Raw genomic sequence first — 114386 nt, forward strand, 5'->3', positions numbered from 1 at the left:
GCCACCAGCGCGTCCAGCGCCTCACGCGGGAACCGGCCCTCCTCGTCCACCGCCGCGGCGAACGGCGCGATCTTCGCCTCCGCCAGCGCACGGACTGACTCCCGGAGCATGTCGTGCTCCTCGGACGGGCGATACAGGTCGAAATCAGCAGAACCCGCCATGCTCATTCACTCCCACGCTTGCTAACTACCGTTAAGTAACCCAAATGGTAGGGCGTGCCCGGGCGCCGGACCAAGGCCCGACTATGCTCGGGCAGGCATTCCGCCCGACGTCACTGGAGTCCCGTATGGCCCTCAAGATCACCGTGATCGGCACCGGATATCTCGGGGCCACGCACGCAGCGGCCATGGCGGAGCTCGGCTTCGAGGTCCTCGGTCTCGACGTCGTGCCGGAGAAGATCGAGATGCTGGCCACCGGGCGCGTACCGATGTACGAGCCCGGCCTCGAGGAGCTGCTCGCCCGGCACGTCGCCGGCATCGAGGGGTCGACGGGCCGACTGCGTTTCACCACGTCGTGGGACGAGGTCGGTGCCTTCGGCGACGTCCACTTCGTCTGCGTGAACACTCCGCAGAAGCACGGCGAGTACGCGTGTGACATGAGCTACGTCGACGCGGCGTTCACCTCGCTCGCGGGGGTGGTCCGGTCGGGCGCGCTGGTCGTCGGCAAGTCGACCGTTCCGGTCGGCTCGGCCGAGCGGCTGGCGGCGCTGCTGCCGGAGGGCGTCGAACTGGCCTGGAACCCGGAGTTCCTGCGGGAGGGCTTCGCCGTGCGGGACACCCTGCACCCGGACCGGGTGGTCGCCGGGGTACGGAGCGAGCGGGCGGAGAAGCTGCTGCGCGAGGTGTACGCCGGGCCGATCGCGGACGGCTCGCCGTTCGTGGTGACGGACTTCCCGACGGCGGAGCTGGTGAAGACCGCGGCGAACTCCTTCCTCGCGACCAAGATCTCCTTCATCAACGCGATGGCCGAGGTCTGCGAGGCCGCGGGCGGCGACGTCGCGAAGCTGGCGGAGGCGATCGGCTACGACGAGCGGATCGGGTCCAAGTTCCTGCGGGCCGGAATCGGCTTCGGCGGCGGCTGTCTGCCGAAGGACATCCGCGCCTTCATGGCGCGGGCGGGCGAGCTGGGCGCGGACCAGGCACTGACCTTCCTGCGGGAGATCGACTCGATCAACATGCGGCGGCGCGGCCAGATGGTCGAGATGGCGCGTGAGGCGCTCGGCGGCGGGTCGTTCCTGGGCAAGCGGGTGGCGGTGCTCGGCGCCACGTTCAAGCCGGACTCGGACGACGTCCGGGACTCGCCCGCGCTGAACGTGGCCGGACAGATCCACCTCCAGGGCGGACAGGTCACGGTCTACGACCCCAAGGGCATGGAGAACGCGCGCCGGCTCTTCCCGACGCTGGGATACGCGGACACGGCCCTGGACGCCGTGCGGGGGGCGGACGTGGTGCTGCACCTGACGGAGTGGCGCGAGTTCCGCGACGAGCTGGACCCGGCGGAGCTGGGGGCGGCGGTGACCTCGCGGGTGATCCTCGACGGCCGCAACGCGCTGGACGCGACGCGGTGGCGCGAGGCGGGCTGGGTGTACCGCGCGATGGGCCGCCCCCGCGCGTAGGGCCTGACCGGCCCTGATCCACAGGACACTCCCTGGGACAGAACATGCGGCGGCGCCCCGCCCACCCCGGTCGACGGGGTGGGCGGGGCGCCGTCGTGTCAGGCCGCGCGGCGGAGGCGCTTCGTGCGGGAGAGGAACTCGGTGTCCCGCAGGACCCTGGTCGCGTTCGTATGGGCCAGGGCGACCAGGTCCTCGGCGGGCCAGTCGCGGCGGAGGAGCTCCGCGAAGAGCGGGGCGTAGCCGCTCGCCGGGTCCACGGTGTGGGAGATGCCGATGCTCTGCGGGCCCGCCGTCGCGCGGAGGCGATCGAGGGTGGCGGCGGTCTCCGAAAGGTCACCGGCGACCGGGACCATGCAGACCCCGCCGTTCTCGCCGAGCAGGCGCAGGACGTCGTCCGGCAGCTCCTCCGGTTCCGCCCGGGTCAGCAGGACCGGGGCCCTGGTGAGCGCGAGGGTGCGGCGCACCGATTCCGGGTCGGCGCCGGACAGGTCCACGACGAGGCCCAGGCGGTTCATCTCCCGTACGGCCTCGCGGGCGAAGCCGTCGAAGCGGGGAAGGTTCACGGCCCGCGCACCGAGCGTGTGGTAGGCCCGCAGCGTGGCGAGCGAGCCGCCGACCGCCGCCCAGCTCACCGGGCCGAGGAGCGCGGCGACCCGTCCGCAGTTGACGGCGTCGGCCATCTCCGCGGTGCTGTGCGCGAGGCGCAGGTCCTCGGGGCAGGCCTCGATGAGCCCACGGATCGCGTCGATCCGCCGCAGCGTGCCGACCACGCCCTCTTCGGGCTCGACGTGCAGGGACCAGAGCTGGGCACCGGTCTCCGCCGCCCGCACCGGTGGAAGATCCTCCGGGTCGAAGACGCGCGGTGGCTCCGTGTGCCCCTCGACGACGGGCTGCGCCGCGAGCAGTGCCTGCGCACGGTTCAACTCGTCGAGGGACCGCGATTGTTCGGGGAGGTCGGGCTCTCCGGCGGGGCCGGTCGGCGCGACGGTGAAGGGCTGGTGATCATCAAGATCTGCCATGGTGTGACTCCGAACTGAACGAGCAGTACCGTCCACCGTGGCAGCCGGCCCGCCCCCCGGCGCGCGGGGTGAGCCGTTCGGGTGAGCGCCCCCGGATGTGCGAAGGCCCCGCCGAAGCGGGGCCTTGACCGACACTCCGTCAGGACGGCGGGGAGTCGAGCGAGTCGATCGTCGCGTTCGACGGCCCCCGCGTCTCCCGCAGGTCACGCGCGACCGCCTCCGCGTCCCGCAACGCGCGGACCGCGTTGGACCAGGTCAGCTTGGCGAGGTCGGCCTGCGACCAGCCGCGGGTCAGCAGCTCCGCGATCAGGTTCGGATAGCCGGCGACATCGTCGAGGCCGTCCGGGGTGAACGCCGTGCCGTCGTAGTCGCCGCCGATGCCGATGTGGTCGATGCCGGCGACCTCGCGCATGTGGTCGAGGTGGTCGGCGACGGTCGCCGCGGTGGCGATCGGGCGCGGGTTCTCCAGCTCGAAGGCGCGGTGGATCTTCATCGCGGCCGGCGTCGTGTCGAGGTGGTGCAGTCCGTGCGCCCGCATGTTCTCGTCGGCCCGGGCCGTCCACTCCACGGCCGCGGGGAGGATGAACTTCGGCACGAACGTCGCCATCGCCACTCCCCCGTTCCCGGCCAGCTGCGCGAGCACGTCGTCGGGGATGTTCCGCGGGTGGTCGCAGACCGCGCGCGCCGAGGAGTGCGAGAAGATCACCGGCGCGACGGAGGTGGCGAGCGCGTCCCGCATCGTCGTCGCGGCGACGTGCGAGAGGTCGACGAGCATCCCGATCCGGTTCATCTCCCGGACGACCTCGTGGCCGAAGGGGGAGAGACCGCCGACGCCCGGCTCGTCCGTCGCCGAGTCCGCCCACGCGGTGTTGTCGTTGTGGGTCAGCGTCATGTAGCGCACGCCCAAGGTGTGCAGCGCGCGCAGGGTGGCGAGGGAGTTGTTGATGGAGTGGCCGCCCTCGGCGCCCTTCAGGGAGGCGATACGGCCCTCCCGCCGGGCCGACTCCATGTCGTCCGCGGTCAGCGCGGGGGCCAGCTCCGCCGCGTACCGCTCGAGGAGCTGGTCGACGATGTCGATCTGCTCCAGGGTGGCGCTGACCGCGTCGTCGCCGGTCAGCTCGCACGACACGTACACGGACCAGAACTGGGCGCCGACTCCTCCGGCGCGGAGCCGGGCCAGGTCGGTGTGGAGCGCGCCGGTCTGGTCGGCCGCGATGTCGAGCCGGTCCAGGTCGTAGTGGGCGTGCTTGCGCAGCGCCCACGGCAGGTCGTTGTGACCGTCGACGACCGGGTGCGCCGCGAGCAGCTCGATCGCCTCCGCCAGCCGCTCGGCCGCGGTCACTTCGCGAAGCCGAACGACTCCGAGCCCTCGACCTTGGCGCGCAGCCGCTTGCCCTTCTCGGTCGCCTGCTCGTTCAGCTCCTGCTGGAACTCCCGCATCCGGCCGAGCAGTTCGGCGTCGTGGGAGGCGAGGATCCGGGCCGCGAGCAGACCGGCGTTGCGCGCGCCGCCGACGGAGACCGTGGCCACCGGCACACCGGCCGGCATCTGCACGATGGACAGGAGCGAGTCCATGCCGTCGAGGTACTTCAGCGGGACCGGCACGCCGATGACCGGGAGCGGGGTCACCGAGGCGAGCATCCCCGGCAGGTGGGCGGCGCCGCCGGCGCCCGCGATGATCGCCTTCAGACCGCGGTCGGCGGCCTCCTCGCCGTACGCGACCATCTCGCGCGGCATCCGGTGCGCGGAGACGACGTCGACCTCGTACGGGATCTCGAACTCGTCCAGGGCCTGCGCCGCGGCCTCCATGACGGGCCAGTCGGAGTCGGATCCCATGACGATGCCTACGACGGGGGTCACGGGGCCGGTCGTGCTGCTCATTCGGTGATCGTTCCTCGCAGATAGCCGGCGGCGTGACGGGCGCGCTCCAGCACGTCGTCCAGGTCGTCGCCGTAGGTGTTGACGTGCCCCACCTTGCGGCCGGGCTTCACGTCCTTGCCATACATATGGATCTTGAGCTGCGGATCCCGGGCCATGCAGTGCAGGTAGGCGTAGTACATGTCCGGGTAGTCCCCGCCCAGCACATTGCACATGACCGTCCACGTCGCGCGCGGGCGCGGATCGCCGAGCGGGAGGTCGAGGACGGCCCGGACGTGGTTGGCGAACTGCGAGGTGATCGCGCCGTCCTGGGTCCAGTGGCCGGAGTTGTGCGGACGCATGGCGAGTTCGTTGACGAGGATGCGGCCGTCCGTGGTCTCGAAGAGCTCCACGGCCAGATGGCCGACGACGCCGAGCTCCTTGGCGATCCGCAGCGCCAGCTCCTGCGCCTGGCCGGCCAGCTCGTCCGACAGGTTCGGCGCGGGTGCGATCACCGTGTCGCAGACGCCGTCGACCTGCTGGGACTCGACGACGGGGTAGGCGACGGCCTGGCCGTGCGGGGAGCGGACGATGTTCGCCGCGAGCTCGCGCGCGAAGTCGACCTTCTCCTCGGCGAGCACCGGGACGCCCGCGCGGAACGGGTCCTGCGCGTCGGCCTCCGTACGCACGAACCAGACGCCCTTGCCGTCGTAGCCGCCGCGCACGGTCTTGAGGATGATCGGGAAGCCGCCCACCTCGGCCGCGAAGGCCGCCGCGTCCGCCGGATCGGCGACGATGCGGTGGCGGGGGCTCGGCGCGCCGATCTCGTCGAGCTTGGCGCGCATCACCCCCTTGTCCTGGGCGTGCACCAGCGCGTCGAGCCCGGGGCGGATGACGATGCCGTCGTCCTCCAGGGCTCGCAGATGTCCGGCGGGGACGTGCTCGTGATCGAAGGTGATCACGTCACATCCGCGCGCGAAGTCACGCAGCGTAGCCAGGTCGCGATAGTCGCCGATGACGACCTCGCTCACCACCTGCGCCGCCGAATCCTGCGGGGTGTCACTGAGCAGCTTGAACTTGATGCCGAGGGGGATGCCCGCCTCGTGGGTCATACGGGCGAGCTGACCGCCACCGACCATGCCGACTACCGGGAACGTCACCCTCTTAGGGTATCCGCACGATGCGCGGACCCTCCGCCGCCTGTGGTTTACGACAGCTGGAGTGGGTTTTCCCGTGGTTTGCAATGTCCTCGGGCAGGTGCCAGGTGTGGTGGTTAGCATGGCTTGGTTGACGAAACCGATCGGACGGGGCTGAGCATCACCATGAGTGAACCCAGCGCACTGCGTGTGCGGCTTGATCGGCTCACGCGCGAGTTCGCGAAGTTCGGCGCGGTCGGTGGTGTCGGCCTCCTGGTGGATCTCGGGGTCTTCAACCTCGTACGCCATCTCACGGAGGTCCCCGTCGTCCGGGCGAGCATCATCGCCACCGTCGTCGCGATCGGCTTCAACTACCTGGGCTTCCGGTACTTCACCTACCGGGACCGCGACAAGAGCAGCCGGACGAAGGAGCTGACGCTCTTCCTGCTGTTCAGCGTCGCCGGCCTGGTGATCCAGAACGGCATCCTGTACGCGGCGACGTACGGGTTCGGCTGGGACACCCCGCTGCAGAGCAACTTCTTCAAGTTCTTCGGGATCGGCGTCGCGACGCTGTTCCGCTTCTGGTCGTACCGGACCTGGGTGTTCCGGACGCTGCCGGCGCGGGAGGCGGTCCAGACCGCCGAATCGTTCCTGGAGCAGGCGCCCAAGCAGGCGACCAGGAAGCAGCCGGACCGCGTGCGCTGACGGACACGCGCTATCGGACGGGGCGCTCTCGCGCCTCGTCCCTGCGGCTTCTGACCTCGCGGCTCAGGAAGAGCGCGAAGACCGGGGGCTGCTGCTGGAGGAGCTCCAGCCTCCCGCCGTCCGCCTCCGCGAGGTCCCGGGCCACGGCCAGACCGATACCGGTGGAGCTCCGGCCGCTGACCGCCCGCTCGAAGATCCGCGCGCCGAGGTCGGCGGGGACGCCCGGGCCCTCGTCGGTGACCTCGATCACGGACTGGTTGCCGGTGACCCGCGTGCGCAGGGCGACGGTGCCGCCGCCGTGCATGAGCGAGTTCTCGATCAGCGCGGCGAGGACCTGGGCCACGGCTCCGGGGGTGCCGACCGCGCGCATGCCCTGCTTGCCCGAGTGGACGATGGCCCGGCCGGCGCTCCGGTAGGCGGGGCGCCACTCCTCGATCTGCTGCTTGATGACCTCGTCGAGGTCGAAGGCGATGGCGGAGCCCGTGCGGGGGTCGCGGGAGTTCGTCAGGAGCCGCTCCACGACGTCGGTGAGCCGCTCGACCTGCGTGAGCGCGATCGTCGCCTCCTCCTTGACCGTGTCGAGGTCGTCGGCCACGGCCACCTCCTCCAGGCGCATGGAGAGCGCCGTGAGGGGCGTACGGAGCTGGTGCGAGGCGTCCGCGGCGAGCCGGCGCTCGGCGGTGAGCATCCGGGCGATCCGCTCGGCCGAGGCGTCCAGGACGTCGGCGACCCGGTCCAGCTCCGGCACCCCGTACCGCTTGTGGCGCGGTCGGGGGTCGCCGGAGCCGAGGCGCTCGGCGGTCTCGGCGAGGTCGGTGAGCGGGGAGGTCAGCCGGTTCGCCTGCCGTACGGCGAGCAGGACGGCGGCCACGACGGCCAGCAGGGCCACGGCGCCGATGATCAGCAGGGTGCGGCCGACCTCCGCGGTGACCGTGGACCGGGACTCCTCGACGGTCACGGTCTCACCGCGCTCGCCCTCGGCGCTGCCCCGGATGACGCTGCCTTCGGGGCGGGTGCCGATCTCGATGGGGGCGCGGCCGGGGATCTCGATCAGGGCGTACCGCTTGGCGCCGCTCTGCTCGGAGAGGATGTCCGGATTGACGGGCTCCCCGCCGATGAGCCGGCTGTCGACGATGGAGACCAGCCGCACGGCCTCGGAGTCCACGCTCTCCTGGGCGCTGCTGGAGATGGTCCGCGTCTCGACGATGACGAGGGAGACCCCGAACACGCCGATGACGACGAGGACGACGGCGAGCGTGGAGTTGATGAGACGGCGACGCACGGGGAGCCCTCCGGGGGCGGGCGGGGTACGGGGTACTGGCCCGAGCGTACGGCGCGCGGGCCCCGGGGCCGGTGCTAGCTCTTCTCGAAGCGGAAGCCGACGCCCCGGACCGTGGCGATGTAGCGGGGGTTCGCCGCGTCGTCGCCGAGCTTCTTGCGGAGCCAGGAGATGTGCATGTCGAGGGTCTTGGTCGACGACCACCAGGTGGTGTCCCAGACCTCCCGCATCAGCTGGTCGCGGGTGACGACCCGGCCCGCGTCGCGGACGAGGACTCGGAGCAGGTCGAACTCCTTCGCCGTGAGCTGGAGCTCCTCGTCGCCCATCCAGGCGCGGTGCGACTCGACGTCGATCCGTACCCCGTGCGTGGCGGGCGCGACGGCCGGCTCGGTGGCGCCGCGCCGGAGCAGGGCCCGGACGCGGGCGAGGAGCTCGGCGAGGCGGAACGGCTTGGTGACGTAGTCGTCGGCGCCCGCGTCGAGCCCGACCACCGTGTCGACCTCGTCGGCGCGGGCCGTGAGCACCAGGATGGGAACCGTGTGCCCTTCGGAGCGCAGCCGCCGGGCGACCTCCAGGCCGTCCATGCCGGGCAGCCCCAGGTCGAGCACGACGAGGTCGACGCCGCCCTGAAGTCCGGCGTCGAGGGCGGTCGGTCCGTCCTCCCGCACCTCGACCTCGTATCCCTCTCTGCGCAGCGCGCGGGCCAGCGGTTCCGAGATGGATGCGTCGTCCTCGGCGAGCAGTACACGGGTCATGGGGTGATGGTAGTCCGCACGACGGACGGCCCGGAGCGTGATCGGAAGGGTGACCACGGCCCCTGCGGTTCAGGGACGTTAACCTGCACATGACCTTGGATTGGGGTCCGTTGGTTCCTTGGTCACCTGTGATCCATCTCTCAAGTCCTTCCATATCCGGCACTGTCGTGTCGTATGGTGGCGAGTGGTTCTGATGCGGTAATCGGGGACCTTTGGCCCGCTTGTGGCGCCAAGGGTCTCTTTTCTGCGCAAGGTCGGCTCCGCCGACCTTGAGGACAGTGAACGACCTGTGGGCCGGGTTCCGTGACGTGAAGACACGTCCGGGGCGTGGATCCCGGCGGGGTGCGACCGCTCCCCTCCCGGTGCCGGCCTCCCCCACCGGGCGCACCACGCTCACAAGGCGCGCGTCCCGACAGAGCAAGGATCGACATGGCGTCCAGCCTGACGACGGCTTCGACCGGAACCCCCGGTTCCGAGAAGACGTTCCTCGGCCACCCCCGCGGCCTGGCCACCCTCTTCTTCACCGAGATGTGGGAGCGCTTCTCCTACTACGGCATGAGGGCTCTCCTCGTCCTGTACCTGGTTTCCGGCGGCGCGGACGCCGCGACCGGCAGCCAGGGCGGCGGCCTCGCGATGACGGCGGCCACGGCGACGGCGATCTACTCCGTCTACGTCTCGATGGTCTACCTGATGGCCATGCCGGGCGGCTGGTTCGGCGACCGCGTCTGGGGCGCTCGCAAGACCGTCACCATCGCCGGTTTCGTGATCATGGCCGGTCACGCCTCGCTGGCGATACCCGGCCAGGCGATGTTCTTCGTCGGCCTGGCGCTCGTCGCCGTCGGCTCCGGTCTGCTGAAGGCCAACATCTCCACGATGGTCGGCCACCTCTACGACGGTCCGGACGACCCGCGCCGTGACGGTGGCTTCACGCTCTTCTACATCGGCATCAACCTCGGTGCGTTCGTCGCGCCGTTCGCCGTCGGCACCCTCGGCGAGAAGGTCAACTGGCACCTCGGCTTCGCGCTCGCCGCGGTCGGCATGGGTCTCGGCCTCGCGTGCTTCCTGGCCTTCACCAAGAGCCTGAGCCCGAAGAGCGCCGTCGTCCCGAACCCGCTCTCCCCCGAGGAGCGCAAGAGCATCCTGGTCAAGGTCTGCCTGGTCGTCGCCGCCGCCGCCGTCTTCTACGGCGCCGTCGTCGCGCTGGGCATGTACACCCTGAACTGGGCGCTCGTCCCGATCACCCTCGCGGGTCTGATCATCCCGGTCGCCGTCCTCGCACGCATCAAGCGCGACAAGGACCTCAGCGCGGGCGAGCAGTCGAAGATGAACGGCTACATCTGGTTCTTCGTCGCCGCCGCCGTCTTCTGGATGATCTACGACCAGGGTGGCTCGACCCTGTCGCTCTTCGCCGACAGCAAGACCGCCGACTCCGTGTTCGGCATCGGCTTCCCGGCCACCTGGTTCCAGTCGCTGAACCCGCTGTTCGTCATGGCGCTGGCCCCGGTCTTCGCCTGGCTGTGGCTGTGGCTGGCCCGCAAGAACCAGGAGCCGAACACCATCGTGAAGTTCGCGATGGGTCTGGTCCTCGTCGGTGCGTCGTTCTTCGTCTTCATCGTCCCGATGGCCATGGCCGGCGACGGCACCAAGGTCTCCCCGATGTGGCTCGTCTCGATCTACATGATCCAGACCATCGGTGAGCTCTGCCTCTCCCCGGTCGGCCTCTCCGTCACGACGAAGATGGCGCCGCAGAAGTACGCCTCCCAGATGATGGGTGTCTGGTTCCTCGCCGTCACCGCCGGTGACTGCACCACGGGTCTGCTCTCGCTGGCCGGTGTGGACCTCAACGGCACAGGGATCATCGGAATGCAGGCCGCACTGGCGGTCCTCGCCGGATTCGCGGTCTTCATGTACCGCAAGAAGGTCCAGGCGATGATGGGCGGCGTCCACTGACGTCCCCGTCCGTACGGGCCTGAGGTCCCCCTACGCCCTGAGGGCGTGGGGGGACCTCCACGCACCGATTCCCGGTGCGGCGGCCCTCTGCCGTTCCCGTACCTATGTCACCTCCGCAGCCGCGCCCACGGGGTGAACGTGAACACCGCGCCGCCGAGCAGGATCACCGTGCCGGCGACCAGGGCGAGTGCGCGCAGGGCGCCGTCGTCCTCCGCGCCGGTCTCGGCGAGGCCGCCGCCCGAGCCCGAGCCGGAACCGCCGGTGCCCGTGGTGGAGGAACCGCCGGTCGCGCCGCCCTCCTGCTTCGTCGTGTCGAGCTCCAGCGAGGCCTGGACCGTGCCCTTGACCTGGCAGGGGATCACGATCGGCGAGCCGCCGAGCGAGACGTTGATGGTCAGGGTGCCGGGGCTGAGCGTGGCCTTGCCGCTGGCGCCGGGCTTGTACGTGCCCTTCATGTCCGGCAGGTCGACCGGCTTGCCCTGCTCCAGCGGGGCGGCGTTCGCCGGGCCCTCGACCTTGACCGTGCCGCTGTCGGCGCCGCCGAGCTTGACCGCCATGGAGGGCTTCAGGGCCCCGGCGGGAAGCGGGGCGGGGCTGTCCATGACGCCCTTGGCGGTCTTGACCGTGAGGTCGTAGCTGCCGCCGTTCTTCTTGGCGTTGATGGTGACCTTGGAGGTGATGTTCGCCGGGCCGGGCGACTGGCAGGAGAACTGGACCGCGACCTCCTTGCCCGTGAAGTCGGTCTGCCCGCCGCCGCCTCCGGAGGTGCCTCCAGAGGTGCTGCCGCCTCCCGAGGTGCTGCCGCCTCCCGAGGTGCTGCCGCCGGAGGTGCTCGAACCGCCGGAGGTCGTGCCTCCCGACGTGGTCGTGCCGCCGGACGAGCTGCCGCCCGAGGAGCCTCCACCCGCCGTCACCTTGATCGTCGCCCCGACCGCCACCGTCTCCTTCGGCGAACACTTGGTGTCCGTCGACATCGGCTTCGAGACGTTGATGTTGTACTTGTCCGGCGTCAGCGTGATCTCGCCGGCCTTCTCCAGCTTCAGCTTGCCCTTCATGTCCGGCAGGACCATCGGGCTGTTCTTCGGGATCGGCGGGTTCTGCCGCGGGCCCTCCATGTTCAGCGTGCCGCTCGCCGCGCCGCCGACCTTGATGACACCGGTCGGCTTCACCGTGTCCTTCTCCAGGTCGAGGATGTCGGGGTTCTTGGACGCGGCCTCGACCGTCTTCCAGACGACCTCGACCTCGTCGCCGACCTTCGCCTCCGCCGGCGCCGTGATCTGCACCTTCGTGGTGCCCTGCACCGGTGGCAGACCGGAGATGGACGGCGGAATGCACTCGGTCTTGTACGAGACCTCGGCGGCCTGAGCGGGGCTGGCGGCCAGCATGATCCCCGCGCCGCCGAGCATCAGCGCGACTCCTGCCGCGCTCATCCTCCGTTGCGTGCTCACTGGTGTCCCTTCGTCGTCGGGCTGATCTCTGACGGTGCGGACGGTGCGGAGTCCGGGGTGAACCACGGCAGGACCGTGGTCGTCGTGGTGTTTTCGTCCCGCTCGGGGGCCGGGCCTGTTTCAGATGTACGTACGAGAGCGCGGCGGCGTCGGTGTCCGGCGCGGGACCCGGCGGCGCCGCCCGGCCGGACGCGGTCCACCACCGCCATACCGATCCGGAAGAGCGCGGCCGGGACGACGACGGCGAGCAGCAGCCAGAACAGCGTCACGCCCCAGGGCCGGCCGACCCCCCACGGCTGGTCGACCAGGACCTTGTCGGCGTACTTCACCGACACCTCGTAGTCGCCGTGCGCGCCCGCCGACAGTTCGACGGGCAGTCTGACCTGGGCCTTCCTGCCGGGCTCGATCGTGCCGCGCCACTGGCGCTCCTCGTACCGCGGCGAGAAGACACCGTGGCTCGTGCCGACCTGGAAGACCGGGTCCTTGACCGGGGTCTGGCCGAGGTTGCCGACGGTGAAGACGATCTCGCGGCGGGCGGGGGCGCCGAACCAGACCAGGACGCCGCTGGAGCCGTCGAGGCGTACGGAGGCGAGGACGGCGAGTCTGCCGTCGCCGGTCGCCTCGGGCAGCGGGGCGGTCGGATGGCCGGCGACCGTGAAGGCGACGTCCACGACGTCCTGCTGTCCGGTGACCCCTGCCACGTGCACCACGCAGGGGCAGGGTTTGGGCGGCTCGGCCACCGGCATCTTCTGGCTGAAGGCGCCCTTGGCGTCGACGGTGGCGGCCCGGCCGAGGGTGTTGGCGCAGGAGTTGGTGCCGCCGATGACGCCCTTGCCGGGCGCGGACTGCCCGCAGATCAGCAGCATGAGCAGCGCGCCCGGCTTCCACCCGGCCCCGCTGACGGTGATCTCGCCGCCCTTGCCGCCCTCGGTCTGCGACAGGGCGACAGTGGGCCCTGGCGCCGACGCGGACGCCTGGGCGGCGGGCGGCAGGAGGGCGAGCACGAGCACGGCGAGGAGGACCCCCACGGCCGCGCCTGCGGAGACGACGGCCGTGCCGGCAGCGGGGACCGGCCCGTACCCCCGTCGGCGGCTCCGTGCCGCGAGGCGGGCGCCCGGCCGGGGGGCACCGGCTCCGTCCGCCCGGCCGTGGTCGGCTGCCGTGGGCAGGCCGCGCGCGCCACGAGCGCGGCCGGGTGCGTCGCCCACGCGCGGGGCGTCCGGAGCGATTCGGTTCGCCGGTCCCGTACCGCTCGTACTCATCGGTCCGCTCCTGCCGTCACGCCCGCCAACCGGGGCTCCTCCACGGGGATTCCGAGCCCTTCCGTGGCCCGGTCGCGGCGCCTTCGGGCCGCGAGGACGGCCGCGCCCGCCACCGCGAACAGGGCGCCCGCCCCGGCGGCGATCGCGCCGCCGGACACGAAGACCCGCTCGGCACGGGCCGTCGCGGCGGGCGCTCCGGGGGCCGTGGCGCGCAGGTGCAGCGTGACCGAGTCGAGCGCGGGCGGGTCGGGCCAGGGTTCGCTGCGGGTGATCCGTTCGCCGGGGCGGAGGGTGAGCGGCAGGGCCCGCGCGGGGCGGTCGAGGACGGTCCCGTACACGCCGTCGGCGCGGAGGGACAGGCTCGGGGCGAGCACCGTGTTGCCGCGGTTGACCAGGGTGTAGTGCACGGTGCCCGAGCCGTCGAGCCGTACCTTCTCGACGGTGAGGGCCGCCAGGCTCGGTCCGCTCACCCGTAGGTGCACCGGCACCCGTGCCACGCGCCCGCCCGCCTCCGCGCTCACCGTTCCCCGGTGCTCCCCGGGCGCGGTGTCCGCCGTGACGGTGACGGCGAACGGCACGTCCGCGCGGGTCCGCGCCGGTACCGTCACCGTCCGCGCGGCGAAGGCGAGCGGGGTGCCCTGCCCGCTCAGCCGTACCGTGAGCGGCTTCGGGCCCGGGTTGGTCACGGAGAGGGTGTCCTCCAGGACGCTGCCGGCCGCGCCCTCCAGATAGACGTACGGGCGCCCCTCGGCCGCGCCCGCCGTCCATCCCGGCGGCGCGGGCGCGGCCGCCACCAACCCGAACACGACGGCCACCCACGCCCCCCGCATCAGCGCGCCGTGCGCCGCGTGAGCCAGAGCACCCCGGCCGCTCCGGTCAGCAGCACCGTGCCACCGAGGGTGCCGAGCGCCGCCGCGGAGTCGAGCGGTCCGGTCTTCGGCAGCTCGCCGCCGCTGGTGGACTGCGTCCCGCCGGAGTCCGAGGATCCGCCCGCGGCCGTCACCTCGAGCTCCAGCGAAGGTTTCGGGTTGTTCTTCGGGGTGCAGACGGCCGCGTCCATGCCGAGGGCGTGCACGGTGAGCAGCCCGGCCGTGAAGGTGACCTTGCCGCTCTTCTTCGGCGTGTACGTGCCCGTCAACTGCCCGATCTTGATGGGCGTGTTGGGCGGGATGGCCGTGGTGTTCGGCGTGCCCTTGACCTTGATCGTGCCCTCGTCCGCGCCGCCGAGCTTGAGCTCGGCGCGCGGGGTCATGACGCCCTTGGGCAGTTCGATGGGGCTGTCGGAGACGCCCTTCTCGAAGGACATGGTGATCGTGTAGGCGTTGCCACTCTTGACGGCCTTGATGTCGACGGGCGAGACCGCGCTCTTGGGCCCGATCTTCGTCTCGCACGCGTAGTTCACGTCGACGACGGCGGCCTGCGCGGCGGGGGCGGAGGCCAGGACCGCCGAGCCCGCCACCGCCGCTGCCAGCGCGAAAGCTGTTCTCCTCCGGTACGGCACCTCAAGCACCCCTCACCGCGAAGTTACTGACGGCTTATCAGATTGGGCGTCAAGGTACGCCTGGGGCGTTGCGGAGGGAAGACAAAGTGGGGAGGCAAGACGAAGTGACGTCCGAAGTGCGCGCGGCGCCCGTCGCCGGGCGCCATCGCGGTCGTCGCACGCGTGTTTCAGGCGGGAGCGGCCAGTTCGGCCCAGACCGTCTTGCCGGGGGCGCCCGGCCTGCGCTCGATGCCCCAGTCCAGGCAGAGCCGCTGAACGATGAACATGCCGTGCCCGCCGGGCCGCCCGGCCCGGTGGGGGGTGCGCGGCGCGGGCTGCCCGGCGCCGCGGTCGGTGACCTCCAGGCGCAGCACCTTGGGCCGGCGCAGCACGCGCAGCACCTCGGGCCCCTCGGCGTGCAGACAGGCGTTGGTGACCAGCTCGGAGACGACGAGCAGGACGTCCTCGGCGGCGGCCCTGGCGTCGGCGCCGGCGGCCGGCAGCCAGCCCCAGTCGTAGAGCGCCGTCCTCGTGAAGTCGCGGGCGAGCGGGACCGTGCCGCTGGTGGCGCCGAGCGCGAGCGTACGTACGTCGAGATCGACGGAACCCACGACGGGGCCCACCGGCTCCTCGACCTCCCTGCCACCGGCAGCAGTGTCCATCAGCGCTTCACCTCACCGATTCAACCGACTCAACCGAATCAATCACCAGACAACGGACCAAACCGGGGCTCTCCTGCCCGGTCTTTTCCTGACGACACCCGTCGCTCAGTCGGGCAGCGCCGCAGCGAGCGAGTCGTGCACGGTGAAGACGACGTCCGCACCGGTGATCTCGAAAACCCTTGCCACCACCGGCCGCATCCCCGCCAGATGGACCCCGCCCCCTGCGGCATCGGCCCTCAGCCGGGCCCCGAGGAGCACGTTGAGTCCGGTGGAGTCGCAGAAGTCGAGGCGTGAGCAGTCGACGACGAGCCGTGACCGGCCGGCATCCAGCGCCCTGTCGAGTGGCATACGCAACACGTCGGCCGTGTGGTGATCGAGTTCACCCACCGGGGTGAGGATCTCGGTCGCCCCCACGGTGCGGACCTCGACCCGTAGCCTCCCCGGCTGCGCGCTGCCGTTGCTCTGGCGGTCCATGCCCGTGCCTCTTCTCGCTCTCGCGGATGCCGGTTGACGTGCCTCGAACCATACAAGCGAGACGTCAAGGCTTGCACATGAACTCCACCACATAGGCCGCAAACCAGACAATTGACACTTGCAACGATCCGTGTCGAGCAGGTAGGGCTAGTAAAGAACATTCGAAACGGCCGGCTTTGGAGGCGCCGCAAACCGCAGCAGGAAGAAACGATGGAGGAGACCATGTCACCCCGGCTCGACGCCCCGCGTACCCCCGACGCGCCGTCGGCAGCAACTCCGCCCCCCACCCTCACCCTTCCCCAGCAGCTTTCCGGAGACCTGCCCGAAGACCTCCCGGAGATCGGGCCCTTCGACCAGGTCGACCCCCTCGACGCACGGGCGCTGTCGAAGACGCTCTTCGCCCGGCTCGACGTCCTCGAAGAGGGCACGCACGAGTACGCGTACGTCCGCAACACCCTGGTCGAGCTCAACCTCGCCCTGGTCAAGTTCGCCGCCTCCCGGTTCCGCTCCCGCAGCGAGCCGATGGAGGACATCATCCAGGTGGGCACGATCGGCCTCATCAAGGCCATCGACCGCTTCGAACTGGCCCGCGGCGTCGAGTTCCCGACCTTCGCGATGCCGACGATCGTCGGCGAGATCAAGCGCTTCTTCCGCGACACCTCGTGGTCCGTGCGCGTACCGCGCAGGCTCCAGGAACTCCGCCTGGACCTCGCCAAGGCCGGTGACGAACTGGCCCAGCGGCTCGACCGCGCGCCGACGGTCGGTGAACTCGCCGAGGAGCTCGAACTGAGCCGCGACGAGGTCGTCGAGGGCATGGCCGCCAGCAACGCGTACACCGCGAGCTCGCTGGACGCCCAGCCCGACGAGGACGACGGCGAGGGCGCGCTCGCCGACCGGATCGGCTACGAGGACCACGGCATCGAGGGCATCGAGTACGTCGAGTCCCTCAAGCCGATGATCGCCTCGCTGCCGCCCCGCGACCGGCGCATCCTCTCGCTCCGCTTCGTCGCCGGCATGACCCAGTCGGAGATCGGCGAGGAACTGGGCATCTCCCAGATGCACGTCTCCCGGCTGCTCTCCCGGACGCTGGGCAGACTGCGCAAGGGGCTGACCCTGGAGGAGTGACCTCCGAGCACTCCCCGGCTTCCCGAATGACGTGTGGAAAGGGCCTGTTCTTCACCGGACGGGCCCTTCCGCGTTATTGACGGACCACCCGGAATGGGACACATTGAGCCCGGGGTTCAGGGGGGAATCGCATGGTTTCTGCGTACGCGGAACTGGAAGAGCGGATGCGTGGCCGGCTGGGGGGCAGGGAGTGCCTCCACGTGCCCTCGTGCCGCTTCGGTCTCTATCTGGCGTTGCGCCACTGGTGCAGACCCGGCGGACGCGTGCTGATGTCCCCGGTCAACGACGACGTCATCTTCTTCGTGGTGCTCGCCGCCGGACTGCGTCCCGTCCAGGCGCCGCTCGACCCGCGCGACGGCTCGATCGACACGGCCGCCGTGCCCGAGTCGGTCTGGCGCGGGCTCTCCGCCGTCCTGACCACCAATCTGTACGGCAATCCCGACCCGGCCCCCGAACTGCGGGCCCGTTGCGACGCGTTGGGGATCCCCCTCCTGGAGGACGCCGCCCACGCGATCGGATCGGTGGTCGGCGGCCGGCCGGTCGGCACCTGGGGCGAGGCGTCCGTCTTCAGCCTCTCCAAGCACACCGGCGCCAAGACCGGCGGCTTCCTCACGGTCGCGGACCCGGCCCTGCGCGGGGAACTGGCCGCCGCGCGGGACGAGTTGCTGCACCCGTCGCGTACGGCCGCCGAACTCGCCTACCTCGTACGGCCGTACGCGGAGGCGGCCGTGCGCGGGCTGCGGCTGGTGAAGGCCGCGCACGCCACGCTCCGGCTGCTCGGCCGGCAGGAACGCGAGGAGATCCGCATGCCGCTGCGGGCCGGCGAGCTGAAGCAGGCCCTCGCCGCCGCGCCGGGCCTCGCGCCCTTCCACTCCTGGGCCCGCGTCGACATGCACGACTACCGCCTCGGCCCGGGGCCCGGGCGGCTGCGCCGCACCGGACGGCTCCTCGCCCGCCTCGACGCCACCCTCGCCGCACACCGGGCCGGTACGGAACGGCTGCTCGCGAGCGAATGGGGTCCCGGTGGCGGCCCGGGTGAGGCCCAGCCGCTGTTCCGGGTCCCGCTGCTCGTCGAGGACCGGGACGCGGCCATCGCCGCGCTCGCCCGCCGCCGGATCGTCACCGGCTACCTCTACGACCCGCCGCTCGACACCTACGCGGGCGACCTGTTCACCGACCCCTCCCCCGCCCCCGAACCGGCCGCCTGGTTCGCCCGCCACGCCCTGCCGGTGGACCCGCGGCGCGCGGACGAGGTGATCGAGGTGCTGCGCGCGGCGGGGATCAGGGCCGTACGCCCCCCGGCCGGCTTCGGCACCGGGGTGCAGGGTCCGGACGGTGGCTGACACCACACGGGTGCGGAAACCCGACGCGGTCGGCGGCGACACGGACGGACCGGAGGCCCCCGCGACCGGGACCGGCTCCGGTGGGGACTCCATGTTCCGCAACGCGTACGCCCTCATGCTGTCCACGGGCGTCTCGGCCGCGCTCGGGCTCGGTTTCTGGCTGGTCGCCGCCCGCTACTACACCGAGGAGGCCGTCGGGCAGGGTTCCGCCGCCATCGCCGCGCAGCGGCTGCTCGCCTCGATCACCGCGACCACGATGATCGGCGCCGTCGTCCGCTACGTGCCACGGGCCGGCCGGACCACCGGCCCCCTGGTCCGCCGGATCTATCTCGTCAGCTCGGTCGTCGTCGCGCTGGCCTGCGGGATCTTCCTGCTCACCCTCGACTGGTGGGGCCCCTCGTACGCGCCGCTCGGCACGCTCTCCGCCGGGCTGTTCTTCACCGCCTCCTGCGTGGGCTGGGCGCTCCTCACCCTCCAGGACGGCGTCCTCACCGGGCTCAGACGCGCGTTCTGGGTGCCCGTCGGCAACGCAGGCTTCTCCATCGGCAAGCTGCTGCTGCTCGTCGCCTTCGCCACCACCATGCCGGTCCTCGGCGTCTTCGTCTCCTGGTCGGCGGCGATCGCCCTCTCCGTCGTCCCGCTCGGCTGGCTCGTCTTCCGCCGGCTCATCCCCAGCCAGGCCCGCGCCGACCGCGACCGCGAGCCGCCCGCCATGCGCGAGATCGGCCGCTTCATGGCCGGGGACTCCGTCGGCGCCCTGTTCAGCCTCGCCATGATCAATCTGCTGCCGGTGATGGTCGCCGTCCGCTTCGACGCCGCGCACAACGCGTTCTTCTACACCGCGTACACCGTCGGCGGCACGATGGAGTTCATGGCCATCAACATGGCCTCCTCGCTCACCGCGCACGCCTCGCACAGCCCGGAGTCCCTCGCCGAGGGCGTCCGCGGCGCGCTGCGGCGCATGGCGCTGCTGCTGGTCCCCGTCGTCCTCGTCCTCGTCGTCTTCGCCCCGCTGATCCTCTCCCCGTTCGGCGCGGACTACGCAGAGCACGGCACGATGGTCCTGCGGCTGCTCGCCGCCGCCGCGCTCCCCCGCGTCGCCGTCGAGCTGTACATCGGCGTGCTGCGCGTCCAGGGGCGCACCGGCGCGCTCGCCGCCCTCCAGGGCGCGATGTGCGTCCTCGTCCTGGGCAGCGCGGCCCTGCTCCTCGGCCCGGTCGGGATCTCCGGCGCCGGGCTCGCCATGCTCGGTTCGATGACGCTGATGGCGGCGGCCTCCGCGCCCGGCCTGCGGGCCGCCCTGAAGGGCCGCACGCCGCGGCGGGGCAAGCAGGGGCGGGAGATCGAGTACGGCACGAGCTGGGCGCGGCGCGCCGCCGAGCAGGGTGGTTACGAGGCGGAGTGGGCGCGCGGGGGCGCCGCGGCGGACACGGTGACGCCGGCCTTCGGGCTGCCGGTGTACGTACCGCGGCCGGAGCGCGAGCCGGTGCGCGCTCCGGACCCCGGTGCCTCGGGGGACGACGGGGCGGCGACCTGGCTGTGGCTGCTCCTCGGCCTCGCCACCGGCCTCTTCTGGATCCCGCTCGCCCGCGCGGGCAGCCTGGGCCTGGACCATCTGTCCGGGACGCGGCTGATCAGCGCACTGCCCCCGGTCACGCTCACGGCGGGCATCCTGCTGATCGTGCTGCACGTGGCCGTGGTGTCGCTGCGCCGGATCCGTCCGCTGCTCGCCGCGACGATCCTGCTCGCCACCTTCCTCGCCCTGCACACCGCGCCGCCGCTGCTCGGCGTCCACCCGGACCCGGCGACGGGTCCCGGCCTGGGCCTGGTCCCGGACCCCGCGCTTCCGGTGCTGCCGATCGCGGCCCAGGGGCTGTGCCTGCTGCTCATGGCGGTGCTGCTGCGGGCCCTCGGCGCCGGGGGGCGGACCACAGTCTGCGTGGTCTGGGTCCTGGTGTGGGCGGGCTGGGCCGCCCAGCACGCCTTCGCGGCGGCCCCGCTGCCCGTCCTGCTGGGACTGTGCGGGGCCACCATGGCGGCGGTCGCGGTGCGCGGGCTCAGGCCCCGCTGACCGCGAGCCGCACCGCCCCGGAGCCGGCGGGGCTCCGGGGCAGCCGGGACTCCGGGGCAGCCGGGAGGACTAACCGGCCGTGGGGAACACGAAGAAGCCGGCGTCGGTGCTGACGTAGCCGTAGCCGGACTGCTTGGAGAACAGCGGGACGTTGTCCGACGGCAGGTCCTTCACGAGGACCTTCTTCGTGCGGGCGTCGACCGCGAGCACGGTGTCATCGCTCTCCTCCGTCGTGCCGTACAGCACACCGCCGTTCGGGGAGAGGCGCAGCGGCGTCATCAGCTTCTCGCCCTCCTTCTGCGCCCAGACCTCCTTGCCGTCCGCGACCTGCCACACGGCGGTGCCCTTCTCGGTGGCGGCCGCGGCGAGCTGGTGGTCGGCGGAGAAGACCGACGACCCCTCGGTGTTGATCGTGTCACCGGGGAAGTCCTCGTAGGCGTACCTCGTGGAGCCGCCGATCTGCTTGCCGCTCGCCAGGTCGTACGTCGCCGTGACCCATGTGTCGGTCAGGAAGGCACCGGCACCCCACGCGGTGAGGATCCGGCCGTCGCGGACGTCGAGGACGCGGATGCTGCCGCTGGTCCGCACGCCCTTGTCGTCGAGCTCCACGCCCTTGGGCGGGGTGACGTCCGCGCTGCTCCAGACCTTCTTGCCGGTGGCGAGGTCGGACATCACGAGCTCTTCCGGATCCGTCTCGTACGTGGATCCGTTGTTCACGTGGAAGGTGTACTTGCCGGTGATGAGCGGGGCGTGGCCCGAGCCGCCGTCGATGTCCTTGTTGCGGGGGTCGAACGAGCAGCTCGCCTGGAGCCCGCCGCAGGTGACCTTGCGGGGCTGCCCGCCGCCGATCGGGGTGAGCTGGAGCGTCGCCTGGTCCGCCTGCTCGATCAGATGGCCCTCGTGGACGTGGAAGGGGGTGTCGCCCTTGTGCTCGGCCTTGCCCAGCTCGGTGCCGTCGCTCCCGTAGACGGTGATCGTGGTGGTGGTGCCCTCCGCGCTCAGCCCGTCCGACTCCGTCGTACTGGTGGTGCGGACCTCGAACGCCGGCACGCCGTCGCGCCAGGTCGTGGCGGCGACACGGTCGGCCGTCACCTTGAGGGTCTTCCGCACGGCTCCGGTCTTCACATCGCGGAACTCCAGGTTGACCGGGCCCGGTTGATCGGTGGAGTGGAGGAGGCCGGTCGTGCCGTCGAGCGGGTCGTCCTTGTAGCCCCCGCCCGATGCGTACTCGCCGGCGCCGGTCTTGACGAAGAGGAAGGCGTCGCCGAGGTCGATGGCGTCGGCACGCGGCAGGCTCCACGCCTGCTTGTCGGCCAGCCCGGGTATCGCGGGGCCGCCGTAGACCGGGCCCTCCGCCTTCGGGGCGCCCTTCGGCACTTCCGAGGCACCCTTCTCCGGGGCCTTGCCGGCTTCAGGACCCTCGGAGGAACCGCAGCCCGCGACGAGCCCGAGCGACAGGACGAGACCTGCCGCCATCACTGTGTACTTGTTCATGTCCCCGTTGCTTTCCGCCTGTTACGCGTAAATGGGGTGACTCGGCGGATGGACCCGCGTGATCACCAGGCAGAAGCATAGGCTCCGCTAATGGCGCGGGACGCGCTGCCTGAAGTACGGATCCAGGCCCGCCGCCTTGTATCCCTCGAGCGCGGGGCCGGAGTTGACGGTCAGATCGCAGTTCGGCCCCGGTACGGCCCGGTTCCAGTGGACGTACGCCCGGACCTTCGGCAGCTTCGGGGCCACCTCGGGGATCTGCTCGTACCACTCGCGCTGCCGCTCCGGCCGGCCCGGATCGGGCGCGGTGGCGAACTCCGACAGCATGAGGGGCTTCTTCGCGGAGATGTTCTTGCGCAGCCACTCGTAGCTCGGCCGCTGACTTGCTTCGAAATCAAGCCAGTTGGGAGACTTGTGGCACTGGTAGTAGTTGTACTGGTCCATGCCGATCCAGTCGACGTACTCGTCACCCGGGTAGAGCGCCTTCATCGTGTCCGCGTTGCCGAGATAGCCGGAGACGGTCCACACCCACACCACGTTGCGGACGCCCAACTCCTCGAAGCGGTCCCGCAGGTGGCGGTAGGCGGCGACGTACTCCTCGGGGGTCCCCGCCCCCTCCCTGATGCGGAAGTCGGTCTCCTGGTCGAAGGAGAAGAAGACCCGCTTGCCGTACGCCTTGATGCGCCGCGCCTGCGGGTCGATGATCGACTCGTCGTACATCCCGGAGGCGATGTTCTTCCAGCCGAGCTGGTTCTCGCTCCAGTTGGCGTGGTGCTTCTCCTTCCAGACGGTGGACTCCCAGGCCAGCATCAGCAGCCGTTCGCGGCCCAGTTCCTGCTCGTCGGGGGTGAGGAGTTCGCCGTCGACGGGGTTCCTCGACATGTCGTGGTACGTGTAGACGAGGTCGAGCTTGCGCCCGATCTTCTTCTCGAAGGCGTACACGGGCCGGGTGAGCGAGCTGTCGCCGTCGTACGGGATGTAGGCGCCCCACCAGGCTCCGCAGGGCAGGACGAGGCCGGCGTCGGGGGCGCAGCGGTCGGAGCCGTCGGCGCTGGTGGCCCAGACCCCTATCCCCGCGGCGAGCGCGGCGACGGCGGCGAGGGCGACGGCGGTGTGCGCCCGCCGCTGCGGTTCGGCATGGCGTCCGCTCATCGCCCGTCACCGGGCTTTCGTTTGGCCCGGACCGCCCGGGTGCGGCTGCTCTCGCGCTCGACGGCGCCCCGCGTGGCGGCGGGCAGCGGCACGCCCGGCAGGAGGGCGACGACGGTCACGAAGGCGGCCAGGGCGACCAGGAAGGCGGTCGTGGAGAACGCCTCCACCAGGAACAGGGAGGTCGCGGCGAGCGCGGCGAGCGAGAGGCTGACCGGCGCGGCGAGCGCCAGCGCCTCCAGCCGGGCCCCCGGGCGCAGTCCGCCCGGCTGCGGGTGGAGCAGCGCGAGGCCGGGCGCGAGGGCCACGAACGCGAGGACGGGGATCCACCGCAGCGGGGAGCCGCCGGGCAGTGCGGTCGCGCCGAGCGCGAGCCAGCCGGAGGCCGCCAGGGCCGCTCTGAGCTGGAGGTGGGCGTGGGCCATGGCGTACTCCTGGTGCTCGGTTGCGGTCGGTCAGGAAGCGGTGGACGGCGGCCGGTACTCCAGGACGAGCCCGTGCTCGCTCTCCTCCACCACTCGGAAGAGCGGGGAGCGCTTGAGGTCCTCGCGCAGGGTCCGGAAGCTGCCGGGCGGCAGATAGCCCTCGCCGATGACGGCCTTCTCCTGGGTCGGGGTGAGGACGACGAACGCGGGGCGCCCCTCGGGGATGCCCCGGGCGAGGTAGCCCGCCGGGTCCTCGAGCATCTTCAGGTTCTCGGGGACTTCCTGCTCGGTGAAGAACCAGCGCTCGTAGTGGTCGTAGCGGTAGTAGGCGCCCGGGAAGGAGCCGGTGGTGGCGAGGATCAGCGCGCCGTCGGGGGCCCGGTCGTAGGCGCGCCGGGTGAGGGCCAGTTCGGCCGGCGGGGCGTAGTGCATGCCCTCCTTGCCGTAGTACGAGGGCAGGAAGCCGGCCAGCAGGGCGGTGACGGCGAGCGGCAGCGCGACGGCGGCGGTACGGCGCGCGAAGACCGCCTTCCTGCCGACGGCGCCCGCTGCGGGGACGAGGGCGGCCGCGGCGAAGAACGCCGTGCCGGGCAGTCCGAAGAGGTAGACGCGGAAGAGCATCTCGCCGCCGTAGTCGTTGACGGCGAACATCGGGACGGGCGCGGCGGCGGCGAGCAGCAGCGGCAGGGCGCTGCGTACGAGTCTGCGGCGCAGCAGGACGGCCGTGCCCGCGAGCGCGGCGAGGGCGAGCACCATGAGGATGTTGGCGGTGCCGACCAGCTCCGGGCCGGGCCCCGTGGGCTCTCCCGCGTATCCGGCACGGGAGTTGGAGAGCAGGTCGCCGGCCGAGTCCTTCAGCGTGCTCATGGTCTCCAGGAAGAGCACCCGGCCCATGGTGAGGTCCCAGGCCAGCATGATGAGTCCGGTGACGACGAGCAGCCCGATGTTGCGGTAGCGGCGGGTGAGACAGAGCGCGAACAGCGTGGCGCAGAGCATCACCGGGGTGAGCTGGTGCGAGGCGTTGATGGTCGCGATGAGCGGGGCGATGATCAGGACGCAGATCGCGCGCTGCCTGAGCGTCGTGGGCGGCGGCACGGCGGCCGCGGCCGGGTCGAGCGTGGTGCGGTCGCGCAGCCGTCCCGCGGAGCCGGGCCGGACGAAGTGCCGGACGACCACGGCGAAGACGGTCAGATAGAGCAGGTACGAGAAGCCCTGCGGGGAGAGATAGTCCTGGCCGACCCAGTTGGCCAGCTGGAAGATCCACACTCCGGTCCACACCAGCCGCCAGTCGTCGCTGAAGGTGCGGTAGATCAGCAGCAGGACGGGCAGGGTGAGCAGGCCGAGGGCGACCGGCGCCCAGTTGATGAAGGAGGCCGCCGAGTCCACGCCGAAGGCGCGGACGAGCGCCGCGTCCAGCGAGAAGAACCCGGGCCACTGGTCGTAGGCGGACATGCCGCCGGACAGCTCGCGCTGCGGGTACACGGTGCCCTCGACGAGCAGCCTGCTGATCACGGCGTCGTGCTTGGACGCCCAGGCGTAGCGCACGGAGTCGTAGAGGACCGCCGGCGGCGCCTTGAGCGCCACCAGCATCGCGACGCTGTACGCCGCCGGCCACCAGGGCGCGGTCCCGGCCCGACGCAAGGTGACCAGGAAGCCGCAGGTCAGAACGGCGAGAGAGGCGTAGTACGCGAGCGGGAACCGGTCGAGGAGACCGTAGTCGGCGATGTCGCGGAAGCCGATCCGGGGCAGCGCGTACAGCCAGAGCGCGGCGGCCACGAGCAGCGGCAGCACGCTGAAGACGGTCTGCGGGCCCGGGAGGGAGCGTGACCGGGTGGCCGGCCCCGACTCGGGCGCCCGGGCGTCGGGAGGAGACGGCACACCGCTTCCGGCGGCCGGTGCGGACACACGTTGCTGCACGGTGGCACTCCCCCCACGAACCCCACGAACTGTCCCCTTCAGCGAAGTATAGGAACGGACTTCGCCTTTGTACGCGTATTCAACTCCCTTACCCGATACGGGAGTTGTCGATCACTGCCGGGCTCGGGTCAGCCCGCGAACTCCGGCCCGTTGAGCAGCGCGCGGGCCCTGCGGTACATGCGCCAGCCGACCGTCGGCAGCGAGTCCGGATACGGCGCCGCCTTGGCACCGCGGCCCTCCATCCAGTTCTCGATGTCGGCGACGGTGTGGCCGCGGCGCAGGATCAGCCGGGCGATCCGGTACGGCTCGTCCGTCTCCGAGCTGAGGGCGTGCCGGACGGCGACGGCCGAGACGTACCCGGCGGCCGCGGCGGCGCGGCGCACGGCCGGGCTGTTGTAGCCGTGCGGGTAGGCGAGATGACGGACCTCGTGCCCGAGCACGTCCTCCAGGACGGACTTCGACTCGCGCAGCTCGCGCCTGAGGTCCCCCGGCCGCAGGGTGTCGAGCTGCGGGTGGGTGACCGTATGGCCGCCCACCTCCATCCCGTACTCCTCGAGGCGCGGCGCCTGGCTCAGCGACATCATCGGCGCGGGCGGCAGCAGGCACGCCCGGCCCGGGGTGATCGCCCCCGTGGTCAGATACGCGGTGGCCGGCAGCTCGCGCGCGGCGAGCGCCTCGGCGGTCGGCCCCGGAAGATCGGCGAAGCCGTCGTCGAAGGTCAGGACGACGGGCCGGGGCGGCAGCGGTGCGCGCCGGGCGAAGTGGTCGGCGAGCGTGCCCACGGTGACGGGAGTGCGTCCGCTGTCGACGATCGCGTCCAACTGGGCCCCGAACTCCTTCGGTGTGACGGTGAATTCGGCGATCCACTCGGGCGGGTCGTCCATCACGGCGTGGTAGAGCAGGACGGGGATCCGGGTGTGGGCGGGCGCGCTCATCTCGCGCCCCGCATCCGGAGGCGGGCCTTGGCGTAGCCGATCGGTCCGTAGATCATGCCGCGTCGCTCCAGTCGGGAGAGGCTGCGAGGCCAGGGATGGGTGGGGGCACCGTGCTCGCCGGGGACGCCGCCGCCGGCCGCCTCCCGGTGGGCGGTCATGTTCTTCGCGTACACGAGGCCGCGGGGGAGCCGGGCGAGGAGCGCGGGCAGCAGCGCGGGCCGGCGCACCAGGGTGGCGGTGAGGTACGCGGTGAGGCCGGCGCCGTAGCCGTACGCCTGGTTCCGCAGGTCCTGCCAGGTCTCGCGGTGGTGGTGCCAGACCAGGGCGTCGGCGGTGTAGCGGAGCCGGAACCCGGCGGAGAGGACGGCGACGAAGGCGTACAGGTCGTCCCCGCCCCGGGCGGCCGTGCCGGTGCCGGTGGCCGGGTCGAAGCCGCCGGCGGCCTTCAGCGCCCAGGCCCGGAAGGCCATGTTGGCGCCGGAACCGAAGCTGCCCGCGGTGAACGGGAAGAGCGGTTCGTCGGCGGGCGGGCGCAGCGGGTCGTACAGCCGGGGCGCGAATCCCTTGGCGAAGCCGCCGTGGGACTCGAGGAGGATCTGGGCCGGGGTGCGCAGCCGGGCGGGCAGGATGAGGCCGGTGACGCAGCCGAGCCGCGGGTCGGCGGCGAAGGGCGCGGTGAGGGCGGTCAGCCAGTGCGGATCGGCGACCACGTCGTCGTCGGTGAAGGCGACGACCTCCCCGCGAGCGTGGGCCAGGCCGGTGTTGTGGGCGACGGCGAGCCCGGGGGTGTCCTCGCGGACGTACGTGACGCGGCCGCCGTACTTGTTCGCGACGAGCTGTTCCGTGTCGCTGCTGCGGGGCGCGTTGTCGACGACGACGATCTCGTAATCGGGATGGTCCTGGTCGAGGAGGGAGTCCAGGGCGCGGGCGAGCTGGTCGGCGCGGTCGCGGGTGGCGACGACGACGCTGGCGCGCGGCGGGACGCTCTCGGGCCGGTCGGAGGGGACTGCGGAGCCGTTCGCGGGGGCTGCGGGTTCGTTCGCGGAGGCTGCGGTTTCGCCGGCGGAGGCTGCGGGGGCGCTAGCGGGGTCTTCGGGTTCGCCGCCGGAGGCTTCGGGTTCGCCGGCGGGGCGGGTGAGCCGGGGCCGGGCGAGCGCGGCCAGCACCTCGGCGGGGTCGGCGCCTTCGGGGACGTGCCCGAGCACGGTGGCGGCGGGCCGGCCGCGGAGCCGGACGAGCGCGTAGACGTCACCGGCCACGGCGGGCGGGCCGCCGGGTGCGGGACGGAAGGAGAGGACGGGTCCGTCGGGCGAGGCGAGATCGAGGTCGGCGACGGAGAGGGCCTGCGTGCGGTTGCGGTTCATTCGGGTCCCCCGCGGAGATGAGCTGACGCGTGCGTACGGAAGGCCGCCGGTACGGGCCGGGCGAGGCGCTCGGAGCCGGGCCACTCGGGGCCGGCCCCGCCGGGCAGGCCCTGGGGCTTGTCCGGCGGATCAGGGTCGGACACGACCTAGCCACCGGGGCGCAGGCGGGCGAGCCGGTTGAGGGTGCGGCGGCCCCGCGCGGCGAGTGCCGGCCGGTTCCGCACGAAGCTGTGGGCGCGGCGGGACGGCTCGCGGGAGAGCCAGTAGAGCCCGGCGCGCACCCCCGCCCGGACCACCGACCCTTCGTACACGGTCAGTTCGCCGGTCTTCAGGGCGTCCTTGTACTCGGCGGCGCCCCGCCCGAGGTCGAGCATCCCGATACCGGCCGCCGCGGCGGCCTCCGCCATCCGCAGATGCAGGATCAGCCCCGGCGAGTACTTGGCGAACTCGAGGTCGTACGAAGGGAACCAGCAGGACAGGACGGTCGACGAGCGCAGCCCGAAGTGGGCGGCGACCGGCCGCTCACCGGCGTACAGCACGGACAGGACACCGGAGCAGCCCGGCGTGCGCAGCTCGTGCAGCCGCCGGACCAGGGTGTTGATCCACTCCTTGGCGAAGCGGTCGCGGCGTCCCGTCCTGCGGTACTGGGCGGACTTCCACTCCATGAGCGTGCTCAGGGCGGCCGGATCGCGCTCGTCGAAGACGAACCGGGTCTCCCCCACCTGCCGCCCCAGCCTGCGCTCCTTGGCGAGCGTGGTCTTGAGGAACTTCGGCGACTGGGTGCGCAGCACTGCTTCGTACGCCGCGTAGCCCTCGCCGACGTCGATGACGGGAGAGGCGAACGACTCGGCCGCCGCGCCCTCGAAGGTCCGCTGCCCGGCCTCCAGGTTGTCGAACTCCCAGGCGGAGAGCCCGCAGACGCGCAGCAGCGCCCGGGCCGACGGGCTGAGTCCTGGCCGGAGGACGGCGCCCTGACAGTCGGAGACCCCCAGGCCGACGGCCCGGCCGTGCCCGAACGGGCCTTTCTCGTACGGGAAGAAGCCGACGGGCTCGCCGTCCTCCCGCCACACGGCCACCCGGGCGCGGGGCCGCACGGCGGCGACGGCCATGGTGAACTCCGGCCCCATGAAGGGGTTGTCGGGCGCGCCCGACTTGTCACGCAGCTCGCGCCACGCCTCGGTCTCGCGTGCGGTCAACTCCCCCGGTTCGACGATCTGCACACATGTGCCCTGTGTACGGACAGCGCTCAACTCTCCGACCCCCCGGTCTTCCCCCCTGAGTCCTGCCGGTACAGGACGTTACCGGTCGAAAACCCTCCGGGACAGGGCTACTCGACCACTCTGTGACTGAGGGGAATTCGTGGTGATCAAGCGACTAATGGGGCATGTCAGTTGAGGGCGTCGTCGACCGCCGCCTCGGCGTGGATACGGGTCGTGGGGAACACGGGGACCGGGCTGTCCTGGGGGCGCACGAGCAGCTCGATCTCGGTGCAGCCGAGGATCACGCCTTCGGCGCCGGCGGTGACGAGCCGCTCGATGACCTGCGTGTACGCCGCGCGGGAGGTCTCGTTCACGACCCCGAGACACAGCTCCTCGTAGATGATCCGGTGGACGGCGGCACGGTCGTCGGCGTCGGGCACGAGGACGGTGAGGCCGTGGGAGGCGAGCCGGTCGCGGTAGAAGTCCTGCTCCATGGTGAAGGCGGTGCCGAGGAGCCCGACGGTGGCGATCCCCTGGGCGCGGACCGCGCGCGCTGTGGCGTCCCCGAGGTGGAGGAGCGGCACGTCGACGGCGTCCTGCACCTGGTCCGCGACCTTGTGCATGGTGTTCGTACAGATGAGGAGCAGCTCGGCGCCGGCCGCTTCGAGCCCCTTGGCCGCGTCGGCGAGCACCTGGCCGGCCTTCTGCCACTCGCCGGCGACCTGGAGCCGCTCGATCTCGGCGAAGTCGACGGAGTGCAGGACACAGCGGGCGGAGTGCAGCCCGCCGAGGCGGTCACGGACGCGTTCGTTGAGGAGGCGGTAGTACACGGCGCTGGACTCCCAGCTCATGCCGCCGATGAGGCCGATGGTCTTCATGCGCTCCACGCTAGGGCCTGTCCGACCCTGACTGACATGCGCCGGATTTCGACTCGGCGCTACGGCGGCTCGACAGCGAGTTTCCGTTACAACTCGGCCAGGAGCCGGGGTTTCCACGACCCGGTTCGGGGCGAACCGGCGGTCCACGACATCCCGTTGAAGGAACGAGGGAAAGAACCACTTCCGTCCAAACCCGACACCTCACACCTTCGGGTGACAAGGTGGCAGAACGGCCGGTCGGCACGGTACGGTCGCGCCAACTTGCATATGCCATAAATGATTTCGGCCCCCGGCGGGACTGGCATCCCGGTCGAGGGCCTGATCATCAAGGAAGTACGGAGCTTCCCGATGACTGCGACGCAGTTTAGTACCCGCACGCCCTCGCGCGCCGGAGTGACGCACGTACGTCACCGTCACGACGAGAAGTTCACCGTCGTGGGCAACCATCTCGCTCAGCACGAAGAGCTGTCCGCCTGCGCGATCGGCGTCGGGGTGTACATCCAGTCGCTGCCCGACGGCTCCCTCGTCGGCATCAAGGTTCTCGCGCTCCGCTTCCGCGAGGGAGAGTCGCGGATCGCCGGGGCGCTGCGGGAGCTGGAGGCCGCCGGGTATCTGAAGCGGCAGGTGGTCCGGGGCGAGGACGCCAAGCTGGCCACGGTCACGACCTGGTACGACAACCCGCACCCGGTCGACCTGGTCAAGCGCCCCCGCCCGACCCGCCGCGAACCCCGGCCGGCGCCTGAGCCGGAGCCGGAAGTGCCCGAGCTCACCGAGGAGTTGCGCCCCGCCGCCGCTCTGCTCGCGGGCCTCCGGCAGCGCGAGCCACGCCTGCTGCTTTCCGAGAACGACGTCCGGCGCCTCGCGCCCGACGTCCAGCGGTGGCTGGAGCGTGACATCACCCCCGCCGCTGTGACCCGGACCCTCACCAGCGCGCTTCCCGCCGGGACCATCCGATGGCCGGCGCGGCTTCTCGCGCATCGTCTGCGCGAGTGGCTGCCCCCACAGCTGCCGCCCGCCCCGCCCGCGCCCACGCTCCTGCCGCTACAGAACTGCGATCGCTGCGACCGGGCCTTTCGTGGCGCCGACGGGGAGCTCTGCGGCGGCTGTCGCACCGGAGGACATCGTTCTGATCACCGGCCGGAACCACCCTCGGCGTAGGCCCGGAGCACGCCGAAAAAAATCTTTCCGGATTCCTGTCACGTCTGCGTGCGCCCCTCCGTCAGTGCAGTGAAGACGCCAACCAGGCGGAACCTGAAGGAGATCAGCCATGACGAACACCAACCCCTCCATCTCCCGGATGCCCAACCCCGCCGAGTTCGTGCCCGAGGTCAACGACATCAGCGCCGCGCTCTTCCGGGCCACGGGCAACCACTCCGTGCCGCGGACCACGATGAACCTGATCCACCTGCGGGCCGGGCAGATCGTGAACAACACCTACCTGACCATCCTGAACACCGGCTTCCTGCGCAAGGCCGGGGTCTCCGAGGAGCGCATCACCGCCGTCTCCTCCTGGCAGGACGCCCCGTACTTCACCGACGCCGAGCGCGCCGCGCTCGCCCTGGTCGAGGCCACCCTCCAGCCCGCCCCGCACGGCAAGGAGCGCGTCTCCGACGAGCTGTACGCCGAGGTGGCCAAGCACTACGACGAGAAGGCACTGGCCACCCTGACCATCGCGATCGGCCAGATCAACTTCTTCATCGCCCTGGCCGTCATCGGCAAGCCCCAGCCGGTCACCTCCCTCGCCGACCAGCAGTGGGACTGACCCGTCAGACCACGCGGGCTCCCCGGCGCCAGACCTCCGTCACCAGGGGGACGCCCGGGCGGTAGGCCAGGTGCACGTGGGACGGGGCTTCCAGGATCGCGAGGTCGGCGGAGGCGCCCGGGGTCAGGCGGCCGATGTCCGTGCGGCGGAGGGCCGCCGCGCCGCCGGCCGTGGCCGACCAGACCGCCTCGTCCGGGGTCATCCCCATGTCGCGTACCGCCAGCGCGATGCAGAACGGCACGGAGGACGTGAAGGACGAGCCCGGGTTGCAGTCCGTCGAAAGGGCCACCGTCGCGCCCGCGTCCAGCAGGCGGCGGGCGTTCGGCCACTGGGCGCGGGTGGAGAACTCCGCGCCCGGGAGGAGCGTCGCGACCGTCGACGAATGCGCCAGGGCGTCGACGTCGGCGTCCGTGAGGTGCGTGCAGTGGTCGGCGCTGGCCGCGTCCAGCTCCACCGCGAGCTGGACACCGGGGCCGTACGAGAGCTGGTTCGCGTGCACGCGCGGGTGCAGGCCCTTCGCCTTTCCGGCGGTGAGGATCGCCCGCGCCTGGTCCCTGTCGAAGGCGCCCTTCTCGCAGAAGACGTCGACCCAACGGGCGTACGGCGCACAGGCGTCGAGCATCTCCCCGGTGACGAGGTCGACGTACCCGGCCGGGTCGTCGGCGTAGTCGGGCGAGACGATGTGGGCGCCGAGGTACGTCACCTCGTCGGTGTGGGCGGCGGCGATGCGCAGCGCACGGGCCTCGTCCTCGACCGTGAGGCCGTAGCCGGACTTGGTCTCGAAGGTGGTCGTGCCCTGGGCGAGGGCCTCCGCCATGTAGCGGGCGACGTTCGCCGACAGGGCCTCGTCGCTCGCCGCGCGCGTCGCCGCCACCGTCGTACGGATGCCGCCCGCCTTGTACGCCTGGCCGGACATCCGCGCGTTGAACTCGGCCGTGCGGTCGCCCGCGAAGACGAGGTGCGAGTGGGAGTCCACGAAGCCGGGGATCACCGCCCGTCCACCGGCGTCGATCCGGTTGTCAGTGGCGGGTGCTTTGCTGGATTCACCGACCCAGACCACGCGGTCGCCGTCGATGACGACGGCCGCGTCCTGGATCAGGCCCAGGGGGGATCCATCACCGAGGGAGGGGTCATTGGTGACCAGGCTGGCGATGTTGACGATGGCGGTGGCGGCCGTCGCCACGGCGCTGTTCGCGCTCGTGGGGGCGGAGGTCGCCGCCGGGTTGTTCCTCGCCGCGGGGCCCGTGTTCATGGTGAGAGGTGTCTCCTTCAGCCGCTTCAGCCGCGCAGGGCGGCGATCGAGTCCGCGAGGGCCCGGGGCACGTCCGGCACGGACTGGTGGACCCCGTCCCGTACGACGTGACGGCCGCCCACGATCGTGTGCCGTACGTCCGGCGCCGACGCTGCGAATACCGCCGTCTCGGCTGCCAGACGCGGCACCGGTCCCGCTGTCCTGACCGAGTCGAGGGCGATCGTCGTGAAGTCGGCGAGCGCGCCCGGCTCCAGGGTGCCCGCCTCGCCCCAGCCGAGGGCCGCGTGGCCGTCGGCGGTGGCGGCCCGGAGGAGCGCCGCGGCGGTCCAGTGGCCGCGCGTGCGGGAGCGGAGGCGCTCGTTCAGCTCCATCGCCCGGGCCTCCTCCAGGATGTCGATCACCGCGTGGCTGTCGCTGCCCAGCGAGAGCGGGGAGCCCGCGCGCTGGAGGGCGACGGCCGGGCCGATGCCGTCCGCGAGGTCGCGTTCGGTCGTCGGGCACATGCAGGTGCCCGTGGTCGAGGTGCCGAGGAGCGCGATGTCGGTGTCCGTGAGGTGGGTGTTGTGGACGCCCGTCGTCTGCGGGCCGAGCACACCGTGGTCCGCGAGGAGCTGCGTCGGGGTGCGGCCGTGGGCCGCGAGGCAGGCGTCGTTCTCGGCCGTCTGCTCCGAGAGGTGGACGTGCAGCGGTACGCCCCGCTCGTGTGCCCAGCTCGCCACCGTCGACAGCTGGTCGGCGGGGACGGCCCGTACGGAGTGGATCGCCGCGCCGATCCGCACGCCCTCGCGCTCCTTGAGCAGCGAGACCCGCTCCGCCCAGGCGTCCGCCGTGCCGTCGGAGAAGCGGAGCTGGTGCTTGTCGGGGGCGGCGCCGAAGCCGGAGGAGAGATACGCCGTGTCGAGGAGGGTGATGCGGATGCCGGCCTCGGCCGCGGCCGCGACGAGCGCCTCGCCCATCGCGTTGGGGTCGGCGTAGGGGGTGCCGCCCGGCGCGTGGTGGAGGTAGTGGAACTCGCCGACCGCCGTGATCCCGGCGAGCGCCATCTCGGCGTACACCGCCCGGGCGAGGGCGTGGTACGTCTCCGGGGTCAGCCGGGACGCCACCTGGTACATCACCTCGCGCCAGGTCCAGAACGTGCCGGAGCCGACCTGGACCGTGCCGCGCAGGGCGCGGTGGAAGGCGTGCGAGTGGGCGTTGGCGAGGCCGGGGATCGTCAGGCCGCGCAGGACGACGGCGCCGGGAGGTGGAACCTCCACGCCTTTCCGTACCGCCGTGATGCGGCCGTCGGCCACCTCCAGGGCCACGCCCGGCTCGACGTTCGTGTCGAGCCAGGCGTGCTCCAGCCAGTACGTCGTCTCCGTCGTCACCTGCAGGCCAGCCCTTCCAGTACGTCGGCGAGTGCGAGGACCCCGGCCACGCAGTCGTCCTCGGCCGCGAATTCGGCCGGGGAGTGCGAGACGCCCGTGGGGTTCCGTACGAACAGCATGGCGGTCGGGATCGATTCGGACAAAATACCCGCGTCGTGGCCCGCGCCCGTGCCGAGGACCGGGGTCTTCTCGCCGAGGATGCCGGCCAGCTCGTCCCTGAGCACGTGGGCGAACTCGACGACGGGTGTGAAGGACTCCCGTACGACCGTGAGGTCGATGCCGTGGCGGTCCGCGTAGTCGCGGGCCGCGGTCTCGATGCCCTCCGTGACGGTGTCCAGTGCCGTCTGGTCGGCGGCGCGGGCGTCGAGCCAGCCGCGGACGAGGGACGGGATGGCGTTGACGCCGTTCGGCTCGACCGCGATCTTGCCGAAGGTGGCGACAGCTCCCGCGAGTTCGGCCTCGCGGCGGGCGGCGAGGACGGTCTCGGCGTAGGTGAGCATCGGGTCGCGGCGGTCGACGAGCCGGGTGGTGCCGGCGTGGTTGGCCTCGCCGGCGAAGTCGTACCGCCAGCGGCCGTGCGGCCAGATCGCGGACGCGATGCCGACGGAGTCGCCGGTCAGGTCCAGGGCGCGGCCCTGTTCGACATGCAGTTCGACGAAGGCGCCGATGCGGGCGAGGCGCTCGGGGTCGGGGCCGATGGCCGCGGGGTCGTACCCGGCGGCCTCCATCGCCTGCGGGAGGGTGATGCCGTCGGCGTCGCGGAGCTCGTACGCCTGCTCCTTCGTCAGCTTCCCGGCGGTGAGGCGGGAGCCGACGCAGGCCAGTCCGAAGCGGGCGCCCTCCTCGTCACCGAAGTTGGTGATGGCGAAGGGGCGCTTGAACTGGACCCCCCGGGAGCGCAGTTCGTCGAGCGCGGCGAAGGCGGACACCACGCCCAGGGGGCCGTCGAAGGCTCCGCCGTCGGGCACGGAGTCCAGGTGCGAGCCGGTGACGACCGCGTCACCGGCGGCGGGGTCGCCGAGCCAGGCCCACTGGTTGCCGTTGCGGTCGACCTCGTAGTTCAGCCGCCGGGCCTCCGCCTGCATCTGGAACCAGAGCCGGCAGTCGGCGTCGGCGCCGGTCCAGGCGTAGCGGCGGTAGCCGCCGGAGGCGGCGCTGCGGCCGATGGGCCGCAGCGACCGCCACATGGCGTGGAAGGTCGCACTCACGCCGAGTCGCCCTCGCGCATCGGGACGCGGACGCCCTTCTCGTCGGCGACTCGCTCGGCGATGTCGTAGCCCGCGTCGACATGGCGGATGACGCCCATGCCGGGGTCGTTGGTGAGCACGCGTCGGATCTTCTCGCCGGCCAGCTTCGTGCCGTCCGCCACGGACACCTGGCCCGCGTGGATGGAGCGGCCCATGCCGACGCCGCCGCCGTGGTGGATGGAGACCCAGGAGGCGCCGGAGGCGACGTTGACCATGGCGTTGAGGAGCGGCCAGTCGGCGATCGCGTCGGAGCCGTCGAGCATGGCCTCGGTCTCGCGGTACGGGGAGGCGACCGAGCCGCAGTCGAGGTGGTCGCGGCCGATGGCGAGGGGCGCGGCGAGGGTGCCGTCGGCGACCATGTCGTTGAACATGGCGCCGGCCTTGTCGCGCTCGCCCTGGCCGAGCCAGCAGATGCGCGCCGGCAGGCCCTGGAAGTGGACGCGCTCGCCGGCCATCTTGATCCAGCGGTGCAGCGACTCGTTCTCCGGGAAGAGGTCGAGGATCGCCTTGTCGGTCTTGTGGATGTCGGACGCCTCGCCGGAGAGCGCCGCCCAGCGGAACGGGCCCTTGCCCTCGCAGAACAGCGGGCGGATGTACGCCGGTACGAATCCAGGGAAGGCGAACGCACGGTCGTAGCCCGCCAGTTGGGCCTCGCCGCGGATCGAGTTGCCGTAGTCGAAGACCTCGGCGCCCGCGTCCATGAAGCCGACCATGGCCTCGACGTGCTTCGCCATCGACTCGCGGGCGCGGGTCGTGAAGCCTGCCGGGTCCTTGGCCGCGTACGTCGCCATGTCGTCGAAGTCGACGCCCACCGGCAGGTAGGAGAGCGGGTCGTGGGCCGACGTCTGGTCGGTCACGATGTCGATCGGGGCGCCCTCGGCGAGCATCTGCGGCAGCAGCTCGGCCGCGTTGCCGAGCAGGCCGATGGAGAGCGGTCGCCGGGCGTCCCGGGCCTCCACCGCGAGCTGCAGGGCGTGCTGCAGCGAGTCGGCCTTCACGTCGAGGTAGCGGTGCTCGATGCGGCGCTCGATCGCGCGCGGGTCGACGTCGATACAGATGGCGACGCCGTCGTTCATCGTCACGGCGAGCGGCTGGGCTCCGCCCATGCCGCCGAGGCCGGCGGTCAGGGTGATCGTGCCGGCCAGGGTGCCGTTGAACTTCTTGGCCGCGACGGCGGCGAAGGTCTCGTAGGTGCCCTGGAGGATGCCCTGGGTGCCGATGTAGATCCACGAGCCGGCCGTCATCTGGCCGTACATGGTGAGCCCCAGCTGCTCCAGGCGCCGGAACTCCTCCCAGTTCGCCCAGTCGCCGACCAGGTTGGAGTTGGCGATGAGCACGCGCGGGGCCCACTCGTGCGTCTGCATGACGCCGACCGGGCGGCCGGACTGGACGAGCATCGTCTCGTCCTGCTTGAGGGTGCGCAGCGTGCGCACCATGGCGTCGAAGGAGCGCCAGTCACGGGCGGCCTTGCCGGTGCCGCCGTAGACGACGAGCTTGTCGGGGTGCTCGGCGACCTCGGGGTCCAGGTTGTTCTGCAGCATCCGGAGGGCGGCCTCCTGCTGCCATCCCAGGGCGCTCAGTTCCGTACCGCGCGGGGCCCGTACGGGGCGGGGTCCTGACATGGGGCAGCCTCCTCCGATGTGAATCAGTTATTCACATCCTGACCTGATGAATACTTGTAGTCAACAGCTGCGGCGCCACCCGTCCCGGTGGTCCTATGGATCCATGGCTTCCCACCGTCGCGATCAGGCCGTCCGAGCCGCCGTCGAACAAGGCCTCCTCTCCCCCTCCGAACCGGTCGTCGCCCTCCTCGACACCGCCGGCATCCGCGCCTCCGCCGCCGCCCTCGTCTCCGCCTTCGCCGCCGTCACCGACGCGCCCGTCCTGCACGCCTTCGCCGTGAAGGCGTGCCCGCTCGTGCCCGTGCTGCGTCTGCTGTACGACTGCGGGCTCGGCGCCGAGGTCGCGAGCCCCGGCGAGCTGGCCCTCGCCCGCGCGGCCGGTCTCCCCCCGTCCCGTACCGTGCTCGACTCGCCCGCCAAGACGCCCGCCGAGCTGCGCCAGGCCCTGTCCCTCGGGATCGCCGTCAACGCCGACAACCTCCAGGAGCTGGCCAGGATCGACGCGCTGGTCACCTCCGCGCCGACCGCCAGCCCGATCGGTCTGCGGGTGAACCCGCAGATCGGGGCGGGCCTGATCGGTGCGCTCTCCACCGCGACGGCCACCTCCAAGTTCGGGGTGGCGCTACGCGACGAGGGCGCCCGGGAGGCCGTCGTCCAGGCATATCTGGACCGGCCCTGGATGCGCCGGCTGCACACGCACACCGGCTCGCAGGGCATCCCGCTCGCCCTCATGGCCGAGGGGGTCGCGGTGGCCTACGAACTGGCCGAGGAGATCAACGCCAAGGCCGGACGGCAGCAGATCGACACCGTCGACATCGGCGGTGGGCTGCCGGTGAACTTCGCCTCCGACGAGGAGACGCCGACCTACGCGGAGTACGCCGAGCTGCTCGCCGCGACGGCTCCCGGTCTGCTCGACGGGCGGTACGGGCTCGTCACCGAGTTCGGGCGCTCGCTGCTCGCCAAGCACGGCACGATCCTGGCCCGCGTCGAGTACACCAAGACCTCGGGCGCCCGCCCCATCGCGGTCACCCACGCGGGGGTCCAGGTCGCCACCCGGGCCGTCTACGACCCCGTCTCCTGGCCGCTGCGCGTTCTCGCGTACGACTCCGAGGGCCGGCCCCGCGAGGGGGAGGAGATCGTCCAGGACGTGGCGGGGCCCGCCTGTTTCGCCGGCGACCTGCTCACCACCGCGCGCCCGCTGCCGCTGCTGGAGCCGGACGACATCGTCGTGGTGCCGGACACCGGCGCGTACTACTTCGCCCACCACTACGCGTACAACAGCCTGCCCCGGCCGGCCGTCCACGGCTTCACGGCGGACGACGAGGGCGGGTTCGTCTTCTCGCCCGTACGGAAGGCCCAGAGCCTCGACGAGATCGTCGCGGAGGCCGGTGGGGACCGGCCTGACGCCCTGCTGTCGTAGCACTGCGGGCGCTCGTCCCACCCCGGTGCTTCCATGGAGCCATGGCTACGAAGAGCGTCGTCGTCGAACGCCGGATCGAGGCGTCCCCCGGGCCCGTCTGGGAGGCGCTGACGGACCTGCAGGACATGGAGCGGGTCCTGAGCGGCGTGGAACGGGTCGAGGTGCTGACAGAAGGCGTGTTCGGGGTGGGCACCCGCTGGCGCGAGACCCGGCGGATGCTGGGCAAGGAGGCCACGGAGGAGATGACCGTGACCGAGGCCGAGCCGCCGGACCGGTACGTGACGGTGGCCGACTCGCACGGCATGCACTACGTCTCGGAGATCGCGCTGCGCCCGGACGGGCCCGGGGCGACGACGGTACGGATGACGTTCTCGGCGTCGCCCGCCGAGGGGAGCCGTATGGGGTTCCTCGCCAAGCTGCTGAGCGGCCTCGGCGCGAAGGCGGTGAGCCGGGCGCTGGCGAAGGACCTGGACGACGTGGCCGCCTCGGTGGAGCGCCGCACCTGAGCCCGGGCCCGCACCTGAGCGCACGCATGAGCCCGCGCCCGCACCTGATCCCGCGCCGAGTTCGCGCACGGGCCCGCACCTGATCCCGTACGAGTGACATCGCGGCGGGCATCACCCCCCGCGTCGCCGGGCAGGGACCTTCCCATCGGCAAACGGGAGGCCCCATGACCGCCACCACGTCCTCGACCACCCCCTCGCCCGAGTCCGCCCCGCCCGCGCTGAAACGCGCCATCGGGCCCAGGCTGCTGATCCTGTTCGTGATCGGCGACATCCTGGGCACCGGGATCTACGCGACGACCGGCAAGGTCGCGGGCAAGGTCGGCGGCGCGCTCTGGCTGCCCTTCGTGATCGGCTTCGTCGTCGCGCTGCTGACCGCCGCCTCGTACGTGGAGCTAGTCGGCAAGTACCCGAAGGCGGCGGGCGCCGCGCTCTACACGCAGAAAGCCTTCAAGGTCCCCTTCCTGACCTTCATCGTCGCGTTCATGGTGATGTGCTCGGGACTCTCCTCCGCGAGCGCCGCGGCCCGCGCCTTCAGCGGGGACTACTTCCAGGAGTTCACGGACGCGATCCCGGCCACGCTCATCGCGATCGTCTTCGTACTCGCCCTGGCCTGCCTCGCGCTGCGCGGAGTGTCGGAGTCCGTGAAGACGAACGTCGTCCTGACGCTCGTCGAGGTCACCGGCCTGCTGATCATTCTCTCGATCGGCGCCTGGGCCGTCCTGACCGGTGAGGGAGATCCGTCACGGCTCGGCCAGTTCGAGGCGTCGGGCAGCGGATACGCGCTGATCACGAGCGTGCTGGGGGCCACCGCGCTGGGCTTCTTCGCCTTCGTCGGCTTCGAGGACTCCGTCAACATGGCGGAGGAGACACAGGATCCGGTCCGCACGTTCCCCCGGGCCATCTTCACCGGCGTCGCCGTCACCGGCACGATCTACGTCCTGGTCGCCCTGGTCTCCTCGCTCCTCGTCGACCACCGGGTCCTGGAGAAGTCCAGCGGGCCGCTCCTGGAGGTCGTGAAGGCCGGCGGGGTCGACTTCCCGCCGAAACTCTTCGCGCTGATCGCCCTGTTCGCGGTCACGAACTCCGCGCTCATCAACATCATGATGGCCTCCCGGCTCTGCTACGGCCTCGCCAACGAGCGGGTCCTGCCGCGCGTGATGGGCAAGGTCCTGAAGAACCGCCGCACCCCCCTCACCGGGATCGTCTTCGCCACCCTCCTCACCATCGGCCTCGTCTCCACCGGTGAGATCGAGGGCCTCGGCGACACCACGGCCTTCCTGCTGCTGTGCGTCTTCGCGGTCGTCAACATCGCCGTTCTGGTGCTGCGCAAGGACCGTGTGGAGCACGCCCACTTCCGTACGCCGACGGTGCTCCCGGTCCTCGGCGCCCTCACCGCGCTGATCCTGGCGAGCCCGCTCGCGGACCGCTCGGCGGAGGTGTACGTCCGGGCCGCCGTGCTGCTCGCCATCGGGATCGGGCTGTGGGTGGTCAACAGGATCGTCCTGCGTGCGCGCGGGGAGGACTGAGCCGCCGCGAGGGCGAATTCAAGCAAGCCCACGGCATGTTCCGATGGAAAATGCCAGAACTCCTCCCCTCGGCCGGAACGTTGAGTAACGTCACCGTCACTGCCGTACGCCCGCACGCCGCATCGGGAGGGGAACCCGCGTGCCCGGAATCGACGAGTGCCTGCTGGAGGCCATGAGCCTGCCGGGCGCACGCGGGGCCTGGCTGGTCGACTGGACCAGCGGACTCGCCCTCGGAACGGCGGGGGACTCGCCGGTCGGCGACCACGAGACGACCGCCGCGGAGGCGGCCGAACTGGCGCGTGCGGCAGCGGAGTACGACTCCTTCGCCTTCGGACCCGAGAATGACGAAACATTACCCAAAGGACCGCCCGTCGAGGACCTGATCGTCACCGCCCGCGGCGGCTACCACGTCCTCCGATTCGTCGAGACGGCCTTCGACAGCAGCATCTTCCTGCACCTGTGGCTCGACCGCGACGCCGGCAACCTCGCCCTCGCCCGGATCCGGCTGCGCGACCTCGCCGAGAGGCTGGTCCTCGGATGACCGTCTCACCGATGCTCACCCGCCTCGCCGCCGAGCGCGCGACCGGCGCCCTGCTGCGCGACCACGGCACGCTCTACCTCGTCGACGGCCGTGTCACACACGCGGAGAGCCCCGCGGCCCCCGGCCTCGACGTCCTTCTGACGGCCGGCGGACGACTGCCCCGCGAGCGCTGGGACGAGGCCGTGGACCGGGCCGGGGCGCGCCGCGAGGTCGGCCGGTTCCTGGTGGACAGCGGCCGGCTGCACGACGGCGAGCTGCAGATCTGCCACCTCGGCGCCGTCTTCGACGCGGCGTTCTTCGCGCTCGCCCCCGCCAGCGGCCCCACCCGATTCCGCTACGGCGTCGCCCACTGGTTCGGTCCGGTGCGGCCGGTCTCCACCGAGGCCGTCGAGCGCGAGACCGTACGCCGCCGTGAACTGCTCGACAGCGTCTGGCCGTACGGGGGCGTGGACACCGCCCGGGTCGTGCCCCGCGCGGCCGCCCCCGGGCAGACGGTGAGCCTGCGCCAGCGGGCCGTGCTGGCCGCTGCCGACGGGACCCGTACCCCGGCGGACATCGCGCGGCTGCTCGGCCGCCCGGCCTTCCACACGCTGCTCGAGATCCGCCGCCTGGCGGCCGCCGGCCTCGTCGAGACCCCGCTCGAACCCGTACCGACCGCCCCGCCCGCCGTCCCGGCCTGGGTCGGCGAGGTCGCGGTCGATCCGGACATCGCCCTGCTGCGCCGGCTCCGTGACGCCCTGGAGGCAAGTCTGTGATGAGGCGTGCCCTGCGCCTGCGCGCCGAGAGGAGACAACTGATGTCGGCAGAGGCCGAGGTGCTCGGCGAGCTGAGACGGCTGCGGGCCCGACTGCCCCAGCTCACCGGGGCGCTCGCGGCGAGCGCCGACGGTCTGGTCCTGGCCCAGGACACGGTGGCCGCGGAGGCGGAGGCGGTGGCCGCGCTCACCGCGGCGGCCCTCGGCGTCGGGCAGCGGCTGAGCGACTGCACGGGGCAGGGCGACTTCCGCGAGCTGCTGGTGCGCGGCCAGAACGGCTATGTCGCCACGTACGCGGCGGGCGGCTCCGCCGTCCTCACTCTGCTCGCCGAGCCCCGGATCAATGTGGGGCGGCTCCATCTGGAGGCCCGGCGGTCCAGCGCCCGGATCGGCGAGCTGGTCGACGGAGCGCTGGAACGCAAAGACCTGAACTGAACCCGAACCAACCACGGATACGAAAAGGAAGTGCATCACCCATGGCGAACAGCGAGACGTCCCTGAAGGAAGCCGCCGCGATCGAGGGCGCCATCGGCGCCGCCCTGGTCGACTACACCAGCGGCATGGCTCTCGGCACGATCGGCGGCGGCAAGGAACTCGACCTCAACGTGGCGGCCGCGGGCAACACGGACGTGGTCCGCGCCAAGGTCAGGGCGATGGAGATGCTCGGCATCCAGGAGGACATCGAGGACATCCTGATCACGCTCGGCACCCAGTACCACCTGATCCGGCTGCTGAAGGGGCGGGGGACCAACGGACTGTTCCTGTACCTGGCGCTGAGCAAGGACCGCGCGAATCTGGCGATGGCGCGCCACCAGCTGAAGAAGATCGAGAACGAACTGGAGGTCTGAGCCGGCTACTCGACGAACAGGCCCCGCGCCGCCGCCTTTGCGTCGAACTCCTCCAGCCGGGCCTGGGCGTCCGGCAGTTCGTCCGCCATCGCCTCCAGGAGCACCCGGCCGAGCAGCATCGGAGCGCAGGCCGTGTCGAAGGCGAGCCCGGTGCCGACGGCGGCGGGGATCAACAGGTCGCTGTGGGCGGCGACGGGCGCGAACGCCGATTCGGCGACCGTCACGACGGTCAGGCCGGCCGCCCGCGCGTACTCCAGGACCTCCACGACCTCCCTGGGGTGGCGCGGCAGCGCGAAGCAGAGCAGGGCCGTGGCCCCGGCGCGCACGGCCGCGTCGACACGGTCGGTGAGCATCGAGCCGGCCTCGTCGAGGAGGCGGATGTCGGGGTGGACCTTGGCGGCGAAGTACGCGAAGCCGCGGGCCTGTGAGGAGGCGGCGCGCAGTCCGAGGACGGGCAGCGGCCGGGAGGCGGCGAGCAGCCGTCCGGCGCGCTCGACGGGCGTGGGGTCGGCGAGCAGATCGGCGAGATGGCGGAGGTTCTCGATCTCGGCGAGCACGGCCTGCTGGTACTCGTTGTGCTCGCTCACCTCCCCCGCGGGCTTCCTGGCCGGGGCCACCTCGCGCAGATGGCGGCGCAGCGCGGGGTAGCCGTCGAAGCCGAGGGCGACGGCGAAGCGGGTGACGGAGGGCTGGCTCACGCCGGCGAGCTCGGCCAGCTCCACGCTGGACAGGAACGGCACATCTCTGGCCCGGCGCACCATGCAGTGCGCGATGCGCCGCTGTGTCGGTGTCAGCCGGTGCCCTTCGAAGAGCGCCTGCAGCCGTCCGGCCGGGCTGTCGCTCACGCCGTCCCCCTTCTGCTTATTCATCCTCCTCGAACTCTGCATGAGGATATGCAGCAGGGCAAGAAAAATCGGGGGGTAGCCCTACCGACGCAGCGGGCCCCGGCTCTCTACGGTGGCGAGCATGGACGAGCTCAAGAGCGAACTGGACGCCACCCTGCATGCCCGCCGGGAGCTGGGCACGGAGTACGAGGCGGCCCTCGTCGAATCCTTCCTCGGCAAGGTGGAGGAGCGCCTGGACGCCACCCTCGACCGCCAGGTACGGCGGCGGCTGGCCGAGCAGCAGGTGGCGGTGGCCCGCGGCGGCCGGCCGGCGGGATCGGGCGTCGAGGGCTTCGGCGAGCGGTTCGGTTTCGGGATCATCTCGCTGATCCTGGCGATCCCGCTCTCCGCGATCGCCGTCAGCCAGGCGAACCTGGAGGGCCTGATCGTCGCCTGGCTCGGCATCGTGGGTGTGAACGCCGTTCACGCCTTCCGTGACCGGCTGCCGTTCCGTCACGAGGAGAAGTAGTCGCGGGGACCGCCGCACCCCCGAAACCGGGGGGCGGGACGACGGCGGTCCCCGCGAGGGACACGGGCCCGGGTCAGGGCCGGTCTCCGCGTCCGGCGGCGTCTGCAGGAGGTCCGGGAGCCGCTCCGTAGTCCGTGACGCCGACAACGACCAATGTGCCGGACGCGTGTTAAGCGGGTGCTGCGGGTACGTGTCGCGCTCGTACCGATTTCGCGAACGCCCGCCCGGTGGGCGTCCGGGCTACTTCGCGGCGCCCTTGGCCCCGCCGCCCGCCAGGAAGGCGAGCAGGTCCTGACGGCTCACCACACCCGTCGGCTTGCCCTCGACCAGCACGATCGCCGCGTCCGCCGCGCCGAGGACGGACATCAGGTCGGCGACCGGCTCGCCGGAGCCCACCTGCGGCAGCGGCGCGCTCATGTGACGCTCCAACGGGTCCTCCAGGGAGGCCCGCTTGGTGAACAGCGCGTCGAGGAGCTCACGTTCGACGACGGAGCCGACGACCTCCGCGGCCATGACGTCGGGGTGGCCGGCGCCCGGCTTGACGATCGGCATCTGCGAGACGCCGTACTCCCGCAGCACCTCGATGGCCTGACCGACCGTCTCCTCCGGGTGCATGTGGACGAGGGACGGCATGCCGCCCTCCTTGTGACGCAGGACGTCGGCGACCGTGGCGGACTCGGTGTCCTCCAGGAAGCCGTAGTCGGCCATCCACTCGTCGTTGAAGATCTTGGACAGGTAGCCGCGGCCGGAGTCCGGCAGCAGGACGACCACGATGTCGTCCGGGCCGAGCTCCCGGGCGACCTCCAGCGCGGCGACGACCGCCATGCCGCAGGAGCCGCCCACCAGGAGGCCCTCCTCCTTGGCGAGGCGGCGGGTCATCTGGAAGGAGTCCTTGTCGGACACGGCGACGATCCGGTCGGTGACGGACGCGTCGTAGGCGGTGGGCCAGAAGTCCTCACCGACGCCCTCGACGAGGTACGGCCGGCCGGAGCCGCCGGAGTAGACCGAGCCCTCGGGGTCGGCGCCGACGATCTCGACCTTGCCGCCGCTGACCTCCTTCAGGTACTTGCCGGTGCCGGAAATGGTGCCGCCGGTACCGACGCCCGCGACGAAGTGGGTGATCTTCCCGTCCGTCTGGTCCCACAGCTCGGGACCGGTGGTCTCGTAGTGGGAGCGGGGGTTGTTCGGGTTGGAGTACTGGTCGGGCTTCCAGGCACCGGGGGTCTCACGGACGAGCCGGTCCGAGACGTTGTAGTACGAGTCGGGGTGCTCGGGGTCGACGGCGGTGGGGCAGACGACGACCTCGGCGCCGTACGCCCGCAGCACGTTGATCTTGTCGGTGGACACCTTGTCGGGGCAGACGAAGATGCACTTGTAGCCCTTCTGCTGGGCCACGATGGCGAGCCCGACGCCGGTGTTCCCGGACGTGGGCTCGACGATGGTTCCGCCCGGCTTGAGAGCACCGCTCTCCTCGGCCGCCTCGATCATGCGCAGGGCGATGCGGTCCTTGACCGAACCGCCCGGGTTGAAGTACTCGACCTTGGCCAGGACGGTGGCCTGGATGCCCGCTGTCACATTGTTGAGCTTCACCAGCGGGGTGTTGCCGACGAGGCTGATCATCGAGTCGTGGAATTGCACCGTAATCTCCGGGGTCTCCGTAATGGTGCAGCCAGCGTATGCGTAGTCGGAGCGGGTTACGGGGCAGTTAGATCCTGAACGGCTTGAAGGAGGTGACTGCCCCCATGTCGAGGGCGAGGGTGGCACGGCGGATCGCGGCGGGCGCGGCGTACGGCGGTGGGAGCATCGGGCTGCTCGGTGTGGCGGCGGTGGGTGTGCTTCTGGCCGAGGTGCAGCTGGCGAAGAGGACGGTCGGGGGTGGGGTGGCGCCACTGCCACCGGGGGCGGACGGGCTGTACGGCCGCTCGTTCGAGACCTCGGATCCCGCCTCCACCCCGCTTCGGCTGGCCCTTCTGGGTGATTCGACGGCGGCGGGGCAGGGGGTGCGCCGGGTGGGTCAGACACCGGGCGCGCTGCTGGCCTCGGGGCTCGCGGCGGTGGCGGAGCGGCCGGTGGTGCTGCGGAACGTGGCCCTGCCGGGGGCACGCTCGGACGACCTGGAGCGCCAGGTCTCTCTTCTGCTGGCGTCCCCGTCGGGGCCGCCGGACGTGTGCGTGATCATGATCGGGGCGAACGACGTCACGCACCGGATGTCGGCCACGGAGTCGGTGCGGCTCCTGGCGGCGGCGGTGCGGCAGCTGCGGACGGCCGGGGCGGAGGTGGTCGTGGGGACCTGCCCGGATCTGGGGACCATCGAGCCGGTGTACCAGCCGCTGCGGTGGCTGGCGCGGCGGGTGTCGCGGCAGCTGGCGGCGGCGCAGACGATCGTGGTCGTGGAGCAGGGCGGGCGGACCGTGTCGCTGGGGGACCTGCTGGGTCCCGAGTTCGCGGCGAATCCACGGGAGATGTTCGGGGCGGACAACTACCACCCGTCGGCGGAGGGGTACGCGACGGCGGCGATGGCGGTGCTGCCGACGGTGTGCGCGGTGCTGGGCGTGTGGCCGGAGACGGACCGGCTGGAGCCGGACCGTCACGAGAACATCCTGCCGGTGGCGAAGGCGGCGGCGGAGGCGGCGAAGGAGGCGGGGACGGAGGTCACGGGGGCGCGGGCGCCGTGGGCACTCCTGAAGCACCGCCGCCGCCGTCGGCTCCCGACCACGGAGACCCCGACCCCGTCCCCGGAGGACGCCCACCGGGCGTGAGCGAGGGGTTGTGGTCGACTGAGCGCTCGCTTAGAAAAGAGGTCCGCGTCACACCGTCAGGGCGGTGACCCGTGCCGTACGTGCAGGTAACTTCCCTTCAGTCCGTCCATCCCGCATTCCCCTGGAGCCGTGATGCCCGAAGCCGTCATCGTCTCGACCGCCCGCTCCCCGATCGGCCGGGCCTTCAAGGGCTCCCTGAAGGACCTGCGGCCCGACGACCTCACCGCGACCATCGTGCAGGCCGCGCTCGCCAAGGTCCCCGAGCTCGACCCGCGGGACATCGACGACCTGATGCTCGGCTGCGGCCTCCCCGGTGGCGAGCAGGGCAACAACCTGGGCCGGATCGTCGCCGTCCAGATGGGGATGGACCACCTCCCCGGCTGCACGATCACCCGCTACTGCTCCTCCTCCCTGCAGACCTCCCGCATGGCGCTGCACGCCATCAAGGCCGGCGAGGGCGACGTCTTCATCTCGGCCGGTGTCGAGATGGTCTCCCGCTTCGCGAAGGGCAACTCCGACTCCCTGCCCGACACGCACAACCCCCTCTTCGCCGAGGCCGAGGCGCGTACCGCCGCCGTCGCCGCCTCCGAGGGCTCGACCTGGCACGACCCGCGCGAGGACGGCCTCGTCCCCGACGCGTACATCGCCATGGGCCAGACCGCCGAGAACCTGGCCCGCCTCAAGGGCATCAGCCGCCAGGAGATGGACGAGTTCGGCGTACGGTCGCAGAACCTCGCCGAGCAGGCCATCAAGAACGGCTTCTGGGAGCGCGAGATCACCCCGGTGACGACCCCGGACGGCACCGTCGTCTCCGCCGACGACGGCCCGCGCGCCGGCGTCACCCTGGAGGGCGTGCAGGGCCTCAAGCCCGTCTTCCGCCCCGACGGCCTGGTCACCGCCGCCAACTGCTGCCCGCTCAACGACGGCGCCGCCGCGCTCGTGATCATGTCGGACACGAAGGCCCGCGAGCTCGGTCTGACCCCGCTCGCCCGCATCGTCTCCACCGGAGTCTCCGGCCTCTCCCCCGAGATCATGGGCCTCGGCCCGGTCGAGGCGTCCAAGCAGGCCCTCAAGCGCGCCGGCCTGACCATCGGCGACATCGACCTGGCCGAGATCAACGAGGCCTTCGCCGCCCAGGTCATCCCGTCCTACCAGGACCTGGGTCTGGATCTGGACAAGGTGAACGTCAACGGTGGCGCCATCGCCGTCGGCCACCCCTTCGGCATGACCGGCGCCCGCATCACCGGCACGCTCATCAACAGCCTCCAGTTCCACGACAAGCAGTTCGGCCTGGAGACCATGTGCGTCGGCGGCGGCCAGGGCATGGCCATGGTCATCGAGCGGCTGAGCTGAGCCGTAGCGGAGGGTAGGGGTCGCCTGAGGGACGAAGGCGGCACCTGCCCGTAGCGGAGGCGAAGGGAAGCGTGAGCAAAGAAGCGAGCGGCTGAGCTGAGCCGTAGGCCCGGCAGCGCTCCCATGGCCTTCTGACGCGGTTCCCAACCGTCCCGCGTCCCAGCCGTGACCGAATCTCCCCCAGGATGTGACCTACGTCCCGGGGGAGAGCCATTCCCGCAGGTCACGGTAGTAACGGGACTAAACACCTGGCCCAAATACCTGTCCATTTCGTGACGTAATGCACTGACAGGGGGCGCACTCCCACGGCAGGCTGATGTAGGAAGTCGGGGGATCGACTCGGAATCGGGAGTACGTCAGTGAGCGCCATGTCTCTTGCCCTGCTGGTGACCACGGCCGCCGCCACGGCCGTGGGCGCCGCCGCCCTGCACGCTGCCCACGGTCTCCGTAAGCAGGTCGCTGCTCTGCGTAGCGAACTCGCCGCGGCCAACGGGGTGTCCGTGCCCCACGCTCGGCAGACGCCCGCCGCCGAGATACGGGCCGCGGTGGCCGAGGCGCTGGCCGAGGAGCGCGAGCGCGAGCTCGCCGAGGCGCGGGCGTTCTGGGCGGCACAGGAGGCCCGTGACGCGGCCGACGCGCCCTCCCTGCTCGGCAACCTCGGCGGCCCGACCGAGGACGGCCCCTTCTACGTCCCGCGCCAGGCGGACTTCGCCGGCCTGGAGGCCATGGCCCTGGAGGCGATGGAGGCCGAGGCCGCCGCGCTGGACGGCCCCGGCGCGGACAGCGTCCTGGACGAGTTCCCCGAGCTGACCGAGTACGCCGAGGACTCGCCCGAGCTCGCCGCGGCCCGCCGCCGCCACCCCTCGCACCCCGACTTCGTGCCGGTCCAGACGCCCGTCGTCACCGACCACGAGCGCACGGTGGCCCGCCTGGAGGAGCTCGCCGACACGCGCACCGCGCTGACCGACGTGCGCCCCGGGCCGCTCGGCACGCTGGACGTGTACGTCTTCGCCGACGGCACCACGCTCTGCATGACCCCCGGCCACCGGGAGACCGCGGAGCGCCTCGCGGAGGCCCTGCGCTCCGGCCGTACGCCGGTCCTGCTCGGCGGTTCGGGCGTCTCGGGCGCGTACGCCCTGACGTTCTCCTTCGGGGAGGCGGACGACGAGAACGTCTACATCCTCGCCGACCGCGTGATCGCGTCCCTCTGACCCCGGAGGGCTACAGCCCCGACCGCTCCGCGGCCTCCCGCACCAGCCTCACGGCCTCGCCCAGTTCCCGTTCCCGGGAGCCGGCCGGGGCCGTTCGCAGAATCTCCGCCAGATCGTTTCCGGCCACCACGAGTTGTTCGGCGACCGTGAAGACACCGGCGTCGGGCATGATCCGGCCGACCCCCTCCGGCTCCTCGATCCGCTGCGCCCGCAGCGCCAACTCCCTGGCCAGTTCCAGACCTTCGGCGGCTGCGCCGCGCTGGAGGCGGCTCTGCGGGGCCGCCCGCAGCCGGTCGGCGAACCGTTCGACGGCGGCGGTCAGTTCACTCGTATCAAGCACTCCGCGACCCTACGCGCCCTCCGGGGACTGTTGCCAACGGCCCGGCGCTCAGGCACGGTGACGGGAAGGAGCACACGGCAACACGCGTCCGGAGGCGCCGATGTCCCACGCATTCTCCGAAGAGACCCATCGCAATCTGCTCGCCCGCATCCCCCATTGCACCGGTCGTGAAGTCTCCGACTGGCTTCGCACCGTCGAGGAAGGCCCCTCCCTCGTCCGCTTCGAGGAGAAGGTGAGCTGGCTCCGGGGCGAGCACGACCTCGCGTACGGCCATGCGAAGGCGATCATCCACGAGTACGACCTTCGGCGAGCGGCCCGCCGGCTGCTCTGACACTCCGCGCGGGGGCCCGTCACGGCGGGCCCCCGCCGACTCGTCTCGGCCCACTCGGTCCACCTCGGCTCACCTCACGCGCCGGTCCAGGAAGTCGCGGACCAGTGCGGCGATCTCCTCGCCGTGCGTCTCCAGCGCGAAGTGCCCGGCGTCGAGGAGATGGATCTCCGCGTCCGGCAGGTCCCGGGCGAAAGCCTCGGCGCCCGCGGGTCCGAAGATCTCGTCGCCGCGGCCCCAGGCGGCCAGCAGCGGGGGCCGGTGGGTGCGGAAGTACTCCTGGAAGGCCGGGTAGCCGTCCAGGTTGAACTGGTAGTCCCAGAAGAGCTGGAGCTGGATCTCCTTGTTGCCCGGCCGGTCCAGGCCCGCCTGGTCCAGGGTCCAGGTCTCCGGTCCGATGCGGTCGAGACGGTCGGCCGGGACGCCGTGGGTGTACTGCCAGCGGGTGGCCTCGGCGGTCAGCAGCTCGCGCACTGCGGCCTCGTTCGCCTCCCGGTCCTTGGCGTGTGCGAAGAGCACGTCCCAGAAGGGCGTGAAGCCCTCCGTGTAGGCGTTGCCGCTCTGGGTGACGATCGCGGTGACCCGCTCGGGGTTCCGTGCGGCGATGCGCAGCCCGATCGGGGCTCCGTAGTCCTGGATGTAGAGCGCGAAGCGGTCGATCCCGAGCCGGTCGAGCAGCTTCAGGGTGATCTCGGTGAGCTTCTCGAAGCTGTAGTCGAAGGCGTCGACGGCGGGCGCGGACGAGGCGCCGAAGCCGATGTGGTCGGGCGCGATCAGGTGGTACGTGTCGGCCAGCTCGGCCATCAGCCCGCGGTACATGTGGGAGCTGGACGGGAAGCCGTGCAGGAGCACGAGCGTGGGGCGGCCGGGGTCGCCGGCCTCCCGGTAGAAGACGTCGAGCCCGTCGATCGTCTCGGTGCGGGCGCGCAGGGCGAATGCGGACATGGTGGGGCCTCCCCGTTCGGGCCAGAAAGAGAACGATCGTTCTCCCTATGGCCTGTAGAGTAGGAGAACGATGGTTCTCCACGCAAGGGGTGATCGGACGATGGACACGGAAACCGCCGAGCTGCGACTCCTGGAGGCCGCCGAGACGCTCTTCGACGAGCGCGGGGTGCAGGCGGTCGGAATGGACGCCATCCGCACCGCTTCCGGCGTCTCCCTCAAGCGCCTCTACCAGCTCTACCCGTCCAAGGACCATCTGGTGTGGGCAGTCCTCAACCGCCGCGACGCGGCCGTACGGGAGGCCATCGCCGCCCACGGCGCGGGCCACGCCGACACGCCCTACGAACGCGCCCTGGCGGTCTTCGACTACCTCGGCGACTGGTTCGCCGACCCCGGCTTCCGCGGCTGCGCCTTCATCAACACCTTCGGCGAGATGGGCGGGATCTCGGCGGACGTCGCCGACATCGCCCGCGGCCACAAGCAGGCCCTGCGGGGGTACTTCGCGGAGCAGACGAACGCCCTCGGCGCGCCGTCGGACCTGGCCGACCAGCTGGCGCTGCTCGCCAACGGCGCCATGGCCGTCGCGGGCATCAACGGCTCCCCCGAGCCGGCCGCCCAGGCGAAGGACGCGGCCCGGGTGCTCCTGGACGCCGCGCTCAGGCCGTAGGGCCTGATTCCGAACGGAACGCGGAAGGGCCCGCCCGGCGGAAGCCGGACGGGCCCTTCGTCACACCAGGGTGCGTCAGTCGTCGCCCTGCAGGATCGACAGCAGACGCAGCATCTCCAGGTAGATCCACACCAGGGTCAGGGTGAGGCCGAAGGCCGCCAGCCAGGACTCCTCGCGCGGGGCGCCGTACGTCACGCCGTCCTCGACCTGCTTGAAGTCGAGGGCGAGGAAGCAGGCACCGAGGATGATGCCGATGACACCGAAGAGGATGCCGAGGCCGCCGCTGCGGAAGCCCAGGCCGTCACCGGCGCCGTCGAAGAGCGAGAACAGCGCGTTGACCGCCATCAGCAGGATGAAGCCGATCGCGGCCGCCATCACGAAGCCGTAGAAGCGGCGCGTCACACGGATCCAGCGCATCTTGTACGCGATCAGCACACCGGCGAAGACCGCCATCGTGCCGAGGACCGCCTGCGCGACCACACCGGGCGAGATGTAGGTCGAGACCGCGGCCGAGATGACGCCGAGGAAGACACCCTCGAACGCCGCGTAGGCCAGGATCAGCGCCGGCGAGGCCTTGCGCTTGAAGGACTGCACCATCGCCAGGACGAAGGCCACCAGGGCCGCGCCGATGGCGATGCCGTAGGACTTGCCGAGGTTCGCCGGGTCGACCGGCAGCAGGAACCACGACAGGGCGGCGGTGACCACGACGGTGCCGAGCGTCATGGCCGTACGGCTCACGACGTCGTCGATCGTCATCACATCGCCGCGCACCTGCTGGGGTGCGCCGAGCTGGGTGTCCTGCGCGTACGGGTTGGTCGCGTACGGGTTCGTCGCGCCCTCTGCGTAGGGGTTGGTTCCGACGGCGGGGCCCCCGGCCTGCGGCTGCTGCGCGTTGAAGCCGGCGTAGCCGTTGTCACGGCTGAACCCCCGTCGCGAGAAGACCGGGTTGCTGCTCCTCATCTCACTCCTCCATGGCCGCACTGCGCGGCCTTGCGTCAAGAGTAATGCGGAAGCAAAAGAAACTCCCTAGTGCTCGGGGAGGATCTTTCCGAGATCGTTAGGGAGGACCGGTGGTCGACTGGTGGTGAGCTGTGCCCGGAACCGGACTCGAACCGGTACGGCCCGAAGGCCAGCGAGGTTTAAGCTCGCCGTGTCTGCGTTCCACCACCCGGGCATGGCGCGCGGCTCCGCGTTGGCACATGAGCCTATCGGGGCGCTTCCCCCGTTCAGCGGAACCCCGGCCCGATGTTGTCTTATTTTATTGAGGTCTGAGGGTGCGTCAGTGCAGGTGGGGCCCCATCTGACGAACTGTGACAGGGGTCGCAGGCGCAAAGGTGCGTACGCCGGAATGACGGAAAGTCGCCGCATCTATGTCAGGTCCTCCCGCGGGGTACCCGCACGGACGGACGGCCCTCCGCGCTCCGCAGGGCGTCTCAGGGGTCCTGTCATACCTCAGGAGGAGGGGCGGGCCCCCCGGTCCGACTCCAGGCTGCCCCAGGAACGGGCACGTGGACGGACGCTCCGGACCGGAACGCTCGACACGATGGAGTGGTTCCCGAACACCCCGCAGTGACAGGAGTCTCCCTCGTGACCACCACCCCCACCGTGTCCCGCGCCACCGCGGTGGCCGCCCGCGCCACGGATCTCTCGAAGGTCTACGGACAGGGTGAGACCCAGGTGGTCGCCCTCGACCGGGTCACCGTGGACTTCCGGCAGGGCGAGTTCACCGCGATCATGGGCCCCTCCGGTTCCGGCAAGTCGACCCTGATGCACTGCGTGGCCGGCCTGGACTCCTTCAGCTCCGGTTCGGTCCGCCTCGGCGAGACCGAGCTGGGCACGCTGAAGGACAAGCAGCTCACGCAGCTGCGCCGGGACAAGATCGGCTTCATCTTCCAGGCGTTCAACCTGCTGCCGACGCTGACGGCCCTGGAGAACATCACGCTGCCGATGGACATCGCGGGCCGTAAGCCCGACAAGCAGTGGGTGGAGAAGGTCATCGACATGATCGGCCTGTCCGGCCGGCTGAGCCACCGCCCCTCGCAGCTCTCCGGCGGTCAGCAGCAGCGCGTCGCCGTGGCCCGCGCGCTGGCCTCCCGCCCCGAGATCATCTTCGGTGACGAGCCGACCGGAAACCTGGACTCGCGCTCGGGCGCCGAGGTGCTGGGCTTCCTGCGCAATTCGGTACGGGAGCTGGGCCAGACGGTCGTCATGGTCACCCACGACCCGGTCGCCGCGTCCTACGCGGACCGGGTGATCTTCCTGGCGGACGGCCGGATCGTCGACGAGATGATCGCCCCGACGGCGGACGGCGTACTGGACCGCATGAAGGCCTTCGACGCGAAGGGCCGCACGAGCTGAGGCCCGGGCCCCCGGCGGGGCCCGCACCCGGCCACCCGACTTTCTCCCCCGCGCGCCACACGCGCCCCGCGGGGCACACTCCAGGACACACACATGTTCCGTACCGCCTTGCGCAATGTGCTCGCGCACAAGGCCAGGCTGCTGATGACCGTGCTCGCCGTCATGCTCGGCGTGGCCTTCGTCTCCGGCACCCTGGTCTTCACCGACACCCTCTCCCAGGCCTTCCGCAACCAGTCGGCCAAGAGTTACGACGACGTCGCCGTCGCCGTCGCCATGCACTCCGGCCCGGACGAGGCCACCAAGACCCCCGGCCTCTCCCAGGACGTGCTCGACCGCATCGGGAAGCTCGACGGCGTCGTCTCCGTCTCCGGGCGGGTCGAGGGCTTCGCCGGCGTGCCCGACAAGGCCGGCAAGCTGATCGGCGTCGGCTGGTCCAACAAGGGCACCAACTTCTCCCCCGGCAAGGACGGCAAGGACCGGGCGTACGACTTCACCCAGGGCGCCGGCCCGGTGCAGGACGGCCAGATCGCGCTCGACAAGGAGACCGCCACCAAGGGCGGCTACCAGGTCGGTGACACCGTCCGCGTGGCCACCAACGGCCCGGTGAAGGAGTACACCCTCTCCGGTGTCTTCACCACCGAGGACGGCGCCGTCAACGCCGGCGGCAGCCTGATCCTCTTCGACACCTCCGTCGCGCAGAAGCAGTACCTGAAGCCCGGGTACTACCAGGACGCCACCGTCGTCGCCGCCCCCGGCACCGACGCCGACGCGCTCCTGGACGAGGTCCTGAAGGTGGTCCCGAAGGCCGCCACGGCCCAGACCGGCCAGGCGCTCGCCGACCAGCAGGCCAAGGACATCGAGGCCGGGCTCGGCGCGCTCAACCAGGTGCTGCTCGGCTTCGCCGGCATCGCGCTCTTCGTCGGTGTCTTCCTGATCTCCAACACCTTCACCATGCTGGTCGCCCAGCGCACTAAGGAACTGGCCCTGATGCGCGCGGTCGGTGCCTCGCGCAAGCAGATCACCCGCTCCGTCCTCGCCGAGGCCGGTCTGGTCGGCCTGGTCGCCTCGCTCGTCGGCTACGGCCTCGGCGTGGGTCTGGCCCTCGGGCTGCGCAGGGGCATGAACGCCTTCGACATGAAGATCCCGGACGGCCCGCTGGTCCTCGGTGCCACGCCGATCGTCTCGGCGCTCGCCGTGGGCATCCTGATCACCATGCTCGCCGCCTGGCTGCCGGGCCGCCGCGCCGCGAAGATCCCGCCGGTGGCCGCGATGAGCAGCGTCCACGCCGCCGCGACGACCAAGTCCCTCGTGGTCCGCAACTCCATCGGCGCCGCGCTCACCGCGCTCGGCGTGGTCCTGATCGTGCTCGGCGCGGGCAAGGGCGGTGACGACGGCCGGATGTACATCGCGGGCGGCGCCTTCATCACCCTCATCGGTGTGATCGTGCTGATCCCGCTGCTGTCCCGCCCGGTGATCGCCGTGATCCGTCCGTTCTTCGTGAGCGTCTTCGGGGTCTCCGGCAAGCTCGCCGGCCTCAACGCGGTCCGCAACCCGCGCCGTACCGGCGCCACCGCCTCCGCGCTCGCCATCGGCCTGACCCTGGTCACCGGCCTCTCGGTGCTCGGTGCGACGGTCGGCACGGCCCTGGACAAGATGACGACGGACCAGATCAAGGCCGACTACATGGTCACCATGGCCAGCGGCACCGGGCTGAGCCAGGACGCGCTCGCCGCGATCGAGAAGGCGCCCGGCGTCGTCGCCTCCTCGCCGCAGCAGGCCGGCTGGTTCGCGCTGAACGGCAAGGACGTCTCGGCCTCGGGCGTCACCCCGAACGACATCGAGCGCGTCCTCAAGCTCACCACCGTGAAGGGCAACCTCGACACCCTCGGCGAGGGGCAGATCGCGGTCGCCGAGAAGACCGCGACCAAGCAGGGCTGGAAGGTCGGCGACACGCTGCCGGTCGAGTTCATGGACAAGCAGAAGGGCAAGCTGACGGTCGGCGCGGTCTTCGAGGACAGCGAGTTCGTCTCGCCGGTCCTGCTGGACTCCGCGATCATCACCTCGCACGAGCAGCAGCCCTACATCCGGGAGATCTACGTCTCGATGGACGGCGGCGCCTCGGCGGCCAACGAGAAGGCGCTCGCGCAGGCGATGGGCGACAACCCCGCCATCACCGTCATGGACCAGAAGGACATCCGTGACACCTTCGGCGGCCAGATCAACATGCTCCTGAACATCATGTACGGCCTGCTGGCGATGGCCCTGATCATCGCGGTCCTCGGTGTCGTGAACACCCTCGCCATGTCGGTGTTCGAGCGGCAGCAGGAGATCGGGATGCTGCGGGCGATCGGTCTCGACCGGCGCCGCGTCAAGCGGATGGTCCGTCTGGAGGCCGTGGTCATCTCGCTGTTCGGCGCGGTGGTCGGCATCGGTCTCGGCTCGTTCCTCGGCTGGGCGATCGGCGAGACGTTCAAGAACAGCCTGCCGGGCTACGCCCTCGTCCTGCCCTGGGACCGCATCGGGATCTTCGTGGTCCTCGCCGGCCTGGTCGGTGTGCTGGCCTCGCTGTGGCCGGCCCGCAGCGCGGCGAAGCTGAACATGCTGACGGCGATCAAGGCCGAGTAGCGGCGGTACACACACGGCGAAGGGCCGGACTCCCCCTCGGGAGCCCGGCCCTTCGCCGTACGTCCGTACCCGGTCAGCCCTTCTCGTTCCACACCCGGGGGCGCAGCGCCACGCCCGAGGCGCCCGACTCCGGGGTCTTCACCGCGAGGAACTGGTTCACGCCGATCCGGTTGCGCTCGAAGGAGACCGCGGAGGCGGCCATGTAGAGCCGCCAGATCCTCGCCCGGCCGGGCGAGGTGTTCCGTACCGCCCGGTCCCAGTCGCCCTCCAGGTTGGCCACCCAGCGGCGCAGCGTCAGCGCGTAGTGCTCGCGGATGGCCTCCACGTCGCGGACCTCGAAGCCGGCGTCCTCCAGGGTGGAGAGCGTCCGGCCCATCGGGGCCAGCTCGCCGTCCGGGAAGACGTACGCGTCGATGAAGGGGTCCACCTGGTAGGCGGCCTCGTCGGGTTCCGGGCGGCGGGAGATCTGGTGGTTGAGCAGCCGCCCGCCCGGCCTCAGCAGGGCGTGCAGTATGTCGGCGTACTCGCGGTAGCGGACCGCGCCGACGTGCTCGGCCATCCCGATGGACGAAATGGCGTCGTACGGGCCGTCCTTGACGTCCCGGTAGTCCTGGACGCGGATCTCGATCCGGTCGGTGAGGCCCTCCTCGGCGATCCGCTTGCGGGCGAAGGCGGCCTGCTCGCGGGAGAGGGTGATGCCGACGACCTGGGCGCCGTACTCGCGGGCCGCGTGGATGGCCATGGAGCCCCAGCCGCAACCGACGTCGAGCAGCCGGTCGCCCTCCTTCAGGTTCAGCTTGCGGGCGATGAGGTCCAGCTTGTCGCGCTGGGCGTCCTCCAGAGTCCCGCCCTCCGTCCAGTACGCGCACGAGTAGACCATCGAGGGCCCGAGGACGAGCTCGTAGAAGTCGTTGCCCACGTCGTAGTGGTGACTGATCGCCTGCTTGTCGCGACGCTTGCTGTGGCGGGAGCCGCTGCGCCGGCGCATCTCCTCGGCGGGCGGCGCGGGCGGCGGGAACGGCCCGGCCAGCTTCAGCAGGGCGCCCGCCGCGGCGCGCAGCTTCGGGTCGCGTACGGACTCCAGGGCGCTCCTGGTCTCCTCCCCGCGCTCCCAGATCAGTCCGGCGAGCCGGTCCAGGACCTCGTAGAGGTCGCCCTCGACGTCGATCTCACCGGCCACCCAGGCCCGCGCGAGGCCCAGTTCGCCGGGCTTCCACAACAGCCGTCGCAGGGCTCGGCGCTGCCTGACGATCAGGACGGGGCCGTCCGCGGGGCCGGCTTCGCTGCCGTCCCAGGCGCGCAGTCGCACCGGGAGCGGGGCTCCCAGGAGCTCCTCCGCGAGAGTGGTCAGCCGCAATGCGGCGTCGGCCATGGTGCACACCTCCGTGATGTCGTGCCCCAGAAATGCTCGTCACCACGTAAACACCCTCCGTAGGCGATTTTCGTCCCGTAGGCGCGCAACGACTCGGCAAAACACTCGTGCGGAACACACGGAGGGGTGCGAGGAGGGGTCCGGGAGGGGCGCGGACATGCCGAAGGGCCGTCCGCACCACGGATGGCGGACGGCCCTACGGGGGTGTACTGCGGTGGAACTAGGAGGCCTTGGCCTTCTCCTGGCTCGCGGCGGCGGCCGGAGCGGGAGCGGGCTTGGCAGCCTCGTAGAACTCCTCGCGCGGCGTCTCCATCGCACCGAGGGAGACGACCTCGCGCTTGAGGAACATCGCGAGGGTCCAGTCGGCGAAGACGCGGATCTTGCGGTTCCAGGTCGGCACGGCCATGCCGTGGTAGCCACGGTGCATGTACCAGGCGAGACGGCCCTTGAGCTTGATCTTCATCTTGCCCATGACGATCATCGCGACGCCCTTGTGGAGGCCGAGGCCCGCCACCGCACCCTTGTTGGAGTGCGAGTACTCCTTCTGCGGGAAGCCCCGCATGCCGGAGACCACGTTGTCGCCGAGGACCTTCGCCTGGCGCAGCGCGTGCTGGGCGTTCGGCGGGCACCAGGCGTTCTCCACGCCGGCCTTGCGGGCGGCGAGGTCCGGAACCTGGGCGTTGTCGCCCGCGGTCCAGATGTAGTCGGTGCCGGTGACCTGGAGGGTCGGCTGGGCGTCCACGTGGCCGCGCGGGCCGAGCGGGAGGCCGAAGCGGGAGAGCGCCGGGTTGGGCTTGACGCCCGCGGTCCACACGATCGTGTTGGAGTCGACCTCGAGGCCGTTCTTCAGCACGACGTGGCCGTCGACGCAGGAGTCCATCGACGTCGAGAGGTAGATCTCGACACCGCGGCCCTCGAGGTGCTCCTTGCCCCAGCGGCCCAGCTCCGGGCCCACCTCGGGAAGGATCTTGTCGGCGGCGTCGACCAGGATGAAGCGCATGTCCTCGCGCTTCACGTTGGTGTAGTACTTCGCCGCGTCGCGGGCCATGTCCTCGACCTCGCCGATGGTCTCCGCGCCGGCGAAACCGCCGCCCACGAAGACGAAGGTCAGCGCCTTGCGGCGGACCTCCTCGTCGGTCGTCGAGTCGGCCTTGTCCAGCTGCTCCAGGACGTGGTTGCGGAGGCCGATGGCCTCCTCCACGCCCTTCATGCCGATGCCCTGCTCGGCGAGGCCGGGGATCGGGAAGGTGCGGGAGACCGCGCCCATCGCGATGACCAGGTAGTCGAAGGGCAGGTCGTAGGCCTCGCCGACGAGCGGCGCGACCGTGGCGACCTTGCGGTCCTGATCGATGGTGGTGACGCGACCGGTGAGCACCTCGGCTCCGCGCACGACGCGTCGCAGCGGGACGACGACATGGCGCGGGGAGATGCTGCCTGCGGCGGCTTCGGGGAGGAAGGGCTGGTACGTCATGTACGACCGCGGGTCGACGACCGTGACGGTCGCCTCGCCGAAGCGCATCTTCTTGAGGATGCGCCGAGCTGCGTACAGGCCTACGTACCCACCGCCTACTACGAGGATCCTGGGACGCTCCGTGGTGCTCATGCATCGAGTATCCACCCCTCTCAGGGGGGTCGCTCGTGCGCCCCTTCACAAGGTCTGGCGGGTGCTCTGCTACACTCCGCGGCCCACGTGACCCAGGTCATGGTCGTGCAAAGGAACCAGAGTGCGGGGGTGAACGTTGTTCACCCCTACTGAACTGGCCCGGAGAGCTGTCGTTAACGCTGAACCACAGGGTGCGTTCACGCGATGGAAACATCGAGCGAACACGGCTCCACGCCTACGAAAGAGCCCCGACAGGGGCGTTGGAGGCCCTAAAGGCCCCCCACAGCCCCCATCAGGGCCCTTTTCCTTGTGAAGAACTTCACGAACTTTCCCGACGGACTGTTTCCGGACGTGTCGTCGGGTGCCCGTTATGCCACGGACAGTGCGATTCCGTCGAGGATGTCGTGCTCGCTGACGACGACCTCCCGGGCCCCGGTCCGCTCCATGATCTCGAGCAGGACCAGCGCCCCCGCGGTGATCACGTCGACCCGCCCCGGGTGCATGACGGGGATGGCGGCGCGCTCGTCGTGGGTGGAGACCAGAAGCCGGCCGACGACCTCGGCGACCTGGTCGAAGGAGATCCGGGAGCGGTGGATCCGCTCGGAGTCGTACTCCTCCAGACCCAGCGCGATCGCGGCGACCGTCGTGACGGAGCCGGCGAGGCCGACGAGGGTGTCGGCCTCGGCGATCGGCACGTGCCGCTCGGCCAGGTCCAGCGCCGCCCGGATGTCGGTGACGATCGCCTCGACCTCGGCGGCGGCCGGCGGGTCGGTGCGGACGTGCCGCTCGGTGAGCCGTACGCAGCCGATGTCGACGGACCGGGCGGCCTCGACGTGCTTGTTGCCGACGACGAACTCGGTCGAGCCGCCGCCGATGTCCACGACGAGGTACTTCTCGGTTCCGTGCAGCTCCATGGTGGCGCCGGTGAAGGAGAACTCGGCCTCCTGGTCGCCGGAGATCACCTCGGGCTCGACGCCCAGGATGTCCAGCACACCGGCCACGAACTCGTCGCGGTTCTCGGCGTCGCGGGAGGCGGAGGTGGCCACGAAGCGCAGCTTCTCGGCGCCCAGCTCCTTGATGACGGCCGCGTACTCGCGGCAGGCCGCGAAGGTCCGCTCCAGCGCCTCGGGCGCGAGCCGGCCGGTCTTGTCGACGCCCTGCCCGAGCCGGACGATCGTCATCCGCCGGTCCAGCTCGATCAGCTCGCCCGTTTCCGGGTGGACGTCGGCGACGAGGAGGCGGATGGAGTTCGTCCCGCAGTCGATGCCCGCGACCCGGGTCATTCGGCGGACTCCTTCTCTTCCGTGCCCGGCGTGACGCACGGGCCCTTGGCCCACCACTCGGGCAGCATCGCGAGGGCCTCGTCGCCCAGCGGGTTCACGCCGGGTCCCGCGGCCAGCGAGTGACCGACGAGAACGTGCAGGCACTTGACCCGGTCCGGCATTCCGCCGGCGCTCGGGAAGCCCTCCAGGACCTCGATGGCGTCACGGCGGGCGATGTAGTCCTCGTGCGCGGCCCGGTAGGCGGCGGCCAGCTCCGGGTCGGTGCCGAGCCGGGCCTGCATCTCCTTCATGACCCCGTTGGCCTCGAGCGTGCCGATCGCGGAGGCCGCGCGGGGACAGGTCAGGTAGTACGTGGTGGGGAACGGGGTGCCGTCCGGGAGCCGCGGCGCGGTCTCGACGACGTCCGGGTTGCCGCAGGGGCAACGGTGCGCGATGGCACGCAGGCCCCGGGGCGGGCGGCCGAGCTGTGCCTCGAAGGCGGCGACGTCCGCGTCGGTGGGCTCGGTGCGTGCGGTCTGCGGAGGGGGCGTTTCCATGCCTGCGTCTGTCTTCTCGTCGGGGGCGGTCTGCTTCCGGGCGGGCCGCTCCGGTCGCGTGCGACGGACCGGCCCGCGATGGGCCCGGGGGCCCGGTGGGCCGGAACCATCATCTCTCGTCAAGCAGCTAGCGGCGTGCGTCGGCGTTGTCGACGCCGTCCCAGAGGTCGGAGTACCAGGGGCGGTCGGCCGCGCCCTGTTCGTCGCGGCGGGCGCGCTCGGCCTCGGGGTCGTTCACGGTGAAGGCGGTCTCGCCGGGCACCACGTAGTGCAGGTGCTCGCGGGCGAGGCGGCGGACGTAGGCCGGGTCCTGGAGGCGGGCCTTCTCGTCCCGCAGCTCCTCGACCCGGGCGGCGGCCTCGGCGGCCTGGCGCTCCTGTTCGGCGATCTCGCCGCGCTGGGAGACGTACTGCCGCATGGGGTAGGCGAGCGCCACCACCAGCGAGCAGACCACCAGGGCGAGGAAGGCCGCGCGGCCGGTGAGCCGCGAGCGGCGGGCCTGACGGCGGGTCTGGGAGCGGTAGACACGGGCGGCGGTCTGCTCACCGATCAGCCTGATCCGGGTCGCGGTCGAGAACCGGTCCCGGTCCTTCGCGGCCATGTGTTCCGCCTCCCCTGCATACGTGCGTCCCCGCACACGGTACGGGACCGAGTGCGGGGACGTATGTACGACGGGGCTGTCGGCCCCTGAGCCGGTGTCAGCCCTTGAAGCGCGGGAAGGCGCTGCGGCCGGCGTAGACCGCGGCGTCGTCGAGGATCTCCTCGATGCGCAGCAGCTGGTTGTACTTGGCGACGCGCTCGGAGCGGGCCGGGGCGCCGGTCTTGATCTGGCCGCAGTTGGTGGCGACGGCGAGGTCGGCGATGGTGACGTCCTCGGTCTCGCCGGAGCGGTGGGACATCATGCACTTGAAACCGTTGCGCTGGGCCAGCTCGACGGCGTCCAGGGTCTCGGTCAGCGAACCGATCTGGTTGACCTTGACGAGCAGGGCGTTGGCGGTGCCCTCATCGATGCCGCGGGCCAGGCGCTCCGGGTTGGTGACGAACAGGTCGTCGCCGACGAGCTGCACCTTGGCGCCGAGCTTGTCGGTGATGGCCTTCCAGCCGGCCCAGTCGTCCTCGAACAGCGGGTCCTCGATGGAGACCAGCGGGTACGCGTCGACGAGCTCGGCGTAGTAGTCCGTCATCTCGGCGGCCGAGCGGGACTTGCCCTCGAACTCGTACGAGCCGTCCTTGTAGAACTCGGACGCGGCGACGTCGAGCGCCAGCGCGATGTCCTTGCCCGGGACGTAGCCGGCCTGCTTGATGGCCTCGAGGATGAGGTCGAGCGCCTCGCGGTTGGAGCCGAGGTTCGGGGCGAAGCCGCCCTCGTCGCCGAGACCGGTGGACAGGCCCTTGGTCTTCAGGACGGACTTGAGGGTGTGGTAGACCTCGGTGCCCCAGCGCAGGGCCTCGGAGAAGGACTCCGCGCCGATCGGCGCGATCATGAACTCCTGGATGTCCACGTTGGAGTCGGCGTGCGAGCCGCCGTTCAGGATGTTCATCATCGGAACGGGCAGCAGGTGCGCGTTCGGGCCGCCCAGGTAGCGGAAGAGCGGAAGGTCGGAGGCCTCGGACGCGGCGTGCGCGACGGCGAGGGAGACGCCGAGGATGGCGTTGGCGCCGAGCGAGGCCTTGTTGTCGGTGGCGTCCAGGTCGAACATGGCCTGGTCGATCAGGCGCTGCTCGGTGGCGTCGTAGCCGACGAGCTCCGGGCCGATCTGCTCGATCACGGCGAGGACGGCCTTCTCGACGCCCTTGCCCTGGTAGCGGTTCTTGTCTCCGTCACGGAGCTCAATGGCCTCGAACGCACCGGTGGAGGCACCGGACGGAACGGCAGCACGGCCGGTGCTGCCGTCGTCGAGGCCGACCTCGACCTCGACCGTGGGGTTGCCTCGGGAGTCCAGGATTTCCCGGGCTACGACGACGTCGATGGACGGCACGAGCATCTCCTTCTGGGATGTGACGCTAGATGTGACGCAAGCTGTGCAGGGTCGCTTTGGCCTTGCGACAAGAGCCTAACCGGCTCCGGGGCTCCAGCCAGCCGGGCGCCCGCCCCCTGGGACGAAAAAGGACCCAAGGGCATGCATCAGGGGACGAATGACCCCGAAGCTACCCTCCGGTAACGCGAGAAACCCCGCCCCACTGCACCCGGCCCCGGCCCGGTAACGCGGAAACCCCGGCCCGTCGCGCACGGGGGAAGGGGCGCGACGGGCCGGGGTGGTCACCGCGGGAGGGTCGTAGGGGCCGCGTGAGCCGCCGGACTCACGCGAACCGCCGGGCTCACTTCAGGTGAAGCTGCTGGCCCGGGTAGATCAGGTCGGCGTCCTCGACGACGTCCTTGTTGAGCTGGAAGAGCTTCTCCCAGCCACCCTTGACGTCGTGGGCGGCGGCGATCTTGCTCAGGGTGTCGCCGGCGACGACCTTGTACTCGCCGTCGCCCTTCTTGACCTTCTTGCCGGTCGGGGTGGTGACGGTCTTCTTCGACTCGGCCTTCCTGGGCGTCACCTTCGGAGCCGGGCGCTGCTCGCTGCGGGTGGTCGGCTGCTCGGCCGTCCGCTCCGGGGCGGGGGCGCTCTCGGCGGTGCCGCCGGTGTACGCGGCGCCGGAGAGGCCCACGCCACAGCTCGGCCACGCGCCCTTGCCCTGGCCGGCCAGGACCTTCTCGGCGATCTCGATCTGCTGCGACTTCGAGGCCTGGTCGGCGGTGGCGGCGTACGCGGTGCCACCGTAGGCGGCCCAGGTGGAGGCGGAGAACTGCAGGCCGCCGTAGTAGCCGTTGCCGGTGTTGATGGACCAGTTGCCGCCGGACTCGCACTGGGCGACGGCGTCCCACTCGGAGGCGGTGGCGGCCGAGGCGGACCCGGCGGTCATCAGCGGGGCGGCGACGGCGACACCGGCGACACCGGCGAGGGCGACGGCGCGGGCGGCCTTGGAGGGACGACGGTGTTTGCCCTTGGCGGAAAACAGCATGGGACTTCTCCTCACCGACGCCTACGAGGTGAGCTGTCGGGTTCGGGCCATGTGAGTTGCCCGGCCGCGCGACCTAGCGCGCGGCTTCACCCCAAGCCGCTCCGTGGCCGTCTGTCTCAACGGCCGGGGGCGGCACTTACCTTGGGTCCCCCGCTCCTGCCTTCGGCGCATGACGCGACGACTGTTCCCATCGGCCGACGGCAGGATTCGGCGTACCGGTCGACGGGGCCCGCGGTGGCGAGCGGTGACGACCGTAGACACAGACCTCTCCGAAGTTCAAAGACGTCCATTGAGGAAAAATCGCCCGTACTTGCTTCGGGACGAAGGGTGTTTACGCAGGTGAGAGGTGACGGAAGCAAAGTTTGCGGACGCGACACGCCAGTTGAGACAAAGAGACCCATGTCTCACTTGCTCAGAACCGGACATACAGTCCCGAACTAACCCGTCGCTCCAGGCAGATCGATCGTCAGGTCGAGGCTCTGGCCAGGGAGGATGAGGTCCGGATCGGCGCCCACCGTGGAGCGGTTGGCGTCGTAGAGGGCGCCCCAGCCACCCGGGAGTTCGTTCTCCCGAGCAATCTCGGTGAGGTTGTCACCCGGCTGCACGGTGTATTCGCCGGACTTGCCCTTGATGTCCGTAACGTCCTTGGTGTTCTCGACGCCCTTGCCGCCCTCGGAGCCCGTTCCGTCCGCAACGTCCGGATTGATGACATCCGTACCGGGCGTCGCGCCGCTTGTCGGCGCGTCAGTCGGCGCGGCATGGCGACCCGTTTCGCCATCCTTGTCCGGATTGACTGTCTCCTCCGGGGCCGCGTCACCGCGATGCTTGCCGGTGCCCGGGGTCGCGGGCGCGGAGGGCGTGGTGGACGTGGCGGGCGTCTCCGTGGTGGCGTCAGGGGCCGGAGTCACGGGCGCGGTGGTCTCGGGGCCGGCCGTCTCGGGGGTGGTGGCCGCCGAGGTGGGCGGAAGGCCCGCCGTGCGGTTCGACTCCGCGACGGGACCCGTGGGCTCCGCCGGCGTGACGGCCGGGCCCGGGTCGACGCCGGGTGCGGCGCCGTCGTTCGTCAGTCCGGCGATCGGGGCGCAGGTGGCCCACTGGGTGGATCCCCCGGCGAGCGCCGTCTCGGCCACCGCGATCTGCTGGGCGCGGCTGGCGAGGTCCGCGCTGGTCGCGTACACCAGGCCGCCGTACGCCTCCCAGGTCTCCTGGGTGAACTGGAGCCCGCCGTAGAGCCCGTTGCCGAAGTGGGCGCTCCACAGACCGCCCGACTCGCACTCGGCGACCCGGTCCCAGGTGGCGGCGTCGGCCGCGGAGGCGGAGCCGGCCGCGAGCAGCGGCAGCGCGAGGGCCGATCCCGTCACGCCTGCGGCGACAACGATGGCGGGGGCCTGGCGGGGTCTGCGGTGTCGTCCGTTCCCGGAGCGCATGCGGGGTGCCTTTCGCGTGACTGCTGAGGTGACGGTGAACGTAGCGGCATTCGAACGTCAGTCACAAGTCGATGCAGCGGAGATCACGTAAAAGTCACAGTCTTGACGGACCGTCAGCGCGCAAGTGGTGCGAACTCGACAGGAAGCGTGCGCAATCCACGCATGATGAGCCCGCCGCGCCAGCGCAGATCGGCAGGATCGGCGGCAAGTCGGAGGTCCGGCAGGCGAGTCAGCAGCGTCGCGAGCGCGATCTGTCCCTCGAGTCGGGCGAGCGGGGCGCCGATGCAGTAGTGGATGCCGTGCCCGTACCCCAGGTGCTGGTTGTCACGCCGCGACAGATCGAGGGTGTCCGGCTCGTCGAAGCGTGCCGGGTCACGGTCGGCGGCGGCGAGCACGACGAGGACCGGGTCGCCCGCCGGGATCTCCTGCCCGCCGATGGTCAGCGGCTCCATGGCGTACCGCCAGGTCGCCAGCTCCACCGGCCCGTCGTAACGCAGCAGCTCCTCGACCCCGGTCTCCAGCAGACCCCGCTCCCCCGCCGCGAGCGAGGCCTGGAGACGCGCGCGCTCGCCCGGGTTGCGCAGCAGGGCGTACACGCCGTTGCCGATGAGGTTGACGGTGGTCTCGAACCCCGCGAAGAGAAGGATGAACGCCATCGCGGCGGCCTCGTTCTCGGTGAGGTGCTCGCCGTGGTCGGACGCCTTGATGAGCCCGGAGATCAGATCGTCGCCCGGGTCGAGCCGCTTGCGGTGGATCAGCTCCGCGAGATAGCCGCGCATCTTCTTGACCGACCGCGCCACCCCGCCGCGCGGCCCTCCGCCGTGCCGGATCATCATCCCGGCCCAGTCCCGGAAGTCGTCCTGGTCCTCGCGGGGAACGCCGAGCAGGTCGCAGATCGCGTAGATGGGCAGCGGGAAGGCGAACTCGTGGATGAGGTCGGCCTCCCCCTTCTCCGCGAAGGAGTCGATCAGCCGGTCCGTCAGCTCCTGCACCCGCGGTGCGAACTCGGCGACCCGGCGCGGGGTGAACGCCTTCGACACCAGCCGCCGCAGCCGGGTGTGGTCCGGCGGGTCGATGTTGAGCAGATGTGTCATCAGCTCGGCCTTGCGCTCCCCCGGGATCCCCGTCTTCCCCTTGGCGTGCGCGGGCTCGTCGTGGTGCGCCGGGTTCTTCGACAGACGCTGGTCGGCGAGGGCCTGCCGGGCGTCGGCGTACCGCGTCACCAGCCAGGCCTCGACCCCGCTGGGCAGCTTCGCCCGGTGGACGGGCGCGTGCTCGCGCAGCCAGGCGTAGGCGGGGTACGGATCGGTCGCGAACTCCCAGGTGAAGAGCTCGGGGGCGGGGGGCGTGCTCACCCTGAGACGGTACAAGGTCGCCATCGCGCCGGCTTCCCGACGGCCGGGCACGGCTCGGGGCGGCTCGGGACGTCCTCGGGTCCGGCGATGTGATCGTCCTGTGAAGACGCGTGACCTAGATTCATCCGCGTGGATGCCCAGTTGCTCAGAAGCACGTTCGCCGTCGTCGAGAGACGGGCCGAACACGCCGTCACCTTCTTCTACTCCCATCTCTTCTGGCACAACCCGGGCGTCCGCGAGCTCTTCCCCGAGGACATGCGACCCCAGCGCGACCGGCTCTTCGCCGCGCTCACCCATGTCGTGACCCACCTGGAGGACCCCCGGCTGCCGGCGTACCTCGCCCATCTGGGCCGCGACCACCGCAAGTTCCTGGCCGCGCCCGCCCTCTACGCCGCCGTCGGGGCCAGCCTCACCGCCGCCTTCGCGCACGCCGCCGGGGCCGCCTGGAACATCGAGGCCGAGAAGGCGTGGACCGAGGCGTACGGGTACGTAGCCGAGCTGATGATCCGGGGCGCCGAGGAGGCGGCGGCGGACGGGGAGCCGGCCTGGTGGGACGCCGTCGTGACGCGCCACGAGCGGCTCGGCGAGGACCTGGCCGTGCTGACCCTGCGCCCGCGGCAGCCCTTCGCGTACCTGCCCGGCCAGTACGTCGGCGTCAGCTCGCTGCGCGTGCCGCGGGTGTGGCGGACGTACTCCCTGGCCAACGCCGCCCGGGCGGACGGGACGGTCGATCTGCACATCAGCCGGATCCCCGGCGGCGCGATGAGCACGGCGCTCGTCGACGAGGTGCGCGTGGGCGAGCCGCTGCGGCTGAGCGCGCCGGGCGGCGCGCTGACCTTACAGAGCGCGCCGGGCCGGCCCCGGACCTACATCGCCGCAGGGACCGGCTGGGCGCCGGTCAAGGCCCTCCTCGAAGAGGTGGCGCAGGAGCCCGGGTCCGTCGAGGGCCGGCTCTTCCTGGTCGCCCGGGCCAAGGAGTACCTGTACGGGCGGGAGGACGTCGCGCGCCTGAAGGAGCGCATACCCGGGCTGAACGTCACGTACATCACCTCCGCGCCACGCCACCGGCGCGACCAGGCCACCGAGCGGCTGATCCACGCGCTGTACGCCTGCGGCAACTGGCCCTCCCACGAGGTGTACGTCGCGGGCCCGCCCGGCTTCCTCGCCGAGACCGTCCCGGTCCTGGAGCACCTCGGCGTGGCCCGGCTCCACCACGACCGCCTCCCGGCCGTGGGCCGCTTCCGCACCCGTCCCTCGTCCACCGCGGAGTGGCTCCTCGAGCCCCCGGAGCTGAGGTGGCACGACCCCGAGGCGAGGGCGCCGCGCGAGCCCTGAGGCTCAGCCGGTCGGGACGCCCTCGGTCGCACGGATCGTGTCCCGGTACGCGCGGGCCGCGGCCCGCAGGGCCGCCTCCGGGTCGACGCCTTCGGCCTCCGCTCGGGCGGCGAGGGCGAGCAGGTCGTAGCCGATGCCCTCACCCGCGGGCAGCGCCACGTCCAGGCCCGCCGTGCGCACCCGGCCCGCGAGCTTCGCGGCGAGCGCGAGACCGGGCTGACCCAGCGGCACCCCGTCGGTGACCGACTCGCGCTGCTTCTCGATCGCCTTCGTGCGCAGCCAGTGCGCCTTGACCTCCTCCGGCGTCTCGGCGGTCGCGTCGCCGAAGACGTGCGGGTGGCGGTGGATCAGCTTCTCGACGATCGTCCCGGCCACGTCGTCGACGGAGAAGGGCTCCTCCTCGTCCTCCTCGGCGATCCGGGCGTGGAAGACGACCTGGAGGAGGACGTCCCCGAGCTCCTCGCGCAGCTCGTCGCGGTCGCCCTCCTCGATCGCCTCGACGAGTTCGTACGCCTCCTCGATGCCGTACTTGGCGAGCCCCTTGTGCGTCTGCTGCGAGGACCACGGGCACTCGCGGCGGATGCGGTCCATGACCTGCACCAGGTCGAGCAGGCGGGCGCCGGGCAGGTCGTACGAGCCGGGCAGCAGCTCCAGGTCGGGCATCGTGACGCGACCGGAGCCGGCAAGCCGGGCGAGCCCGTCGGTCAGGGCCTGGTCGCCCTCGCCGGAGGGCAGGACCACGACGGTCCGTCCCCCCGCGCAGGCGTCGACGAGATCCTGCGCGGCCGGGCGGGCGTGCTCGACGGCGACTCCCGCCTCGCGGAGGTACGGCAGCTGGGGGTGGTGCTCGTCGGCGCACAGCACCCGGTCGGCACCGTGCAGCGCCTGCCACGCGGGCCAGGACAGCAGTCCGGGCGCCACGCGGTGGCTGGCGGTGAGCAGAACGATACGGCCGGGCTCGACGGGTGCTTCAGCGTTCACCCTTCGACCTTACGTGGGGCGAGAGGCTGTCCGGCGGGTCAGGGCCGGACAGCCCCTACGCACCCGCTTCCACGGCCGGGTCCTGGCTGATCTGGCGCAGCCAGACCGGGGTGTACGTACCCAGCTGGATCTTCTTCTCGTCCCAGGCGCCGAAGCGCGGGTTCACGTCGATGTCCAGCGACTTGGACGCCTCGGCGAAGACCTCGGTGAGCTTCTGCTGGCCCTCGGGGGTGTTCGCGATGCCGAGCTTCGCGGCGATCTTGTTCATGAGGACCGTGCGGCGGACGACCACGTCGATCTGGTCGGGGGCGACGCCCTGCTGCTGGAGCAGCATCGCGGCGAGCTGGGCCTCGCCGCCGCTCTGCTCGGCGAACTCGCCGCGCGCCTTCTGGATCTCGCCGCGGGAGGCGGTGATCCCGTTGTCCGCGGCGACCTTGTCGACGACCTTGTCGAAGATCATCACGTTGAGCTTCTCGCGGCTGAGGTCCCCGGTCGCCTGGATCAGCTGCGCCGCCTGCGGCGACGCCTGCTGCGCGGTCCGTACGTCGCGCACCTGCGCCTGGAGGTTGGACACCTCGATCCGTTCGCCGCCGACGACCGCCGCCGCCCCTGGGTGGGCCTCACCTCCGCAGGCGGTCAGCAGCGGGGCCGCGGCGAGGAGCGCGGCGGAGACGGAGAGCGCAGTGCGGCGGTGCAAAGGAGCCTCCCGGCGTGGGTCGTGCGTCAGTTCAACGACCTTGCGAAGATCGATGGTAGGCAGTCGTCGTGGTCTGGGCCACTACTTCGACGTGACTGCCTCGATCAACGACTCACGTGTTCGGGTGGTGGCGGTCCGCGGCCCGATCAGCCCCGGAACGTCCGCGTTCGTCGCCTTCACCAGGAAGTGCGGGCGCCGCTTCACCTCGTAGTAGATCCGGCCCACGTACTCGCCGACCAGCCCCAGCATCACCATCTGGACCCCGGCCAGCGCCGTGACGATGACGAGCAGCGTGACGTATCCGGGGGTGTCCACACCCTTCACCAGGGCGACGCCGACGATCCAGGCCGCGTACGCCAGGGCCACGGACACCAGGGTCATTCCCATGTAGACGGCGGCCCGCAAGGGCTTGTTGTTGAAGGAGAGCAGCCCGTCGAGACCGTAGTTGAGCAGCTTTCCGAAGGTCCATTTCGAGCGGCCCTCCTCACGCACCGCATTCTCGTACTCGAATGTGGTGGTGCGGAATCCGACCCAGGCGAAAAGCCCCTTGGAGAACCGGTTGTACTCGGTGAGTTCGAGGATCGCGTCGACGGTACGGCGGGAAAGCAGCCGGAAATCGCCGACGCCGTCCACCAGCTCGACGTCCACCAGCCGGTTGATCGCCCAGTAGTAGGCGCGCGCGGTCAGGGTGCGGGTCACCCGGTCGCCCTTGCGGGTGCGCCGGGCGATGACCTGGTCGTACCCCTCGGCGTGCAGGCCCACCATGCGGTGCACGAGCTCCGGCGGGTGCTGGAGATCGGCGTCCATGATGACGACGGCGTCACCCTCGGCGTGCTGGAGGCCTGCCAGCATCGCGGCCTCCTTGCCGAAGTTCCGGCTGAAGGAGACGTAGCGGGCGCGGGGGTCGGAGGAGGCGATCTCCTCAAGGAGCGGGAGCGTACGGTCGTGGCTTCCGTCGTCCACATAGACCAGCTCGAATTCTCCGTCGAAACGGGAGAGTTCGGCGGTCACATGGTCGTGAAAGCGACCGATGATCTCCTCTTCGTTGAAACACGGGACCACGATCGAGAGCAGCACACAGGACACGACAACCCACCCGGATGTCGCCGGCTGATTCGACACATGACGACCAGACGACCATTGAGTGAACTGGGCCCGAGGGAACAGCATTTCGTGTTCCGTACTGGCATATTCGCACCATCATGCCTGATCAGACGCCATCGGTCGGGGGCCGCTCCGCCGGCCTCGCCGCGCTCCTCACCGCACTCGCCGTCTGCGCGGGGGACGCCGTCGCCCGCGCCTTCCCGTTCGGACCGCGGCGGCGTGGCGTGAACGACCTGGCCAACCAGTTCGTCCCGTACCACGCCCATTTGTGGGATCTGCTGCACGGGCGGGCCGACGGCGGGCTGCTGCTCAACTGGCAGTCCGGCTGGGGCACCAGCTTCCTGCCCGACCTCGGGACGTATCTGGGCAGCCCGTTCGCACCCCTGGTGGCGCTCTTCCCGCGCGCGGACATCGAGTACGCGGTCTACGGCGTCACCGTCCTGAAGATGGCCGTCGCGGCGGCCGTCATGACCGTGACCCTGCTGCGGCTGCGGCCCGGCCCCTGGTGGGCGGCCGCGGTCCTCGGCGCCTCGTACGGGCTGTGCGGCTGGGCGGTCATCGAGGCCACGTACAACCCGATGTGGCTGGACGGTCTGATCGCCTTCCCGCTCCTCTGCCTGGTCGGCGAGTGGGTACGGCAGGGGCGCCGGCCGCTGCTCGGTCCGCTGGTCGTCGCACTGTGCTGGGTCGGCAACTTCTACACCGCGTACATGGCCACGCTCGGCGCGGCGCTGGTGCTCCTGGTCCGTCTCGCGGTGGCCGGCGGTCCGCGCCTCCGGGTGCTCGCGCGGGCGGCGGCGACCGTGCTGCTCGGGATCGGGCTCGCCGCGCCGGTCCTCGTACCGGTCTTCCTCGGCTCCACGCGCGCGTACCCGGGCGTGACGAGGGAGTTCCAGCCGGCGGACGGGACGGACTTCCTCGCCCGGCTGCTTCCGGTGACGTACAGCTTCTCCACCCCGGCGGCCTTCCTGGGCACGGGGACGCTGCTGCTGGCCGGGGCCCTGCTGTTCCACCGGAAGGTGCCCCGGCGGGAGCGGTGGCTGTGGGCCGGGTTCGCGGTCGCGGTCGCGGTGTCGCTGCAGTGGGGGCCGACGCATCTGGCGTGGCATGTGTTCGCCACGCCCAACGGCAGCCCGTACCGGCAGACGTTCGTCCTGTCCGGGGTCCTGGTCGTCGTCGCCTGGATCGTCGTCTCGTACGGCTGGCCCGGTCGGCGCGCGCTGCTCGGCGGGGCGGGTGTGGTGGCGGCGGTCGGTGTGGGCGCCGCGGCCAGCGAGCTGGTGAACGGCTGGTCGTACCTGCTGTTCGCCCTGGGCCTGGTTGCGGCATGCGGCGGGCTGTGGCTGGCCGGCCGGGGAAAGAGGATGGTCGTGGCGGCGGCGCTGCTCGCGGCGGCGCTCGTCGGACAGGCGGCCGCGACCACCGCGTACGCGGACCGGGCGCGGCTGCGGCTCGACGACTACCCGGCCTGGGGTGCGGAGCAGGACCGGCGGACGGCCGCGCTCGCCGCGGCCGACGGCTGGCCTGCGTTCCGCACCGACTCCGGCCGCCCGCGGATCACCGGCAACGAGCCGCTGCTCTTCGGCGGCCAGGGCGCCGCGTACTACAGCAGCCACACCCCGGCGGTGCTGACCCGGACGCTGGCCGCGCTCGGCGGCGGGTGGACCTCGCGAGGACGCAATCTGCAGAGCCTGGACAACCCGGTGACGGACGCGCTGTTCGGCGTCGGGGCGCGGTGGCGGGACGAGGCCGTGGTGCGGACGGGGCCGGTGCTGCCGTTGGTGACGGTACGCCCGGAGGGGGCCGCGGCGCCCCGGTACGGGGCCTCTCCGTTCCGCAACCAGGAGATGCTGCTGGGCTCGTCCGTGTACACGCTGCCCGCCGACGGGGTCTGCCCGGTCGGCAGCGAGGTCTTCCTCTGGGCACCCGATCTGAAGGGGACGGCCCGGCTCGGGGCGGGCGGTGCCCCGGTGCGGCTGGCGGGCGGGATGCCGAAGTGGCGGGCCGCACTGACGTCGCTGGGTGTGCAGCGGACGGCGGGCACGAAGCCCGTACTGGAGGGGGGCGCCACACGTGGCCACGCGGTCGGCTGCCTGGACAGGGAGCGGCTGGCGGCGGCGGTGGCGGGGCTGAGGGCCAGGGCCGCGGTGTCGGTCGACGTCACGGACAGCGGCATCCGCGCGGTGCTCCCGGCGGGTACCAGGGGCACGGTGGTGGTCGCGGCCCCCCGGATCGCGGGCTGGACGTGCGAAGGGCGGCCGGCGGACTCGTACGGTGGCCTGGTGGCGGTGCGGGTTGACGGCCGGGCGTCGGTGAGCTGCTCCTTCAGGCCGCCGGGTCTGCGGGCGGGGCTGGCCGCGGGCGCGGTGGCGCTGATGCTGCTGGTGACGTCGACGACCTGGGAGCGCGTGGCGCGGCGCCGACGGGCCGCCACCGCGAGCCCGGCCGCACCACGACGGTCCGGCGCGCCCCGGGAGTCCGCCGGGACCACCGCCTGAGTGACCAAGGACACCGGTCCCTCGACTGTGTGGATGCTGTGCGTCGCCTGTACGGTCCCCCTGGAATAGTCATTCGAGGGGAGGCTCCGCCATGCCCGGAACCAGGGGAGCCATCAGCAGGAAAGAGCCGGGCACACGTCTCTTCGCGCTGGACGGCATCCGGATCACCGCGGCCCTGGTTGTGGTACTTTACCACTACATAGGCCTCAATACCGCGTGGGACAGGAACACGGCCGAGCTGTTCCCCGCGTTGCGGCCCCTCGCGCTGTACGGCTGGCTCGGTGTCGAGATCTTCTTCATCGTCAGCGGCTTCGTCATCTGCATGAGCGTCTGGGGACGCACGGTCGGCGACTTCGCCGTGTCCCGGATATCGCGGCTGTTCCCGGCCTACTGGGCGGGCATCGCGCTGACCGCGCTGACCTTGTGGCTTCTCCCCGAGGTCCAGGAGCTGCGCCACACCGACGAGTGGAGCGACGTCCTCGTCAACCTGACCATGATGCAGGGCGGTCTGGGCGTCGGGCACGTGGACCACTCGTACTGGACGCTGTTCGTGGAGCTGAAGTTCTACGCGCTCTTCGCGCTCGTCGTGCTCCGCGGTGTCACCTACCGCAATTGCGTTCTTTTCTGCGGAATATGGACATTGGCCGCGGTCGCGGCGCCGACCACCGACTTCCGGCTGCTCCATTTCTTCTCGATGCCGCAGTACGCGCCGTACTTCATAGCCGGCATCGCGTTCTACCTGATGCACCGCTACCGGCCCACGATGCTGCTGTGGGCGATCGTCGGGGTCCAGTTCCTCCTCGCGCAGCAGTACGTCCGCGGGCGCATGCGGACGAACCTCGGCCTCCACCTCTCGGAGCAGCTGCCGACCTGGCCCGCGCGCCTGGTCATCGCGCTCGGCTTCCTCGCGATCGCCGCAGTCGCGCTCGGTCTCCTCGACCGCATCCAGTGGCGCTGGCTGAAGACCGCGGGAGCGATCACGTACCCGCTGTACGTGATCCACATGGCGGTGGGCATCACGCTGATCCACCACTTCCGCGACCGGGTCGCGCCGCTCCCCCTCGTCGCCTCCGTGACGGCCGCCATGCTGGTCGCGTCCTGGCTGATCCACCTCTGGGTGGAGCGCCCGCTGTCGAAGCGGCTGCGCTCGGGCATGAAGCGCGGCGTCCAGGAGATACGTCTCAACACCCCGGCGGCCGCAGGTCCCGCCGCCCCGGACTCCCCGGCTCCGGCGGAGGATCGTGTGCGCGACATGGCCATGGCGTCGGCCGGCGGCACCGGCCGCTGAGCCGGCGGCGCCCGTCGGCCGGTCAGCCCGCCGGAACTCCCGGGGCGGATTCCGGCTCTACGGAGCCACCCGCCGCCATCGGACCTCCCCGTCGTGCCATTCGTCGGTGGGCGTGAGCCCGGCGGCGGTGGCGACGGCGGCGGACGCCGTGTGGTCGGGGTGGATGTGCGCGACGACCGTCCGTACGCCCTGCGCGGTGAGCCAGGCGACCAACCCCCGCACCGCCTCGGTGGCGATCCCCCGCCCCTGCCACGGAGCCCCCACCACCCAGGCGATCTCGGCGGCTTCCCGCCCGTCGACGGTCGCCTGAACGGTCCCGGTCAGGCAGCCCTCGTCCTGGAGCCGGACGACCCAGTTGCACCAGGACACAGCGGGGTCGGGCGATCCGGCGACCTGCCGCGTGTAGCGGGCCCGGAGATCCTGTGCGGTGGGCGGGGTGCCGCCGATGAAGGTGTGGAGCACGGGGTCGGCGAGCACGCCGGCCATCTCCTCGGCGTGCTCGACGGCCAGCGGCAGGAGCGTGAGCCGGGGGGTGGGAACGGTCTCGGGCTGCAGAGTCACCCGGCCAAGTATGGGGCCGCCGTAGAGGCGGCCGGGTGCCCACGATCGAAAAGCAGGTGGCCGTCATGGCGGCCCCGTCGGGGTCCTGATGGCACCGGGCACGCCGAAGGGGCCGGACCTCATCGGGTCCGGCCCCTTCGACACACGCGGAGGCGTCGTCAGCTCGTGACGGGCTCCAGGCAGAGCACGAACTTCTCGTAGTCCCACTCCTGCGCGAGCGCGTCCGAGCCGTTGCACTTCTCGACGTCGAAGGTGCCCTCGACGACCTTGGTGACCTTGTAGAGGTCCGGCACCTTGTCCGTGCACTTCTTGGTGTCGACCTTGGGGTCGTTCTCCTTGCCGCTCACGGTGATGCAGTCACCGACCTCGGCATGCGTGGGGATGTCACCGTTGATGGCTCCCCAGCCGAACTTCACCGCGAGGGCGATGGCGATCGCCACGACGACGCCGAGGATCTTCTTACCGAGGCCGCCCTTCGGCTTCTGGGGCTCGGCGGGCTCGGTGGGCGCCTGCGGCTGGTCGGGGGTGGCGGGGGGAGTCGTCATGAGGGGTTCCTTGGGGACGTGTGCATGATCAGACGCGAACGCTACAACGCGCTGAACGGGCAAAACGGACCCGAAAGATCCACTTCGTCATCAGTTGTGGACTCGTGATCCTGGCGCCCCGTCAGGCGTCCCGCCACGCACCCGTCAGGCGAACCGCCCCATCTGCTGCTGTCGCGCCAGCGCACGCCGCAGATCCGTCGGAAGGGCGTGGTACGGGCCGTACGTCCGCTCCGTGTCGTACAGCAGCGCCTGGAGCTGCTGATGACCGGCCGTGTGGTCGCCCATCGCCAGCAGCAGCATCCCGATCCGCCGCCGGATGTCGAAGAACCGGGCCTGGTCCCCACCGTGTTCGTGGAACGGCAGGAGAGCCCGGTACTCCGTCAGCGCCGCCGCCGTCTCCCCCAGCTGCTCCAGGCACTGCGCCGCCTCGTAACGGAACTGCAGGGTCTGCGGGTCGGCGGGCCCGGCCTCGGCCGCGCGGTCGTCGGCGAGCCGGCGCAGCTCCGGCAGGGCGCGGCGGTACTGGCCGTCGTCCATGAGGGTCGTCGCGTACTGCTTGCGCAGGATCCGCACGACGGGCGAGTGCTCGCCGTGCTCGGCGGCGGCCGCCGGCAGGATCGAGCCGAGGAGGTCGACGGCCCGGGTGAGCGAGCCCTCGCCGAGCAGCCGCTTCACCTCGTCGACGGTGGCGGCCACATCGGGACGCGCGACGGGCGGTGCGACCGGCGGCGCGGGGACGGACGCACGGTCGGGCCAGGGCGCGTGCGGGCGCAGGAAGGGACGCGTCGGGTCGAGCGGGCCCGCGGGGGCACCGCGCGCGGGCAGCAGCGGCAGCAGCGCCTCGTACACCTCGTGCGCGCCGGACGGGCGGTGCTGCGGGTCCTTGGCGAGCAGCCGCAGGACGAGCGCCTCCAGGGCCTCGGGCACCTCGGGACGCAGCTGGCGGACCGGGAGCGGGGGCTCGTAGAGGTGGCGGTGCAGGACCCCGAGCGCGGTCGATCCGGCGAACGGCACGTTCCCGCTGAGGAGTTCGTGGAGCAGGATGCCGAGCGCGTACAGATCCGTGTACGGGCCGACGGCACCGCCCATCGCCTGCTCGGGCGCCATGTAGGCGGGGCTGCCGATCGGCGAACCGGTGTGGGTGAGGCGGGTGGTGTCGGTGTCCAGGACCGAGGCGACGCCGAGGTCGAGGACGGTGACGGTGCCGTCGGGGCGCACCATCACGTTGCGGGGCTTGAGGTCGCGGTGGACGATCGGCACCGCGTGCACGGCGGCGAGCACCGCGCACAGCTGCGCGGCGACGGAGACGGCCCACTCCCACGGGTAGGGGTCGTGCTCGGCCAGGTGGTCGGAGAGGTCCGCGCCGTCGAGGTACTGCATGACGAGGTAGAGGTCGTCGCCGTCGCTGCCGGCGTCGTGGACGGTGACCAGGCCGGGGTGGTCGACCTGGGCCGTGACCCGGCACTCGCGCACGAAGCGGCGCCGGAGCTCCTCCGCCGCGGTGGCGGGTCCTGTCATGGTCGCGGGCCGGAGCAGCTTGACGGCGACGCGGCGGTCGAGCCGTCCGTCGTACGCCGTCCAGACCTGGCCCATGCCGCCCTGGCCTATGACCGTGGAGAGTTCGTACCGGCCACCGATGACGCGTCCGTTCACCGCCCGCCCTCTCGCGGGTCCTTCGGGTCCTTGCGGAGGAGGTCGCTGAGCTCGTCCAGCTCGGCGCGGACCTGATCGATCCGCGGGCCGGGGACCGGCGGCTGCGGCGGAACGGCAGGCGGGGGCGGCGTCATGGCCTGCGGTTGCGGTTGCGGCTGCGGTGTCACGGCCTGCGGCTGCGGCGGGTAGCCGTAACCGGCCCGGTGCTGCGGGACCGTCGTCCCGTACGGCGTGAACGCCGCGGGTCCGGCCGGCGGGGCGAGGCGGACCTTGTCGTGCCGGATGTCGGCGACCAGGAAGTAGACGGTGAACCCGAGGGCGTTGAGCAGGACCAGGCTCATGGCGACATCGGCCTGGGTCGTCTCGACGTCGTCGGGCATCAGGACGAGGCCGGTGATCATGACCGCCGCCGACACTCCGCACAGGATCCAGTCCAGCGTGCGGCGGGTCACGACGGCGAGCCGGATCATCGTCCCCCACGTCAGGAACCCGATGCTGAGCAGCGGAAGCACCGCGAAGAGCACGCGGAGCACGATCACCGACGCGGGAACGGCACGCGGTGGTGACGGAGGCGTATAGCCGTGGCCGTACATTCCTGCTCCTGGGCACTCGAATCGGTTGCGAAGACGAGCGTATACACCGACGGCGACAAGGTCTCCAGGGTTGTACGGATCAGGGCGCGACCGTGCCGTCCGCGAGACCGTCGTACAGGCCCTGGACGAGCTGCTCGCCGAGCCGGCTCGCGAGGCGCAGGGCGTCCTCGAACTCGGCGAGGGCCCGGAACCGCTCCCCGTACCGCTGCTGTTCGGCGAGCGGCAGGCGCGGGAGCTGGAGGCGGCGGACGTCGAGGCGGGTGGCGGTGGAGGCGTAGCTGCTGGCCTGGCGGGTGTTGGCCGTGCCGCGCAGGAACCCGGCGAGGAACCAGGGGTCGAGCGCGGCCGGGTCGGGGCGCAGGAGCTGGAGGTTGCGGCCGAGGGCCGCTCCGGCGGTCGCGGCGTCGACGACCCGGGCGAGCGAGCCGCCGCCGAGGACGGGGACGACAACATCGCCTTCGGCGAGGAGGACCGGCTCCTCGGGTGCGCCCTCGGGCAGGGAGCCGGAGGGCGGTTGGGCGCCGAAGACGTCGTTCTCGGTGAGGACCCGAACGGGGGTGCCGGTGGAGGAGGTGGTGCCGACGCCGCCCGCGCGCAGTTCGAGCGCGCCGGTGCGGGCGAGTTCGCCGACGGTGACGCCGGTGAGCCGGACGGCCGCGGTCGGATCGGCGGGGGCGGGAAGCGCGGGCGGCGGGGTGAGCGCGACGGTGTGGCCGAGGGTCTTGGCCAGCCGGTCGCGGACCGCGAGGAGTTCGGTGGCTCCGCCGCCCGCCGTCGGGGGCGGCAGATGGCGGGCGGGCGCCAGGTCGACGTCGTCGTCGAGGAGTTCGATGACGGGCACGGAGCGGCTTGCCCCGGGGGTCTCGGTGACCGTGCCGTCTTTGTCGAAGGGCAGCCACGCGTCGAGGACGGCGGTGTGGACGGCCTGCCAGTCGAGCTTCTCGCGGCCCGCGCCGCCACCGGCCTGGTCGGCGGTGGCCGTGGCGGTGGTGTCGACGACGAGGAGTTCCGGGGAGGGGGTGACACCGACGGCGGGCCTGCGCAGCACCCAGAGGTGCAGCGGGATGCCGTACGGCGGGGCCGCCCCCGCGGGGAGGGCGACGACGGCCCGCAGGGCGCCCCTCCTGAGGAGGTCGGCGCGGATGCGGCGGCCCGAGCGGCGGGAGGCGGCGGCGGGCGGCATCAGCAGGACGGCGGTGCCGCCGGGGCGGAGCCGGGCCAGGGCGTGCTGGACCCAGGCCAGTTCGGATTCCGTACGGGCCGGGAAGCCGTACTCCCAGCGGGGGTCGTAGGCCAGTTCGTCGTGGCCCCAGTTGCGCTCGTTGAACGGCGGGTGGCAGAGCACGGTGTCCGCGGTGAGGTGCGGGAAGGCGTCGGCGCGCAGGCTGTCGCCGGTCCGTACCCGGACGTCGGCGTCGGAGGCCAGGGCGAGGCGGAGAGCGGTGAGCGCGGCCAGGTCCGGGTCGGCGTCCTGGCCGTGGAGGGCGCCGGGGTGCTCGACGGCACGGAGCAGGGTGCCGGTCCCGGAGGCCGGGTCGAGGACGGTGGGCCGTGGGCCGGCACCGGGGGCGGCGAGGGCGGCCATCAGAGCGGCGGGGCCGGGCGGGGTCAGCGTGTACTGCCGCGGGTTGGCGTCGAGGTGCCGGCCGAGCAGGAACTCGAACGCCTGGCGGGCCCCGGTCTCCGCGGCGAGGTCGGCGACCCCGCGCAGCAGCGGCACGGAGGGGGCCAGTTCCGCCGCCGCGGGGGTACGGACGGCCCTCTCGGCGCCGAAGCGCTCGGTCAGGACCTCCTCCAGGGCGACCGGCAGGGTCTCGGCGAGCCGCGGGTCCGAGACGGCGGCGAGCGCCGGCCAGGCGGTGGAGCGGTCCCGTACGAGCAGCAGGACGCAGCCGGCCTGGACGAGGGCGGTGACGGCGCCCGCCGGATGTCCGGTGACCTGCTGCCAGACCCGCTCGCGCAGGGGGACCTCGGCGAGCTTGCCCTGGGCGCGCAGCCATCGCTCGACGTCGGCGAGGGCGAAGGACGGGCTGGTCTCCGTGCCGCCCACGGGGCGGGGGAAGTCGGCGTGGCGACGGCGCCAGTTGCTCACGGCGGCCCGTCCGACCCCCGCGAGCCGGGCGATCCCCGCGGCGGTCACCTCTGCTGCGTGCTCCGGCACCTGGCTGACTCCCCTCGTCCCGCTAGGACGTCGTCCGCACGCATCCGTACGAACCCGCTGCTGTGACCCCGATCTTACTGATGGACGCAAGGCGCACCACTTCACAGTGTGAGCCGATCGAAATCCTGTGAACCGTGTTGACTCGGTTCACAGGCTCTGCTGTTATTGATTCATCGCTCCACGGGGTCCCGGAAGGGCCTCGATCACACGTCGATGCTTCACGTCCTGGAGGACACCCATGTCGTACGGCACCCAGATCCCGCAGGCCCCGCAGGTGGCCCTGCGCAACGGGCTCGGCACCGCGGCCCTGATTCTCGGCATCATCGGTACGCTCTCCGGCCTCATCCCGTTCTTCTTCTGGCTGGCCGGCATCCTCGGTCTGATCGCGCTGATCCTGGGCCTGGTGGGCCGGGGCCGGGTGAAGCGCGGCGAGGCGAACAACAAGGGCGTGACGACGACCGGCGCGGTCCTCGGCCTCGCGGCGCTGATCCTCTCGGTGGTCGGCGCGGTGATCACGTTCACCGCCGTCAGCGACGCGGTCGACGAGATCAACAAGGCCGTCGAGGAGTCCGCCCCGAAGGACCCGTCGAGCGCGACGAAGGGCGACGGGGGCGGCAAGGCCGACGCGGGCGAGGGCCTCGCGGCCGGTGACTCCTCCGTCTACGACGACAAGCTGAAGGTCACGGTCTCCGAGCCGAAGCCGTACACCCCCAGCGAGTTCGCGGCCGGCCACACCAAGGGCAACAAGGCGTACCAGGTCACCGTGGTCATCGAGAACGGCGGCACGGAGCACTTCGACGCCGCCCTTGTGACGCTGAGCGCCCGCGCCGGCCAGGACGGCGTCGCCGCCGAGCAGATCTTCGACGAGAAGGTCGGCACCGGCTTCACCGGCACGATCCTGCCCGGCAAGAAGTCCACCGTCGTCTTCGCCTTCGACGCCCCGGCCGCCGCGAAGAACCTCACGGTCGAGGTCAGCCCCGGCCTGGACCACAACGCCGCCCAGTGGGAGCTGAAGGTCGGCTGACCCACCGCCACCCTCCCCCAGGGCCTTCCCGAGGGCCCGCCCCCTCCCCTCGTACGACCACCACCCCCACCCCCGGAGAACCCCGCCATGTCTACCGCCGCCCGCCAGCCCCGCACCCGCCGCACGGCCCTGGCCGCCGCGCTCTGCGCCGCCCTCGCCCTGGGCGCCACCGCCTGCGGCCACATCTACGGGGATCCGGAGGCAACGGGGCCCTTCGGGTACCTGTCCGCACCTGAGATCGTCAGCAACGCGATCGTCGCGACGAAGGAGGCCGACTCCCTCACGCTGGACGTCGCCACGAAGACGACGGACGGCCCCGTCAAGGCGTATCTGGCGACGGACGTCCGCGGAAAGTGCGCCGGCACCCTGACGATCGGCGCGACGGGCACGGCCGAGCTGATCAAGCCGGACGACAAGGACGTCTACCTGCGCTTCGACGAGGCGTTCCTGAAGGAGCAGGCGAAGGGCGAGTCCACCGAGGTCCGGGAGGCCGTGCTCAAGGAGCTCAAGGGCCGCTGGGTGAAGACGCCCGCGACCGACCCGGAGGCCAAGGACAGCCTCGAACTCTGCGACGTGAAGGCGCTGCTCCGTGAGTTCAAGGAGGCGGCCGACCTCGCTGTCGAGAGCAAGGAGACGAAGGTCGGCGGCCAGAAGGCGCTGATGCTCACGGCGGTGCTCGGCAGCGAGCAGACCACGTTCTACGTGGCGACGGAGGGCACGCAGCACCTCCTGAAGATCGTGACGGCGGGGGGCGAGGAGCCCGGGACGATCATCTTCACCGGCTACGGCAAGCCGGTCGAGGCCAAGGCGCCGCCGGCCAAGGACGTCGTTCTGGACGAGACGAAGGAAGGCTGAGGGAAGCCGCAGCGTTGAACGTACGCGTGTGAACAGGGGTGTGACGGCCGTCGCGGGGGGACGGCCGTCACACCCCTGTTCGCCGGTTCACAGCCCGGCACTGTTCACACCCCCGGCACTGTTCACAGCCGGTGGCGGACCCACACGTTCGGTTCGACGTAGACCGCGTAGCCGCGCGAGGCCTCGCAGTGCACCGGCACGAGCGCGCCCTCGACCTCGACCGGGCCGTCCGTGTCGAACGGCAGACCGGTCCACGCGCGCCACTGCTCCACGGACGCGCCGACGGTCATCGAGGCCGGGGCGACCGCCTCGATCGTGGCGCCCGCGCGGACGTGGACGCGCAGCCACGGGTCGTGGGGCAGGCCGTCCGACTCGCGGGTGCGGAACGCGTACTCGTGGATGGAGGTCGCGGCCTCCAGGTGCTTGCCGTTGGGGCGGACCGGGGCGACGACCTCGGAGAAGCCGAGCCGGCGGGCGTTGTCCCGCATGGCTGCGAGCATCCTCGCCGAGAGTCCCCGACCGAGCGCACTCGTGTCGACGGTGACCTCGATGGCGCTGACGGTGTCGGGGACGCGCCCCTGCCGCCGGTCCGAGAACGCCCACAGCAGCACCTGGTCCCAGCCGGTGCCGGGCAGCGTGCCGCGGCCCTCGGCATGGAGCTGGAAGGGGACGCTGAGCGCACGGGCGACGACCTTGCCCTCGGAGTCCGTGGCGACGAGGACGTACTCCGGCAGTTCGGCGACGATCCGCCCGAAGTGCGACCAGCCGACGGGGTCGTTGACCGTGAACTCCGGCCAGAGGTCCTTCATCCCCCACATCGGGCCCTGAAGTTCGGGCCGTTCGGCGAGGGTCGTTATGTTCAGCTCCATGGGGGGCACGCTAACGGTCGTTCGCGTGCCCTCCAACCGAATTACGGCAGCTTCTGGTCCGGGCAGCCACCGAGGACCTTCTTCATCGCGTCGCGCTCGCTGCGGGTGACCCACACCCCGTACTTCTTCTTCACGGCGACCTGCGCGGCCACATAGGTGCAGCGGTACCCCTTGTTGGGCGGCAGCCAGGTCGCGGCGTCCCCGTCGGACTTGCGGCGGTTGGCGGACGCCTCGACGGCGAGGAGGTTCAGCGGGTCGTTGGCGAATCGGCGCCGCTTCTCCGCGTCCCACTGCTGCGCGCCCTTCTGCCAGGCGTCGGAGAGCGCGACGAGATGGTCTATGTCGACCTTGCTGCGGCCGCGGACGAAGTCGACGCGGTCGCCCGTGTACGGGTCGTCGGCGAGGACCCCGGAGGCGACCTTGCAGCGGCCCTCCTTGAAGCGGACGTCGGTGAGGTCGCGCTTGAGGATGTCGTCGCGGGTCCCGCAGCCGTTGCCGTCGACGTCGATCCAGGCCCGGCCGAACTTCTCGCGCTCGTAGCCGGTCTTGGGGGCGCGGCCCTTGACGGTGAGGGTGTCCACGGCGGCGAGCGCCGGGCCGCCCGCGCCGGGGGCGCGCTCGGCCGGGGAGACGTCAGGGTCCGCCGTACAGCCGGAGGTTATGAGGACGGCGGCGGCAAGTGCGGCGAGGGGGAGGGACTTCGGGTAGCTGGGCACGCGGGGGATCCTAGCCAGGCCCCTTCGTGGTCCAGACCATTGAGCCGTTCGGCGCGCGGAATCGACGAGGCGCGCGTAGCGTCGAATGAGCTGTTTGTCCCCTTCCGAAGGAGTCGCACACATCATGGGGATCATGGACAAGCTCAAGGGCATGATGGGCCAGCACCCGGACAAGGCCCAGCAGGGCGTCGAACGCGGCGGCGACATGATCGACAAGCGGACCGGCGGGAAGCACGCCGGCAAGGTCGACCAGGCCCAGCAGAGGGCACAGGAGTACATCGACCGGGAGCGCGGACAGGACCCCCAGCAGCCGCCGAGCTGACGGCTCCCCCGCACACGTACGGCCGCGGAGCGCTTCGAGCACTCCGCGGCCGTGATGCGCCCCCGCTGCGCCGGCGACCTCAGATCTTGCCGATCCCCAGGGTGTTCTCGCCGGGCAGCAGCCCGGAGCCGATGACGGCCAGCCAGGGTCCTCCGAGGAGTTCGGCGAGCCGGGCGGTGGACTCGGGCCCGAGGGCGAGCCAGGGGGCCGCGGCCAGTTCGTCCGTACGCAGCTCCACCTGGGCGCGCAGGGCGCGGCCGGCGTCGGTGACCGTGCCGTCGGCGGCGAGCAGACCCCGGGCGGTCAGCCTGTCGCGGGCGGCGGCCCAGGCGGGCTCGCTCCAGCCGCGGCTCGCGAAGGTCTGCTCGGACGCGGCCCCGACGGCCGCGAAGGAGACCAGGGACTCCACCGGGTCGAGCCCGGCGGCGAGGAGCGCGGCCAGGTGCCCGTCCCCGCGGTGCTCGCGCAGGATCGTCGCGGCCTGCCAGAGGACCAGGTGCGGGGCCTCGGGCCAGGGCAGTTCGGCGTTGGCGGCGGCGAGCGGCCGGCCGGCGGTCACGACGGCCTCGGCGGCCCGCCGGGCGAGCCCGGCCGCCTCTGCGATGTCGGGCCCGTCGACGACCTCGGAGCCGAGGACGGCGCGGTAGGCGAGGTCGACAGCGCGCAGCCGGGCGTCCAACACCTTGGCGGGCTCGGCCGTCCGCCAGATCTCCGGTACGTACCGGGCCACCATCTCGGGGCTGAAGCTGTAGAAGGCGGAGCCGATCCGCTCCGCACCGGCCGGCCCGAGAGGGGCCGAGCGCCAGGCGAAGTAGCTCGGCCAGCGCTCCGCCACGTCGTAACCGAGCGCACGGGCCTCCTCGAACGCCTCGGGTGCGTAGTAGAGCAGCGCGTGGAGCGGTTCGAGCAGATGCCACATCTGCCGTACGCGTCCGGGCTCCACGGTGTCCAGCGGTTCCACGGTCATGGTCGCCTCCTCATCACTCCATCTTGACGATGACTAGATTGCTCCCACCCTCCCGAACTTGTCAATGCCTAGATTCGGCGTAGGCTGCTGTCCATGAGCAGTCGGCGCACCTATCACCACGGCGACCTGCGGCAGGCGGTCCTGACCGCCGCCCTCGACGTCATCGCCACCGAGGGCCCGTCGGCCCTGAGCCTGCGCGATCTGGCCCGCCGCGCGGGCGTCTCGCACGCGGCCCCCGCCCACCACTTCAAGGACCGCGCGGGGCTGCTCACCGCCGTCGCGACCGAGGGCTTCGACCTGCTGGCGGAGGCGCTCGGCGAGGCGAAGGAGCTGAAGGACGCGGGCGTGCGGTACGTGCGCTTCGCCACCGAACACCCGGCGCACTTCCAGGTCATGTTCCAGCCGGACCTGCACCGCCCCGACGACCCGGAACTGCTCGCCGCCAAGGAACGGGCCGGCGCACGGCTGCGCGAGAGCGTCGCGGGCGTGCCCGCCGACGGCCGGGGCCCCGACCCGCGCCTCGCGGGCGTCGCGGCCTGGTCCCTGGCCCACGGCTTCGCGACGCTGCTGCTCAGCCACAACCTCGCGGGCCCGGTCGGCGAACAGGACCCGGAGGAGGTCTTCCGCGCCCTCGCCGGGCTGCTGTTCGCGTCCGACCGGTCACAACTCCCCCGGGAATAACCGAAGTCGGACTCCGATTGATCACGTGTATGACCACGATGACCACGTCCAACCTCACGAAGTCCTTACGCCTCACGACCGTCGCCGTCGTGAGCGCCGCCGTCCTGACGGCACTTCCCTCCGGTGCCGCCGTCGCCGCCGAACAAGGGCACGGCGGTGCCTGGCGCGGCGCATGGGCCACCTCGGTGCAGCAGCCGGCGGCACCCTTCGCTCCGAACTGGTCGACCGACGGCTTCTCCGACCACACGGTCCGGCAGGTCGTCCGTGTCACGACCGGCGGCACCAAGGCCCGTATCGAACTGTCCAACCGCTACGGCACCACCCCGCTGAAGATCACCGGAGCGACGGTCGCCCGCACGGCCGAGGGCGGCGCGGTCCAGGCGGGTTCGGCGCGTCAGCTGTCCTTCGGCGGCGCGCGCTCCGTCACCGTCCCGGCCGGCGGCACGATATTCAGCGACGGGGTGCCGTTCACCGTCGAGGCGCTCGAATCGGTGACCGTCACCCTCTACCTGGCCGAGCAGACCGGTCCCGCCACCTTCCACCACTTCGCCGGCGCCACGAGCTACCGCGCGAAGGGCGACCACCGTTCCGACGACAGCGGCTCGGCGTTCACGGAGACCAGCACCTCCTGGTACTACCTCTCCGGCGTCGAGGTCTCCGGCGGGCAGGCCCCGCGCCGGAACGGCATCGTGACCTTCGGCGACTCCATCACCGACGGCGTCGGCGGCACGAACGACGCCGACAACCGCTACCCCGACGAGCTGGCCGAGCGTCTCGCCGCCGCCGGGAAGCCGCGCAGCGTCCTCAACCACGGCATCGGCGGCAACCAGGTCACCAACGACTGGGAATGGGCCGGCGAGAAGGCCGTCGCCCGTTTCAAGAAGGACGTCCTCACCGAGCGGGGCGTGGGCACGGTCGTCCTCCTCGAGGGCATCAACGACTTCGGCGGCAGCACCTTCCCGAGCGGCGGCACCCCCGAGGTGTCGGTCGACGAGCTGATCCAGGGCCACCGCTCCCTGATCCGGCAGGCCCACGCCAAGGGGATCAAGGTGATCGGCGCGACCCTGACGCCGGTCAAGGGCTCGTTCTACGACACCCCGGCCATCGAGGCCAAGCGGGACGCGTTCAACGCATGGGTCCGCACCTCCGGCGCGTACGACGCCGTGGTCGACTTCGACCGCGCCGTGGCCGACCCGGCCGACCCGGACCGCATCCTCCCGGCCTACGACTCGGGCGACCACCTGCACCCGGGCGACGCCGGATACAAGGCGATGGCCGAGGCGCTGGACATCGACGCGCTCTGAGCCCTCGTGACCTCCGGGGGCCGGCCGCGCACGGCCGGCCCCCGGAGCCAGTACCAGCCAAGAGCCACGAGCCGCGAACCACGAGGCGCGAGCCACGAACTACGAGCCGCGAACTACGAGGCGCGAGCCGGGCGGCTACGACCCCAGGATCGTGGTCAGGAACTCCCCCGTCCACGCGAGCAGTTCGCGCCCGACGACCGGCTTCCCGCCGATCTTCCCGCTCGTCGGACGCGGCACCAGGATCTGGTGGACGGCCGGCTTGATGACCGTGCGCGGGTAGAGGCGCTTGAGGCGGAGCTCCTGGGACTCCCGCAGCTCCACCGGGGCGAAGCGGATGTTCGGACCCTGGAGCACGATCTCGCCCACACCGCAGGCCCGGGCCAGCATCCGCAGACCGGCGACCAGGAGCAGGTTCTCCACCGGCTCCGGCAGCTTGCCGTAGCGGTCGGTCAGCTCCTCCCGTACCGCCTTGACGTCCTCCTCCGTGTTGGCGGAGGCGATCGCGCGGTACGCCTGGAGGCGCAGCCGCTCGCCCGGCGCGTAGTCGTGCGGGACGTGCGCGTCGACCGGCAGCTCGATCTTGACCTCCAGCGGCGGCTCCTCCTCGACCCCGCCCTCCAGGGAGGCGCGGTAGTCGGCGACCGCCTCGCCCACCATCCGTACGTACAGGTCGAAGCCGACGCCCGCGATGTGACCGGACTGCTCACCGCCGAGCAGATTGCCCGCGCCGCGGATCTCCAGGTCCTTCATGGCCACATACATGCCCGCGCCCATCTCGGTGTGCTGGGCGATCGTCGCCAGCCGCTCGTGCGCGGTCTCGGTCAGCGGCTTCTCCGGCGGGTAGAGGAAGTACGCGTAACCGCGCTCGCGACCACGGCCCACCCGGCCGCGCAGCTGGTGCAGCTGCGACAGGCCGAAGTTGTCGCCGCGCTCCACGATCAGGGTGTTGGCGTTGGAGATGTCGATGCCGGACTCGACGATCGTCGTGGAGACCAGCACGTCGAACTTCTTCTCCCAGAAGTCGACGACGACCTGCTCCAGGGCCGACTCGGACATCTGACCGTGGGCGGTGGCGATCCGCGCCTCCGGGACGATGTCGCGCAGCCGGGCCGCGGCCCGGTCGATCGACTCGACGCGGTTGTGGATGTAGAAGACCTGGCCCTCGCGCAGCAGTTCACGGCGGATGGCCGCGCCGATCTGCTTCTCCTCGTACGGGCCGACGAAGGTGAGGACCGGGTGCCGCTCCTCCGGCGGGGTGGTGATCGTCGACATCTCGCGGATGCCGGTGACGGCCATCTCGAGCGTACGGGGGATGGGCGTGGCGGACATCGTCAGGACGTCGACGTTGGCCCGCAGCTTCTTCAGCTGCTCCTTGTGCTCGACGCCGAAGCGCTGCTCCTCGTCGACGATGACCAGACCCAGGTCCTTGAACTTGGTCTCGGAGGAGAAGAGGCGGTGGGTACCGATGACGATGTCGACGGAGCCGTCCCGCAGCCCCTCCATCGTCGCCTTGGACTCGGTGTCCGACTGGAAGCGGGAGAGCGCGCGGGTGATGACGGGGAACTGCGAGTACCGCTCCGAGAACGTGCCGAAGTGCTGCTGGACGAGGAGCGTGGTCGGTACGAGCACCGCGACCTGCTTGCCGTCCTGGACCGCCTTGAAGGCCGCCCGGACGGCGATCTCCGTCTTGCCGTAGCCGACGTCGCCGCAGATCAGCCGGTCCATCGGGACCGTCTTCTCCATGTCCTCCTTCACCTCGGCGATGGTCGACAGCTGGTCGGGGGTCTCCGCGTACGGGAAGGCGTCCTCAAGCTCGCGCTGCCAGGGGGTGTCGGGACCGAAGGCGTGGCCGGGGGCCGCCATCCGGGCGCTGTACAGCTTGATCAGGTCGGCGGCGATCTCCTTGACCGCCTTCTTCGCGCGCGCCTTGGTCTTCGTCCAGTCGGCGCCGCCGAGCCGGTGCAGCGTGGGCGCCTCGCCGCCGACGTACTTGGTGACCTGCTCCAGCTGGTCGGTGGGGATGTAGAGGCGGTCGCCGGGCTGGCCGCGCTTGGCGGGGGCGTACTCGACGAGAAGGTACTCGCGGGTGGCGCCCTGGACGGTCCGCTGGACCATCTCGATGTAGCGGCCGACGCCGTGCTGCTCGTGCACGATGTAGTCGCCGACCTCCAGGGTCAGCGGGTCGATGGTCTTGCGGCGCTTGGCCGGCATCCGCTGGCCGTCCTTGCCGGCCGCCTTCTGGCCGGACAGGTCGGTCTCGGTGAGCACGGCGAGCTTGAGGGCCGGGTCGACGAAGCCGTAGTCGATCGAACCGGTCGCCACATGGACGACCGCCGGGGCGATCTCCCCCAGGTCGGCCTCGAGACGGGCCGCGATGCCCTCGCCGCCGAGCACCTCGACGGTGCGGGTCGCCGGGCCGTGCGCCTCGGTCACATAGACCGTGCGCCAGCCGTCGGCGAGCCAGCCCTTGGTGTCGGCGAGGGCGCGGGCGGTGTCACCGCGGTACGTCTCCGGGGCGTGCATGCCCAGCTTCAGAGTGTCCGCGTCGAGCGTCTCGTCGGCGGCGAACGGGGAGACCGACCACCACATCATGTCGAGTTCGCGCGCCCGGTCCCGTACGTCCGCGATCCCCCAGAGGGAGGCCGCGCCGACGTCGATCGGCGCCTCGCCGCCACCGGCGGTGGCCGCCCAGGAAGCCTGCAGGAACTCCTGGCTCGTCGCGACGAGGTCGGCGGCCCGGGTACGGACCCGCTCGGGGTCGCAGACCACGGTCATGGCGCCCTTGGGCAGGACGTCGAGCAGCAGCTCCATGTCGTCGACCAGAACGGGGGCGAGGGACTCCATGCCCTCGACGGCGATGCCCTCGGCGATCTTGCCGAGGAGTTCGCCCAGCTCGGGGTGTTCCTCCGCGAGGGCGGCGGCGCGCCCCTTCACGTCCTCGGTGAGCAGCAGCTCGCGGCAGGGCGGCGCCCACAGGCCGTGCTCGGCGACCTCCAGGGAGCGCTGGTCGGCGACCTTGAAGTAACGGATCTCCTCGACGTCGTCGCCCCAGAACTCGATCCGGAGCGGGTGCTCCTCGGTCGGCGGGAAGACGTCCAGGATGCCGCCGCGCACGGCGAACTCGCCGCGCTTCTCGACCAGCTCGACCCGGGAGTACGCGGCGGCCGCGAGGCCCTCCACGATCTCGTTCAGATCCGCCGTCTGCCCGGTGCGCAGCGCCACGGGCTCCAGGTCGCCGAGGCCCTTGACCTGCGGCTGGAGCACCGACCGTACGGGCGCGACGACCACGGAGACCGGGCCGGCGGACGGGTCGTCGGCGGACGGGTGGGCGAGGCGGCGCAACACGGCGAGGCGGCGGCCGACGGTGTCGGAGCGCGGCGACAGCCGCTCGTGCGGCAGCGTCTCCCAGGAGGGGTAGTCGACGACCGTGTCCGGGTCGAGGAGGCTGCGCAGGGCGGCGGCCAGGTCCTCGGCCTCCCGGCCGGTCGCGGTGACGGCGAGGACGGTCCGGCCGGCGTCCCGGGCGAGCGCGGCGACCGCGAAGGGCCGCGCGGCCGGCGGACCGACCAGATCCACGTGGCCGCGGTTGCCGTCCGCCGCGGCCTTCACCGCTTCGGCGAGGGCCGCGTCCTTGACGACGACGTCGAGCAGACCGTGCAGGCTCATGGACTTCCATCCCGGTGGGTTACGGCAGCGGGCAACGCGAACAGCCCGACACGTCTCACGGGCCGGGTGGTCCCGGCTCGTGGGCCGGGGGCTCCCCCAGCCTACGACGGCCCGCTGACGGTCACCCGTCGGCCGGATCGACGCGGCGCGACGAACCGTACGGTTCTGTACAGAAGGGACCCGAGCCCGTACGCAACCGCCACGGGCCGCCCCGGCGGAATGCTCCACCGGAACCGCCACGGGCCGGGCCCGGCGGAATGCTCCACCGGGCCCGGCCCACCCCCGTTCCGCGCCCGTGACCCCTACTCGGTCGCGATCGCGTTCAGGACGTTCATCCGGCCCGCGCGGAACGCCGGGACCAGCGCCGCGAACAGGCCCACGAACGCCGAGCCGACGAAGACCGTCAGGATCGTCGGCCACGGAATCTCCAGGACCCCCAGGCCCTCCAGGGCCAGCAGCTTCTGGGCCGCCGTACCCCAGCCCATGCCCAGGCCGAGGCCGAGCAGGGCGCCGAAGAGGGCGATGACCACCGACTCCAGGCGGATCATGCGGCGCAGCTGGCGGCGGGAGAGGCCGATGGCCCGCATCAGGCCGATCTCCCGGGTCCGCTCGACCACCGACAGCGCGAGCGTGTTCACCACGCCGAGCACGGCGACGATGATCGCGAGCGCCAGCAGCCCGTAGACGATGTTGAGCAGCTGGCCGACCTGGTCCTTCAGGTCCTGCTTGTAGTCGGCCTGGTTCTGCACCTTGTACTGCGGATAGGCGGCGAGCGAGTCCTTGAGGGCCGCGTACGCCTCCGTCTCCTTGCCGTCCTCGGCCGTCGCGAACATGATCATGCTCTTCGGCAGCTTGTCGGCGGGCAGATACTGCTCCGCGGTGGTGATGTTGGTGTACATCACGCCCTTGTCGACGTTGTTCTCGTCCGAGGTGATCGCCGCGACCTTCAGCCTGGCGCTCTGGCCACCCTTGAAGGCGACGGTCAGCTCGTCGCCGACCTTCACACCGTGCTCCGTGGCGTAGTCGCTGCCGACCGACATCGCCTTCGGGTCGTACGCCTTCGCCAGGGTGCCCGCGGTGGTGTCGCGCCGCAGATCCTGGGCGTACGTCGGTTCGGCTGCGACCAGGCCCTTCTTCACGGCCTTGCCCTTCGGGTCGGTGATCGTCGCCTCGACCCAGGTGTACTCGGTGACGTGACTCAGGCCCGGGGTCTTCTCCACGGCGGCCTGGGCCTGCGGCATGATCGGCTGGCCGTTGCTCGACTGGACGATGAAGTCCGCACCGACCGAACGGTCCAGCTCCTCGGTGGCCGAGGCCACCATCGACGAGCCGACCACCGACAGACAGGCGACGAGCGCGAGCCCGATCATCAGGGCCGCGCCGGTGGCACCCGTACGGCGCGGGTTGCGCAGCGCGTTGCGCTCGGCCATCCGGCCGACCGGGCCGAACACCCGCAGGACGACCGTGCCGAGGACCCGGACGATGCCGCCCGCGAGGAGCGGTCCGACGACGATGAAGCCGATGAGGGAGAGCACGACGCCGAGGCCGAGCCAGAGGGAGCCGGCGGAGGCCTTCTCCGCCTGGGTCGCCGTCCACAGCGCGGCGGCGCCGCCCAGGGTGAGCAGCAGACCGAGCCCGCCCCGCACCAGGCCGGCCTTGCCGTCGGCCGGGGTCCCGGCGTCGCGCAGAGCGGCCATCGGGGAGACCTTGCCGGCCCGGCGGGCCGGGATGTACGCGGCAAGGACGGTGACGACGATGCCGAGGAGCAGGCCGGCGGCGGGCGTCGTCCACTTCACGGTCAGGTCCTCGGTGGACAGCTCCATGCCCATGGACGACATGAGTTCCATCAGACCGACGGCGAGTCCGACGCCGGCCGCGACACCGGCGATCGAGCCGACCACACCGAGGAGGAGCGCCTCGATGAGGACGGAGCGGTTGACCTGCTTGCGGCTGGAGCCGATGGCCCGCATGAGGCCGATCTCGCGGGTGCGCTGGGCGACCAGCATGGAGAAGGTGTTGACGATGAGGAAGATGCCGACGAGGAAGGCGATTCCGGCGAAGCCGAGCATCGCGTACTTCATGACGTCGAGGAACCCGGCGACGTCCTCGCGGCCCGCGTCGGCGACCTCGGCCGCGGTCTGGAGCGTGTACCCGCCGCCGACCGCGGCGACGATGTTGCTCTTCAGCTTCTCGTCACTGACGCCGGGCGCGGCGTCGGCCGTGATCTGGGTGAACAGGCCCTCCTTGCCGAGGAGTTCACGCTGGGCGGTGGGAAGGTCGAAGTAGACCACCGTGGCACCGGGGTTGGTGACCTTGAACTCGACGATGCCGGAGATCTTCGCCTTGAAGTCGCCGGTGACGGCGATGGTGCGCAGCTCGTCGCCGATCTTCAGCTTGTGCTTCTCGGCCGTGCCGGCGTCGACCATCACGTCGGTGGGTCCGCGCGGCTCGTGGCCGGAGGCGATGTCCACCGAACGCAGCTCGTTGGCACTCCAGTTGACGGCGATCGTCGGGGCACCGCTGGTGGGTCCGACGTTCTTGTTGCCGGAGTCGACGACGGTGACGCTCAGCGAGATCACCGCGCCCTGGGCGTCCTTGACGCCCTCGGCCTTGCGGACCTTCTCCACGAGGGAGGCGGGCAGCGTCTCGGGACGGCCGGTCTGCGGCGTCTCGTCGTCGACCGTCGCGTCCTTGGGGCTGAGGGTGACGTCGGAGGCCGTCGACGCGAAGAGCTTGTCGAAGGTGGTGTTCATGGTGTCCGTGAACACGAGCGTGCCGCTCACGAACGCCACGGAGAGCAGGACGGCGACGGCGGAGAGCGCCATGCGGCCCTTGTGCGCGAAGAAGTTGCGCAGCGAGGTCTTCAGGACGGTCATGACGTCCGCCCGCGCGCGTCGAAGTCCTTCATCCGGTCCAGTACGGCGTCGGCGGTGGGCCGGAACATCTCGTCGACGATCCGGCCGTCCGCGAGGTAGAGGACGCGGTCGGCGTGGCTGGCGGCGACGGGGTCGTGCGTGACCATCACGATGGTCTGCCCGAGCTCGTCGACGGACTGCCGTAGGAAGCCCAGGACCTCCGCCCCCGCGCGGGAGTCGAGGTTTCCGGTCGGCTCGTCGCCGAAGATGATCTCGGGGCGGGCGGCGAGCGCGCGGGCCACGGCGACGCGCTGCTGCTGACCGCCGGAGAGCTGGTTGGGCCGGTGCTTGAGACGGTCGGCGAGGCCGACCGTGGACACGACGCGGTCGAGCCACTCCGGGTCCGCCTTGCGGCCGGCGATGTCCATCGGCAGCGTGATGTTCTCGAGCGCGTTGAGGGTCGGCAGCAGGTTGAACGCCTGGAAGATGAAGCCGATCCGGTCCCGCCGCAGCTGGGTGAGCCGCTTGTCCTTCAGCCCGGTGATCTCGGTCTCGTCGAGGTAGATCTCGCCACTGGTGACGGTGTCGAGACCGGCGAGGCAGTGCATCAGGGTCGACTTGCCGGAGCCCGAGGGGCCCATGATGGCGGTGAACTGCCCACGGGCGATGTCCACATCGACCTGGTCGAGCGCGACCACCCGTGTCTCACCCGCGCCGTACGCCTTGACGACCTGCCGCGCCCGCGCGGCGACGGCCGTACGCCCTCCAGTGCCCCCGTGCTTGGGGATGGTCACAGCCGAAGTCACGGTATGTCTCCTATGTCTGGGTACGCGGTTGTACGCGTGGGTCGGGTCGGGCTCGTGTCGAGTCTGCGGGGAGCTGGGGCGGCCGGTCACTGGTGCTTGTCGCACTCTTCGCCCTGTGGTTTTCCGTAAGACCAAGCTAAAGACCGAAGAGCGACCATCTCCTCCTCCGCGTGGACGAACAGCCCCTGCCCTCTATGGGGGAGGGGCCCCTAGGGGTTCTCCACCCTGGGTTCGAGTGAGAGGCTGTCCCGACGAATTAGATGTACGACGCATTCAGGTCGGCGCCGGTGGGCGGAGAGGGGTTCCGGGGTGACCGAGACGACGACGCGGCAGACCACGCCATCGGCCACCACGCCCCGCGAACGCGGGCCCGTCGTCGCGGCGCTCATGCTCGTGATGGGTCTGACCGCGCTCGACGGCACGGTGGTCTCCACCGCCGTGCCGCAGATCGTGGCCGACCTCGGCGGGCTCTCGGTCTTCTCCTGGCTGTTCTCCGGCTATCTGCTCGCCGTGACGGTGACGCTGCCCGTGTACGGGAAGCTCTGCGACACCTTCGGCCGCAAGCCCGTCCTGATCGCCGGAACCGTCCTCTTCCTCATCGGCTCCCTGCTGTGCGCGGCGGCCTGGAACATGGGCTCTCTGATCGCGTTCCGCGTCGTCCAGGGCCTGGGCGGCGGCGCGCTCCAGGGCACGATCCAGACGATCGCGGCCGACCTGTATCCGCTGAAGGAACGCCCGAAGATCCAGGCGAAGCTCTCCTCCGTCTGGGCCACCGCCTCCGTCGCGGGCCCGGCGGCCGGCGGGCTCCTCGCGGGGTACGCGGACTGGCGCTGGATCTTCCTGATCAACCTGCCGGTGGGGCTGGTGGCCCTGTGGCTGGTCGGACGGTATCTGGTGGAGCCGGAGCGAAGGGCGCCCCGGAGGCCGCCCCGGAAGATGTCCGTCGACTGGGCGGGGGCGGTCGCCGTCTTCGCGACCGGGACCCTCCTGCTCACCGCGCTCGTCCAGGGCGGCGTCGCCTGGCCGTGGCTGTCCGCACCCTCCCTCGGCCTCTTCGTGGGCGCGCTCCTCCTCGCCGGGGTGACCGTCCTCGTGGAGCGCCGGGCCGCCGAGCCGATCATCCCCGGCTGGATCTGGCGCCGTCGCACGATCGCCGCGGTCAACCTGGCCCTCGGCGCGTTCGGCATGGTGATGGTCGCCCCGACCGTCTTCCTGCCCACCTACGCCCAGGCGGTGCTCGGCCTCGGCTCCACGGCCGCCGGATTCGTCCTCTCCGCGATGACGCTCAGCTGGCCGGTCACCGCGGCCCTGTCCAACCGGGTGTACAACCGCATCGGCTTCCGCCTCACCGCGGTCGTCGGCATCACCCTCGCGCTCCTGGTCCTGCTCGCCTTCCCCTTCCTCCCGTTCCCGGGTGAACCGTGGCAGCCGGCCCTGCTCATGCTGCTGCTCGGTGGCGCGCTCGGCTTCTTCCAGCTCCCGCTGATCGTCGGGGTCCAGTCGACGGTGCCGTACGAGGAGCGCGGCACGACGACCGCGTCCGTCCTGTTCTGCCGCCAGGTCGGCCAGAGCGTGGGCGCGGCCCTGTTCGGCGCGATCGCCAACGCGGTCCTGGCCTCCCGCCTCGGCGTCGGCCAGGACCTGGACAGCCTGGCGTCGGCCCTCCCCCACGCGAACGACACCCTGCGCCGCGCGGTCGACGCGGCCGTCGACCACGTCTACCTGGGCGCGGCGGGGGCGGCGGCCCTGGCCCTGGTGGTCCTCCTGCTCCTGGCACCGCGCCGCTTCCCGGTCCTCAAGGAGCACCAGGAGCTTCAGGGCGAGGGTCCCTCGGCCTGAAGCTCCCCTCCTGGAACGGGCGGTGCAGGACGGGCCGTCAGAACCCGGCGTCGTACTGCTGGCCGTCGGTGATCACGTCACTGTGCACGCGGGCCTTGAAGGGAGCCCGCCAGTCGCCGGTGCCCGGGTAGAAGTACGACTGGCCGTGCAGACCGGCCTCGAACACGAGCAGGTCGGGGCGCCCGTCGCCGTTCCCGTCACCGGTACCGACCATGTGGGTGTAGCCGCCCCAGCCGGAGCCGATCTTGATGCGGGGGGCGAAGGTGCCGTCACCCTTGCCGAGGTGGAGCCAGAGGACGCCGCTCTTGTCGCGGCCGACGAGGTCCCCGGCCGGGGCGCCGGCGATGTTGCCGGTGGCGGTGATCTGGTTGTAGCCGTGCCAGCCCGTGCCGAGCTTCACACGGGTGGTGAACGGGGCACGCCAGCTGCCGGTGCCCTTGTACAGCCAGGCGGCGCCCGCGGCGTCGACGGCGAGGAGGTCGGGCTTACCGTCGCTGTTGAGGTCGCTTCCACCGGTGATCTTGTTGTATCCGCCCCAGCCGGCGCCGATCTTGTAGCGCCCGGCCAAGGTGCCGTCGCCCTTGCCGAGGTAGTGCCACAGGACACCGCTCTTGTCGCGGGCGACGATGTCCGCGTGGGCGGCTCCGGCGATGTTGCCGACGGCCTCGATCTGGTCGTAGCCGCCCCAGCCGCTGCCGACCTCGCGGAGGTCCGCTCTCCGGACGCCGTCGCCGGTCGGCGTCCTGTTGGTGTCGATCCGCCACAGCGTTCCGCCGGTGTCACGCGCGAACACGTCGGGGGTGCCGTTGTCGTTGTAGTCGTGCGGGGCCACGGGCCGGGTCACCGCGAACCGCCCGCTCGCCCGCAGCTCCGGGCCGATGCCTTCGTTCGGCACCGCGGTGATCTCCCAGGTGTACTCGCCGTTGGGGGCGGCGCTGGTGGAGTAGGAGGCCGTCAGGTCCGTGCCGTTCCAATGCCAGCTGATGGTCCGCGGAGCGGCGGTGCCGCCTTCGGTCACGACCGGCCACTGCAGCCGCTCGCCGGTCCGTACGTGAACCAGCGTCACCCACACGTACGCGTCCCCCCGGGACAGGTCCCAGCTCAGGTCGATGCCCTTGGTGAGCTGGTTACCGGTGATCACCGACGGCACAGCGGTGCCGAGGAGGGTCACGGCGGTCGCCTGACCGGTCGGTGCGACCAGCTCGGTGACAGGCTGCTTCCCGCCCTCGCCGAGGGAGACCCGGTAGAGGCCCTCCCCCTTGTCCAAGGTGCCGCCCCGCACCATCAGGGAGCCGTCGGGGGTGGGGACGGCTGACGAGAAGTGGGTGAGGAGCTCGACGGTCTCGCCGGTGTCGACCGACTGCGCCGTGAAGGGCCGCGGCGGCCGGGGGTGCACACCGGCGTAGCGGCCCCAGCTCTCCTCGATGGCGCGCGGCTCGCCGTACGTCAGCCAGCCGCCGAGCAACTGGAAGGTGTCGCTGAAGTAGCCCGTGGCGTCGACCCGCCTGCTCTCGGCCGAGCCACGGCGGGCGGCGCCGATCCACGACGTCGCGCCGTCGCTCTCGTGCCAGGCCACGTGGGTGCCGGAGACGGCGGCCTCCGTCATGCGGTACTGCACGCCGCCCTGGGCGTGCGTGGACACGACGGCGGCCGTGGCGAGATCGACGACGGCCTTGGAGCGGGCCTCGTTCATTCCCAGCCCGCAGTCGAAGAGCGCGGTGCCCGTGGTGTACGCGGCCACGTTCAGCTCGCAGATCTCCGCCGGCATGCCGGTCACCGGGCGGTCCGTCAGGGACCCGCCGTCCACGGTGACGAGGTGGGGCTGCCAGCTCCCTTCCTCCTTGTCCACCATGACGATCAGCGTCGAGCCGATCGCGCCCGCGAAGGTGTAGTGAGCCCCGAGCCGGTCGAGGTCCACCTCCACCGGCGCTGCCGTCGGCGCGGACATGTCGTGGATCGTCACGACCCGGTTGTCCATCGGCTCCGCGGCCTCCCCTGTCACCACGAAGTCCGAGACCCCGCCGGTCACCAGGGCAGCGCCAGGCAGCACGGTCGACGTACCGTCCGCGTACCGCGTCCAGCGGTACTCCGGAGTGGCGCCGTTGGTCCGCGACATGAAGCCTGTGGTACCCGCGCTCACGACCTCCGCGCCGAGCGGAAACGAGACACTGGTCTCCTGCTGGTCCTGGTCCGAGGCGGTCGCCGCCACCGGAGCCGCCGTCGCCGGGGCCGCCAGGGTGCCCGCCGTGACTGCGAGAACGGCGGTGACGGCCGCGGCCGTCAGGCGGCGTCCGGACATGCGTGTGTGGATCATGCGTTCCCTCCCCTTGGGGTCAGGAGGGTACAAGCAGGATCAGGCAACTCTCCGGCCGGGCAGGGCGTTCAGCCCGCGTCCTCGCCCTCGCCCCCGCCCTCACCCTCGCCCTCGCCCTCGTCACCGTCCTCCGGCTCGTGCTCCGGCTCCGGGGACGTGCGGCCCGTCAGGGTCGCGAGGGAGGTGCGGATGTGGTTCATGTGGGCGTGGATCTCGTCCCGTGCCTCCTCGTGCTCGCGGAGGATCCGCTCCGTCTCGCGTTCGGTGCGCTCCTCGTGCAGTCGGGCCTCCGTGAGGAGTTCGGCAGCCCGGGCCTCCGCGTCCTCCTGGCCGTGGCGCGCCTGTTCCTCCGTGGCCGCGAGGGCGCGCTTCGCCTCGCCGAGACGGGATTCGGCGTGCGCGACGTGTTCGGCGTGCCGGGCCTCCAGCTCCGCCACCCGCTCCCGCCCGGCCCGGTCGGCGTCCTCCCGTACCGCCGTCTGCTCCCGCTCCTGGGCGGCCAGCAGCGCCGCCGCTCGGCGGACCGCCTCCTCGAAGTCGTCACGGGCCGCTCCGCGTTCCTCCTCGGCGGCGCGGCGGGAGTGGGCCCGGAACTCCTCGGCGCCGGCTTCGGCGGTCCCCAAGGCGGCCCTGGCCATGGCCTCGGCCTCGGCCCGGACCCCGTCCGCGTATGCCCGTGCCTCCTGGGATGTCTGCGCCGCCGCGGCCTCGGCCTGATCGGCAAGGCTCTGCGCCGCCGCCTCGGCGGCGGCCACGAGCGCCTGCTCCTCCTGTTCGGCCAACTCCAGGATCTGCCGGGCGCGGTCGCCCAGCGACTCGTACCGCTGCGGCGCGAGCGCGGCGACCTCCGTGCGCAGCCGGGCGGCCTCCGCCTCCATCTCCTTCGCGAGGACAGTCAGTCGGGCCGCCCGCTCCCACGCGGCGTCGCGTTCGTCGGAGAGCGCGGCGAGGTGACGGTCGACCTGCTCCGGGCGGTATCCACGACCCCGTCCGACGGCGGCGAAACGCATCCTGACGCTCCTTCCGTAAGGGCTCAAATGCCAAGGATGCGTCATGAGGCGGCATCAGACACGACAAAAGGCGCCCGACGTGACGTACACGTCGGGCGCCTCCTGTCACGAACGGGCCGGGGCCTGTCCGGCCGATCGGGGGCGGACGGGCCCTAGAGCAGGCCGTCCCACATCTGCTCCAGGAGCACCGACCACCAGTTCTCCGGCGACGCCAGCGCCGCCGGGTCCAGCATCGCCAACTGCGCCTGGAAGTCGACCGTCCAGCGGCCCGCCTGCTCCGGGTTGAGCCCGAACCGCAGTCGCCACATCCGGCCGAGCAGCGCCATGGACCGGGTGAACTCCGGCAGCCCGCTGTTGACGAACTGCGGCGGCACCGGCTGCCCGCCAGGACCGGCCTCGACCGGTACGGCGACGATGTGCGCGGTCCCGTACTGGACGCAGATCGCCCGCCCGAAGTCCGAGCCGATCACGAGGTACGAGCCCGCGTCGGACGCCGGCTGGACCTGCCGCTGCGCCGCGAGTTCGGCCAGCGTCGGGACGACCGGATGCGCGGGCTGGGCCCAGAAGAACGGACCGAAATCGGCCGGCAGACCCGCCCATACGAGTGTCAGCGCCACGATCTCCGGAACGCCCTGCCGGGACACGGCCCGCTGGTCGAACCGGCAGATGCCGGGGCCGAAGGCACCGGCCAGCTCCTGCGCGACCCCCTCTGGCGGGATCGGCGGGGCCGGCTGCACCGGCGGCAGCGGGGCGCGGACCGGCGCCGGGCGGGCCGGTCCGTCCGCGACCTGATGCAGTTCGCCCTGATGGGTGAGGAGTTGCCGCATGCCCTGCTGACGACCCGCGTGGTCCTTGCCGTACGGGGCGATGTTGGTGATCCGCGCCTGTGGCCAGGTCTCCCGGATCATCCGGGCGCAGTAACCGCCCGGCAGCTCGCAGGACTCCAGCTCCGTGTGGAGTTCCAGCACCTGCTGCGGCGGCACGTTCATGGCGCGCAGCTCGTGCAGGATCTGCCACTCGGGGTGCGGGGTACCGGGGGCGGACCGCCGGATGATCTGGGCCTCGGAGCCGTCGGGCGCGCGGTAGCGCAGTACGGCCTGGTAGCCGGGGCCGACGGTCGGCTGACCGGAGGGCTGCTGCGGGTACCCGTACGCCGGGGGCGGCGTGGGTGCACCGGGCGGGGTGCCCGGCGCGGACGGCGGCGGAACCGGCGGGGCGGGCGGACCGCCGGGACCGGGCTGCGCCAGCATCGTCGCCGCGTGGTGCACGCCACCGGGCGGGGTCCCGGGAGCGCCCGGAGCACCGGGGGGCCCGGGCGGCCCGGGCGGGGCGATGCCGCCCGGCCCGGGGTGCGCGAGCATCGTCGCGGCGTGCGCGACACCAGCACCGTCGGACCCGCCGGGCATACCCGGCGGCGCGGGCGGAGGCGGCGGCGAACCAGGCCCGCCCTGGCTCGGGTGCGCCAGCATCGTCGCGGCGTGCGCGACACCGGCACCGTCGGACCCGCCGGGCATACCCGGCGGCGCGGGCGGAGGCGGCGGCGAACCGGGCCCGCCCTGGCTCGGGTGCGCGAGCATCGTCGCGGCCTGGTGCACGGGCTGCGGAGGCGTGGGCGGCCCGGGCGGCTGGGGCCCGTCGGGCCCGAGCTGCGCCACCAGCTGCGTCGGCACGTACCCTCCCGCGGGCGCGCCGGGTGCCCCGGGCGCCTGCGGCGGCGGAGGCGGATTCCCCCCGCTGCCGCGCGCGGCGCGCGGGGACAGCACGGCCTTGCTGGTGGCGGCGTCCGCGATGTCCCGGGCCCCGGGAGCGGGCGTCGCCCCAGGGGTGCCGGGCGCACCTGGCGCCGGGGGCACGCCGGGTCCGCCGGCGGACGGGGCGGAACCACCGGACCCCGCCCCCACCGGGGCGGCCGGAACGCCTGGCGCCGGAGGCACTCCCGGGGCACCAGGGGCCGCGGGCGCACCGGAACCACCGGAGGACGCCGGGCCGCCGGTCGACCCCGCGGTACCGGCCGAGCCGGGGCCGCCGACGGACGCCGGGCCATCGGGCGCACCGGTCGCCGGGCCGCCGGACGAGAAGGAACCACTGGACCCCGACGGGGCCGCCGGAGTACCAGGAGCCGCAGGCGCACCGGGACCACCGGTGGGCGCCGGGCGACGCGGCGGGAACGGGTCACCGGAGCCGGCCGGCGGCGGAGCGTTCGGGTCCAGGGCCGGGGTGGCGATCGCCGTGGGCGGCAGCGCGCTGCCGCCCGACATCAGGGCCGTCGGGGCGTCCGCGCCCACGATCGGGGGCGGTGTGTCCTCGTCGTCCGCGCCCGAGAGCGGCGGCGCGAAGACCGTCGCCGGCAGCGGCACCGAACCCTCCGCCCCTCCCGAGCTCGCGTTCGCGTCCGCCCACGGGCTGCTCGCCGGCACCCCGTCCGAGGCCGTCGGCTCGTAGGCGACCGGACGGCCCGCCGACGAACCCGAGGAAGCACCCGTCCCGGTGTCGGGCGAGGCATCCGCCGTCGCACCCGACGGCGACGCGTCCGCCACCGCGCCCGCCGTCTCCGGAGCCGACGAACTCCCGCCCGCCTGCGAGGCGTTCGGCCCCTTCGGCAGGCCGATCTTGTCCGCCGCGTCCTGCAGCCACTCCGGCGGGCTCAGCAGGAACGACGTCGCGTTCAGGTCGATCCGCTCCGGCGGCGCGGGCGGCGTCGCCCCCGCGCCGGCCTCGTCCGAGGTCCCGTACTCCTCCTCGTACCGCCGGATCACCTCACCCACCGGCAGCCCGGGCCACAGCGTCGCCTCACCGCTGTCCCGCGCGATGACCAGCCGCTGCCGGCCACCGTCCGAGGTCGGGCCCTGCTCGCGGTCCTCCGCCCACACGACGAAGCCCAGCTCGAACTCCCGTACGCGCACCTCGCGGTGCTGGTACGCCGGCACGTCACCGTTGATCCATTCCTCGGCGCGCTCCTGCGCCTGCGCGAACGTCACCACAGTCAGCTCACTCCCCCACCGGGACCACGGGCACGGCGCGCGCGAAGCCGCCGTCCACCATCAGGTTCGCCACCGTCTCCAGCTCCGGCGGATTGCCGGCGAGCCGCTGCAGGAAGGCGTCGAAGTCCTCGCCGCACGGCAGCAGCAACCGCTCCACGCGCTCGTTCACATTCCAACCGTCCTGATCCCGCGCGTCGTCGTACGCGCAGAACCAGACCGATCCGACGGCCTCGCCCTTCACCTTCACGGCGAGGATCCCGCCCTGGACGAACGCGACACCCAGGTAGTCCTTCGTCAGGTGGTCGCGCAGACACTTGTTGACGTAGACGAGGTCGTTGACCCCCGCCTCCTCGCGCACCGTGAAGAACGGCTGGTCCACCAGCAGGCCGAGCTCCGCGTCGAGCGCCGCACCGACCGGGGCGCAACCGCCCGCCGCCTTCAGGAAGGAGCGGTACGCGCCCGGCAGGCGGTAGCCCAGGTCCTCCTCCACGCCGAGCAGTTGCTGCTCGGTCACCGACACCAGGCCCTTCGGCAGCCCGAAGTGCGCCGGCCGGGTCTCCTGCAGCGGGCGCGTGCCCCGCTTGGCGTGGTCGACGGCGGCCGTCGACACCCCGCCGTGGTGACGCAGCAACGCCTTCACCTCGACGGGTACGAGCTCCATCCGCCGGCTGCCCGCCACGTGGTGCCAGGTCCAGCCGTGCGGGGTGGCCACGGCGGGAATGGTGTCCCACAGCTCGTGGCCGGTCGCGGCCAACGTCGCGTTCGCCGACACGTAGTCCGTCAGCCGCAGCTCGTCGACGCCGAAGCCCTCGGGCGGATCGGCGATCTCCGCCGCCGCCCGGGCGTACGGCGAGAAGTCCGGATAACCCCGTTCGTCCACCCGCACCCCTCTGGGGTGCCGGGAGGCGCGGACCGGGTCCGGGAAGTGCACGACCTGCCCGGCGTAAGCCGCGTTCGGTGGCGCGGCATGCTGCCCGAGCCGACCTGTCGTCATGGCGGTTGCCCCCTGCGCTGGCTGCTGGCTGATTCCGCACAGCCTATGCGCTGCCACAAGCCCACCACCCGGGCCGATACGGCCTTGGCCACAGTCCGTGACCAAGTGTCACGAGCGGATGACGCACCGGCGATAGTTCCGACACGCCGAGAGCACGTTTCTCTACCCCGCTTCCACATGAGGCGTCCCATTTGGCAGTCTGTTCCCGCAACTCGGGGGATTGCAGGAGGGGAAGACACGCACCATGTACGCAGCACCGACGCCCACGCAGGGTGACCCACGCCTCAACTGGAGCAGCACCGAGCCCAGCCGCGCCCCATTACTGCGCTTCCGTCGCGACGGCATCCTCCCCACCGTCGGCGCCGCGCTCTCCGTCCGTGGCGAAACCCTCACGTGCACCGCCGGTCGCGGCGACCAGCCCCCCGTTCTGCACGCCCTCGTCCAGGACTTCCTGGACACGCTCACCAGCGGGCAGCGCGAGCGCTTCACCGGCCGGTGCCCCGAGGCGATCCTGCTCTCCCGTCATCTGACCGCCACCGAGACGGGCCGCTCCAAGCGTGCCCAGCGCAAGCCGCTCACGCACGGCGAGGCCCGCCGCTCGCTCAAGCACGCCAAACTGACCGCGCGCCGCATCCGCGAGGACGGCGACCCGCTGCACGGCAGTTACGCCGCGCCCTGCCGCTCCTGTACGGCGATGCTCGCCCACTTCGGGGTACGCACCGTCGACCCCACCTCGACTGTCGAGAACGGCTGACCGCACCTCCATGCCCGACCACCTGAGCACCACCCGATTCCCGGTCAACGTCGACGCCGCCCTCCGTGAGGCGGGGTGGCAGCCGGGCCGCTGGGACATCAAACTCGCCGAACAGTGGGCCGACACCCTGCGCGCCCACGTCTCCCCGGGCGGGCACCGGCACAGCGTCTTCCCGGCGGCCGTCGAGGCATGGGCGGAGTTCGGCGGCCTGCGTGTCACGGCGCCGGGCAGTGGCCGGCAGATCGCGCCGGCGACCGTACGCTTCGACCCGCTGGCCGGCCTGCACCTGGCCCGCACGCTGGCGGACCTGGGGCGCGCGCTCGGCACCGAGATCTCCCCGCTCGGGGAGGAGGGCGAGCACCAGGCGGTGCTCGCGATAGACCAGGAGGGCCGGGTGTACAGCCTGGACCATGCGGGTGACTGGTTCCTGGGCCGGGACATCGACGCGGCGCTGTCGACGCTGATCACGGGGGCGCAGCCGACGCGGCTCGTCACGGGCTGAGCCCGCGAAGCCGATCGGACATTGGATCCAAGATCCAATGTCCGGGATCCAATGTCCGGGATCCGATGCCCTGGATCCCATGCTGCCCGGGGTCCGATGTCCCGGATCCGATGCCCTGGATCCCATGCCTGGGGTCCGATGTCCGGGATCCGATGGCCCGCGCCCAGACCCCGGGCCCCGCTACGCCGCCCGCTCCGCCACCGGCAGTACCGCCGACACCCGGAAGCCGCCCGCGTCCGTCGGGCCCGAGACGAAGACGCCGCCCAGCCGGGTGACGCGCTCCCGCATGCCGACCAGGCCGTTGCCGCCGCTCGGCAGATGGGCGTCGGTCGCGGCCTCGTCCGAGGGACCGTTCTCGACCTGCATCGCGACCTCCGTGCCCCGATGGGCGAGACGGACGATGACCTTGGCGCCGGCCGCGTGCTTGTGGACGTTGGTCAGCGCTTCCTGGACCACCCGGTACGCGGTCCGCTCGACGTCCGCGGTGTACGCCCGTGCCTCGCCGAGGACCGTCAGCTCGACGACCACCCCGGCCTGCCGGGACTGCTCGACCAGGTCCTCCAGAGCGTCCAGGCACGGCCCGTCCTCCGAGGCGGCCTCGGCGGCGGCCGCCGCCGCGCGGCCGACCGCGGCGAGCGGGACCGGGGAAGCCGGAGCCGGGGCGGCGTCCTCCCGCAGGACACCGAGCATCTCGCGCAGCTCCGTCAGCGCCTGTCGGCCCATGTCGCCGACCAGCGCCGCGTTCTTCACCGCCTTCTGCGGGTCCTTCAGCGCGACCGCCTGCAGCGCCGCCGCGTGCACGACCATCAGGGACACCCGGTGCGCGACCACGTCGTGCATCTCGCGCGCGATCCGGGTCCGCTCCTCCTGCCGCGCCCACTGGGCGCGCTGCTCCGCGCGGTCGGCGAGCAGCGACAGTTCCTGTTCCAGGCTGTCGGCGCGCTCCCGCAGGCTCTCCATGAGCCGCCGCCGGGCCCCTATGTAGAGGCCGAAGAGAACAGGGGGCGCGTTGAGGCCCAGTGTCATGAAGAGCGCGACGGTCGGGACGTACCAGCCACTGGGATCGAAGTCCGGCTGACCGACGTCCGCCTGGGCGACGTCCTGGCGCACCCGCACCACCGTGACGATGAAGACGGCGACCGTCGACATACCGGCGAGCGCGGCCGTGATCCGGCGGGGCACCTCGGAGGCGGCGAGCGTGTAGAGCCCGACGATCCCCATCAGATAGCCCATCTCGGCGGGCGTGACGGCGATCGACACCAGGACGACGACGATCGGCCATCGGCGCCGTACGAGCAGCACGGACCCGACGATCAGCCCGAACAGCACCCCCACGGGCACGGGCAGCCCCGCCTGGTCGGCGAAGCCGACCCCTTCGAGCCCGCACTCCAGCGCGGACACGACGGCGAGTCCGCCGTCGAGCACCGCACTGCGCCGTCTCCCCCACCACCACCAGCCCCGCGCGGCGGAACCCGCCGCGTCCTGGTACGCCCCCGTTGTGGTCATGCCCTCCAGCCTACGGGCGGGTGCCACCCGTTTTCGGGAGACCTGGGCCGTCCGGGCAAAGGCCGATCATCACCGTCGCGGCGAGGCCCCTCGGTACGGCATAGTGTGGGGTACCGGTCCGACGACCGGGGCGAATGTCCGGTTCAGTCGGGATCATTCCCCTGTGGTGTAATTGGCAGCACTGAGGCTTTTGGTGCCTTATGTCCGGGTTCGAGTCCTGGCGGGGGAGCCACACACTTTTGCCGGTCTTCAACGGGTCCAGACCATCTCGGTCCGGACCCGCACTCATTTCCGGGCCGGAACCCCCCGGTATCCTGCGGATGTCCACCACCCGAAGCCGAAGGGCATTCCCGTGAGCGCCAACCGCCCGGCCGCCGTCGTCGTCCTCGCAGCGGGTGAGGGCACCCGCATGAAGTCGAAGACCCCCAAGGTCCTGCACGAAATCGCCGGACGCTCCCTCGTCGGACACGTCGTCTCCGCCGCGCGCGAGCTGGAGCCCGAGCAGCTCGTCGTGATCGTCGGACACGCCCGCGAGCAGGTCACCGCCCATCTCGACGCGCACTACGCCGGCACCCGTACCGCCGTGCAGCACGAGCAGAACGGCACCGGTCACGCCGTCCGCATGGGTCTCGAGGAGCTGGGCCAGGCCCCCGACGGCACCGTCGTCGTCGTGTGCGGCGACACCCCCCTGCTCTCCGGGGAGACCCTGAAGGCGCTGGCCGGCACCCACGCCGCCGACGGCAACGCCGTCACCGTGCTGACCGCCGAGGTGCCGGACTCCACCGGCTACGGGCGCATCGTCCGGGACGCCTCGGGCGCCGTCACCGCGATCGTCGAGCACAAGGACGCCACGGACGAGCAGCGGGCGATCCGTGAGATCAACTCCGGGGTGTTCGCGTTCGACGGCCGGCTGCTCGCCGACGCCCTCGGCAAGGTGCGCACGGACAACAGCCAGGGCGAGGAGTACCTCACCGACGTGCTGTCCATCCTCCGCGAGGCCGGTCACCGGGTCGGCGCATCGGTCGCCGGCGACCACCGCGAGATCCTCGGCATCAACAACCGGGTCCAGCTCGCCGAGGCCCGCGCCCTGCTCAACCAGCGCCTCCTGGAGCGGGCGATGACGGCCGGCGTCACGATCGTCGACCCCTCCTCCGTCCTCGTCGACGTCACGGTGACCTTCGAGCCGGACTCCGTCGTCCACCCCGGTACGCAGCTGCTCGGCGCCACCCACATCGGCGAGGACGCCGAGGTCGGCCCCAACACCCGCCTGAAGGACACCCACGTCGGCAAGGGCGCCCGGGTGGACACCACGGTCGCCGACTCCGCCGTGATCGGCGAGCGCGCCTCCGTGGGACCGTTCGCGTACCTCCGTCCGGGCACCAAGCTCGGCCTGAAGGCCAAGGCCGGCACGTACGTGGAGATGAAGAACGCCACGATCGGCGAGGGCACCAAGGTCCCGCACCTCTCCTACGTGGGCGACGCCACGATCGGCGAGTACACGAACATCGGCGCCGCGAGCGTCTTCGTGAACTACGACGGCGAGGCGAAGCACCACACCACGGTCGGCTCACACTGCAAGACGGGCTCGGACAACATGTTTGTGGCGCCTGTCACGATCGGGGACGGCGCGTACACCGCCGCCGGGTCCGTCATCACCAAGGACGTACCGGCCGGCGCACTCGCCGTCGCCCGGGGCCAGCAGCGGAATATCGAGGGTTGGGTGGCCCGCAAGCGACCCGGCAGCGCCGCCGCACAGGCCGCTCAGGCGACCACGGAGGAGCCCGCCGGCGAAAGCTGACCGGAAACGGGTACGCCGAACTCGGCGTACCGTGATACGTGCACATAAATTCGGCTGGTTCGCACACGCGCACGGGAGCGCGGAGATCGCGGCCAGAAGACACGTCTGAGGAGACAGTGCTGTGACCGGGATCAAGACGACCGGCGAGAAGAAGCTGATGCTCTTCTCCGGCCGCGCCCACCCCGAGCTGGCCGAGGAGGTCGCGCACCAGCTGGGTGTCGGCCTCGTGCCGACCAAGGCTTTCGACTTCGCGAACGGCGAGATCTACGTCCGCTTCCAGGAGTCGGCTCGTGGCGCGGACTGCTTCCTGATCCAGAGCCACACGGCTCCGATCAACAAGTGGATCATGGAGCAGCTGATCATGATCGACGCTCTGAAGCGGGCCTCCGCGCGGAGCATCACCGTGATCATCCCGTCGTACGGCTACGCCCGTCAGGACAAGAAGCACCGCGGTCGTGAGCCGATCTCGGCCCGTCTGGTCGCCGACCTGCTGAAGACCTCGGGTGCGGACCGCATCCTCACGGTCGACCTGCACACCGACCAGATCCAGGGCTTCTTCGACGGCCCGGTGGACCACCTGTCGGCCCTCCCGGTCCTCGCGGACTACGTGGGCAGCAAGGTCGACCGCACGAAGCTGACGATCGTCTCCCCCGACGCCGGCCGCGTGCGCGTCGCCGACCGCTGGTGCGACCGTCTGGACGCGCCGCTGGCGATCGTCCACAAGCGCCGTGACAAGGACGTCGCCAACCAGGTGACCGTCCACGAGGTCGTCGGCGACGTGAAGGGCCGCGTCTGCGTCCTGGTCGACGACATGGTGGACACCGGTGGCACGATCTGCGCCGCCGCCGACGCGCTCTTCGCGCACGGCGCCGAGGACGTCATCGTGACGGCCACGCACGGCATCCTCTCCGGGCCGGCCGCCGACCGTCTGAAGAACTCCAAGGTGAGCGAGTTCGTCTTCACCGACACCCTCCCGGTGCCGGGCTCCCTGGAGCTCGACAAGATCACGGTCCTGTCGATCGCCCCGACCATCGCGCGCGCCGTGCGCGAGGTGTTCGAGGACGGCTCGGTGACGAGCCTCTTCGAGGAGCACTGAGCACAGGCGTAGGCACGAGAAAGGGCCGCTTCCCCTCGGGGAGGCGGCCCTTTTCGGCCATCCAGGGGCGATCTACGGGCGGTCGATGGTGAACGCGGGTGACGTCCAGGATTCGACGTCGGCCGGTTCGTTGCCGAGCGCCTTGACGACCGTCAGCTTCAGTACGTACTGCCCGTCGGGCACGGTGATCGTCCTGTTCCCTCTCTTCGTCACGCCGTTGAAGGGGAAGAAGTAGAAGTTCCCGGTCGTGGCGTTGCGCTCGAAGTACTGGAAGTCGACCGCCGTGTGCCAGGGCCGGCCGGTGGCGGCCTCGAAGACCTCGATACGCAGGCGGCGCACCGGGTGGGCGACGTGGGCGAGCACGTACGGGACGTTCAGCCCGTCGGTCAGGGAGAAGGTCGACGAGGCCGGCGGCACCTTTCGGAAGTCGTCCCCGTCCCATCGTGCGAGCCAGGGGAACCCGTTGGACGTCGGGGTCAGGACCGGGATCGACTGGTAGTCGCCCTTGAAGCCGGTGTAGGGGACCCGGTAGACCTCGGCGGGCGCCTGGGTGTCGGTCAGGGTCAGATAGCCGCCGTAGACGCCCCGGTCCGCGAGCGACCCGGGCGCCGTGATGGTGGCGGTGACCGACGCGCTTCCGCCGCGGGGCACGGTCACGCTCGTGACGGGGTTCCCGGCCGAGGTGAACGCGACGGTCGCCGGTGCGTCGTGGTGGGTGACGTCGAAGGTGTCCGGTCCGGTGGCCAGTGCGGGCGCGTGCGTGAGGTGGTACGTCCTCGGCGCGTTGCTCTGGTTCCTGATCGTGAGGGTCCGCGTCACCGGTCCCGCCTGGCTCTCACCGAGCGAGAGCTTGCTGGGCTCGACCCTCGCCTGCGCGAGTACCGCGCCGGGGATGTCGAGCATGCCACCGCCCTGCCGGTGCACGTTGTCGAGGGCGCCCGGATCGCCGGACGGCGCCTTCGGGTCGGCGGTGTTCTGCAGGATCGTGCGCACGGCGCTCGCGGGGGTGTTGGGCTTGCCCTCCAGGAGCAGCGCGACCGCGCCGGCGACGTGCGGGGCCGACATGGAGGTCCCGCTGAGCGTGGCGTAGCCGCCCTGTTCGACGGGGTACGTGGAGCGGATGAAGCCGCCCGGCGCGCCGAGGTCGGGCTTGAGGGCGAGGTCCGGGCCGGGGCCGTACGAGCTGAAGGACGAGATCTGGTTGCCCGTGGCGTTCGGGAAGTCGTCGACGTCCGCTGTCCAGGTCATGGTGACCGGTCCGTCGGCGAGCCGACTGTCGATCAGGATGCCTTCGCTGTCGGAGACGGTGACGACGGGAATGGTCACGGCAGGCGTGCCGGAGAGGCTCGCGCCGAACCGTCCTGCCGTGTTGTTGTACATCACCACTCCGGCCGCTCCGGCGAGTTCGGCGTTCCTGGCCTTGGTGTGGAAGCTGCAGATGCCACGTCGGATGAGTGCGACCTGGCCGGTCAGGCTGCCGGCCGGCAGGGGGTCGCAGGCGTCGTCGGGTGTGGTGGGCGTGCCGGTCCTTGCCATCGGGAAGCTGCCGCTGGTGGGGGGTGCCGGTGCGCCGACGGCCGGGGAGTATCCGATCTTCTGGCCGTCCGGGGTGATCGTGAACGTCCCCAGCCTGATGTGTGTGTTGTCGAAGGAGGCGACGCCGATGGCCTGGGTGGCGACGCCGGGGGCGCCGCCGGAGTAGAGGCCGCTCTGGCCCTCGTTGCCGATGGACGCGATGACCGGGATGCCCCGGCGGACGAGTCGGTCGGCCCCCTGGGCGAACGGGTGCTGAGGCCAGGCGAAATCGGCGCCGAAGGACATGTTGACCACGTCCACCCGGTCGGCGAGGGCCCGCTCCATTGCCTGGAGGGCGACGTCGACGGTGACCTGGCCCTCGCATCCGAAGACCCTGTAGGCGGCGAACGTGACGCCGGGCGCGACTCCGTCGACCTGGCCGTTCGCCCCGATGTTGCCCGCCACGTGGGTGCCGTGCCCGTCACAGTCGTCCGGGTCCGCGTCGGGGACCGGGGGCGTGTCCTCGCCCGTGAAGTCGTCGCCGACGAAGTCGTAGCCGCCGACGACGCGGCAGCCGGGGCCGAAGCAGCCGCCGAGGTCCGGGTGGTCGTAGTCGATGCCGGTGTCGATCACTCCGACCGTGACGCCCGAGCCGCTGAGTCCGAGTTCGTTCTGGGCGACGTCGGCCCCGGTCATCGCCGTCGCGGTGGCGAGCTGGAGGTCGGCGACGTCCTGCCGCGGGGGAAGCGCGACGGTGTCGACGGGGTAGAGCGCCCGCACGCCCGGCACCTGTGACAGGGCGTCGAGCTGCGAGGGGGCGAGCCTGATCGAGAGCCCGTTCCAGAGCGTGTCGAACGCGTGGCGCTCGCTGAACTCCAGTCCTCTGCGCCGCGCCTCCGCGCGGAACGCCGCCTTCTCGCGCCGGGTGGTGCTCAGGTTGGTGCCGTCCGTCGTCGGCGGACTCTGGAGCTCGACGAACCACAGGTCCGGATTCTCGGCCGCCGAACTGGGCACGGCGGGCCCCTCCTGCGCGAACGCGGCAGGTGCGGCGAGTATCACCACCGCGGCCGAGAAGAGCGCGAGCGCGCGAACCAGGTGGCCAGTTCCCTTGAGCATGTCTCCTCCGTCGCGAGGTGGCGTCCTCCTGGACGCCCGCGACATTGGTTCTCCCTGGACCGCCCGGATTTAACGCATTATCACCATTTACGCCGCCCTTATGACGCATGAGATGCCGCCACCGGGAGGACGTCGTTACGGAGGTCCGGCCCGTGGTCTCAGACCGCCGCCGCCCGCAGCGCGTCCACCGCGATCCGCGCCGCCCGTCCGATCACCGCGTCCGCCGCCGGCAGCGTCACCGTCGTCGCGGCGGCCCGGGTGAAGACGGCCACGGCGTACCGGCCGCCGTCGGGGTACTCGACAACCCCGGCCTCATGGCGCAGCGTCGGCAGGGAGCCGGTCTTGCCGCTGACCCGGACGTCGTCGAAGGGGAACCCGGCGGCGAGGCGGTGGCTCCACGCCTGGAGCCCGAGAACGGCGCGCAGCTCCTCCCCGTACTCCCCCGCGCACACCTCGTCGCGCCAGATCGCGGCGAGCAGGCCGGCGATCTCCCGCGGGGTGGAGCGGTTGGTGCGGGCCGGGTCGAGGGCGCGCAGCCGGGCGACGACGGCGGGGTCGGTGAGGGCGGACGGCGAGCCGCCCGCGTCCTCGCGCAGCGTCGCGTACAGCTCGCGCATGGACTGGACTGCGACGGTACGGGTGAGGCCGAGGCCGGTCATGCAGGCGTTGACGGTGTCCAGGCCGATGGCGTCGATGAGCAGGTCGGCGGCCGTGTTGTCGCTGACGGCGACGGCGAGGCCGGCGAGGTCGCGCAGGGAGAGGCGGGCGGCGTCGCGCATCACGGCGAGGCCGGTGGCGCCCGGCGAGCGGCCTTCGGCGGGGATGTCGACGGGCCGGCGCAGGTCGAGCCGGCCGTGGGCGGCTTCCCGGTAGAGGGCGGCGATCACGCACAGCTTGTGGACGCTCGCGGTGGGGCTCTCCGGATCGGCGCCGACGGCGACCGAGGCGCCGGTGTCGATGTCGGTCGCGTAGAGCTGTCCGGTGACCCCCGCGTCGGTGAAGGCCGAGACGATGCGCGTACGGGCTGCGGCGGTCACAGGGGGAACTCCGATGCAGGGCGGGGGAAGAGCATCCTCGCGGATGCCCCGGAGGGGGTGTCGGTGAGCATGCCCGCGTGGTCGCGGAGGGTCTCGTGGGCGGTCTCGGCGAAGAGGCGTACGGCGGGCCCGTCCCGGCCCTGGGGCCAGGCCGCGGAGGTGCGCCAGGTGACGGGGTTGCCGCGCAGGGGGCGCCAGACGGTGCCGGGCTCGGACGGGGAGTGCGGTTCGAGGGCGACGGCGCCCCCGGAGAGGACGAGTCCGCGGGTGAAGTCGGGTCCCGCGGCCGCGTGGACGGCGCCGGGGGTGCAGCCGTGCCGGGCGCAGGCGGTGAGGGTCTCGTCGTGCAGGGCGGGGGCCTCGGCGCGCGGGAAGAGAACGAGGTCGCGGCCGGTGAGGGCGGCGGCGGGGACCTCGGGGAGGGCGGCGAGGGGGTCGGCGGCGGAGAGCAGGACGCCGAGGGGCTGGTGCAGGACGGGACCGAAGGCGAGGCCGGGCGCGGGGCACGGGTGGCGGACGACGCCGGCGTCGAGGGTGCCGGCGGCGAGTTCGGCGATCTGCTCGGCGCTGGAGAGCTCCCGCAGGTCGAGGTCGCCGCCCGGGGAACGGTCCCGGAAGGCGATGAGCAGGGCGCCGACGGCCGCGGCGCCGAGGCGGGGCGGGACGGCGGCCCGCAGGGTGCCGGCCTGGCCGCTGCGGACGCGGGCGACGGCGGCGGTGAGCCGGTCGGCGGCGGCGAGCAGGTGCCCGGCCTCGGTGAGGACGAGGCGGCCCGCGGGGGTGAGGGTGGTGCCGCGGCTGGAGCGGTCGAGCAGCCGGACGCCGAGTTCGCGTTCGAGACGCCGGATGCGCTGGGAGAGGGAGGGCTGGGCCATGTGCAGGCGCTCGGCGGCGCGTCCGAAGTGTCCCTCCTCGGCCACGGTCCGGAAGTACCGCAGATGCAGCAGCAGGTCCATGAGCGGCAAGGATAGGCAGGCGCCATCCCTCCCACGGCGATGCCGATGACGGGCGGAGCCGGCCGGCCGGGGGCCGGGTGATCCGCTGCCGGGTGATCCAATTGGGTGGCGCGGCGGGCGGCGAGTAGACTGCCGTAGTTGCTCGGCGAGGGAGGCCGTACCCAGCGAGGTACGGCGGTCCGTTATCGACGCGCTCTTCGTAGCAGGCCATCGCCAGTCGTGGCCGGGTGACCACCGTTGTTCGTCACCATCTACGAGGAGTGCACATGTCCGAGGTGAAGCTCGCCACCGAGACCCGTACCGAGTTCGGCAAGGGTGCGGCGCGCCGCGTCCGCCGCGAGGGCAAGGTCCCCGGCGTTCTCTACGGTCACGGCACCGAGCCGGTCCACATCAACCTGCCGGGCCACGAGCTGCTGCTCGCCCTGCGTACCCCGAACGTCCTGCTCTCCCTCGAGCTCGAGGGCAAGAACGAGCTGGCGATCCCGAAGGCCGTCCAGCGCGACCCGCTGAAGGGCTTCATCGAGCACGTCGACCTGCTCCTCGTGAAGCGCGGCGAGAAGGTCACCGTCGAGATCGTCATCG

At 71.6% G+C, this 114386-nt stretch carries 98 protein-coding genes, 2 tRNA genes and 1 riboswitch (1 of these 101 running past the window's edge); of the genes, 38 read left to right on the top strand and 62 right to left on the bottom strand.

Features of this window, described 5'->3' with window-relative positions; all coding sequences use genetic code 11:
- Positions 1-161: acyl-CoA dehydrogenase family protein (locus tag ABZ939_RS13975; RefSeq protein ID WP_361853888.1), on the bottom strand; the 161-nt coding region annotated here is incomplete at its 3' end.
- Positions 162-286: 125 nt separating this feature from the next.
- Between ABZ939_RS13975 and ABZ939_RS13980 the strand changes: the two genes are divergently transcribed.
- The gene (locus ABZ939_RS13980; protein WP_361853259.1) at positions 287-1615 is read left to right on the top strand and encodes a UDP-glucose/GDP-mannose dehydrogenase family protein; all 1329 of its coding nucleotides are present in this window, start codon (positions 287-289) and stop codon (positions 1613-1615) included.
- Positions 1616-1713: 98 nt separating this feature from the next.
- On the opposite strand, the gene ABZ939_RS13985 is transcribed toward ABZ939_RS13980, so the two are convergent.
- The 4 genes from ABZ939_RS13985 to ABZ939_RS14000 form a co-directional block, all read right to left on the bottom strand.
- Positions 1714-2634, bottom strand: a complete 921-nt coding sequence (locus ABZ939_RS13985) for a membrane dipeptidase (RefSeq protein ID WP_361853262.1) — start codon at positions 2632-2634, stop codon at positions 1714-1716.
- A gap of 139 nt (positions 2635-2773) precedes the next feature.
- Positions 2774-3976, bottom strand: a complete 1203-nt coding sequence (locus ABZ939_RS13990) for a dipeptidase (protein WP_361853265.1) — start codon at positions 3974-3976, stop codon at positions 2774-2776.
- Positions 3973-4515, bottom strand: a complete 543-nt coding sequence (gene purE / locus ABZ939_RS13995; RefSeq protein WP_361853268.1) for a 5-(carboxyamino)imidazole ribonucleotide mutase — start codon at positions 4513-4515, stop codon at positions 3973-3975. The genes ABZ939_RS13990 and purE overlap by 4 nt, the downstream gene beginning before the upstream one ends.
- Positions 4512-5651, bottom strand: a complete 1140-nt coding sequence (locus tag ABZ939_RS14000) for a 5-(carboxyamino)imidazole ribonucleotide synthase (RefSeq protein WP_361853271.1) — start codon at positions 5649-5651, stop codon at positions 4512-4514. Before ABZ939_RS14000 ends, purE begins: the two co-directional genes overlap by 4 nt.
- A gap of 162 nt (positions 5652-5813) precedes the next feature.
- Between ABZ939_RS14000 and ABZ939_RS14005 the strand changes: the two genes are divergently transcribed.
- The gene (locus tag ABZ939_RS14005) at positions 5814-6332 is read left to right on the top strand and encodes a GtrA family protein (RefSeq protein WP_361853274.1); all 519 of its coding nucleotides are present in this window, start codon (positions 5814-5816) and stop codon (positions 6330-6332) included.
- 10 nt (positions 6333-6342) lie between these two features.
- Here ABZ939_RS14005 and ABZ939_RS14010 read toward each other — a convergent pair whose 3' ends face one another.
- Together ABZ939_RS14010 and ABZ939_RS14015 are read right to left on the bottom strand one after the other, a co-directional pair.
- Positions 6343-7614 carry an ATP-binding protein gene (locus ABZ939_RS14010; protein ID WP_361853277.1) on the bottom strand — a complete coding sequence of 424 codons (1272 nt, stop codon included), beginning with the start codon at positions 7612-7614 and terminating at the stop codon, positions 6343-6345.
- Between the two features lie 74 nt (positions 7615-7688).
- Positions 7689-8366 (bottom strand): response regulator transcription factor, encoded by a 678-nt coding sequence (locus tag ABZ939_RS14015; protein ID WP_189602000.1) that lies wholly within the window; start codon positions 8364-8366, stop codon positions 7689-7691.
- A gap of 429 nt (positions 8367-8795) precedes the next feature.
- Between ABZ939_RS14015 and ABZ939_RS14020 the strand changes: the two genes are divergently transcribed.
- Complete coding sequence (locus ABZ939_RS14020) at positions 8796-10316, top strand: oligopeptide:H+ symporter (RefSeq protein ID WP_361853280.1); 1521 nt, start codon at positions 8796-8798, stop codon at positions 10314-10316.
- A 107-nt stretch (positions 10317-10423) separates the two neighbouring features.
- Here the strand turns inward: ABZ939_RS14020 and ABZ939_RS14025 are convergent, their stop codons facing one another.
- From ABZ939_RS14025 to ABZ939_RS14050, 6 genes are all read right to left on the bottom strand, one after another.
- A complete protein-coding gene (locus ABZ939_RS14025) occupies positions 10424-11746 on the bottom strand; it encodes a hypothetical protein (RefSeq protein ID WP_361853283.1) in 1323 nt (440 codons plus the stop codon).
- Between the two features lie 14 nt (positions 11747-11760).
- Complete coding sequence (locus ABZ939_RS14030) at positions 11761-13026, bottom strand: hypothetical protein (RefSeq protein ID WP_361853286.1); 1266 nt, start codon at positions 13024-13026, stop codon at positions 11761-11763.
- Positions 13023-13832: a hypothetical protein gene (locus tag ABZ939_RS14035; RefSeq protein WP_361853891.1), complete on the bottom strand. Its 810-nt coding sequence runs from the start codon at positions 13830-13832 to the stop codon at positions 13023-13025. Before ABZ939_RS14035 ends, ABZ939_RS14030 begins: the two co-directional genes overlap by 4 nt.
- A 23-nt stretch (positions 13833-13855) precedes the next feature.
- Complete coding sequence (locus ABZ939_RS14040) at positions 13856-14527, bottom strand: peptidase (protein ID WP_361853289.1); 672 nt, start codon at positions 14525-14527, stop codon at positions 13856-13858.
- Positions 14528-14694: 167 nt separating this feature from the next.
- Complete coding sequence (locus ABZ939_RS14045) at positions 14695-15168, bottom strand: ATP-binding protein (RefSeq protein WP_361853292.1); 474 nt, start codon at positions 15166-15168, stop codon at positions 14695-14697.
- Positions 15169-15273: 105 nt separating this feature from the next.
- Positions 15274-15642 (bottom strand): STAS domain-containing protein, encoded by a 369-nt coding sequence (locus tag ABZ939_RS14050; RefSeq protein WP_361853295.1) that lies wholly within the window; start codon positions 15640-15642, stop codon positions 15274-15276.
- 210 nt (positions 15643-15852) lie between these two features.
- On the opposite strand from ABZ939_RS14050, the gene ABZ939_RS14055 reads away from it, so the two are divergent.
- The 3 genes from ABZ939_RS14055 (at position 15853) to ABZ939_RS14065 (ending at position 20181) form a co-directional block, all read left to right on the top strand.
- On the top strand, positions 15853-16767 hold the full coding sequence (locus ABZ939_RS14055) for an RNA polymerase sigma factor SigF (protein WP_361853298.1): 915 nt from the start codon (positions 15853-15855) through the stop codon (positions 16765-16767).
- A gap of 164 nt (positions 16768-16931) precedes the next feature.
- A complete protein-coding gene (locus ABZ939_RS14060; RefSeq protein WP_361853894.1) occupies positions 16932-18110 on the top strand; it encodes a DegT/DnrJ/EryC1/StrS family aminotransferase in 1179 nt (392 codons plus the stop codon).
- On the top strand, positions 18103-20181 hold the full coding sequence (locus ABZ939_RS14065) for a lipopolysaccharide biosynthesis protein (RefSeq protein WP_361853301.1): 2079 nt from the start codon (positions 18103-18105) through the stop codon (positions 20179-20181). Before ABZ939_RS14060 ends, ABZ939_RS14065 begins: the two co-directional genes overlap by 8 nt.
- Before the next feature lie 69 nt (positions 20182-20250).
- Here the strand turns inward: ABZ939_RS14065 and ABZ939_RS14070 are convergent, their stop codons facing one another.
- The 8 genes from ABZ939_RS14070 to ABZ939_RS14105 form a co-directional block, all read right to left on the bottom strand.
- Complete coding sequence (locus ABZ939_RS14070) at positions 20251-21675, bottom strand: hypothetical protein (RefSeq protein WP_361853304.1); 1425 nt, start codon at positions 21673-21675, stop codon at positions 20251-20253.
- 87 nt (positions 21676-21762) lie between these two features.
- Positions 21763-22824 carry a glycosyl hydrolase gene (locus ABZ939_RS14075; RefSeq protein ID WP_361853306.1) on the bottom strand — a complete coding sequence of 354 codons (1062 nt, stop codon included), beginning with the start codon at positions 22822-22824 and terminating at the stop codon, positions 21763-21765.
- On the bottom strand, positions 22821-23246 hold the full coding sequence (locus ABZ939_RS14080; RefSeq protein WP_361853309.1) for a hypothetical protein: 426 nt from the start codon (positions 23244-23246) through the stop codon (positions 22821-22823). The genes ABZ939_RS14075 and ABZ939_RS14080 overlap by 4 nt, the downstream gene beginning before the upstream one ends.
- 30 nt (positions 23247-23276) lie before the next feature.
- Complete coding sequence (locus ABZ939_RS14085; RefSeq protein ID WP_361853312.1) at positions 23277-25163, bottom strand: hypothetical protein; 1887 nt, start codon at positions 25161-25163, stop codon at positions 23277-23279.
- A gap of 128 nt (positions 25164-25291) precedes the next feature.
- Positions 25292-26098, bottom strand: coding sequence for a polysaccharide deacetylase family protein (locus ABZ939_RS14090; protein WP_361853315.1), 807 nt, complete (start codon positions 26096-26098; stop codon positions 25292-25294).
- Positions 26095-27462 (bottom strand): glycosyltransferase, encoded by a 1368-nt coding sequence (locus ABZ939_RS14095; RefSeq protein ID WP_361853317.1) that lies wholly within the window; start codon positions 27460-27462, stop codon positions 26095-26097. Before ABZ939_RS14095 ends, ABZ939_RS14090 begins: the two co-directional genes overlap by 4 nt.
- Positions 27463-27608: 146 nt before the next feature.
- Positions 27609-28682: a GNAT family N-acetyltransferase gene (locus tag ABZ939_RS14100; protein ID WP_361853320.1), complete on the bottom strand. Its 1074-nt coding sequence runs from the start codon at positions 28680-28682 to the stop codon at positions 27609-27611.
- A 167-nt stretch (positions 28683-28849) separates the two neighbouring features.
- A complete protein-coding gene (locus ABZ939_RS14105; RefSeq protein WP_361853323.1) occupies positions 28850-29539 on the bottom strand; it encodes an aspartate/glutamate racemase family protein in 690 nt (229 codons plus the stop codon).
- 348 nt (positions 29540-29887) lie between these two features.
- On the opposite strand from ABZ939_RS14105, the gene ABZ939_RS14110 reads away from it, so the two are divergent.
- Together ABZ939_RS14110 and ABZ939_RS14115 are read left to right on the top strand one after the other, a co-directional pair.
- Positions 29888-30697: a helix-turn-helix domain-containing protein gene (locus ABZ939_RS14110; protein ID WP_361853326.1), complete on the top strand. Its 810-nt coding sequence runs from the start codon at positions 29888-29890 to the stop codon at positions 30695-30697.
- Between the two features lie 109 nt (positions 30698-30806).
- Complete coding sequence (locus ABZ939_RS14115; RefSeq protein WP_361853329.1) at positions 30807-31301, top strand: carboxymuconolactone decarboxylase family protein; 495 nt, start codon at positions 30807-30809, stop codon at positions 31299-31301.
- 4 nt (positions 31302-31305) lie between these two features.
- Here ABZ939_RS14115 and hutI read toward each other — a convergent pair whose 3' ends face one another.
- The 4 genes from hutI to hutU are packed head-to-tail and all read right to left on the bottom strand — an operon-like array spanning position 31306 to position 36789.
- Positions 31306-32553: an imidazolonepropionase gene (hutI, locus tag ABZ939_RS14120; RefSeq protein WP_361853332.1), complete on the bottom strand. Its 1248-nt coding sequence runs from the start codon at positions 32551-32553 to the stop codon at positions 31306-31308.
- 26 nt (positions 32554-32579) lie between these two features.
- On the bottom strand, positions 32580-33926 hold the full coding sequence (locus tag ABZ939_RS14125; RefSeq protein ID WP_361853897.1) for a formimidoylglutamate deiminase: 1347 nt from the start codon (positions 33924-33926) through the stop codon (positions 32580-32582).
- Positions 33917-35107 carry an allantoate amidohydrolase gene (locus ABZ939_RS14130; protein ID WP_361853900.1) on the bottom strand — a complete coding sequence of 397 codons (1191 nt, stop codon included), beginning with the start codon at positions 35105-35107 and terminating at the stop codon, positions 33917-33919. Before ABZ939_RS14130 ends, ABZ939_RS14125 begins: the two co-directional genes overlap by 10 nt.
- A 17-nt stretch (positions 35108-35124) precedes the next feature.
- Entirely contained in the window at positions 35125-36789 is a 1665-nt protein-coding gene (hutU, locus tag ABZ939_RS14135) for a urocanate hydratase (RefSeq protein ID WP_361853335.1), read from the bottom strand.
- 103 nt (positions 36790-36892) lie between these two features.
- Here hutU and ABZ939_RS14140 point away from each other — a divergent pair, with 103 nt between their 5' ends.
- The 7 genes from ABZ939_RS14140 (at position 36893) to ABZ939_RS14170 (ending at position 42384) form a co-directional block, all read left to right on the top strand.
- Complete coding sequence (locus tag ABZ939_RS14140; protein WP_361853338.1) at positions 36893-38209, top strand: diaminopimelate decarboxylase; 1317 nt, start codon at positions 36893-36895, stop codon at positions 38207-38209.
- A 41-nt stretch (positions 38210-38250) separates the two neighbouring features.
- Complete coding sequence (locus ABZ939_RS14145) at positions 38251-38715, top strand: SRPBCC family protein (protein ID WP_361853341.1); 465 nt, start codon at positions 38251-38253, stop codon at positions 38713-38715.
- Positions 38716-38879: 164 nt separating this feature from the next.
- Complete coding sequence (locus ABZ939_RS14150; protein ID WP_361853344.1) at positions 38880-40241, top strand: APC family permease; 1362 nt, start codon at positions 38880-38882, stop codon at positions 40239-40241.
- Positions 40242-40380: 139 nt separating this feature from the next.
- Positions 40381-40782, top strand: a complete 402-nt coding sequence (locus ABZ939_RS14155) for a hypothetical protein (RefSeq protein ID WP_361853347.1) — start codon at positions 40381-40383, stop codon at positions 40780-40782.
- Positions 40779-41537: a transcriptional regulator gene (locus ABZ939_RS14160; RefSeq protein WP_361853349.1), complete on the top strand. Its 759-nt coding sequence runs from the start codon at positions 40779-40781 to the stop codon at positions 41535-41537. The genes ABZ939_RS14155 and ABZ939_RS14160 overlap by 4 nt, the downstream gene beginning before the upstream one ends.
- 41 nt (positions 41538-41578) lie before the next feature.
- Entirely contained in the window at positions 41579-41971 is a 393-nt protein-coding gene (locus tag ABZ939_RS14165; protein ID WP_361853352.1) for a roadblock/LC7 domain-containing protein, read from the top strand.
- A gap of 41 nt (positions 41972-42012) precedes the next feature.
- Positions 42013-42384 (top strand): hypothetical protein, encoded by a 372-nt coding sequence (locus ABZ939_RS14170; protein WP_361853355.1) that lies wholly within the window; start codon positions 42013-42015, stop codon positions 42382-42384.
- 5 nt (positions 42385-42389) lie between these two features.
- On the opposite strand, the gene ABZ939_RS14175 is transcribed toward ABZ939_RS14170, so the two are convergent.
- Positions 42390-43229 (bottom strand): MurR/RpiR family transcriptional regulator, encoded by an 840-nt coding sequence (locus tag ABZ939_RS14175; RefSeq protein ID WP_361853358.1) that lies wholly within the window; start codon positions 43227-43229, stop codon positions 42390-42392.
- A gap of 121 nt (positions 43230-43350) precedes the next feature.
- On the opposite strand from ABZ939_RS14175, the gene ABZ939_RS14180 reads away from it, so the two are divergent.
- Positions 43351-43737 (top strand): hypothetical protein, encoded by a 387-nt coding sequence (locus ABZ939_RS14180; RefSeq protein WP_361853361.1) that lies wholly within the window; start codon positions 43351-43353, stop codon positions 43735-43737.
- 240 nt (positions 43738-43977) lie between these two features.
- Here ABZ939_RS14180 and ABZ939_RS14185 read toward each other — a convergent pair whose 3' ends face one another.
- Positions 43978-45375 (bottom strand): cystathionine beta-synthase, encoded by a 1398-nt coding sequence (locus ABZ939_RS14185; RefSeq protein WP_361853363.1) that lies wholly within the window; start codon positions 45373-45375, stop codon positions 43978-43980.
- Positions 45376-45494: 119 nt separating this feature from the next.
- Between ABZ939_RS14185 and ABZ939_RS14190 the strand changes: the two genes are divergently transcribed.
- The 3 genes from ABZ939_RS14190 to ABZ939_RS14200 all read left to right on the top strand — a co-directional run bounded on the left by ABZ939_RS14190 (position 45495) and on the right by ABZ939_RS14200 (position 49060).
- Complete coding sequence (locus tag ABZ939_RS14190; RefSeq protein ID WP_361853903.1) at positions 45495-46496, top strand: SGNH/GDSL hydrolase family protein; 1002 nt, start codon at positions 45495-45497, stop codon at positions 46494-46496.
- A gap of 132 nt (positions 46497-46628) precedes the next feature.
- Positions 46629-47849, top strand: a complete 1221-nt coding sequence (locus ABZ939_RS14195) for an acetyl-CoA C-acetyltransferase (RefSeq protein ID WP_361853366.1) — start codon at positions 46629-46631, stop codon at positions 47847-47849.
- Positions 47850-48217: 368 nt separating this feature from the next.
- Positions 48218-49060, top strand: coding sequence for a hypothetical protein (locus ABZ939_RS14200; RefSeq protein WP_361853369.1), 843 nt, complete (start codon positions 48218-48220; stop codon positions 49058-49060).
- A 10-nt stretch (positions 49061-49070) separates the two neighbouring features.
- Here the strand turns inward: ABZ939_RS14200 and ABZ939_RS14205 are convergent, their stop codons facing one another.
- Positions 49071-49400: a hypothetical protein gene (locus ABZ939_RS14205; protein WP_361853372.1), complete on the bottom strand. Its 330-nt coding sequence runs from the start codon at positions 49398-49400 to the stop codon at positions 49071-49073.
- Between the two features lie 100 nt (positions 49401-49500).
- On the opposite strand from ABZ939_RS14205, the gene ABZ939_RS14210 reads away from it, so the two are divergent.
- Complete coding sequence (locus ABZ939_RS14210) at positions 49501-49731, top strand: DUF4287 domain-containing protein (protein WP_355114563.1); 231 nt, start codon at positions 49501-49503, stop codon at positions 49729-49731.
- A gap of 69 nt (positions 49732-49800) precedes the next feature.
- On the opposite strand, the gene ABZ939_RS14215 is transcribed toward ABZ939_RS14210, so the two are convergent.
- Entirely contained in the window at positions 49801-50673 is an 873-nt protein-coding gene (locus tag ABZ939_RS14215) for an alpha/beta hydrolase (RefSeq protein WP_361853375.1), read from the bottom strand.
- Between the two features lie 100 nt (positions 50674-50773).
- On the opposite strand from ABZ939_RS14215, the gene ABZ939_RS14220 reads away from it, so the two are divergent.
- Positions 50774-51337: a TetR/AcrR family transcriptional regulator gene (locus ABZ939_RS14220; RefSeq protein ID WP_361853377.1), complete on the top strand. Its 564-nt coding sequence runs from the start codon at positions 50774-50776 to the stop codon at positions 51335-51337.
- A gap of 75 nt (positions 51338-51412) precedes the next feature.
- Here the strand turns inward: ABZ939_RS14220 and ABZ939_RS14225 are convergent, their stop codons facing one another.
- Together ABZ939_RS14225 and ABZ939_RS14230 are read right to left on the bottom strand one after the other, a co-directional pair.
- Entirely contained in the window at positions 51413-52297 is an 885-nt protein-coding gene (locus ABZ939_RS14225) for a Bax inhibitor-1/YccA family protein (protein ID WP_361853380.1), read from the bottom strand.
- A gap of 132 nt (positions 52298-52429) precedes the next feature.
- Positions 52430-52511 (bottom strand) — tRNA-Leu (locus tag ABZ939_RS14230).
- A 413-nt stretch (positions 52512-52924) separates the two neighbouring features.
- Between ABZ939_RS14230 and ABZ939_RS14235 the strand changes: the two genes are divergently transcribed.
- The gene (locus ABZ939_RS14235) at positions 52925-53695 is read left to right on the top strand and encodes an ABC transporter ATP-binding protein (protein WP_361853383.1); all 771 of its coding nucleotides are present in this window, start codon (positions 52925-52927) and stop codon (positions 53693-53695) included.
- A 93-nt stretch (positions 53696-53788) separates the two neighbouring features.
- Positions 53789-56320: an FtsX-like permease family protein gene (locus ABZ939_RS14240; RefSeq protein WP_361853386.1), complete on the top strand. Its 2532-nt coding sequence runs from the start codon at positions 53789-53791 to the stop codon at positions 56318-56320.
- 73 nt (positions 56321-56393) lie between these two features.
- Here ABZ939_RS14240 and ABZ939_RS14245 read toward each other — a convergent pair whose 3' ends face one another.
- The 9 genes from ABZ939_RS14245 to ABZ939_RS14285 form a co-directional block, all read right to left on the bottom strand.
- Positions 56394-57692, bottom strand: coding sequence for a cyclopropane-fatty-acyl-phospholipid synthase family protein (locus ABZ939_RS14245; RefSeq protein WP_361853389.1), 1299 nt, complete (start codon positions 57690-57692; stop codon positions 56394-56396).
- Between the two features lie 220 nt (positions 57693-57912).
- Positions 57913-59295 (bottom strand): NAD(P)/FAD-dependent oxidoreductase, encoded by a 1383-nt coding sequence (locus ABZ939_RS14250; protein ID WP_361853392.1) that lies wholly within the window; start codon positions 59293-59295, stop codon positions 57913-57915.
- 368 nt (positions 59296-59663) lie between these two features.
- Complete coding sequence (locus ABZ939_RS14255) at positions 59664-60578, bottom strand: Ppx/GppA phosphatase family protein (protein ID WP_361853395.1); 915 nt, start codon at positions 60576-60578, stop codon at positions 59664-59666.
- Positions 60575-61114, bottom strand: a complete 540-nt coding sequence (locus tag ABZ939_RS14260) for a DUF501 domain-containing protein (protein ID WP_361853398.1) — start codon at positions 61112-61114, stop codon at positions 60575-60577. The genes ABZ939_RS14255 and ABZ939_RS14260 overlap by 4 nt, the downstream gene beginning before the upstream one ends.
- Positions 61115-61241: 127 nt before the next feature.
- Complete coding sequence (locus tag ABZ939_RS14265; protein WP_361853401.1) at positions 61242-61715, bottom strand: septum formation initiator family protein; 474 nt, start codon at positions 61713-61715, stop codon at positions 61242-61244.
- Positions 61716-61812: 97 nt separating this feature from the next.
- A complete protein-coding gene (gene eno, locus ABZ939_RS14270; RefSeq protein ID WP_361853403.1) occupies positions 61813-63099 on the bottom strand; it encodes a phosphopyruvate hydratase in 1287 nt (428 codons plus the stop codon).
- Positions 63100-63433: 334 nt separating this feature from the next.
- The gene (locus ABZ939_RS14275; RefSeq protein WP_361853406.1) at positions 63434-64123 is read right to left on the bottom strand and encodes a transglycosylase family protein; all 690 of its coding nucleotides are present in this window, start codon (positions 64121-64123) and stop codon (positions 63434-63436) included.
- 3 nt (positions 64124-64126) lie between these two features.
- Positions 64127-64301: riboswitch (cyclic di-AMP (ydaO/yuaA leader) on the bottom strand.
- Positions 64302-64560: 259 nt separating this feature from the next.
- The gene (locus ABZ939_RS14280) at positions 64561-65484 is read right to left on the bottom strand and encodes a transglycosylase family protein (protein ID WP_361853409.1); all 924 of its coding nucleotides are present in this window, start codon (positions 65482-65484) and stop codon (positions 64561-64563) included.
- 179 nt (positions 65485-65663) lie between these two features.
- Positions 65664-66905 carry a cytochrome P450 gene (locus tag ABZ939_RS14285; protein ID WP_361853412.1) on the bottom strand — a complete coding sequence of 414 codons (1242 nt, stop codon included), beginning with the start codon at positions 66903-66905 and terminating at the stop codon, positions 65664-65666.
- 129 nt (positions 66906-67034) lie between these two features.
- On the opposite strand from ABZ939_RS14285, the gene ABZ939_RS14290 reads away from it, so the two are divergent.
- A complete protein-coding gene (locus ABZ939_RS14290; RefSeq protein WP_361853415.1) occupies positions 67035-68240 on the top strand; it encodes a globin domain-containing protein in 1206 nt (401 codons plus the stop codon).
- Between the two features lie 3 nt (positions 68241-68243).
- On the opposite strand, the gene ABZ939_RS14295 is transcribed toward ABZ939_RS14290, so the two are convergent.
- From ABZ939_RS14295 to ABZ939_RS14305, 3 genes are all read right to left on the bottom strand, one after another.
- Positions 68244-69221, bottom strand: coding sequence for a nucleoside triphosphate pyrophosphohydrolase (locus ABZ939_RS14295; protein ID WP_361853418.1), 978 nt, complete (start codon positions 69219-69221; stop codon positions 68244-68246).
- Positions 69222-69276: 55 nt separating this feature from the next.
- Positions 69277-69918, bottom strand: a complete 642-nt coding sequence (locus ABZ939_RS14300) for a SurA N-terminal domain-containing protein (protein WP_361853421.1) — start codon at positions 69916-69918, stop codon at positions 69277-69279.
- An 81-nt stretch (positions 69919-69999) separates the two neighbouring features.
- Complete coding sequence (locus ABZ939_RS14305; RefSeq protein ID WP_361853906.1) at positions 70000-70995, bottom strand: glycosyltransferase family 2 protein; 996 nt, start codon at positions 70993-70995, stop codon at positions 70000-70002.
- A 125-nt stretch (positions 70996-71120) separates the two neighbouring features.
- Here ABZ939_RS14305 and ABZ939_RS14310 point away from each other — a divergent pair, with 125 nt between their 5' ends.
- Positions 71121-73520, top strand: a complete 2400-nt coding sequence (locus tag ABZ939_RS14310; protein WP_361853424.1) for a YfhO family protein — start codon at positions 71121-71123, stop codon at positions 73518-73520.
- Between the two features lie 91 nt (positions 73521-73611).
- Positions 73612-74808: an acyltransferase gene (locus ABZ939_RS14315; RefSeq protein WP_361853427.1), complete on the top strand. Its 1197-nt coding sequence runs from the start codon at positions 73612-73614 to the stop codon at positions 74806-74808.
- A gap of 57 nt (positions 74809-74865) precedes the next feature.
- On the opposite strand, the gene ABZ939_RS14320 is transcribed toward ABZ939_RS14315, so the two are convergent.
- The 5 genes from ABZ939_RS14320 to ABZ939_RS14340 all read right to left on the bottom strand — a co-directional run bounded on the left by ABZ939_RS14320 (position 74866) and on the right by ABZ939_RS14340 (position 80321).
- Positions 74866-75369 carry a GNAT family N-acetyltransferase gene (locus ABZ939_RS14320; protein ID WP_361853430.1) on the bottom strand — a complete coding sequence of 168 codons (504 nt, stop codon included), beginning with the start codon at positions 75367-75369 and terminating at the stop codon, positions 74866-74868.
- Between the two features lie 158 nt (positions 75370-75527).
- Positions 75528-75914: a hypothetical protein gene (locus ABZ939_RS14325; protein ID WP_361853433.1), complete on the bottom strand. Its 387-nt coding sequence runs from the start codon at positions 75912-75914 to the stop codon at positions 75528-75530.
- Between the two features lie 144 nt (positions 75915-76058).
- A complete protein-coding gene (locus ABZ939_RS14330) occupies positions 76059-77567 on the bottom strand; it encodes a protein kinase (RefSeq protein WP_361853436.1) in 1509 nt (502 codons plus the stop codon).
- Entirely contained in the window at positions 77564-78091 is a 528-nt protein-coding gene (locus ABZ939_RS14335; RefSeq protein WP_361853439.1) for a hypothetical protein, read from the bottom strand. The genes ABZ939_RS14330 and ABZ939_RS14335 overlap by 4 nt, the downstream gene beginning before the upstream one ends.
- A 148-nt stretch (positions 78092-78239) precedes the next feature.
- Positions 78240-80321 (bottom strand): N-6 DNA methylase, encoded by a 2082-nt coding sequence (locus tag ABZ939_RS14340; RefSeq protein ID WP_361853442.1) that lies wholly within the window; start codon positions 80319-80321, stop codon positions 78240-78242.
- 238 nt (positions 80322-80559) lie between these two features.
- Here ABZ939_RS14340 and ABZ939_RS14345 point away from each other — a divergent pair, with 238 nt between their 5' ends.
- Together ABZ939_RS14345 and ABZ939_RS14350 are read left to right on the top strand one after the other, a co-directional pair.
- The gene (locus ABZ939_RS14345) at positions 80560-81345 is read left to right on the top strand and encodes a DUF4352 domain-containing protein (RefSeq protein WP_361853445.1); all 786 of its coding nucleotides are present in this window, start codon (positions 80560-80562) and stop codon (positions 81343-81345) included.
- An 87-nt stretch (positions 81346-81432) separates the two neighbouring features.
- Positions 81433-82200, top strand: coding sequence for a hypothetical protein (locus ABZ939_RS14350; RefSeq protein ID WP_361853448.1), 768 nt, complete (start codon positions 81433-81435; stop codon positions 82198-82200).
- Between the two features lie 122 nt (positions 82201-82322).
- Here ABZ939_RS14350 and ABZ939_RS14355 read toward each other — a convergent pair whose 3' ends face one another.
- Both ABZ939_RS14355 and ABZ939_RS14360 read right to left on the bottom strand, forming a co-directional pair.
- On the bottom strand, positions 82323-83069 hold the full coding sequence (locus tag ABZ939_RS14355; protein ID WP_361853451.1) for an N-acetyltransferase: 747 nt from the start codon (positions 83067-83069) through the stop codon (positions 82323-82325).
- Positions 83070-83110: 41 nt separating this feature from the next.
- Positions 83111-83785 (bottom strand): HNH endonuclease family protein, encoded by a 675-nt coding sequence (locus ABZ939_RS14360; protein ID WP_361853454.1) that lies wholly within the window; start codon positions 83783-83785, stop codon positions 83111-83113.
- A 124-nt stretch (positions 83786-83909) separates the two neighbouring features.
- Between ABZ939_RS14360 and ABZ939_RS14365 the strand changes: the two genes are divergently transcribed.
- Positions 83910-84107, top strand: coding sequence for an antitoxin (locus ABZ939_RS14365; RefSeq protein ID WP_361853456.1), 198 nt, complete (start codon positions 83910-83912; stop codon positions 84105-84107).
- 79 nt (positions 84108-84186) lie between these two features.
- Here ABZ939_RS14365 and ABZ939_RS14370 read toward each other — a convergent pair whose 3' ends face one another.
- Complete coding sequence (locus tag ABZ939_RS14370) at positions 84187-85074, bottom strand: hypothetical protein (protein WP_361853459.1); 888 nt, start codon at positions 85072-85074, stop codon at positions 84187-84189.
- A 93-nt stretch (positions 85075-85167) separates the two neighbouring features.
- Between ABZ939_RS14370 and ABZ939_RS14375 the strand changes: the two genes are divergently transcribed.
- Together ABZ939_RS14375 and ABZ939_RS14380 are read left to right on the top strand one after the other, a co-directional pair.
- The gene (locus ABZ939_RS14375; RefSeq protein WP_361853462.1) at positions 85168-85755 is read left to right on the top strand and encodes a TetR/AcrR family transcriptional regulator; all 588 of its coding nucleotides are present in this window, start codon (positions 85168-85170) and stop codon (positions 85753-85755) included.
- 38 nt (positions 85756-85793) lie between these two features.
- Complete coding sequence (locus ABZ939_RS14380; RefSeq protein WP_361853909.1) at positions 85794-87059, top strand: SGNH/GDSL hydrolase family protein; 1266 nt, start codon at positions 85794-85796, stop codon at positions 87057-87059.
- 135 nt (positions 87060-87194) lie between these two features.
- Here the strand turns inward: ABZ939_RS14380 and mfd are convergent, their stop codons facing one another.
- The 3 genes from mfd to ABZ939_RS14395 all read right to left on the bottom strand — a co-directional run bounded on the left by mfd (position 87195) and on the right by ABZ939_RS14395 (position 94386).
- A complete protein-coding gene (mfd, locus tag ABZ939_RS14385; RefSeq protein ID WP_361853465.1) occupies positions 87195-90725 on the bottom strand; it encodes a transcription-repair coupling factor in 3531 nt (1176 codons plus the stop codon).
- A gap of 302 nt (positions 90726-91027) precedes the next feature.
- Positions 91028-93601, bottom strand: a complete 2574-nt coding sequence (locus ABZ939_RS14390) for an FtsX-like permease family protein (RefSeq protein WP_361853468.1) — start codon at positions 93599-93601, stop codon at positions 91028-91030.
- A complete protein-coding gene (locus ABZ939_RS14395; RefSeq protein ID WP_361853471.1) occupies positions 93598-94386 on the bottom strand; it encodes an ABC transporter ATP-binding protein in 789 nt (262 codons plus the stop codon). The genes ABZ939_RS14390 and ABZ939_RS14395 overlap by 4 nt, the downstream gene beginning before the upstream one ends.
- A gap of 309 nt (positions 94387-94695) precedes the next feature.
- On the opposite strand from ABZ939_RS14395, the gene ABZ939_RS14400 reads away from it, so the two are divergent.
- Positions 94696-96225, top strand: coding sequence for an MFS transporter (locus ABZ939_RS14400; protein ID WP_361853473.1), 1530 nt, complete (start codon positions 94696-94698; stop codon positions 96223-96225).
- Positions 96226-96262: 37 nt separating this feature from the next.
- Here the strand turns inward: ABZ939_RS14400 and ABZ939_RS14405 are convergent, their stop codons facing one another.
- From ABZ939_RS14405 to ABZ939_RS14420, 4 genes are all read right to left on the bottom strand, one after another.
- Complete coding sequence (locus ABZ939_RS14405) at positions 96263-98539, bottom strand: VCBS repeat-containing protein (protein ID WP_361853476.1); 2277 nt, start codon at positions 98537-98539, stop codon at positions 96263-96265.
- Positions 98540-98607: 68 nt separating this feature from the next.
- A complete protein-coding gene (locus ABZ939_RS14410; protein WP_361853479.1) occupies positions 98608-99549 on the bottom strand; it encodes a cellulose-binding protein in 942 nt (313 codons plus the stop codon).
- A 152-nt stretch (positions 99550-99701) separates the two neighbouring features.
- Complete coding sequence (locus tag ABZ939_RS14415; RefSeq protein WP_361853481.1) at positions 99702-102530, bottom strand: SUKH-4 family immunity protein; 2829 nt, start codon at positions 102528-102530, stop codon at positions 99702-99704.
- Between the two features lie 7 nt (positions 102531-102537).
- Positions 102538-103524, bottom strand: a complete 987-nt coding sequence (locus ABZ939_RS14420; protein ID WP_361853484.1) for an SMI1/KNR4 family protein — start codon at positions 103522-103524, stop codon at positions 102538-102540.
- Positions 103525-103768: 244 nt separating this feature from the next.
- Here ABZ939_RS14420 and ABZ939_RS14425 point away from each other — a divergent pair, with 244 nt between their 5' ends.
- A complete protein-coding gene (locus ABZ939_RS14425) occupies positions 103769-104278 on the top strand; it encodes a YwqJ-related putative deaminase (protein WP_361853486.1) in 510 nt (169 codons plus the stop codon).
- Between the two features lie 10 nt (positions 104279-104288).
- A complete protein-coding gene (locus tag ABZ939_RS14430; protein WP_361853489.1) occupies positions 104289-104780 on the top strand; it encodes an SUKH-3 domain-containing protein in 492 nt (163 codons plus the stop codon).
- 180 nt (positions 104781-104960) lie between these two features.
- Here the strand turns inward: ABZ939_RS14430 and ABZ939_RS14435 are convergent, their stop codons facing one another.
- A complete protein-coding gene (locus ABZ939_RS14435) occupies positions 104961-106286 on the bottom strand; it encodes a histidine kinase (protein ID WP_361853492.1) in 1326 nt (441 codons plus the stop codon).
- Between the two features lie 157 nt (positions 106287-106443).
- On the opposite strand from ABZ939_RS14435, the gene ABZ939_RS14440 reads away from it, so the two are divergent.
- The 3 genes from ABZ939_RS14440 (at position 106444) to ABZ939_RS14450 (ending at position 109180) form a co-directional block, all read left to right on the top strand.
- Positions 106444-106518 (top strand) — tRNA-Gln (locus tag ABZ939_RS14440).
- Between the two features lie 120 nt (positions 106519-106638).
- Positions 106639-108084 carry a bifunctional UDP-N-acetylglucosamine diphosphorylase/glucosamine-1-phosphate N-acetyltransferase GlmU gene (glmU, locus tag ABZ939_RS14445; protein ID WP_361853494.1) on the top strand — a complete coding sequence of 482 codons (1446 nt, stop codon included), beginning with the start codon at positions 106639-106641 and terminating at the stop codon, positions 108082-108084.
- A gap of 121 nt (positions 108085-108205) precedes the next feature.
- Positions 108206-109180: a ribose-phosphate diphosphokinase gene (locus ABZ939_RS14450; protein ID WP_361438549.1), complete on the top strand. Its 975-nt coding sequence runs from the start codon at positions 108206-108208 to the stop codon at positions 109178-109180.
- 72 nt (positions 109181-109252) lie between these two features.
- Here ABZ939_RS14450 and ABZ939_RS14455 read toward each other — a convergent pair whose 3' ends face one another.
- The 3 genes from ABZ939_RS14455 to ABZ939_RS14465 all read right to left on the bottom strand — a co-directional run bounded on the left by ABZ939_RS14455 (position 109253) and on the right by ABZ939_RS14465 (position 113804).
- Positions 109253-111811, bottom strand: a complete 2559-nt coding sequence (locus ABZ939_RS14455) for a S8 family serine peptidase (RefSeq protein WP_361853497.1) — start codon at positions 111809-111811, stop codon at positions 109253-109255.
- A 158-nt stretch (positions 111812-111969) separates the two neighbouring features.
- Entirely contained in the window at positions 111970-112848 is an 879-nt protein-coding gene (locus ABZ939_RS14460; protein ID WP_361853500.1) for a serine hydrolase, read from the bottom strand.
- Positions 112845-113804, bottom strand: coding sequence for a LysR substrate-binding domain-containing protein (locus ABZ939_RS14465; protein WP_361853503.1), 960 nt, complete (start codon positions 113802-113804; stop codon positions 112845-112847). Before ABZ939_RS14465 ends, ABZ939_RS14460 begins: the two co-directional genes overlap by 4 nt.
- Before the next feature lie 266 nt (positions 113805-114070).
- Here ABZ939_RS14465 and ABZ939_RS14470 point away from each other — a divergent pair, with 266 nt between their 5' ends.
- Positions 114071-114386, top strand: partial view of a 50S ribosomal protein L25/general stress protein Ctc gene (locus tag ABZ939_RS14470; protein WP_361853506.1) — the 5' portion only. It continues 281 nt past the right edge of the window; only the first 316 of its 597 coding nucleotides appear in the window; its start codon is at positions 114071-114073; its stop codon lies off the right edge, out of view.

This window comes from Streptomyces sp. NPDC046712 (assembly GCF_040645695.1).
In the GTDB taxonomy this organism is placed as follows: Bacteria; Actinomycetota; Actinomycetes; order Streptomycetales; family Streptomycetaceae; genus Streptomyces.

Excerpts from the sequence above, each read along its gene's own strand:
- ABZ939_RS13980 (WP_361853259.1), top strand. The coding sequence starts at position 287 with ATGGCCCTCAAGATCACCGTGATCGGCACCGGATATCTCGGGGCCACG.
- ABZ939_RS13985 (WP_361853262.1), bottom strand. The coding sequence starts at position 2,634 with ATGGCAGATCTTGATGATCACCAGCCCTTCACCGTCGCGCCGACCGGC.
- purE (WP_361853268.1), bottom strand. The coding sequence starts at position 4,515 with ATGAGCAGCACGACCGGCCCCGTGACCCCCGTCGTAGGCATCGTCATG.
- ABZ939_RS14005 (WP_361853274.1), top strand. The coding sequence starts at position 5,814 with ATGAGTGAACCCAGCGCACTGCGTGTGCGGCTTGATCGGCTCACGCGC.
- ABZ939_RS14015 (WP_189602000.1), bottom strand. The coding sequence starts at position 8,366 with ATGACCCGTGTACTGCTCGCCGAGGACGACGCATCCATCTCGGAACCG.
- ABZ939_RS14020 (WP_361853280.1), top strand. The coding sequence starts at position 8,796 with ATGGCGTCCAGCCTGACGACGGCTTCGACCGGAACCCCCGGTTCCGAG.
- ABZ939_RS14025 (WP_361853283.1), bottom strand. The coding sequence starts at position 11,746 with ATGAGCGCGGCAGGAGTCGCGCTGATGCTCGGCGGCGCGGGGATCATG.
- ABZ939_RS14030 (WP_361853286.1), bottom strand. The coding sequence starts at position 13,026 with ATGAGTACGAGCGGTACGGGACCGGCGAACCGAATCGCTCCGGACGCC.
- ABZ939_RS14045 (WP_361853292.1), bottom strand. The coding sequence starts at position 15,168 with ATGGACACTGCTGCCGGTGGCAGGGAGGTCGAGGAGCCGGTGGGCCCC.
- ABZ939_RS14050 (WP_361853295.1), bottom strand. The coding sequence starts at position 15,642 with ATGGACCGCCAGAGCAACGGCAGCGCGCAGCCGGGGAGGCTACGGGTC.
- ABZ939_RS14055 (WP_361853298.1), top strand. The coding sequence starts at position 15,853 with ATGGAGGAGACCATGTCACCCCGGCTCGACGCCCCGCGTACCCCCGAC.
- ABZ939_RS14060 (WP_361853894.1), top strand. The coding sequence starts at position 16,932 with ATGCGTGGCCGGCTGGGGGGCAGGGAGTGCCTCCACGTGCCCTCGTGC.
- ABZ939_RS14070 (WP_361853304.1), bottom strand. The coding sequence starts at position 21,675 with ATGAACAAGTACACAGTGATGGCGGCAGGTCTCGTCCTGTCGCTCGGG.
- ABZ939_RS14075 (WP_361853306.1), bottom strand. The coding sequence starts at position 22,824 with ATGAGCGGACGCCATGCCGAACCGCAGCGGCGGGCGCACACCGCCGTC.
- ABZ939_RS14080 (WP_361853309.1), bottom strand. The coding sequence starts at position 23,246 with ATGGCCCACGCCCACCTCCAGCTCAGAGCGGCCCTGGCGGCCTCCGGC.
- ABZ939_RS14090 (WP_361853315.1), bottom strand. The coding sequence starts at position 26,098 with ATGAGCGCGCCCGCCCACACCCGGATCCCCGTCCTGCTCTACCACGCC.
- ABZ939_RS14095 (WP_361853317.1), bottom strand. The coding sequence starts at position 27,462 with ATGAACCGCAACCGCACGCAGGCCCTCTCCGTCGCCGACCTCGATCTC.
- ABZ939_RS14105 (WP_361853323.1), bottom strand. The coding sequence starts at position 29,539 with ATGAAGACCATCGGCCTCATCGGCGGCATGAGCTGGGAGTCCAGCGCC.
- ABZ939_RS14110 (WP_361853326.1), top strand. The coding sequence starts at position 29,888 with ATGACTGCGACGCAGTTTAGTACCCGCACGCCCTCGCGCGCCGGAGTG.
- ABZ939_RS14115 (WP_361853329.1), top strand. The coding sequence starts at position 30,807 with ATGACGAACACCAACCCCTCCATCTCCCGGATGCCCAACCCCGCCGAG.
- hutI (WP_361853332.1), bottom strand. The coding sequence starts at position 32,553 with ATGAACACGGGCCCCGCGGCGAGGAACAACCCGGCGGCGACCTCCGCC.
- ABZ939_RS14130 (WP_361853900.1), bottom strand. The coding sequence starts at position 35,107 with ATGTGGCGGTCGCTGCGGCCCATCGGCCGCAGCGCCGCCTCCGGCGGC.
- hutU (WP_361853335.1), bottom strand. The coding sequence starts at position 36,789 with ATGTCAGGACCCCGCCCCGTACGGGCCCCGCGCGGTACGGAACTGAGC.
- ABZ939_RS14140 (WP_361853338.1), top strand. The coding sequence starts at position 36,893 with ATGGCTTCCCACCGTCGCGATCAGGCCGTCCGAGCCGCCGTCGAACAA.
- ABZ939_RS14145 (WP_361853341.1), top strand. The coding sequence starts at position 38,251 with ATGGCTACGAAGAGCGTCGTCGTCGAACGCCGGATCGAGGCGTCCCCC.
- ABZ939_RS14150 (WP_361853344.1), top strand. The coding sequence starts at position 38,880 with ATGACCGCCACCACGTCCTCGACCACCCCCTCGCCCGAGTCCGCCCCG.
- ABZ939_RS14160 (WP_361853349.1), top strand. The coding sequence starts at position 40,779 with ATGACCGTCTCACCGATGCTCACCCGCCTCGCCGCCGAGCGCGCGACC.
- ABZ939_RS14165 (WP_361853352.1), top strand. The coding sequence starts at position 41,579 with ATGTCGGCAGAGGCCGAGGTGCTCGGCGAGCTGAGACGGCTGCGGGCC.
- ABZ939_RS14170 (WP_361853355.1), top strand. The coding sequence starts at position 42,013 with ATGGCGAACAGCGAGACGTCCCTGAAGGAAGCCGCCGCGATCGAGGGC.
- ABZ939_RS14180 (WP_361853361.1), top strand. The coding sequence starts at position 43,351 with ATGGACGAGCTCAAGAGCGAACTGGACGCCACCCTGCATGCCCGCCGG.
- ABZ939_RS14195 (WP_361853366.1), top strand. The coding sequence starts at position 46,629 with ATGCCCGAAGCCGTCATCGTCTCGACCGCCCGCTCCCCGATCGGCCGG.
- ABZ939_RS14200 (WP_361853369.1), top strand. The coding sequence starts at position 48,218 with ATGTCTCTTGCCCTGCTGGTGACCACGGCCGCCGCCACGGCCGTGGGC.
- ABZ939_RS14210 (WP_355114563.1), top strand. The coding sequence starts at position 49,501 with ATGTCCCACGCATTCTCCGAAGAGACCCATCGCAATCTGCTCGCCCGC.
- ABZ939_RS14215 (WP_361853375.1), bottom strand. The coding sequence starts at position 50,673 with ATGTCCGCATTCGCCCTGCGCGCCCGCACCGAGACGATCGACGGGCTC.
- ABZ939_RS14220 (WP_361853377.1), top strand. The coding sequence starts at position 50,774 with ATGGACACGGAAACCGCCGAGCTGCGACTCCTGGAGGCCGCCGAGACG.
- ABZ939_RS14225 (WP_361853380.1), bottom strand. The coding sequence starts at position 52,297 with ATGAGGAGCAGCAACCCGGTCTTCTCGCGACGGGGGTTCAGCCGTGAC.
- ABZ939_RS14240 (WP_361853386.1), top strand. The coding sequence starts at position 53,789 with ATGTTCCGTACCGCCTTGCGCAATGTGCTCGCGCACAAGGCCAGGCTG.
- ABZ939_RS14245 (WP_361853389.1), bottom strand. The coding sequence starts at position 57,692 with ATGGCCGACGCCGCATTGCGGCTGACCACTCTCGCGGAGGAGCTCCTG.
- ABZ939_RS14250 (WP_361853392.1), bottom strand. The coding sequence starts at position 59,295 with ATGAGCACCACGGAGCGTCCCAGGATCCTCGTAGTAGGCGGTGGGTAC.
- ABZ939_RS14255 (WP_361853395.1), bottom strand. The coding sequence starts at position 60,578 with ATGACCCGGGTCGCGGGCATCGACTGCGGGACGAACTCCATCCGCCTC.
- ABZ939_RS14260 (WP_361853398.1), bottom strand. The coding sequence starts at position 61,114 with ATGGAAACGCCCCCTCCGCAGACCGCACGCACCGAGCCCACCGACGCG.
- ABZ939_RS14265 (WP_361853401.1), bottom strand. The coding sequence starts at position 61,715 with ATGGCCGCGAAGGACCGGGACCGGTTCTCGACCGCGACCCGGATCAGG.
- eno (WP_361853403.1), bottom strand. The coding sequence starts at position 63,099 with ATGCTCGTGCCGTCCATCGACGTCGTCGTAGCCCGGGAAATCCTGGAC.
- ABZ939_RS14275 (WP_361853406.1), bottom strand. The coding sequence starts at position 64,123 with ATGCTGTTTTCCGCCAAGGGCAAACACCGTCGTCCCTCCAAGGCCGCC.
- ABZ939_RS14310 (WP_361853424.1), top strand. The coding sequence starts at position 71,121 with ATGCCTGATCAGACGCCATCGGTCGGGGGCCGCTCCGCCGGCCTCGCC.
- ABZ939_RS14315 (WP_361853427.1), top strand. The coding sequence starts at position 73,612 with ATGCCCGGAACCAGGGGAGCCATCAGCAGGAAAGAGCCGGGCACACGT.
- ABZ939_RS14325 (WP_361853433.1), bottom strand. The coding sequence starts at position 75,914 with ATGACGACTCCCCCCGCCACCCCCGACCAGCCGCAGGCGCCCACCGAG.
- ABZ939_RS14345 (WP_361853445.1), top strand. The coding sequence starts at position 80,560 with ATGTCGTACGGCACCCAGATCCCGCAGGCCCCGCAGGTGGCCCTGCGC.
- ABZ939_RS14350 (WP_361853448.1), top strand. The coding sequence starts at position 81,433 with ATGTCTACCGCCGCCCGCCAGCCCCGCACCCGCCGCACGGCCCTGGCC.
- ABZ939_RS14355 (WP_361853451.1), bottom strand. The coding sequence starts at position 83,069 with ATGGAGCTGAACATAACGACCCTCGCCGAACGGCCCGAACTTCAGGGC.
- ABZ939_RS14365 (WP_361853456.1), top strand. The coding sequence starts at position 83,910 with ATGGGGATCATGGACAAGCTCAAGGGCATGATGGGCCAGCACCCGGAC.
- ABZ939_RS14370 (WP_361853459.1), bottom strand. The coding sequence starts at position 85,074 with ATGACCGTGGAACCGCTGGACACCGTGGAGCCCGGACGCGTACGGCAG.
- ABZ939_RS14375 (WP_361853462.1), top strand. The coding sequence starts at position 85,168 with ATGAGCAGTCGGCGCACCTATCACCACGGCGACCTGCGGCAGGCGGTC.
- ABZ939_RS14380 (WP_361853909.1), top strand. The coding sequence starts at position 85,794 with ATGACCACGTCCAACCTCACGAAGTCCTTACGCCTCACGACCGTCGCC.
- mfd (WP_361853465.1), bottom strand. The coding sequence starts at position 90,725 with ATGAGCCTGCACGGTCTGCTCGACGTCGTCGTCAAGGACGCGGCCCTC.
- ABZ939_RS14390 (WP_361853468.1), bottom strand. The coding sequence starts at position 93,601 with ATGACCGTCCTGAAGACCTCGCTGCGCAACTTCTTCGCGCACAAGGGC.
- ABZ939_RS14405 (WP_361853476.1), bottom strand. The coding sequence starts at position 98,539 with ATGATCCACACACGCATGTCCGGACGCCGCCTGACGGCCGCGGCCGTC.
- ABZ939_RS14410 (WP_361853479.1), bottom strand. The coding sequence starts at position 99,549 with ATGCGTTTCGCCGCCGTCGGACGGGGTCGTGGATACCGCCCGGAGCAG.
- ABZ939_RS14420 (WP_361853484.1), bottom strand. The coding sequence starts at position 103,524 with ATGACGACAGGTCGGCTCGGGCAGCATGCCGCGCCACCGAACGCGGCT.
- ABZ939_RS14425 (WP_361853486.1), top strand. The coding sequence starts at position 103,769 with ATGTACGCAGCACCGACGCCCACGCAGGGTGACCCACGCCTCAACTGG.
- ABZ939_RS14430 (WP_361853489.1), top strand. The coding sequence starts at position 104,289 with ATGCCCGACCACCTGAGCACCACCCGATTCCCGGTCAACGTCGACGCC.
- ABZ939_RS14435 (WP_361853492.1), bottom strand. The coding sequence starts at position 106,286 with ATGACCACAACGGGGGCGTACCAGGACGCGGCGGGTTCCGCCGCGCGG.
- ABZ939_RS14455 (WP_361853497.1), bottom strand. The coding sequence starts at position 111,811 with ATGCTCAAGGGAACTGGCCACCTGGTTCGCGCGCTCGCGCTCTTCTCG.
- ABZ939_RS14465 (WP_361853503.1), bottom strand. The coding sequence starts at position 113,804 with ATGGACCTGCTGCTGCATCTGCGGTACTTCCGGACCGTGGCCGAGGAG.